Below are 112,065 nucleotides of genomic sequence, written 5' to 3'. Positions count from 1 at the left end.
CGCGGCAAGGAAATAGTGGTGATTGGCGGCGGCAATACCGCCGTCGAAGAGGCGCTGTTCCTGACCAATTTTGCCAGCAAGGTCACGCTGATCCACCGCCGGGACGAGCTGCGCTCGGAGAAAATCCTGCAGGACCGCCTGTTCAAGAACCCCAAGATCGAAACGCTCTGGTTCCACCAGCTCGAAGAGGTTGTCGGAGACGACATGCCCAAGGGCGTCACCGGCGTGAAGGTCAAACACGTCAAAACCGGCGAGATCACCGAGATTCCCTGTGCCGGTGTCTTCGTCGCCATCGGCCACGCTCCCGCCAACGAATTGGTCAAGGACGTGCTGGAAACCCACATGGGCGGCTATGTGGTGACCAAACCGGATTCGACCGAAACCTCGATCCCCGGCGTCTTTGCCGCAGGTGATTTGACCGATCACAAATACCGCCAGGCCGTCACCTCGGCGGGTATGGGCTGTATGGCCGCGCTCGAAGCCGAACGCTGGCTGGCCGAACAGGGCGAGGCCGCAGAACCCGACCCACAGGCCGCCAACGAACCGGCCAGCGCCTGACGCGACCATCCCCGACACGCAAAAAGCCCGACGCTCCAAGCGTCGGGCTATTTTTCAAGGCCGGATCAAGCGCCGAAACCAAAGGTCCGCTCCGAGCCCTTCATGATCGATGCTGCACTATGCAAGAATGTCGTCTCTTCGCCGCACTGCCAAAAACGTGACAAAATCAAAGGCATTTTTGCCAAGGGTTTCTGACACAAGATTTTTCAACGATTTCGGTTACGGTGCCGTGCGTGCCAAAAACCACCGTATTTGGACCGCCCGTTATGACCAAGGGTTTTTGGCACAGACGGCAAGCGGTAATGCGCACAGAGTAAAAACACTTTGCCCGGGCTGACGAAGTGTGGGTGCGTCGTGTTTAATTACGGTTGATCAGGCTGGATAGGGATCTCACCGTTACAGAGGCCGCGCATAAGTTTGCCTGTGCCGCTATCAAAGTGCGTTGGAAACGCATCCCATTTTTCTCGATCGGTCAGCGACCGGTCAACGGCTCCATCACGGAACACTTGCCCCCGGACATACCGCCACTGCTGAGACTTGCAGTTGATCTGCACTACATCCAATCTACGCCATATGGGGCCGTTTGTAGACCCTTCTGGCGCACGCCATGCAACTATAAGTGGGTCACTTGGCATCAAAACCAGGAACTGCATAGCTAGTTGCGGATCGCCAGGCCACGGGCGCCACTCAACAGCCATTGCGTGTTGTGAACTGACAACCAATGCCGTTGCAGTCAAAAGTAGGGGTATCGCCTTCATTGTATGCCGATCATCCTCAACGTTCGTTCCCCCTTACCCATGACCCCCAAGCTGCGCAGGTAAAAAAAGAGCCCACCTTGCCGCGTCTTGCGCACGATGCACCGCTTGGCCTCAAGCTGCTCAAACGTCTTACGGTCGGCGCGCTTGGCGATCTCATGGTCGGCCCAGAGTCCTCGATCTCGGCTATCACATCAGTGCGGAAAATGCCACAACCCGCGCGCTCTATAAGCCAAGCCTCAAAAGCGGGAGGTTCCTCTGCTAGGTCTTCGAGCCCAGCGAAGGTCTCAGGGGCTTCCCGAAAATAACGGTGGAACGGCGTTTAGGAAATCGCGCAGCCGAGCGCCAAGTCCAGCCAGAACTCATTCGATTCTGTCCCAGGCGATAACGACCGCTTTTGGCGGCGAGATTTTGGCATGGGGTATTTGTCCTGTGCGCGCGAGAAGTGCGTCTTAACACGCCAATTTTGGCCCGTCATTCTTGACATGCCAAAATTGGCGTGTTAGCTGTCCATCACTCTTAGTCAGGATAGGACTTTCTCATGCCGAAGACCGCTACACCGAACTTAAAGATAAGGGCTCTATCACATGTCGATCAGTTCGATGATGTTACAGCAGACGACATCGAAGAGGCACGACAGAGCCTCTCGCTCACGCCATCAGAAATGGCGGCGGCCTTGGACTGGTCGGCCCGGAAATATTCTCGGGTACTTGATGCTGCACGCGAGGCGGAAGCGGTCAGTCGCGACTTTGCGCTCGCAGTTCGTGGGCTCGTCGAAGTCTCAGGCGAGCGCTATGGCAAACCGGCAGACGTCGTGGATGACGGCGATTTCCTCGATGGACGGACATTCGTGACCATCTTCAGAGACCTTTGCGACGCCGAGAGTGGATGGAGCGCCGAAGTTGCCCCGCACCTGCTGCGCCTCTTGGTTGAGCGGGCCACTTTGGGAGCTGGTTCGATCTCCTACGGTGAGGCGGCGACTACGCTTGAAGAACGCGGATTGACGCACCGGGTCTGGCCGCGTACCGCCTACGGCCGACCGCTCGGGCTCATCTGCAAGGCACTTCTCGACCTTGGCAAGGAGACCGGCGCTCGCATCCCGCTTATTTCGGTTATTGTAACGAGAGCCGGTGGTGATCCGTCGGAGGGTATCGACGGCTTGTTAAAGGCCTACCTCAAGCTCCACGAGTCAAAGCCGCTACGGAAAGAAAAGATCGCGAGGCTTAGAACAGACCGTGCCGCGATGATTCAAGAACTCCAGAATGAAGCACTGCAGTATCGCCACTGGCCCGGCGTTATTCGGGCTCTCCTGGGCCAGAAGAAATGACAAAACTCAACCGTTTCTGTCACCGGCGATAACGACCGTTTTTGACAGGGAGGTTGTGGCATTGGGTTTTTGTCCAAAGCGGTTGTTTGTGCGTCGCGCAGCTAAGGGCAGCAAAAGAACCCATGCCGACCAGCACTGTATAGCGCTTGAGCGGCTGTTTGGTCCTTCGAGATGGGCGCAAACGTCGCGATTTGGCGAAAGTTGAAAAGTTTGACCTTTGATGGCACCTTCAAAAAGTAACATTCGAGAGCTCTGCCATGACCCATTTGAGATTTAATTCCGTTCGGCGCAAAATTCTTTGCGCCATCCTGTTATTTTCGTCTTCTTGCTTTGTCGCATCCGAACAGGGTCTTGCGCAGCCGATTTCGAACATTGAAGTATCATCGCAAGCGACTGAGCCAGTTTTTGTCGCTACGGTTCCAGTGCGGATACAGATTGCGCGCGCCTATGTGCCGGATGGCGGCCAAGATTCTGCCAGATACCAAAGCGATCTTGCCAGGCTCGGGTTTGAGGTCGGCCAATATATCAGCCTCACCGAGGCGAACCTCGGGCAAGCCTTGCGTGACGAGGACATGTTGGCGGTGCTGCCTGCGAACTTGATTGCCAATCCCGTCGCTGGCTTGATGGAAGGCGGTTACTTTGCATTTCGGCCAACTCCGGACGGGTTCGCGCCGGTCCGTATCACAACCGACGATGGCCGTTCGCTTGAGCCAATTGACCTCGAGCCGCTTGCGTCTGTTCCGCCAGCAGTGATCACGCTCGCGGAACCGGAGACGGCCCTGATCGCAGGGATTGATCTTCCGCGCTCGGGACAGATGGATCTGATGTTGCACAACATGCGCGTGGACACCGGCATTCTGCAGACGCTGCTCGGGCGGTCGGGGCTGTCGCCCGGTCGGGTTCAACTCGCGACTCCCGGTGAGGTCCTCGGGGCGGTGCGGGATGATGGAAAGGGGGTTCTGTTCCTATCGGCCAGCCAGAACGATCAGGAGATCACAGCGCTGCGTGACCTCGACGGCCTGGACATCTGGGTCGTGACCAATTTCGGCCTCGTGCCCGCTTGGCCCGACTCTTTCGGACCTGCTCCGTCTGCCGCGCCCGAAACAGGGGCGGGAGACGTACTCTCAGCTGTGACGGAGGCAGAGATCGAAGCGGAGAGCGCCGCCATTGCGGAGGCGATTGAACCGGGGATTGAATCTGAAAGCCCGCCTGTACCGATTCTGCCCAAAGCGGAAGATCCGTCCTATGCTGTGACCGATGCCGACGCCGTGGTTCTCATTCTACCCGCAACCTTGTTGCCAAAAGATCTCCAACGCATCGTAGGTGTGCCCCGCGCGTTGATACGGGAATTGGATGCCCTTCGGGAACGGCGCTATTATGAACTCTTTGCGCCCGAGTTCAGCGACGACGCCGTTTCCCGCATGGCAGCACTCGTTGGTGTCCGTTCTGTCACGCTACAGCCTGATATTGACTGGCTACAAGTGATTGATGGGGCCATGCCACAGCCTATCATCGACAATCTCGTGCGTCGCCAGCAGGGCCTTGCAATCAGCCCGTCCGACCTTGCCGATCCCGAGCTTGCACCTGTTCTGGAAGACCCGCGCCTTGCGTTCTGGGAGCTTCGGGCAGACGGGCTGGTGCGGATCGTCCATCCAGTTCCTGATCAAATTCCGGATGCAGTCGCACTTTCGGAGCTTCCCGATCATGCCGTCGTCGCGGTGTTGGCGGCAGGAACAGACCTTTCGCAAGTGCCCACCGAACGGATATTCATTGCCGGGGGCGTCCGTCTTTGGGGCGATGGCAACGCAGATGGATTGGGGCAACGCGCGCCGGATGATATAATTCGACGCATGCTTGCCCAAGCAGCGGTGCAGAATATCGGTGCTGGCGAAGCTGTACCGATACGCAGCATTAACTACGTTCATATCGATGTCGTCACTGGGACAGTCGAAGTTCAACCTGGCGGCGGCCGCGAACCGGTAGGCGACCGTGTCCTGCTCTTTCGCGCGGCTCCGTTGCGCGACGCGCGGATGTCCGCGATGCGTGCCTCGCCGGAACTGAAATTCTTCTATCTGGCGTTCGGCAAGGCGATTCCGGTCGATGCCGCGGGGGATGTCCGACAAAGAGCGATGGATGCCCATCGCATAGAGCGTACGCGGATCGTTGCGGAACAAGGCGGAGTCTTGGCACTTCCCGCCAATGAAACGGACCCGACCGCGTTTCTCTATCATTATCAGGATCGTACGCCTGTCTACGTGGGGCGTCTTCCGGATGGCCGTTGGCACTTCGGTGGGCTTCAAAGCGCGATGAGCCCGCAAGAAGCAGGGGGTCGGTTCCAAAGTGTCATTGTAGGCGGATTCGACGCCGCTGAGCAGTTCGAGAACATCGTTGGCTTTGCTGCGACAGAGGACCAACTTGCGGCAGCCTTCCAACGGGACGACGCTGCCTTCCTTGTGACCACGTCAAACCGAGCGACTGATGTCGATCTTTCGCTATCCAAGGTCACGGACCCACTGTTCGATGGGAGCCATATTTTCATTTCCGTATCGCGGGGCGTCCCGGTAGAGATTGCCCCGCTACCGTGAAATCAATCGGGCCATTAGTCTGAACCGATATTGGCGGCGAACGATTGCTGTACGCGACGATCCGGCCAAAACTCATCGTTTCTGTCACCGGCGAAAACGACAGTTTTTGACACAGGCCAAATATCCAAAGCCGACCTTGGCGCACCCGCAGCGAATGTCGGGAAGGTCCCGCACACCGGACATCCGTCACCATGCACGCCCAGCAACGCGGCTTTTCGGCAACAAGCCGCCCGCGCGCCAGAAAAGGGGTTTTCTGCACCTGCGAAACATGTGATGCGTTCAGCGCTGAACATACTTTTGAGTCGCAAGTGATGACCACGCCCCAAACCAAACCCAATCTGCCGGACGAGGACGATCTTTTCCGCCTCTTGCGCCAGCTGGATCGGGCGCCGGAGGCCTCTCAGCGGGCCACCGCCGAAGCGCTGGGGATTTCGCTTGGGAGGCTCAATACGTATTTGCGGACAGCCGCCGAGGCGGGCCTTGTCAATATTTCGGATCGCAAGGGGGCCGACCGGCGCCAGCGTTTCGCCTATGCGCTGACACTGCGCGGAGCGACCGAAAAGACACGGCTTGCTGACCGCTTTCTTGCCCGCAAATTCGCCGAGTATGACGCACTTCACGCCGAACTGACCGGCTCGACCAGTGGCCTCGTCCCCTTGAAGCATAGGACTGAACTCATGCAGAACAATCTTGCCCCCATTCCCGAACTCTACGTGTCATACGAGAGCGCGCAGAAACTGAAGGTCGAAGCAGCCGACCTGACTTCGCACGATTTGACCCCACGCCAGATCTGCGATCTGGAACTGCTGATGAACGGTGGTTTCAACCCGCTCAAGGGCTTTCTGTCGGAAGAAGATTATAATGGCGTTGTCGAAAACATGCGTCTGGCGGATGGCACGCTTTGGCCGATGCCCATCACGCTGGACGTTTCGGAAGGTTTTGCCGAAACCGTCACCGTCGGTCAGGACATCGCCCTGCGCGACCAAGAGGGCGTAATCCTTGCCACCATGACTGTTACGGACAAGTGGGAGCCGAACAAGGCGCGCGAGGCCGAAAAGGTCTTTGGCGCCGATGACGACGCGCACCCTGCCGTGAACTACCTGCACAATCAGGCTGGCAAAATCTATCTTGGCGGTCCCGTGACCGGCATCCAGCAGCCCGTGCACTATGACTTCCGCGGCCGCCGCGACACCCCGAATGAGCTGCGCGCCTATTTCCGCAAACTGGGCTGGCGCAAGGTTGTTGCCTTCCAGACCCGCAACCCGCTGCACCGCGCGCACCAGGAACTGACCTTCCGCGCCGCGAAAGAGGCTCAGGCCAACCTGCTGATCCACCCGGTTGTCGGCATGACCAAGCCAGGCGACGTCGATCACTTTACCCGCGTGCGTTGCTACGAGGCCGTCCTCGACAAATACCCGGCGTCGACAACCACCATGTCGCTGCTCAACCTTGCCATGCGCATGGCCGGCCCGCGCGAAGCGGTCTGGCACGGTCTGATCCGCGCCAACCACGGCTGCACCCACTTCATCGTCGGCCGCGACCACGCCGGCCCCGGCAAGAACTCGGCAGGCGAGGATTTCTACGGCCCTTATGACGCGCAGGATCTGTTCCGCGAGTACCAGTCGGAAATCGGCTGCGAAATGGTGGACTTCAAGCACATGGTCTATGTGCAGGAACGCGCCCAGTACGAGCCCAACGACGAGATCGAAGATCGTGACAATGTCACTATCCTGAACATCTCCGGCACCGAACTGCGTCGCCGTCTGCGCGAAGGTCTGGAAATCCCCGAGTGGTTCTCCTTCCCCGAGGTGGTCAAGGAGCTTCGCCGCACCTCCCCGCCGCGCTCGGACCAGGGCTTCACCGTGTTCTTCACCGGTTTCTCCGGCTCCGGCAAGTCGACCATCGCCAACGCGCTTATGGTCAAGCTGATGGAAATGGGTGGCCGTCCTGTGACGCTGCTGGATGGTGACATCGTTCGCAAGAACCTGTCGTCGGAACTGGGCTTCTCGAAAGAGCACCGCGACCTGAACATCCGCCGCATCGGCTATGTCGCGTCCGAGATCACCAAGAACGGCGGCATCGCCATCTGCGCGCCCATTGCGCCCTATGCAACCACCCGCCGTGCCGTGCGGGAAGACATCGAACAGTTCGGCGCCTTCATCGAAGTGCACGTGGCGACCAGCATCGAAGAGTGCGAGCGCCGCGACCGCAAGGGCCTGTACAAGCTGGCCCGCGAAGGCAAGATCAAGGAATTCACCGGGATCTCTGACCCCTATGACGTTCCTGCCAACCCCGAACTGAGCGTCGAAACCGAAAACGTCGACGTCGACAACTGCGCCCACCAGGTGATCCTGAAGCTGGAAAGCCTAGGGCTGATCGCCGGTCAGTAAAGTGACCCCGACAAACAGACGAAAGGCCGGGCCACAGCGCCCGGCCTTTTTCTTGGCTTGTCATTCGGATTTATCAGGGCAGCCATCTGCGCAAGACGCGGGGCAAGGGCATGACCAGGCGATCCAAGTTCATTCAGTAAACGGCCAGAAACACCCTGCGCCGCATGACGAGCCCCCGCAATACAGGCGCTTTTCGCCGATCTATGCACCGATTGCCTTGGCGGCTTTCATTACCCTCGCCTATGCAGCAATGCTGATCCCGGGCGCGCGCCCGAAGGCCGCGACAGAGTGGCAGTCCCAGAACATACCCTTTTTCGCCGGACGGATCGGCCCCTACAGCCATGCCGCAAAGGGCAATTTTCCAGTCACGACCAAGGTGCTCTGACGGCCTCAGCCGCGCGGGCGCATGCGCATCAGCAGGCCGTCCTTCAGGATAAACTGGTGATACAGCGCTGCCGCAGCATGCAGCCCCACAAGTACCATCGTCAGGTTGATCAGGATTTCGTGCACTTCACCCGCCGCTCTGATCCCAAGACCCCAGGTCGCAATGCCCGACAGCGGAATCAGAAGCAGCAGCGCGTATAGCGCCAAATGGGTATAGCTCGCAGCCTTGTCCATCAACGGATTTGCGCTTTCTACAGGTTCAGGCGCGCCCAGCGCGAACCGGGCAATGACCCGGATCAGTGCCAGCACCAGCACGGCGATGCCAATCGGCGGATGTATGGCAGCGACAAATCCCTCGGGCGTGCCCCCCTCAAGCTTGGTCCGCAACGCCTGCCCCATGCCATCAGAGACGATGAAGTTGAAGGCAAACAGCAGGAAAATACCCCAGTGCAAAACAATCTGGATGCGGGCATATTTCAGTTGGGTGGTCATGGCGATCTCCGACAAACGTTACCCGGACAATATCGGGTTATACGGGTCAACCAAGAGGATCCGTCGCGAAAAGAAACCGGATGCGAAAATTTTGGCCTATTTTCCCTGCTCTGTGAACGGCTGGTCGCAGATTTCCGGCCAGACCCGGCCCTGGGCGCTGCGATTGCGCCCGCTTTCCTTTGCGGCTGCCTTTTGGACTGAGTAGACTCTCGCAGACACTCCAACACAAAGCCGCGCCATGTTCCGAGTATTCCTGTTTCTTTGCATATGCTCTCTGCCGACATTGGGGATGGCCAAGATCACATGCGACACAGGCAAGCAAAAAGTCTGCATCGAGACAGTCAGGACAAAGGGCGGAGTCGATCTTTATGCCATCAACCATTACGAGTTGCTGCCTGTCACGATCACATTGGACTTCACGCTTGAGAACTTGAGGGTTGTCGGAACCCGGGCGAAAAGCTTTGTGCTCAATGGTCAGGGGCGCCAAAAGTTGCTGAAATTGCAGCCCCGACAAAACGGGCGATGGTCATATGACTTTCGGTTCGATTGGAGCCGAGGAGACATCACCGCGCCGGAAGGCACCTCATATAAATACCGTTTGCCATTCAAACCCGGCGCACAATTCCAGGTCACGCAAAGCTGCAACGGACAGGATTCACATAAGGACGCGCAACGGTTTGCCATCGACTTCAAGATGCCAGAGGGCACGCCGGTTCACGCCGCGCGCGCTGGAAAAGTCGTCTCGCTCAAACAGACATCAGACCGGGGTGGACCGTCGGAGGCTTATGGGGAGCACGCCAATTTCATCGTGATACAACACGAAGACCGAACGCTGGGCATCTATTACCACCTTCGCAAAAACGGCGTGGCAGTTGCGCTTGGCGACAGGATCGATGAGGGAGAAATGATTGGATATTCCGGCAATACGGGGCAATCAACGGGTCCACATCTGCATTTTGCAGTGACGAAAGCTACAACCGGGGATCACGAAAAAACACTGCGCTTTTCCTTTGAAACATCGGATGGCCCGGTCACCTGTCCGCGCAAAGGCAGCTATCTCCGTGTGGCGGGTGAGCGCTGAATTTCAGCGCCCACACATCTTTCTGCGTCAGTGCACCGTTACCGGTGCCAAATCGTTCTGCCGCGCAAGGACAAAGGCCATGGCCCGGTCTTTGACAAGCGCCAAACGCTCACCGTCAGAATTGTGAACGGCATAGACTTCATCAAGGCCCGTCATCTGGGCGCGGACATCCTCGGGCAGATCTTCGGTTTTCACGGGGCGTACATAGACGATCCGTCCTTGGTCGAACTGCGACAGGTCATGTTTGGTATACATAGGCTTACCCCTTTCTGATCTGGATCGTCTGCACCACCGTTTCCGGGCGTTGCAGGGTGAGGTCGACATGTAGAAGGCCGTTTTCCATAACAGCTTCCCCCACTTCGACACCGTCGGCCAAGACAAAACTGCGTTGGAATTGGCGTGAGGCGATGCCGCGATGCAAAAAGATGCGTTCTTCGCCTTCGTCGCGCTGCCGACCCCTGATAACCAGTTGCCGGTCTTCCACGGTGATCGACAAATCATTCTCCGCAAAGCCTGCCACGGCCAGCGTGATCCGATAAGAATCGTGCGAGGTCTGCTCAATGTTGAAAGGCGGATAGCCTTCCGAAGATTTCGCCGTGCGTTCCAGCAGGCGTTCCAGTTGCTCAAACCCGAGCATATGGGGATAAGATCCCAAGGTCATTTTGGTCATCGACACGTCCTTTGCACAAGCGACCGTCAATCAAGGCCCCGTTCTGGCAGCCTAGACATTTGGAAATATGGGAAGCCTTTTTGCGTTGCGCAAGGGCTTTGCGGACGCATAAAGAATCGTTATGTTACAAGCCTGTCCTAAATTGCTGGGGTCCTGACATGAACGCGCCCACCGACATCTCGATGAAGACCGACGACGTATTGCGAGTCGAGCTTGAGGTGTTCCGACGTGAGCATCGCGACCTTGACGACTCGATCCGCGCCCTGCAGGCCATCGGCACGGGCGATCAGATTACCTTGCAGCGGCTGAAGAAGAAAAAGCTGCTGCTGAAGGACCGGATCGCTTTGATCGAGGATCGACTGCTGCCCGACATCATCGCCTGAAGCTGACGGCCAACGCGGCAGCAAGTTCGCGGCGCGCGCGATTTCGATCATGCGCCAAGTGACCCTTTGCGCGTCCATGCGGGCAAAGGCGTGGACCTCCTGCGCGCTGTCGTCTTGGGTCAGCGTTTCGGCCAATCCGATAGAGCTCAGTTCAACGAACAGGGCATTCCCCAAACCCATCAAGGCACCATCGGTCGCTTGTCACCCGCGCCCTCCCCTGTATTATCGGCTTTCCCATTCCCGGAGGCGAAAATGGTAGAGATCAAGATCGGCATTATCATGGGCAGTCAGTCGGACTGGCCAACCATGAAAGAGGCCGCCGATGTCCTCGAGGAACTTGGCGTTCCGCACGAGGTCAAGATCGTCTCGGCCCACCGCACCCCGGACCGTCTGTGGGACTACGGCAAGACCGCCGTAGCGCGCGGCTTGCAGGTGATCATTGCGGGCGCTGGCGGCGCCGCGCATCTGCCCGGAATGATGGCGTCGAAAACCCGCGTTCCGGTGATTGGCGTGCCGGTGCAGACCCGCGCGCTGAACGGCGTCGACAGCCTTTATTCCATCCTTCAAATGCCGCGCGGCTTTCCGGTTGCCACCATGGCCATCGGCGCTGCGGGCGCCAAGAACGCGGGGCTTATGGCCGCTGGCATCCTCGCTCTGCATGATCCGGCACTGGCACAGCGGCTTGATCAGTGGCGCGCTGATCTTTCGGCCTCGATCGCGGATGAACCTACCCGCGACTGACCCCTTGCATCCGCGCCCCGATCTGCCAAAGAAACCGCGACACAATCGCAGGAGCCAGCCATGACAACGCCCCTCCCCACCGGCAGCACAATCGGCATTCTCGGCGGAGGCCAGCTTGGCCGCATGCTTTCCGTCGCGGCCAGCAGGCTTGGCTTCAAGACCCATATCTTCGAACCCGGCGTCAACCCGCCTGCCGGTGATGTCGCGCACGCAGTCACCACTGCCGCATACGAAGACGAGGCCGCGCTCAAGGCCTTTGCCAATGCGGTCGATGTCATCACCTATGAATTCGAGAATATCCCGACCTCTGCCCTTGATATTCTTGAAGCACACAAGCCGATCCATCCGAACCGCGAAGCCCTGCGTGTCAGTCAGGACCGCCTGACTGAAAAGACTTTCCTTGCAGGCCTGGGACTTGCCACCGCCCCCTTTGCGGATATCACCGATGCCGCGAGCCTGAGCGCCGCCCTCGAAACCATCGGCACCCCGTCGATCCTGAAGACCCGCCGCTTTGGCTATGACGGCAAGGGACAGGTTCGCATCATGACCCAGGCAGATGCCGATCAAGCGCTGGCAGATATGCAGGGAGCGCCATCCATCCTCGAAGGCTTTGTCGATTTCTCGATCGAAGTTTCGGTCATCGCCGCGCGCGCGTCCGATGGGCAGGTCGCCGCGTTTGACCCCGGTGAGAACGTCCACAAGGACGGTATCCTCAGCACCACAACCGTACCCGCCAACCTGCCCGCCCGCCTGCAGACTGACGCGGTTCTGCTGGCCGGGCGCATCCTGAATGCGCTCGATTACGTCGGTGTCATGGGGGTCGAACTGTTCGTCACCCCGACCCAACTGATCGTAAACGAAATTGCCCCGCGCGTGCACAACTCCGGCCACTGGACACAGAACGGCTGCGCCATCTGCCAGTTCGAACAGCACATTCGCGCGGTCGCGGGCTGGCCTCTGGGCGATGGCAGCCGCCACAGTGACGTGGTGATGGAGAACCTGATCGGCGATGACATGGACCGCGTTCCGGACCTCGCCAAGGATGGCACCTGCGCGCTGCACCTTTACGGCAAGGCAGAAACCAAACCCGGCCGCAAAATGGGCCACGTGAACCGTATCGTCAAAGCCTGATCCAAGGGTGGGGTTTGGGGGCTTGCCCCCAAGGCCTGCGTGGCCTGAACGCATTCAAGGCTGCGCGCCAGCGGCGCCCCTTTGGATCAGGCGATGAAACGCTCGGCCACAGCACCACTTAACCAGGCGATCTGACCACCGGCAAGCGTTGCAACGATCCTCCGCGTCTCGGGGTCCATCACCACCAGATCCGCCCGTTTACCCGGCTCCAAAGTCCCGCGATCTACAAGCCCCAAAAGCCGTGCGGGCCCCGCCGACACAAGCCCCCATGCCGCACCCTCATCCAGCAATCCCAACTCCGCACAACGCCAAGCCGCCCGCGCTGGCGCCGGATAATGATAGTCCGAGGCCAAAGCATCGCAAAGCCCGGCCGCAATCAAGTCCTGCGCCGATACGTTGCCCGCATGGCTCGCCCCGCGCACCACATTGGGCGCCCCCAGAACAATCGGCTCGCTTGCATCGCGCGCCGCTTGTGCGGCCTCGGCCGTTTCCGGGAATTCCGACACGCAGACCCCGCGCGCGCGCCATTCCAAGCGCGCCGCAGCGGTCTGATCATCATGGCTACCCATCAAAACATCCCGCGCCGCCAATCGCGCACACAGCGCATCCATCGCCGCAGGAACCTCGGCCGCGCGGTCATGCAATCCCTGCATCAAACGCAGGTGATCCTCGGGATTGCGTCTGGACTTCAAAGCTTGCCCCGTCAGCCGCGGCGGCCTGCGCCCTTCGGCCAACCGCTTGTGCGGCAGGTGGTCGTTGAAAACCACATAGCCGATCCCGAACCGCTCAATCGCCTCTTCCGCCTGGGCAAAGCTGTCCAGATAATGCGTCTCAAGCCGCAATTGCAGCCTCAGATCAATCGGGACGGTGCCAGAGACCAAAGACGCACTTTCAAAGACCTCTTCGGCAAACTCCGGTCCGCGCATGCCGCCTTCCCATGACCAGAACTGCGCCAATATCGCGGTGGTGATCCCGTTTGCCGCCAGTTCGGCCGCGCAGGCCACCATACCCGCGTCCCTTTCGCGCAAAGCCCCCCGACGCGGCGCCATGTGCCGTTCGAACCCGTCGCCATGCGCGTCCACGATCCCCGGCAGGATATCATACCCCGAAAGGTCCACCTGCCGCGCAACACTGGCATCCGAGACCAGCCCGCCCGAGATGCACAGTTCGCCCTTGTCCCACCCATCCGGCCGCAGCACGCGGGCGCCCGTGAAACAGCATTCAATTGCCATCACACATCCCCAGAAGGCAGGCCAACTCCCGCGCATCGAACAGCCGCGCCCAATCCAGATTCGGATCAAAGTAGCCCTGTTCCAGAAACAGCGCCGTCTGGCCCATGACGGCGGGAGACTGCATGATAAACGTGTGGGTCACCGGTAAAGTGATGTGCCAGTTCATCCCCTTGACCTTGGTGGCCTCAACCGAAACCTTGCCGTCATCCAGCCCCGGGATCATCGCCGAGAACAACGGATTCAGGGACTGCGATCCGGCAATGATCCCCAGCTCGAAATCCACAGGCGGCAACATGCTGGGCAAGTCCTCTGACCCCGTCCCCAATTGCAGACCAGCCGGCCCATTCAGCCATTCAAAGAGTTCCAGCCCACCCAACTCATCGACAAGCTCGCTGCCTTGGTTCGGCGGCGCCAACATGACAACGCGCCCCAAATGCGCTGGACGATGGTCTTTCAACCAGAACCGCAGCAGGATACCGCCCATAGAATGCGTAACGAAATGCACCGTGTCATCGCCGCAACTGGCCACTGCCTTGGGCAAGACTTCGTCGGCCAAGACCTGCACGCGCTTTTCCGTTGATGGGTAATCCGGCACAATCACCCGATATCCCCGGGCCTCGAAAACTGTGGCCATGATGGCAAAGGAATAGGCACTGCGCGCCAGACCGTGCAACATGATCACGCAATCCTCTGCCCGCGCAGGCGCGGCGATTGAGATCATAGCGAGTGAGAGGGCAAGGGCTTTCATAGCGCTGGAATAGCCCGTGCCCCCGCCGTAAGAAAGGCCCAAAAGGAGAGGCCCATGCCAAGCCCACGACTTGCGACCCGCGCCGTGATCCTGCATCAGAACCGCCTTTTGCTGGTCAACGCATGGCCGGCTCCGGACAGCAACCTGTGGTGCGCGCCCGGTGGCGGCGTAGAGCGTGGCGCCAGCCTGCCTGACAACTTGGCGCGCGAAGTCTTCGAGGAAACCGGCTTGCGGATCAAGGTCGGTCTGCCCTGCCTGGTGAACGAATTCCACGACCCCGCGGGCAGCTTTCATCAGGTCGAGGTTTTCTTTCGCGCCACCATCATGTCCGGGGTTCTGTCAGACGATTGGAAAGACCCCGAAGGCATCGTCAACAAGCGACGGTTCTTTTCGTGCCACGAGGCCGAACAACTAAAACTGAAACCCGACAGTCTGCTGCGGATCGCATGGGGGGAAGGCATACATTACGACCCGCTCGAGCCGATCCTGCGGTGATGCCGCCCGAAATGACAGCCCCCTATCGCTTGATCAGCGACACCCCCACGCCACCCAAAACCACCGCAGCCGCGATGACGAAATCGAGGCTCAGCGGTTCACCCAGAATAACCAAGCCCCCCGCCATGGCGATCACCGGGACGGTCAGTTGCGCAACAGCGGCGATTGTTCCCTGCAGGCGTGGCAAAACGCTGTACCACAGGGCATAGCCAAGCCCCGAAGTGACGGATCCGCTGATAACGGCCAACCAGACACCGCCCCATTCAAAACTGGGCGGTTCGACAACTGGCAAGGCGGCCACAAATACAACGGCGATTGGCACTGCAATCACAAAATTCGCGGCGGTCCCGGATAAAGCGTCCGTCGCTTTCCGGCCCGCCAGCGAATAAATGCCCCAACCCACCCCGGCTGCCGCCATAAACCATTCCGCGCCATCTATATCGGTCGCCCCGGATTGAGGCCAAAGAAGCCAGACCAATCCGCCAAAGGCCAGTGCGGCGCCAAAATAACGAAGTAAAGGCGTCTGTTCGCGCGCCAGAAACGCGCCCGCGAACATGGTGATCTGAACCGTGCCAAACAGGATCAGCGCGCCCATTCCCGCGTCCAGCGCCGTATATGCCAGCGAAAATCCAAAGATATATAGCAAAAGACCGATAACGCCGGCCACACGTCCCGCTCCGCTGAACTGCAAATGCCCGCGCAGAACGAAAGTCAATCCGGCCAGGGTCACAGCCCCTGCGGCCAACCGGATCACCCCAAACCACATGGGATCCAGTCCGCCCTCTGCCACGCCAGCCCGGGTCAGAACAGAATTGGCGGCAAAGGCCACCATGGTCAGGGTGGTGAGAAGAAACAGTCGCATGCCAAAGCTTTAGCGCGGCCGTAACCCTGCTGCCAGCGGAACTGCGACTTTGTCACGAAGACGGCAACGGGACGGTGGGCGGGGCGAGGTTCCGCAAGGAACAAGCGCCGCACAGCGGCCTCAGGCCACCATTTTCTCGGCCACCTTCAGATCGACGGACACAAGCTGCGAAACCCCTTGTTCCTGCATCGTCACGCCAAACAACCGGTCCATGCGTGCCATGGTCACCGCGTGGTGCGTGATGCACAGAAAACGGGTGTCGGTGCGGCGGCACATCTCGTCCAGCATGTCGCAGAAACGCGTGACGTTGGCATCGTCCAAAGGCGCGTCAACCTCATCCAGCACACAGATCGGCGCCGGATTCGCAAGGAACACCGCAAAGATCAGCGCCAGCGCGGTCAGGGTCTGCTCTCCGCCCGACAGCAGTGAAAGCGCCGACAGTTTCTTGCCCGGAGGCTGGCACATGATCTCAAGACCCGCGTCCAGCGGATCATCGCTTTCGACCATCACCAGATTGGCCTCACCGCCACCAAACAGATGGGTAAACAGCATCGAAAAGTTGCTGTTCACCTGCTCGAAGGCAGTCAAAAGACGTTCCCGCCCTTCGCGGTTCAGGCTAGCGATGCCGTTTCGCAAGGTTTTGACGGCCTCTTCCAGATCCGCCTTTTCGCGCACCAACTCGTCATGCTCATCCTGCACGTCCTTGGCGTCTTCCTCGGCACGCAGGTTCACCGCACCCAAAGCGTCGCGCTGACGCTTCAGACGCGCCACCTCAGCCTCCAGACGGTCGGCATCCGGCATGTCGTCCGGGTCTGCCGCAAGACTTTCAAGCAATTGCGCGGGCGTCGTCTCCTGATCCTCGGCAATCCGTTCGGCGGCGGTGGCCACCGTTTCGCGGGCAGCTTCGGCACGTGCTTCGGCGGCGGCGCGGCCCTCGCGGGCTTCGCCCGCCAGACGTTCCGCCTCGCGCTCATTGGCGATGGCCTCGCGCAGCGCATGTTCCGCACTCGCAAGTGCATCTGCTGCTTCGGACCGGCGGACTTCGGCGCTGTCGATCTGGTACGACAGTTCCTCGCGCTTGCTTGCCAGTTCGGCGGGCACTTCCGAGGCCTGCGCCAAGTCTTCCTCGGCCTGCACTTTGCGCTCGGCAAGTTCCCCTGCCCGTTTCTCGGCGGTCTCAAGGCGGTGACGCCAGCCGGACAGGTCTTTCGTGACCTGCTGAGACCGTCCCTTGCGGGCCTCACCTTCGCGGCGCAACTCGTCATGAGCCGAGCGACGCGACATCATCGTCATGCGCGCGGCTTCGACCGTCATCTTGACGTCTTCTACCTCAAGGCGCGCGCTCTCAAGATCGTCCAAACCTGCCAAGGCGCGCTCGGCCTCAAGCAGTTGCCCGCGCGCGGCCCCGGCTTCGTCCTCATAGCGCTTCACAGCCATCGAGGCGCTTTCCAGCTTGCCCTCGGCCATGTCGCGGTCCGCCTCGGCGCGGTTGAAAGCGCGGGTGGCTTGGTTCAACTCGTGGTCGGCCTCGCGGCGGGCCTCGCGCGCTGCCTTGTCGGCGCGGGTCAGATCCGCCAGACGTGCGGACAACGCCTCATGCGCAGCGCGGGTTCCGTCAAGCCGCGCCGTCGCTGACGCCATTTCCTGCTTGAGCGCCTCAAGCCGGTTCAACTGCTCAAGCCGCAACGCCGCAGCCGAGGGTTGATCCTCGGCCCATGCACGGAAACCGTCCCAACGCCACAGGTCGCCCTCAAGGCTGACCAGCCGCTGACCCGGTTTCAAATGCGGTTGCAGGCGGTTGCCTTCGTCTGCTGACACAAGACCGATCTGCCCCATCCGGCGATTCAGGACATCCGGCACCGAAACATGCTGGACCAAGGCGGTCACGCCCGGCGGCAGGGGCTGGTTTTCGTCATAGGCGGGCAGCACGGCCCAGCCTGTCGGGCCATCCTCTTCCACTTCGGGCGCACGAAGATCGTCGGCCAGTGCCGCGCCCAAGGCCTTTTCAAAGCCCTGCTCAACCTGCAAGCGGTCAAGAATCTGGCCACCCTCAGCGGTATCGCGATCCAACAATCTCGCCAAAGCCGTGACCTCGGCGCGCAGCGCGTTGGTTTCGCCCTCGGCTTCCGAACGCTCGGCGCGGGCATCTGCCTCACGGGCTTGTGTTTCTGCCCGGGCGGCTTCAGCCTCGGCCAGAACGTTTTCAGCACGCTCCGCCATGGAGTGAGCCTTTGCCTGCCGCTCCCGCGCCTCGTCGGTGGCGGACTTGCTTCCCTGTACCGTCGCCTGCGCTGCCTCAACTGTTTCGCGCGCGCGTGCGGCATCCCCTTCGCTGCGCTCCAGCGTCTTGCGGCAGTCGGACAGATAACGCTGCGCCGATTGGTGGCGGGCGGCGAGACGCGCGACATCTTCGGTCCGCTGGCCCAGATCGGCCTCGCGCTCTTGTAAAACGATACCGGCTTCGCGCGCCGCCTCGGCCGCTTCGGCCAACTTGTCCTCATGGCCTTCTGCGGCTTTGGCCAGTTCGCGCGCTTCCCATTCCAACTGCGCAATCGTCTCGCCCGCGTCGCGGTTCAGCCCGGCCTCGCGCTCCATATCACGGGCAAGCTGTTCGATCCGGTTGGACAGCGTCTTGATCCGCTCTTCGGCCTGCGTTTCCTGATCGGTCAACGTGTCCCGCTGGACGCTCAGACGCTGCAACACCGCTGCGGCAATGGCCTCTTCCTCGCGCAATGGCGGAAGCGCATCTTCGCGGCTTTGACGGACGGCGGCGCCGTCACGGGCCAAAGCCTCAGCCTTGGCGGCCTGCGCCAAGCGTGTGCGCAACAACTCTTCGGCCTTCAGGCGGGCATCGTCCGCCTCGCGCCAACGTCGATACAGCAGCAACCCCTCGGCCTGCCGCAGTTCTTCGCCAATGGCGCGATACCGAGCGGCTTGGCGCGCCTGACGGGCCAGTTGCCCCAATTGGCTTGCCAGCGCCTCGATCACATCATCGACACGTAGCAGATTGCTTTCCGTGCTCTTGAGCTTGAGCTCTGCCTCGTGACGACGCTGATACAGACCACCGATCCCGGCCGCATCCTCAAGCACCTTGCGGCGGTTCTTGGGCTTGGCATTGATCAATTCGGAAATCTGCCCCTGCCGCACCAGCGCAGGCGAATGCGCCCCGGTAGAGGCATCCGCGAAAAGCATCTGAACGTCGCGCGCCCGCGTGTCCTTGGAGTTCACTTTGTAAGCGCTGCCGACATCACGAGTGATCCGGCGGGTAATTTCAAGCTGATCACTGTCGTTAAAGCCGGCGGGCGCCAGACGGTCACTGTTGTCGATGGTCAGGCAAACCTCGGCAAAATTTCGGGCCGGACGAGAGGCCGCACCGGCAAAGATCACGTCCTCCATCCCGCCGCCGCGCATCGCCTTGGCACGGGTTTCGCCCATGACCCAACGCAGGGCTTCCAGCAGGTTGGACTTGCCACAGCCATTTGGCCCGACAACGCCGGTCAGGCCATCCGCAATCAGAAGATCCGTCGGGTCGACGAAGCTTTTAAAGCCGGTAAGTCTGAGTTTGTTAAACCGCAAGAACGCTGCCTCGAATCCGCTATTGAAGGGAAGACTGGCGTTTCACCGGGGGTTCTGTCAACCAAACAAACGCTTCATATGGAGCGCCGGCGGGAGTTCTCCACAAGATATTGAATGAGGACGGCGGATTTCAGTATTTTCCGCACTCCATCGCACCAGCATATACCCCGTCCCGCCCCGAAAGATCGTACAGATCGCAATACAGCATCTTGCGCCGCTTTGGCTTTGCGGGCGCCTTTGCGCCGTTGCAGGACAGGCCGATCAGCATCATGGCCGGGTCGCCTTCGACCCAAGACGCGTGGCAACCGGTTTCGATCTGTGCTGCAATCGCGGCGCGGCGCGCGACGGCCTCGAACCGAGGGATAAATTCAGGCGAGGTTCGCACCGCTTCGACCACGTCTCCGCGACGACGAAGGGTGAACCGCGAACCTTCGTAGTCGACCTGCACCTTGTCGGCGCCGCGAAACCCCGGTCCGGCGGAATCGCAGGCGCAGAGCACAAGGATAAGAGAGAGCAGGAGAAACCGCATGTCTCGATCTTGTGTGCTCATGGTTACCATGAGGTTAATGCGTACCAGAAACGGGCACAGATGGTTTCGACCAGCGCAACCTTTACAGCCGTGATGCCAAAGCGCAAAAGGCCGGGTCGTCCGAACCGGACCTTTTCTTTCACAGTCAGAAACGGGGGTTAAAACCGCACCTCAACCCCGGGCAGCTTCAACGCTTTTATCAGGTCCCGCAATTCCTGCCGGGCCGCGACGTTCGAAATGTTCAACTGTTTGACACCGACATCCTTGAGGTCCAGCAGAGTGAGGCCACGTGGGAACAACTCGCGAAAAATCACGCGCTCGGAAAAGCCCGGCGCGGTGCGAAACCCGATGCGTTTGGACAGGCGCAGCAGGGCCTTTTCCATCTTCATCTTATTGACCATCTGCTGTGCGCCAAGTCGGTTGCGCAGAACAATCCAGTCAATCGGCTGAAGCCCCGCTTGGGCGCGCAGTTGCCGCGCGCTCCAGACCATCTCGGAATAAACCGAGGGACCAAGGATCTTGTCGCCGTCACTGTCGACACGAGCCAGCAGGTCAAAGTCGACAAAGCTGTCGTTGAGCGGCGTGATCAGCGTATCGGCCAGAGAATGCGCAACCTGGCTCAGACGTGTGTGCGAGCCGGGGCAGTCGATCAGGATAAAATCCGACTTCGGCTCCAACTCGGCCACGGCCCGGGACAGGCGGTGATCATAGGCGTTTTCCCCAGGCGCGAGATCGGCTGTATCCACCTCGGGAAGTTCAGTATAATTCGGGCTGGGCAGATCGATGCCGAGCTTGTCCAGATGGGCGCGGCGGTTTTCGATATAGCGGCCCAGGCTGCGCTGGCGCAGGTCCAGATCCAACACGCCGACGCGGTGCCCCATGCGGGCCAAAGCCGTCGCCACATGCATGGATACGGTGGATTTTCCCGCGCCACCCTTTTCGTTCCCGACAGCAATGATATGTGCCACGTTTTGTCCCTTTTTGTCCCCACATATCCACCTGTGGAGGTTGGCTCAAACAGTATCTTGTGTGCGACGTCAAGAAAAGCATGGCGCAAATGCTTTCCAAAACCCGTGTCTCCATCGCCGCACAGCAAAAGGCCCGACGCAACGCGCCGGGCCCTTCGAATTTTCGCAGTGCGCCAGCAGGTTAATGCAGCTTGGCGCCCACTTCTGCGATGGCATCGTCGATCAGCTGGCCTGCGTCTGTCGCAGTCATCTGAGCGGCCACCACGTCTTTGGCCGCGCCAATGGCCACAGTGGCAGCGCGATCGCGCACTTCTTTGACGGCGCGGGTCTGAGCCGAAGCGATCTGCGACTCGGCAGCCAAAAGGCGGCGGCCGATCGAAGCCTCAATGTCGGCCTTGGCCTGTACTGCTGCAATCTCGGCTTCTTCCTTGGCATGCGCGATGATGCGGTCGGCCTGCTCTTGGACTTCGCGCGACTTTCGCTCGTAGCTGGCAAGAAGCGACTGGGCTTCTTCACGCAGAGCGCGGGCTTCGTCCAGCTCGTCGCGGATGTCCTCGGCCCGTTTGTCGAGCAGCTTGCCCAACATTCCGGGAACCTTGAAGTAGAACAGGACCGCAATGAACAGCAGGAAAGCCAGCAGCACGATGAAGTTCGTGTTGCCAAGCGAGAAGAACGGCCCGCTCGCGGCAAATGCCGGGGAAGCGGTCAGGCCAGCGAGGGCGGCGGGAATGATAAGCTTGCGCATTGTCTTACCCCTTAACCCGGCTGGCGACAGCCGATGCGATTGCCTTGGCATCTGCCTTGCCACCAAGTGCGGTAACAATGGCCGCTGCCGTGTCTTTGGCGACCTCTTCAACGGCGTCCACGGCAGATGCGCGGATTTCGTTAATGGCTGCTTCGGACTCGGCTGCCTTGGCAGCAATTTGTTCGTCAGCTTTGGCCAGAGCGGCGTCAAGCTCGGCTTTGATTTCATCCCGCGTCTTCTGCGAGATGGCCTGCGCTTCGGCTTTGGCATCTGCCAGCGCCTTGTCGTAAGCGGCTTCGGCTTCGAGTGCCTTGCGCTTCAGCTCTTCGGCGGCAGCGATGTCATTGGTAATTGTTCCCTGACGTTCCGCCAGAACCGAGGCAATCCTCGGCAGCGCAATGCGAGAAAGAACAAAGAAGATCACCACAAGAGTGATGACCAGCCAGATGACCTGGTTGGGAATCCATTCGCTGCAAAGCTGCGGCATTCCCAAAGCGGAGCCATGGGAGTCCACACAGGCACTGACAGACTGTGCTGCGTGCTCTGCTCCGTGGGTTTCGGTCGCCATGTCGTCCTCCGTCGGAACGTTGTCGTTACATCGGGCGGCCTAGGTTAGCCAAGCCGCCCGCGCGTAAGGATCGGTGTTCCGTGGATTAGACGGCGAACATCAGCAGCAGCGCGACGAGGAAGGCAAAGATGCCCAGCGCTTCCGCGAATGCGATACCGATGAAGAGAGTTGCAGTCTGCGAAGCAGCTGCGGAGGGGTTGCGCAGCGCGCCGGCAAGGAAGTTGCCTGCTACGTTGCCCACACCGATTGCGGCTGCGCCGGAACCGATTGCTGCCAGGCCTGCGCCGATGTGTGCGAGATCGCCTTCCATGTGAATTCTCCTTACGATTGGAAGTTGAGGTAGATGCGGCAGGGTGGGGATCCAGCCCCACCGCTTCCATTAGTGATGCGGGTGAAGCGCGTCCTTGAGATAGACGCAGGTCAGAATTGTGAACACGTAGGCCTGAATGAAGGCCACAAGGATTTCAAGGCCGTACATTGCACTGATGGCGATGATCGACAGAGGCGAGACCAATGCGATCGCAGCAAAGCCCGCGAACACCTTGATCACCGCGTGCCCTGCCATCAGGTTGCCAGCAAGACGAATGGAGTGGCTGACCGGGCGCACGAAGTACGAGATCAGTTCGATGATCGCCAGGATCGGGCGCAGCGCCAGCGGCGCAGAAGACACCCAGAACAGGCCCAGAAACGACGCGCCGTTCTTAACGAAACCAAGGATGGTCACGGTCAGGAACACCGCCAGCGCCAGAACCACGGTCACTGCAAAGTGTGAGGTGGTTGTAAAGGACATGGGGATCAGGCCAAGGAAGTTGGCCACCACGATGAACATGAACAGGGTCATGATGTAGGGGAAATACTTCAACCCCTCCTTGCCACTGACGTCCTCTACCATCTTGTAGACAAAGCCATAGGCCAGCTCTGCAATCGACTGGCTGCGCGTCGGGACAACGGCGCGGCGCGAGGTGCCGACAACCATCAGACCGACGATCACCACGACGGCAAGGAAAAGCCAGAGCGTCACATTGGTGATGGTAAAGGCGCCAACCGGGCCGTCACCGAACAAAGGCTTTACGATGAATTGGTCCATCGGGTGGAAAACAAGGCTGCTGCTTTCAGCTGCGCCATGTGCGGCCTCTGCAACCTGGCCTGTGGCCTCTGCACCATGCGTCTCAGTCGCCATCTTTGTCCCCTTCGCTAGCCCCCGGCGTGCGGGTGGCCCCTTCAACGTCTTTGCCCGTCTGGGCGATCTGCTTTTGCTGGATCTCAGCCGCGCTGCGCATCATGACCTTGATGCCTGCGGCGAGCCCCAGCAATGTGAACAGCACCATGAGGAACGGCATGGTGCCAAACACCACATCAAGCCCGTATCCGATGCCAAAGCCGATCCCGAGACCGGCCACCATTTCCGTCACCATTCGCCAGGCCAGATTGGCCTGAGAGTAGTGCTCTTCCTGATGTGCTTTCGCGCCCGCTTCGGCCCGTTTGACCGCTTCGATCCGGGCTTCCAGCTGCTTCAGCTTATCCTTCGGATCGGGCTCGGCCACGTTAAACACCTCTTTCAGAGAGTTGACTGGTTGCTAAGCCGAGGGGGCGGCTGAGTCAACATGGTGTTAACAGCCATTTCAATACCTTTAATATACTGAAACCATTGATCTTCTTTCCGCCTCTGACATGCACGGTCATTCCGTCGCAGCCGCCCTCGGCGCAGATACCGCCATTTCTCTATATTCAACGATTTGGTTGAGTATTCACGCAGCCTCTCTTGACCCTTGCCGCGCAAGCGTCCTTATGAAGGGTCATGAGCGCCCATCTCGACACCGTCTTTGCCGCCCTCGGCGATGCCACCCGACGCCGCATCCTGACGATGCTGCTTGAGGACGACATGGCCGTGACCGATGTGGCCGAACCATTTGACATCTCGCTGGCCGCAATCTCCAAACACCTGACGATCCTCGCCGGGGCGGGCCTGATAAGTCAGGAAAAACGCGGGCGGGTAAAGTGGTGCAAGCTTGAACCCGACGCCCTGCGGGATGCCTCGGTCTGGATGCAGAGTTTTGGCCAGTTCGAACCGGTCAACCTTGACGCGTTCGAACGGTTCCTGGCGCAGGAATTGCCGGACAATTCAGACACGCCGTAAGAACTGGCTATCAGTCCCGCAAAAGCATGACCAACGCCAGCGCCGTCAGGCCCACACCCGGCAGGACCATAGCTGGCGGCGCTCCTTTGCCCAAGGCGATCTCCCAAAGGATGACCCAGCTTGGCGTCAGATAGGTATAGGCCATTACCTTGGCCGAAGGCAGCCGCAACGTCGCGTAGCGCAAGATCAGAAAGGTCAGGGCAGTGGCGGGCAGCGCCACATACAAAAGCGTCACCCAGACAATGGCTGGCAAACCAGCCCAATCCGTCGTCCAAAGCCCATGGAACGCCCAGACGCCGAGCAACAATGCCCCTGCCGTCAACACGCCCGCGGTAAACCCAAGCGCGGGTTCACCCCGGTTCAATTTGCGCAGCAGCGGGGAGTACAGCGCATGGCCGATACACCCCCAGAAATAGATCGTCTCGCCGCGACCGATCTCAAAGGCGGACAGACTGGTAGTATCGCCATCAAAAATCACCCAAAGCGCACCTGCGGCCCCCACCGCGATGGCCAGCGCCATCCACGGGGTCGTCACTTGCCGCACCACGGTATAGCCAAAGATCGCAGTCAACGCGGGATTGAGGGTGAAGACCGCCGACATGCTGACAGGCGTCGCCGTTTTCAGCCCTTCAAACATGGTGACAAAGTAGATCGCAAAAAGACCGGCAAGCAGCAGATAACGCCATGGCGCGTAAAACACCTGCGGCGTGATCCCCTTGGTCATGCCCGCGATCACCCAAAGCGAGGTCGCGGCAATCGCAAAGCGCACGGCATTCATGACTGCCGGATCAATAAACGGCGCCGCCATACCACCAAGCGAGAACGACCCTGCCACCAACGCCGAAAAAAGGAGCATCGCCAGATGCCCCTTCCCGGCCTGGCTCATCGGGCAGAGCCTTCGCCGGTGTACTCCTTGATATGCGCAAGAAAGGCCTGCACCTTGGCGGTACGGTGCAAGTCAACATGGGTCACCAGCCACAGCGGCGACGACCAGTTTTCTTGCGGGGGCATCACCTGCACCAGATCGGGCAACTGCGCGGCCTCTCGCACACCCAGAAATCCGATCCCCGCCCCGGCAAGAATCGCGCGTTCCATCACTCGGGAATCCGTAGTGCGAAAGACCACGTTTTCGCGTGGGACCGTGTCTCTCAGCCAAAGCAGGAACGGCGCTCGATTGTTCAGATCGTCATGCCCGACAAAGACGTGATCTTTCAGGTCGGCCTCACCGCTTGGCTGACCATGCGCGTCGACATAGGCGCGGCTGGCGTAGAGGGCGATGTCCTGCCTGGCAAAGGATTGAACCACGTTGTCCGGTTCCTCGGGTTGCTTGCCAGCCCGCAAGGCGACATGTGCCTCGCCGTATTCCAGCCGGAACACGCGGTCATCCGTCAGATAGCGCACCGTGACATCAGGATAGGCCTGCCGAAAGGTGGTCAGCGCCCCGACCATCAGCGGCGCAAAGGCGACAAGGGACGTCACCAGAAGTTCGCCCGAGACATCACTGCCCCGACCTTTGATTCGACCTTCAAGCTGGTGAAATTGCTCATCCGTCGTCTGGGCGACGCGCAACAGATCAGTCCCGGCTTCTGTTGCAGTATAGCCACGGGCATGGCGCTGGAACAGCTTCACCCCAAGCCGGGACTCCAAAGCATCAATATGACGAATCACCGTCGCATGATGCATGCCTAACGTGTCCGCGGCGCCACTGACAGTTCCCTGCCGCGCCACGTGATAGGCTGTTCGAACCTCGTCCCAATTTTCCATCTGACATGCCCCGGCCAAAATTCGCACTAACGTGCAATACCGCCATCTGCTGGCCGGAAAGACAAGGCCAGCGTCGCGAAAATGAGGCCCACCTTCGGAGTTTTGCGCAGGCCCAAAACGAAAATGCCGACGACCTTATTCAGATCGCCGGCACAATTGTGCAGAACGGCCACGAATGGCCGGAATGCTATATTTTAAAGGCTTTAACCCCGGTCAGGGATTAGTTCGAACCCGAGGACGAGGACGAATCTGCGTTGGCCAGTGCCGCAACGATTGCAACGCCAGCAATAACGGCCAGAGCTGTGCCAACGCCGCCGGCGGACGAGCTTGCCGCAGCCGTTTCAACCGGCACAAAGGGGTCAGATTCGGTTTCGGCGGTGTCGCCGTACATGCCTGCGAATGCGGTGCTTGCGGACAGAGCGACCGCTGCGGTCGCCAGGATGAATTTGTTCATGGTAAAACTCCGTTTGAGACGATTGGTCGCCAAGTTAGCAACTCCCATAAAAAAACACAAAAGTAAAACCGTGATTTCCATCAGGTGCGGCACAACCGGCAAAATTGTTCTCATCTTGCATCACCTTGCCCTGATAACGCACATTTTAGGCAGTTTCGACCCCAGTTTCACGACCCGCCTCCTGACAACTTGACTCTGGTCGCGCTTCACCGTAACCCCGCCCCAACCTTCCGGGAGTCCTGTGTGCTTCCGGTCCCATGGGTCTTTGCCCGGGATCGCCCTCCGTCAGCGCGTTGCGCCCACGGGGGCGTGTGTGCTTTGTGGAACGCCCGCTTGAATGCGCTGTGTTGCACAAGACCCATGGGGTTTGAGATGCAGGCCGCGCGCCCTTAATTAAAGGCGCAACAGGATCAGAAAAAGGAGGGGTTCCCCTCATGTTTGAAAATCTCTCTGAACGCCTTGGCGGTGTCTTTGACCGCCTGACAAAGCAAGGCGCGCTTTCTGCCGAAGACGTGAAAACCGCCCTGCGCGAAGTTCGCGTGGCGCTTTTGGAAGCAGACGTTTCCCTGCCCGTTGCGCGTGATTTCGTTAAAGCTGTCGAGAAAAAGGCCACGGGGCAAGCGGTGACCAAGTCCGTCACGCCCGGCCAACAGGTCGTCAAGATTGTCCATGACGAACTGATCGGGGTACTGGCTGGCGAGGGCGACCCCGGTACGCTGAAAATTGACACTCCGCCCGCGCCGATCCTGATGGTCGGTCTACAGGGCGGCGGTAAGACAACCACCACGGCCAAGCTGGCCAAGCGCCTGAAAGAGCGGGACGGCAAAAAAGTCTTGATGGCCTCGCTCGACGTCAACCGCCCGGCGGCCATGGAACAGCTTGAGATCCTCGGCAAGCAGATCGGCGTTGACACTCTGCCCATTGTCAAGGGCGAAGATCCCGTCGCGATCGCCAAGCGGGCCAAGACACAGGCGGCCCTTGGCGGCTATGATGTCTACATGCTCGATACCGCTGGCCGTTTGTCCATCGACGAAGAGCTGATGGCCCAGGTCGAAGCCGTCCGCGATGTCGCCAACCCACGCGAAACCCTGCTGGTGGTCGACGGCCTGACTGGTCAGGACGCGGTGCACACTGCGGAAAACTTTGACGAGCGTATCGGCATCTCTGGCGTGGTCCTGACCCGGATGGACGGCGACGGACGCGGCGGCGCGGCCCTGTCCATGCGTGCCGTGACCGGCAAGCCGATTAAGTTCGTCGGCCTTGGCGAAAAGATGGACGCGCTCGAAACCTTTGAGCCCGAGCGTATCGCCGGCCGCATCCTTGGGATGGGCGACATCGTTTCGCTGGTCGAAAAGGCCCAGCAGACGCTTGAGGCCGAACAGGCCGAGCGCATGATGCGCCGTTTCTCCAAGGGTCAGTTCAACATGAACGACCTCAAGATGCAGCTTGAACAGATGATCAAGATGGGCGGCATGGAGGGCATGATGCAGATGATGCCCGGCATGGGCAAAATGGCCAAACAGGTTGGCGACGCTGGCCTTGATGACAAGGTGCTGAAACAGCAGATTGCCTTGATCCAGTCGATGACCAAGAAAGAGCGCGCCAATCCGCAGCTCCTTCAGGCCAGCCGCAAGAAGCGCATCGCAGCAGGTGCCGGAATGGATGTGGCAGACCTGAACAAACTTCTGAAAATGCAGCGCCAGATGTCCGACATGATGAAGAAGATGGGCAAGATGGGCAAAGGCGGCATGCTGAAACAGGCCATGAAAGGCATGTTCGGCAAAGGCGGCATGCCTGCGGACATGGCCGGCATGGACCCCTCGCAGATGGACCCCAAGGCGCTGGAAGCGGCGGCCAAGCAGCTGGGCATGGGCGGCAAGATCCCCGGCCTTGGCGGCGGCGCTGCCCTGCCACCTGGCCTGTCCGGTTTCGGGAAGAAAAAGTAACGCCTGATGCCCGCGCCGATCCTCGAAACCTCGCGCCTGACGCTGCGCCCCCATGTCCTGAGTGACATTGACCCGTTCTGGGAGTTCTTCCAGAGCGACCGGGCGACATATGTCGGCGCGCCCAAGACCCGCACACATATGTGGTACGGGCTGGCGTCCGAGGTCGGCAGCTGGGACATGATGGGCCATGGCGGCTGGGGCGTGGACCTCAAGGACGGCACTTTTGTCGGGCAGGTCGCGATCACGCAGCCCCCGCATTTCCCCGAGCGTGAGATCGGCTGGACCTTCTTTGCGGGCGCCGAAGGCAAAGGCTATGCAGCTGAGGCCGCCTCGGCTGCGCTGACCTGGGCTTGGGATCAGGGTTTTGACACACTGGTGTCGTACATCCACCCGGGCAAAGCGCGCTCGATCGCGCTGGCAAAGCGACTTGGCGGCCAACACGACGCACAGGCCGACCTGCCCACTGGAGAGACATCGGCTGAAACGCTGGTGTTCCGCCACAGCCCCGACGCCGACGGCAGCCCGGAGGCTTACGCATGAGCCTCGTACAAGCGCCTCGTCTGGAAACCGAACGGTTGATCCTGCGCGGTCCCGAAAAACGTGACGCTGAACCGGTCATGGCCTTTCTTCTGGATCAGGCCCGTGCTGCCGGGTTCGGCGCATCGCCCAATCGCGGCGAAGCCTGGCGCTGGTTCTGCCTGAACGTCGGGCATTGGCACTGGCACGGCTACGGCTATTTCACCATCGAAGACAAAACCACAGGCCAAGCAGCTGGAATCAGCGGCATCTGGAACCCCGAAAGCTGGCCCGAGCCGGAACTCGGCTGGGTGGTTTTTGATGGCTTCGAGGGCAAAGGCGTGGCCTTTGAGGCGGCGCAACGCGCCCGCCGCTATGCCTACGAAGACCTCGGCTTCACAACGCTGACTTCGAACATTGTTCCTTCGAACGAGCGGTCCAAAGCCTTGGCCGCCCGCCTTGGTGCCCGCTACGAGCGCACCTATTTCAACGAAAACATGGGTGAGGATGAGCTTTGGCGCCATCCCGGGCCGGAGGCGCTGGCATGAGCACCTCAATCCCCGTGATCGAAACCGATCGTCTGACCCTGCGTGCGCCCGTGCTTGGCGACTACGACGCCCTGTGCGCCTATTACCAGGACCCGCGCAGCGCCTTTAACGGTGGTCCCAAGACCTCAGTCGAGGTCGGCCAAACCTTGATGGGTTTTGTGGGTCAATGGCACTTGCGCGGCTATGGGCTGTGGTTCATCACCCCGAAAGACGACGACCAATTCATCGGCTTCGCTGGCATCTTCCATCCGATGGACTGGCCCGAACCTGAATTGGGCTATGGCATAGCGGCCCCGTTCGAGGGGCAGGGTCTTGCCTTTGAAGCCGCCAAAGCGGCCCGTAGCGCCGCCGCCGAACACTTTGGTCTGACCCGACTGATCAGCACGATCGCGCCGGACAATTCCCGGTCGCAGACCTTGGCCCAAAGGCTTGGCGCCCATTATGAAGCCGATATGGAACTGCGCGGCACCGTTGCGCAGGCCTGGCGCCATCCAGAGGTGGCGGCATGATCCAAGCGCCCTGCGAACAGCATCGCCCCGGCCCCGGCGCACGTACCGCCGCGCGGCTTTGTGGCAAGGTTCCGGTCATCGACACCCGCCGCCTGCAATTGCGCGGGCCGCGGATCTATGACTTCAAGACCTTTGCCAAGATCTATGAGTCCGATCGCTCGATCCTGATGGGCGGCCCCTTTACCCGTGAAGAGGCTTGGCAGGAATTTACCAATTACACCTCGCTTTGGCTGCTGCATGGCCACGGGCTCTGGACCATCGACGCGCTGACCACGCCTTCTGCGGGATTTGTGCTACTGGGCTATGAATGGGACGATCCCGAGGCCGAACTGGGCATCTTCCTTTCCGAAGAGGTCGAGGGGCAGGGCTATGCACAAGAGGCACTTGAGGCCGCCCGAAATCATGCCTTTGAGGCGCTCAAATGGGACAGCGTCGTGTCGTATGTCGCGCCCGACAATGAGCGCTGCATTCGCCTGATGGAACGTGTTGGCGCGCGCCGTGACACCGTTGCCGAAGCCTTGGTTGATGGCGATATGCTTGTCTATCGCCATCATTCGGGGGGCGCGGCATGACAGATACAGTGATCCGCATCCCTTCGTTGCAGACCGAGCGGTTGATCCTGCGGGCGCCCGCGCCGCGCGACTATGACGCCTTTTGTGCCTTTCGCCGCAGCCCGCGCAGCGCCGGGATCGGAGGTCCGTTTCCGCAGGACGGCGCCTTTACCGGGTTTGCCGCTTTGATTGGGCACTGGCACCTGCGCGGCTTTGGCCGTTGGATTGTCGCGGGTCGCGACAATGATGAACCGTTGGGCATTGTTGGCCCCTTCTTTCCTGATGACTGGCCCGAGCCCGAAATCGCATGGTCTCTGTTCGACGGCGCCGAAGGGCGCGGCATCGCGCAAGAAGCCGCCATTGCTGCCCGCGCCTTTGCTTACAAGGTTCTGGGTTGGACAACCGCCATGAGTGCAATCATGGCTGGCAACCAACGCTCGGTCGCTTTGGCGAAACGTCTCGGCTGCACTCCGGACGGCAGCTTTGAGCACCCCGCTTTTGGAACGCTGGAAATCTGGCGCCATCCCTTTGTGCAGGAGGCCGTGTAATGGGCCATCGTGACATTCCCGTCCTTGAAACCAAACGCCTTGTCCTGCGCAGCCCCAAGCCCGAGGATTATTCGGCCTTCAAGGCCACCTTCGCCAGCTATCGCTCGCGCTTTATGGGTGGGCCGCTGAACGCCTATGAAACATGGATGCTTTATGCCTCGGAAATCGGGCATTGGGAAATTCGCGGCTACGGCATGTGGATGGTCCACGACAAGCAGACCGAGGAAACCGTCGGCATGGCTGGCGGCTGGTTCCCCGCGATGTGGCCCGAGCGCGAGATTGCTTGGATCATCTGGCCCGACAAGGCTGGCAAGGGCTATGCGCTTGAATCCACCGACCGTGTGCGGCGCTATTTCTACCATGAACTCGGCTGGGAAACGGCGGTCAGCTATATTGACCCCAAGAACCTCGATTCCATCCGGTTGGCCGAGCGTCTGGGCTGCATGAAAGACCCCGAGGCGAAGACCGTCGATGGCAATGACGCCGTCTATCGTCATCCCACCCTTGCCCAACTGCAAAGCCAGCTTGGCCACGGGATCGACATGGAAATCGCCCACTACCAAGATCCGCTCTTCAAACCGAAAGGCTTTGCAATTGACTGATACTGCCGTCACCCGCGCAGCAGAGCTGCTGAAAGAGCATCGCGAAAGCATCGACCGGCTGGACGCGATCCTTGTCTTCACGCTGGCCGAAAGATTCGCACATACTCAGGCCGTTGGCGTCCTCAAGGCGCAGCACGACCTTCCCCCATCCGACCCCGCGCGCGAAGAAAAGCAGATCGCGCGGCTCCAGGATTTGGCACTTCAGGCTGATCTCGACCCGGAATTCGCCAAGAAATTCCTGAACTTCATCATTCAGGAAGTCATCCATCACCACGAACAATACCAATCCTGACGGACCAGTCCGTCACCACGCCATTCAAAGGAGAAACACAATGGCTATTAAAATCCGTCTCGCCCGTGGCGGCTCCAAAAAGCGCCCCTTCTATCGCATCGTTGCGGCTGACAGCCGTATGCCGCGCGATGGCCGCTTCATCGAAAAGCTGGGCACCTACAACCCGCTGCTGCCGAAAGACAGCGAAGAGCGCGTCAACATGGACGTTGAGCGCATCCAGTACTGGCTGGGTCAGGGCGCGCAGACCACCGACCGCGTGGCCCGCTTCCTCGAAGCCGCTGGCGTGACCGCCAAGACCGAGCGCAACAACCCCAAGAAAGGCGCACCGGGCAAGAAAGCTCAGGACCGCGCTGAAGAAAAAGCCGCCAAAGCTGCTGCTGCCGCAGAAGCTCCGGCTGAAGAAGAGGCATCGGCAGAATAATTCTGTCCGATCAGCCCACCCCGGCGGACAGCCCACCTGTCCGCCGGGGGTTCTGACCCTTATCGCTGATGTTTCGATTGATCCGCTTTTTCGTGCTGTTGATGGTCGCCTTTGTGGCGGGCGTTTTCTTTGAACGAAATGCAGCTTCGGAACGCTGCGTCAGTGCAGGCGCCAAATGGCTGCGCACCGGGGTCTGTTCCGTCACGGGGGATGCACATGAGTGATCTTGTCTGCGTTGGTGCCATTTCAGGCGCTTTTGGAGTTCACGGCGAAGTTCGCCTGAAAAGCTTTACCGCTGACCCTTTGGCGATTGCCGATTATACGCCTCTGACGCTCGAGGACGGTAGCGGCAGTTTTGACATACAAATCACGCGCGAAACCAAGAACGGTTTCGTCGCTCGAATGACCGGTGTCGGCACGAAGGAAGAGGCCGACGCCCTGCGTGGCACCCGACTGTTTGCTCCGCGCGACCGCCTTCCGCAATTGCCGGATGATGAATATTACTATGCCGATCTGATTGGCCTGTCCGTGTTTGACGCGGGCGGCGCACCTTTGGGCGAGGTCAAGTCGGTCCAGAACCACGGCGCGGCCGACCTCTTGGAACTGATCGTTCCCGGTCAAAGCAAGACCGTGCTGCTGCCCTTTACCCAAGCGGTTGTGCCAACGGTCGATCTGGCCTCGGGGCGGATCGTAGCGGATCCGCCGGAAGGCCTGTTCGACTAGGTTTCTGCCAGCATCGCGCAGAGCATCTCGAACATGATACTCACGCCCAGAAAGGCCGTCCCGCCCGAGGCATCGAACGGCGGCGAAACCTCGACCATGTCCGCGCCGACAATGTTCATGCCCGTCAATTCGCGGCAGACCTGGATCGCCTGAAAACTGTTTGGGCCGCCCACCTCAGGTGTGCCGGTGCCGGGGGCAAATGTCGGGTCGACAAAGTCGATATCGTAACTGACATAGGTCGGGGCTGTGCCGACGATTTCACGCGCCTCGGCCATGACATCGGGAATGCCGCGATCGAAGAACTCTTCGATGGTGACGATCCGGATACCCACTTGCTTTGCAAAATCACGATCCTCGGCGTCATACATGCTGCCGCGAATGCCAATCTGGATGACGCGCTTGGGGTCAAGCAACCCTTCTTCCACGGCCCGCCGAAAGGGCGTGCCATGAGTGTACATGGTGCCACCAAAATACGAATCGAACAGGTCCGTGTGGCTGTCGAAGTGGATCATCCCCAGCGGATGTTCCTTGCCCAAGGCGCGCAGGATCGGAAGCGAAGTCAAGTGATCCCCGCCTGCCGTCAGCGGCCGGATGTTGGCTTTGACCAGATCGTCGTAAAAACTGGTAATACGCTCCATCGAGTCGAGAATGTCCGCAGGGTTGGGGCCAACATCCCCCAGATCGGCGCAATTGGCGGTCTCGAACGGGCGCATCCCCGTCACCGCGTGTTGCGCCCGGATCATCGTCGAGGCATCCCGCAACTGGCGTGGCGCATGGCGCGGCCCCGGACGGTTGGTGGTACCGCTGTCCCATGGCACGCCGACCACTCCAATTTGAACATCCGAATGGCGCGGATGATCGACCGGGACGTAAGGCAGGCGCATAAAGGTCGGGATCCCGGCAAAACGGGGCAGATCAAACCCCGAAACCGGATGGAAAAAAGGATCAGAGGGCATTTCGTTTTCCTTCCTGCAACAGGCTGGGGCACCGCCCCTTTTTTGATGTACTTTTAGCGCGCCGCTATCAGGCGCGCATGGCGGGTCACCGGACCGTCGCCTTGGGCCTTGATCCGGGCGATGGCGGCGTTCAACGGCTCGTAAGCTACGGCCATGTGGAAGGCATTGGCATGCAACAGGGTTTCGCTGTCCGAAACCCATGCCACATGGCCTTTCCAGAACATCAGATCACCGCGCTTGGGGGGCGTTCCGGAGGTCAGCGTTTCACCAAGAGCAGCCTCTTGCTGATCGCTGTCCCCAGGGCACGGGATGTCGCAAGCCCGGCAGGAAATCTGAACAAGACCAGAGCAGTCTATCCCCCGCGCATGATTGCCCGCCCAGACATAGGGCGTTCCCAAAAAACGCTCGGCCACGGCAACCGGGTCAGTTTCCGGGGCTGCTTCGGGGCGCAGGTGCACCTTGGGAACAAAACGCCGCCCGGTTGGCATGGCGATCTCGGCCCATTTGGGATCGCTGTCATCGGTGACGTGCAACCCGGAATTCAAGGACAAAGGAATATGCTCGCCCGAGGTCTTTAAGGTCGGTTTATCAAGCGCCTGCGTAAGCCGCGCTTTGACCCGATGCGTAATCTCGCCGGGAAGGTCGAAAAGACCGTTCGCATCGACGTAACCGACATAGCCATCATGGCCCGCATAGCCAAACGCGAACCCGGGGCCGGCTTCCAGAACATGAAAAATGTCGCCAAACAGCAGGGTCCGGTCAATGGCGCCGCCGGGCGCGTTCCAGATAGGTAGTTCCGACCATCCGACGCTTTGCGGGGTGCTTTCAACAAAGCTTTGCGCCTCGACTTGCCCTTTCAAAGACACATGGGCCACGCGCCCGTTATCGCGCAAAAGGCGGCGGTCCATCACAAGCCCAGCGCTTTTGGCAGCGCGCCAAGGATGGCCCGAGCGCTTTGACCGAACCCGCCCTTGCTGCGGCCCGGCGCGGCGGTTGGCTGCCACGAATAGATGTCAAAATGGGCGTATGCGGACGCGCCCTGCGTGAACCGGCGCAGGAACAGCGCCGCCGTGATGGCACCCGCAAAGCCGCCTTTGGGGGCGTTGTCCAGATCAGCGATGCCGGGTTCGATCAGCGCCTCATAGGGGTCGTGGAAGGGCAAGCGCCAAACCGGGTCCGCCATGCGCGGGGCGGCTTCAGTCAAAGCGTCGGCGAAGCTTTCGCTATCGGTGAAAAAGGGCGCGAGGTCCGGGCCAACGGCGACGCGGGCAGCGCCGGTCAGGGTGGCAAGCGACAGCATCAGGTCAGGCGTTTCTTCGGCTCCAAAGGCCAGCGCATCGGCCAAAACCAACCGCCCCTCGGCGTCCGTGTTATTGATCTCGACCGTCAAGCCATTGCGGGCGGTCAGGATATCCTGCGGGCGAAAGCTGTTGCCAGACACCGAATTTTCGACCGCCGGAATCAGGACGCGAAGCTGCACCGGCAGACCCAGCGACATGATCATATGAGCAAGTCCGAGCGTATTGGCCGCACCGCCCATATCCTTTTTCATCAACCCCATGGAGGCGCCGGGCTTGAGGTTCAGCCCGCCTGTATCAAAACAAACACCCTTGCCAACAAGCGTCAGCTTTGGTCCGCTCTGCCCCCAGCGCATGTCAATCAGTCGGGGTGCTTGCTCGGCGGCACGGCCGACCGCGTGAATCATCGGAAAATTCGCATCCAGCAGCGCATCGCCCAGCGTCACCTCGATCTTGGCGTCAAATCTGCCTGCAAGATCGCGTGCCGCTTGCTCAAGCGCCTCTGGCCCCATGTCAGAGGCTGGCGTGTTCACCAGATCGCGAGTCAGCGCCTCGGCTTCGGCCAGTGCCTCGATCCGGGCAGCATCAATGCCCTCCGGCGCAACCAGGGCCGCGCAGTTCGGCGCGTTGTCCCGGTAGCGGGAAAATCCATAACCTGCCAAAAGCCAACCCAAGGATTCGGTTTCAAGTCGATCATCGGGCAAGGCGTTGGCCAAACGGTATGCTCCGGGCGCCAACGCGGTGGCGGCGGCGGCCAATACGAACCGCTGGCGCGCGCGCTGCGCCGGGGTTCCGTATCCCGCAAGCGCGGCCATCGGAGCCCCGTCTGGTCCCGGAAGCAAAAGCGTCGCACCAATTGCAGCCTGAAAACCGCTTGCCTCAACCCAGTGCCGCGTTGTCGGATCTTGCTTGGCAAGCCAGCCCGCAAGGGCGTCAGGCTCAAGCACATAAAGCGGCAAAACGGCGGCGTCGGCAGATGCGAAAGTCAGCGGCATTGGTCATCCCTACAGCATTTGCAAGCAAGCCTATCCTGACCGCGCGCAACTGCAAGGGCTCAGACCGAAAACTCCTGCAAATCCCAAAGCATGGCAAGTGACCCTTCGCCCATGCGGGCAAGGCGGGCAACCGTGGCAGCCTCGGCCACGCCATCGCCGAATTCAATGCAGATCATCACATCGCGCGCCACCTTTGACAGGCTTTGTAGCCCGATCTGGTCGGCAATGGCGCCCAGCGCCCGCAAACCCTTGTGCAAATCTTCCCTTGGGCCACGAATGGATTGCTCCTGCACCTGACACAGCCTTTGCGCCAGCTCTTCCATTGCCCGACAAACGACATCTTCGGCTGCATGCAACCCAAGATCATTGCGCAGCGTTTCGATTTGCCCATGCTCCACGCGCGGATGTTCCGCCGGTGCTAGATAAGTTATATCCTTCACATCTCACCCCATATGGTTTTGCCCCCACGGCTTGATGCAAAATGCGCTTAGGACCTTCCCAAATCGTTATCCGCCAAAGCTCTTTTCCCTCGAATTCGGTTTGAATTCCGCGTATTTATCGCCGAGTTCCGCGAGAAACACTTGGAGAACGTCGATGCACCCTGTTCGCCCGCTGCCCGGATACCTGGTTCAACGTTACCACGGCTGGAAGGCCACGGCCTATGCCGAGAACCGTGCGTGGTATCGCCGTTTGGCAGACGAAGGCCAGCGGCCGAGGGCCATGGTCATTTCGTGCTGCGATTCGCGGGTGCACGTGACCTCGATCTTTGGCGCTGATCAGGGTGAGTTCTTTATTCATCGCAACATTGCCAATCTGGTGCCGCCTTATGAACCGGACGGCAATCAGCACGGCACAAGTGCTGCGGTAGAGTTTGCGGTCACGTCCCTGAAAGTGGCACATGTGATCGTTCTTGGGCATTCTCTGTGCGGCGGCGTTCAGGGCTGTCTCGATATGTGCGAAGGACGTGCGCCGGATCTCGAAGAGAGCACGTCTTTTGTCGGGCGCTGGATGGATATTCTGCGTCCCGGCTATGAACGCATCAAGGACACGCCGCCGGAAACTGCGGCTCGGGAATTGGAAAAGGAATCGGTCAGGGTTTCGATCCAGAACCTGATGACTTTTCCCTTTGTCGCTGCGGCGGTGGAGTCTGGTGAACTGACCTTGCACGGGCTTTGGACAGACATCGGCGAAGGCGGGCTGGAATTTCTTGAGCCCAACTCCGGATCATTTCAGCCGGTCTGAGAGATCAGTGCAGCTCGCCCGTATGTCCATCTACTGATGCACGCACGGCAGGCCGACCGATCCGCGCGGACAATTCGCGCAGCGGGATTCCCAAGCTGCTTCCGGTGCAAAGGCCATTCCCAGCTTCATCGAGAATCACCAGATGCCCTTCGCGAAAGGCAAGACCATAACCCTTGGTCGACAGTTGTGTTGCAAGATCCTGCCAACTCGGAGCTGTTTCAAGGATCGGCCCAAGAAATCCGCGCAAAAGGAAAAGGGTCTCACAGTCCCGAGGCTCAGGAAGACCGCTTTGAGACCGTGCGTTTGCCCAGTTCGCCTTGTCTTCGGATTGATGGCGCATAGCTCAGCTCCTTGTCTGTGCTGAAAAAAGCATCTCAGGAGAAAACGGCATAAATGCGGCCAAAACCTTTGGATTGCGTCTGCTGCGGCAACAATTCCTTTATGAGTTTGAACCAAACCGCCGGACCGGCGCCGCCGATTCCCACCTCATGCCGCGTTCTTCGGCCTATACAGCTTTGGCGGAAAGCGAATTTTGCCCACGCCGAGAAATGCCAATCAGGCAAGGTTTCGCAATGTGCCGGGCTTACCGGCGTGGACAATTCGACATGGCGCGGCGTCACAAGAGAGACTGAGAGAGAGCGTGAGCACGCCGCGCCAGAGAGAGAGCTCAGGTCAGGATGATATTCCGACACCACAGGAAGCGCCGAATGATTCGACCCGAAAGCGTGATCTTGGGTCGGGGCCGACGCGCGCATTGCGCAGTTTCCAGCGCCGCAACTGCCACAATCCTGCGTCCACGCGCTATATCAGCCAGATCAATCTGCATTGGACAGTCTCCTGTGTTTTGGAACCGCCGTTCTGGCTATTGGTCCGGCTTCTGCCGCCTGATGAAACCAGTATACCAAGGTGCACCGCATGACTTCCAGCCTTGAGTTGGATAGATTCCGAAACAGGAGAGGTGGGGTTTTCTACGCTTAGGAATAGCGCCTTAACGAAACAGAAAGGACGGCGCCGTTTCCGACACCGCCCAAATGTTCTTCGACATGGATTTCAGGCCTTTCAGCCCTTCTTCAACGCCCGTTGACCCAGCACTTCGGCGATCTGGACAGCGTTCAGGGCAGCGCCTTTACGCAAGTTGTCCGAGACGCACCAAAAGTTCAGGCCGTTGTCGATCGTGGCATCCTGCCGGATGCGGCTGATGAAGGTCGCGAAGTCACCGACGCACTCTTTGGGCGTGACATAGCCACCGTTTTCGCGCTTATCGATCACCATGATGCCCGGTGCTTCGCGCAGGATGTCGCGCGCCTCGTCCTCGTCCAGGAAATCCTCGGTCTCGATATTGATCGCTTCAGCATGGCCCACAAAGACCGGAACCCGCACGCAGGTGGCCGTGACCTTGATCGAAGGATCAATGATCTTCTTGGTCTCGGCGACCATCTTCCACTCTTCTTTCGTGGAGCCATCTTCCATGAACACGTCGATGTGCGGAATCACGTTGAACGCAATCTCTTTGGTAAATTTCGACGGCGGCACATCCTTGGTGGGGTTATAGACTGCCTTGGTCTGTTCCCACAGCTCGTCCATGCCCTCTTTGCCCGCGCCAGACACGGACTGGTAGGTCGAGACGACGACGCGCTTGATCTTTGCACGGTCATGCAGCGGCTTGAGCGCGACAACCATCTGCGCGGTCGAGCAGTTGGGGTTCGCGATGATGTTTTTCTTGGTGTAGCCCATGACCGCATCGGCATTCACTTCGGGAACGATCAGCGGCACATCGGGATCGTAACGATAAAGCGATGAATTATCGATCACCACACAGCCCTGCGACGCGGCCTTGGGTGCATATTCCTTGGTCGCTTCGGAGCCGACGGCAAACAGGGCGATATCCCAGCCGGTGAAATCGAATGTGGCCAGATCCTTGGTCTTAAGTGTCTTGTCGCCAAAGCTTACTTCAGTTCCGATGGATTTCCGCGATGCCAGCGCGGCAAGTTCATCCACAGGAAACTCGCGCTCGGCGAGGATGTTCAGCATTTCGCGGCCCACGTTGCCCGTGGCGCCTACGACGACGACCCTATAGCCCATTTGGCCCTCCATTAGGTTCTTGTCAGTGCACAGGCGTTGGTGCCCATGCGACTGGCGCGCTGCATACAGGGTTGTCGCAGCAGGTGAAAGAGTGTGTTTTAACGGCCGAGCCCCTGCAATTGTTCCATTTCCCGTAAATCCGCGGACGTTGGAAATTGAAGGCAAGGCAGAACAGACTACAAAAAGATGCAAAATCGGGCTTTTCCGGTGGAAATCCGCTCGAATTTGCAAGTGCAGAAATTCTACTCTTGCTTCATATTTGGGCGTTCCCCTAGATAGGGGTGGAACGATGCGGGCTCCCGTAATACGGGAGCTCAACGCATGTCGGCCTTTGGGCCGATTAACGATAATAAAATGTGGTCAGGCGCCTTCAGAATTGCCGCCACAGGGGACAATCGCGCGTATGTTTTACGAACTTGTCACGGCTCTGTCTCGACAACAGAAACAGGTTGTATTCAGTTTGATCGACGCGGTGATCATTCCCATCGCATTTTTCCTCGCCATATCTCTCGAAGCCTCGGTCCGTGCAGACTGGCCAACCTTCAATGCACAGGTTCCCTTGGTGGCAGGCCTTGTCGTTGCCGGGACGGCGATTTCTTGGTGGCTGGGTCTGCCGAGGATCAAACTGGCTGCCTATGAAACCCGCGGCATCATTCGCACTGGTGCTTTTGCAGGCATGCTTGGCGTGACCGGCATCGCGATGAACGCGACAATGGGATCAAGCCTGCCGGTTGGGGTTTTCTTGATCTTTTCGCTCGTGCTGCTTGTCTTGGCCGTCACATGGCGGATGGCTCTGCTTCAGGTGACCATCGACATTTACCGCCACGGCAAGACCCGCATGCGGGTTCTGATCTATGGCGCAGGACAAACCGGCCAGCAGCTGGTTGCCGCGCTTCGTCAGGACAATGCCATTCAGGCCGTTGCCTTTGTGGACGATAACCCCACGCTGCAAAGCTCGACAATCTCAGGTCTGCGGGTGTTCGCCCCGGCCCGGATCAAGGAACTGATCGTCGAAAAAGGCATCGACCGGGTTGTTCTGGCAATGCCGTCCATGCGCCCGCCGCAGCTGGCACGCATTGCGCATCGCGTGCGGACCATCGGGTGCGAAGTGCATGCCCTGCCCTCATTTGCCGAACTGATCGGCAAGGGCGATCTGGAAAACCGTGCAACCCCGGTGTCGCTGGATGACCTGCTGGGCCGCAACCGTCTTGAAAACGAACTTCCGGGTGTGAGCCATGCCTATACCGGGCGGCGCATTCTGGTTTCGGGCGCGGGTGGGTCGATCGGCTCGGAACTTTGTCGTCAGCTGATAGCTTGCAAACCCGAATGTATCGTACTGGTCGAACACTCTGAACTGGCTCTCTACAATATCGACAAGGAACTGCGCGATCTGAGCACCGGATTTCACATCGTTCCGATCCTTGGCTCGGTTCTGAACGAAAACCTGATGCGTGATGTTCTGGTCGAGCACCGCATTGACGTCGTCCTGCATGCCGCCGCCTACAAGCACCTTCCATTGGTCGAATGTAACCCGATTGCCGGGCTCAAGAACAACGTGTTGGGCACCAAGGTACTGGCCGATGCGGCGCGCGATACAGGGGTCGAACGCTTTATCCTTGTGTCGTCGGACAAAGCCGTGCGTCCGACCAATGTCATGGGCGCTTCAAAGCGTCTCGCCGAACTTCTGGTGCAGGATCTTGCGACGCGCAGTTCCGGAACCCGCTTTTCGATGGTGCGGTTTGGCAACGTGCTTGGGTCCAGCGGCTCGGTCATTCCGCTGTTCGAAGAACAGATTGCCCGTGGTGGTCCCGTGACCCTGACGCATGGCTCAGTCACCCGCTATTTCATGACCATTTCCGAAGCCGCCCGCCTTGTGCTTTTGGCAGGCTCCTTTGCCCGGGGTGGCGATGTCTTTGTGCTGGATATGGGCGACCCGGTTCCGATCAAGAAACTGGCGCGCCAGATGATCGAAGGCGCGGGCTACACCGTCAAGGACAAGGAAAACCAGAACGGTGATATCGAGATCAAGATCACCGGCCTGCGTCCCGGCGAAAAGCTGCACGAAGAACTTCTGATTTCTCCCGACATGTTGACTACACCGCACGCCAAAATCTTGCGCGCACAGGAAGGGTATCTGTCGGAATTCGAGATCGCCACCGCGCTGAAGGACCTGCGCCAAGCGGTGGAGACGCGCGATGAGGGGGCCGCACGGGCCGTCATTTCGCGCTGGGTCGAGCAGGCCGAAATGGCCGAGGCCGCTCAAAGCACCTGAGCGGCCCCTGTTCCCGATTCAGCGACCGGGAATATCATCCCGCGCAGGTGCCGGATCCCAATTGGCGATTATCTCGTCCGCCTCTTCGGCAGTTTCGACAAAGCGGAACAGATCCAGATCCTCTGCGCTGATTGTTCCGGCATCCGACAGGGTATCCCAGTTGATGATCCCCTCCCAGAATTTGCGGCCGAACAGCAGGAAGGGAACGCGCTTCATGCGTCCGGTCTGGATCAGTGTCAGCGCCTCGAACATTTCATCCAACGTGCCAAAGCCGCCCGGAAAGACACAGATCGCCCGCGCCCTCATCAGGAAATGCATCTTGCGGATCGCGAAGTAGTGAAAGTTGAAGGACAGGTCCGGCGTCACATAGGGGTTCGGGGCCTGTTCATGCGGCAGCACGATGTTCAATCCGATGGACACCCCGCCTTCTTCCTCGGCGCCGCGGTTGCCCGCCTCCATGACGCCGGGGCCGCCGCCGGTGCAGATCACGAATTCCCGGTTGCCCGTGGCCATTGATTTACGCGTCATCAGGCGGGCAAAACTGCGGGCCTCGTCATAGAAATGTGACAGTTCGGCCAGCGTCTTGGTGCGCGCCTTGTCCTTGTTGGCAGGCGACGGGATGCGCGCGCCGCCAAACAAAACGATGGTCGAGTCGATCTCGTGCTTGTCGAGCAGCATATCAAACTTCAGCAACTCCAGTTGCAGCCGCACCGGGCGCAACTCATCCCGGCACATGAAATCTTCGTCTGCAAAGGCCAGCCGATAGCTGGGGGACTGCGTCTGGGGTGTGATAGGTACATGTTCAGCGGTGTCGCGATCCAGATGGGCATCGCGGAACGGGCTGCGGCGATCTTCGGTCATCATTCGGCGTCCTTGTTACTCTTTCCTCACGACTATAGCCTTGCCAGGCAAAGCGCCAGTGAGGGCAGAATGAACTGGAAACCGGAAATCGAAGCCGCCGCCGCGCGGATCAAAGGCCACGTGGTCAAAACCCCTGTGATGCAAACGGACGCCCTGTGGGAACGCCCCATCGAGTTGAAGCTGGAGCAGCTACAGCACACCGGCAGTTTCAAGGCGCGCGGCGCTTTCAACACCTTGACCGCGCTTGAGGTGCCAGATGGCGGTATCGTTGCGGCTTCGGGTGGCAATCACGGGGCGGCCGTGGCTTTTGCCGCGCACCGTCTGGGGCATCGGGCGCGCATCTTCGTTCCGGAAATCGCCGGGCCGTCGAAGATTGCAATGATCGAACGTACCGGCGCTGACCTGACGGTCGTGCCCGGCGAATACGCCGACGCGCTGGATCTGGCCAAGCGTTACGAAGAGGAACAAGGCGCGATGCAGGTCCATGCCTATGACGCACCGCATACTGTCGCCGGTCAGGGCACGCTGCTCCGAGAGTGGGAGGCACAGGGGCTGGAGGCCGACACAGTCCTGATCGCTGTGGGCGGCGGCGGCCTGATCGCCGGAGCGATGGCTTGGGCGCAAGGGGCACGCAAGATCGTCGCCGTCGAACCGATGAGTTGCAATGCCCTTGCCAAGGCGCTGGACCAAGGTGCACCCGTCGATGTGCCAGTGTCAGGCGTCGCTGCCAACGCCTTGGGCGCGCGCCGGATCGGGTCGATCTGCTTTGATCTGGCCAAGGCACAGGGTATTGAGGTCGCACTGGTCCCGGACGGGGCAATACTCGAGGCGCAAAAGGCTCTGTGGCAAAGCCATAGATTGTTGGTGGAACCGGCGGGCGCTTGTGCCTTGGCCGCTGTACAATGGGGCGCCTATGTTCCCGAGCCGGGCGAACGCGTAGCGGTATTGCTCTGCGGTGGCAATATCGCCCCCGATCCTTTGGCATAGGTCGCGTTCCTCTGCGCACCTTGCAGCCAAGACCAGCAGTCGTCAAACACCGACCGCTGTGATGGTTCGAACAAACAGCGCAATACGAAACGCCATGGATCTATCGTCGTCATACCTTTTGTCCCCCGACAGCTTGATAAGGCTCTTTGGCCCGATACCGATGCGCGACCAGACCTAGCGGCTTTGTGTTGCGGTTGCATGACAAGGGCAGGCTGTTTCAAGGGGCGAACCGGTCGTTATCCAACCTGTCGCCCGCAGCTCCAGACGCCGCGCAGAACCGGCGTCTGATCCAGCGTTGCAATGCGCAGCAGATCGCCGCGCTGCCCAACACCCAACTCGCCGCGATCGACTAGGCCTGCTGCCCTTGCGGGGGCTGCGGCCACGGTGCGGATCGCGCGCGGTATATCCTGCCAAAGCGCCCCCAACCGGAACGCCGCCGACATTAAAGCCGATGGCACATAGTCAGAGGAAACAATGTCGAGCAGTCCAAGTTCAGCCAGCTCCAGAGCCGAGACATTGCCAGAGTGCGACCCGCCCCGGATGATATTGGGTGCCCCCATCATAATGGCGATGCCCCGGTCGCGGCAGGCCTTTGCAGCCTCGACCGTCGTTGGGAATTCGGCAAAGCCCACGCCATTGCCCTTGGACTGCTCCACCTGCGCCGCTGTTGTGTCATCGTGACTGGCGAGCACCGCGCCAAGGCGCTTTGCCTCGGTCACAGCGCCGGCTTCGTGCCGATCGCCAAAAGTCACGCGCAAACCCTTCAGATGCGCCACATGTTCGTCGAATTCCGCATCCGTCATGTTGCGTTTTTTGGACACGTAAGTCTTGAGCTTGGCCAGATCACGAAACTGCCGTTGTCCGGGAGTGTGATCCATCAGGCTGACAATGCCGACGCGGTCTTCGGCGGTGAATTCAGCCAATTCCTCCAGCAGAGTTTCCGAGCAGATCTCGGCCCGCAAATGCAGGAAATGACTGATCCGGAGTGCATCCGCGTCTCGCAGCGAGAGCAGCTCGCTCGCCAGTGAACGCGCGTATTGGTCGGAGCGACCTTTGCCGCTGTGGATCGACCCCACCCGCATGGCGTCAAAGACCGTGGTGATCCCGGTCGAAGCCAGCTCTCCATCATGCGCAAGGATGGCGGCGAGGTGCGGCCAGGTCACCTCGGGACGCGGCTCGATATGGCGCTCAAGGTTGTCGGTGTGCAGCTCGACCAGTCCGGGCGTGACGAAATCACCTTGGCAATCGATGGCGCCAAACGGCACCTTGTCACCTTCGCGCACCTCGATGATCATACCGTCCGAGATGGTTATCGCTCCGGTCAGAACCTGATCGGGCAAGACAAGCCGGGCATTGGCAAGGCAGATGTTTGCGCCCCCGCTGGTGTCTTGTGCAGGTGCCAGATCACTTGGGTCGATCAAAGAGTTCATGTCACAAAATTCCCGATAATCAGTCGTGTGCGCGCAGGCAAACATGGGGGCAAAGAATCATCCGCACCGCCCCACCGTTTCCGACTGAAGCAATGCCAGCGCGCGGGCGACGGCTTCCTCCAAAGCAGCGTTGTTGGGCAGATCAATCGCAGGTACGCCGTCAGGCAGGGCGATGCTTGCACGGGCAAGGCGGCGTTGGATTTCGGCCCTGTCTTCGCGGCCCCGCAAAGCCAAGCGTTTGGCCAGAACCTCCGGGCGAGCGGTGATGTTCAAAACCGTCAACGCCGGAAAGACGGCTTGCGCGTCCTTCAAGATCCCGCGCGACAGATTGGCCATATGTGTTTCGCCCTGCCGAACCGACTCAAGAACCTTTGCCGGAATGCCGTACAGCAGGCCATGCGCGCCCCAGTGCAGGCAAAAGGCCCCCGCGACCTGCATGGCCTCGAAACGCTTTGCGTCCACGGTGTCGTGCGGTTCGCAGCCAATATCGGGCGTCCGCGTGACAACCCGTCGGACAAGGCGGATATGCGGCGCCGCAGCGGCGATGCCGGCCATCACACTGTCCTTGCCCACGCCCGACGGGCCGACAACGGCGATCAGGCGCCCGCTCATGCGGCGCGCTCTGGGGTAAAGCGGGTCACGTCGATCTCCCGGTCACATACACGGGCCCGCGCGGCCTCGTCGTGGAAGATCCCGACAATCGCAGCGCCGCGCGCCTTGGCGTCTTCGATCAACCCCAACACCACCTCGCGGTTGGCGGCATCAAGGCTGGCCGTGGGTTCATCCAGCAGCAGCACCGGATAGGCATGGGCAAAACCGCGCGCGATGTTGACACGCTGCTGTTCGCCTCCGGAAAAGGTTGTTGGCGACAGTTCCCAAAGGGTCTGCGGGATGTTCAACCGCCGCAAAAACTCTGCCGCGCGCGCGCGCGCCTGATCCGCAGGCACACCAACGGCGCGCAGGGGTTCGGCCACCACGTCCAGCGTGGGTACGCGCGGCACCACCCGAAGAAACTGGCTGACATAGCCCAGCGTTTCGCGTCGCAGCTTGAGGATCTCGCGAGGGGCGGCTTGCGCCACGTCCACGCCCGCCACCCGCACAGCGCCGGTCTCGGCAAGGTAGTTACCGTACAAAATACGCATCAGCGTGGACTTGCCCGCGCCCGAGGCCCCGACCAAGGCCACGCATTCGCCACGTGCGACCTTCAGGTTTGCGCCCTCCATCACGCGGATCACCGCGCCGCCCTGATTGTGCAGGGTGAATGTCTTTAAAACGTCCGAAATTTCGATCATGGTCCTCTTGGGCTCCAAATATCCCGGGTCACACCTGCAATACGCTTGAGACCAGCAACTGAGTGTAGCCATGCTGTGGATCGTCAAGCACCTGATCTGTCAGACCGGATTCCACCACATGGCCCGATTTCATCACCATTAGGCGGTCTGCCAACAGGCGCACCACTGCCAGATCATGGGTGACGATGATGGCCGACAGGCCCATGTCGCGCACCAGACCGCGCAACAGGTCCAGCAGCCGCGCCTGCACGCTGACGTCCAGCCCGCCGGTGGGTTCATCCATGAAGACCAGCCGCGGCCCTGTCACCAGATTGCGCGCGATTTGCAGGCGTTGCAGCATGCCCCCCGAAAAGGTGGTTGGACGGTCGTCAATGCGGCCTGTGTCGATTTCGACACGCTCCAGCCAATCGGCAGCCTTGCCGCGAATGTCGCCGTAGTGGCGCGCGCCGACTGCCATCAGCCGCTCGCCGATATTGCCGCCAGCACTGACCCCCATGCGCAGCCCGTCGCGGGCGTGCTGGTGGACAAAGGCCCAATCGGTGCGGCTCAACATCCGGCGTTCCGGCTCGGACATGGTGACCGTGTCGCGCGGCCCATCGCTGCGGGTGTCGAAGATCACCTGACCTGCATCGGGCGCCAGATGCCCAGCCATGCAGTTCAGCAGCGTGGACTTGCCCGAGCCGCTTTCACCCACGATGCCCATGACTTCACCGGGGAACAGGTCAAACGAAACCTCGGCGCACCCGATATGACTTCCATAGCGCATGCCCAGCTGGCGAACCGACAGAAGGGGCGACAGATTTTCGCTCATGCGGCATCCTTTCCGCGATGGCCTGCGGCTTGCCGCGCCTCGCAATGGTCCGTGTCGGAACAGACGAACATCCGCCCGCCCTGATCGTCGATGATGACTTCGTCAAGATAGCTGTTCTCGGCGGCGCAAAGCCCACAGGGATGTGGCGCCTTGGAGGGGTCAAAGGGGTGGTCTTCAAAATCAAGGCTGACCACCTGACTGTAGGGCGGCACGGCATAGATGCGCTGTTCACGCCCTGCGCCGAACAGCTGGATCGCCGGGCAATCGGACAGTTTCGGGTTGTCGAATTTCGGGATCGGCGACGGGTCCATGACATAGCGCCCCTCGACCCTCACAGGATAGGCATAGGCGGTGGCGATGTGGCCGTGGCGGCTGATGTCCTCGTAAAGCTTCACATGCATCAAGCCGTATTCTTCGAGGCTGTGCATCTTGCGCGTCTCGGTTTCGCGCGGCTCTAGAAAACGCAGAGGTTCCGGGATCGGCACCTGATAGACAAGGATCTGACCTTCACTAAGCGCCTCTTCGGGGATGCGGTGGCGGGTCTGTATAACTGTCGCCTCAACTGTGCGAGTTGTGGTTTCCACCCCGGCAGTCCGCTCAAAGAAGCTTCGGATCGACACCGCGTTGGTGGTGTCATCGGCGCCTTGGTCGATCACCTTGAACCGATCCTCGGCGGTCATCACGGCAGCAGAGACCTGCACGCCGCCCGTCCCCCAACCATAAGGCATCGGCATTTCGCGGCTGGCGAAAGGCACCTGATAACCCGGAATTGCAAGTCCCTTGAGGATGGCGCGGCGGATCATCCGCTTGGTCTGTTCGTCCAGATAGGCGAAGTTATACGCTTGATCGGTCATTCCGCCGCCTCTTGTGCCTGAACGCCCCCGGTCTCGCGGCGCAGTTTGCGCACCAATTCCAGTTCGGACTGGAAATCGACGTAGTGGGGCAACTTGATGTGTTCGAGAAAGCCCGTCGCCTGGATGTTGTCGGCGTGGTACAGCACGAATTCAGCGTCTTGCGCCGGGGCGCCGACGTAATCTTCGCCCAATTCTTCCCAGCGCATGGCGCGATCGACCAATGCCATGGAAATCGCCTTGCGTTCGGTCTGGCCAAAGACAAGTCCGTAGCCTCGGGTGAATTGCGGAGGCTCTGTCTTGGAGCCTTTGAACTGGTTGACCGTTTCGCATTCGGTCAGGGTGATCTCGCCGATCTCGATCGCAAAACCAAGTTCGGGGATCTCCATTTCCACCGGCACTGAGCCGATGCGCAATTCCCCGACAAAAGCGTGGTTGCGGGCATAGCCGCGCTGGGTGGAGTAGGCCATCGACAGGGTAAAGCCTTCGTCGGCGCGGGCCAGCGCCTGAAGGCGCAGCGCGCGATCCGCGGGCAGTTCAAGCGGTTCGCGAGTCAGATCGGGCGGGGGCGTGTCATCGGCGCGCGCCTCTTCGATCAGCCCCTCGCGGTTCAGAAAATCCGTCACATGCGGAACCGGGGCGGCGGTTGTCTCGCGCTCTGGCGCGCATGGCGCCTCGCCCTCGGCGGCGAGTTTGAAGTCCAGCAGGCGGTGCGTGTAATCAAAGGTCGGCCCCAGAACCTGCCCACCGGGCAAATCCTTGAAGGTCGCGGAAATACGTCGGTCGCAGGCCATCGCAGACGTATCCACCGGCTCAGAACCGCCAAAGCGGGGCAGGGTCGTGCGATAGGCGCGGATCAGAAAGATGGCTTCGATCAGATCACCGCGCGCCTGCTTGATCGCCAATGCCGCCAAATCCGGATCATAAAGTGAGCCCTCGGCCATCACCCGGTTGACCGCCAGCGCCATCTGTTCGCGGATTTGCGAAATGCTGAGTTCTGGAACCTTGGGATCGCCCCGGCGTTCCTCGGCCAGCCAGGCATGGGCGTTGTTGATCGCGGCCTCGCCGCCTTTGACTGCCACATACATTCAGGAACCCTCCGAAGGGCTGACCTTGGTCGAACGTGGCAAGGCGGCCACCTGGCTGCCACTGGTCAGGATGAAGTCCAACCCGAGGGGAAACAGCCGGCGGTTAACCACGAAGGCGCGCGTTTCAGGCAGGGACAGGGCGGCGCGATCCTTAATGCCGGGTCCGCGCAGGGTGGCGCCTTTGGCTTCTAGTCGGGGCAGTTCAACGATCAGCGTGGCCGAGCGGTCAGGGTACTCCGATGTGCCCACCGGGTAGGCGGACAAAGGGGCCAGCGCCGTCCATGTTCCAAGGGCAAAGGCGCAATGCGAAGGCCCGGTCAACGGCGCCCCGGTGTGAAACGCGATCCAATTGCGGACCTCGGGGCAATCGGCCTGTCCCGCCAGATAGATCGGCGTATCGGGATCACATAGCGTCAGCACAACCGCACCCGCAGCCGGCGACAGGGGAGTGGGTGGCATGGCGCCGTGCAATTCGGCGATAAAGCCGGGCTGAGCCATGGCGGTCATCACACCGCGAAAGGCCTTGGCCGATTGCAGGGCCGGGTCCGCAAACCCGCCATCCAAAGCGGTCATCTGCATCAGCCTTCCCCCCGGACCATGGTGAAAAATTCCACTTTCGTTGCAGCGGCCTTGCGGGCGCGGACCGCCTTGGCATCGGCCATCTCCGCGGCAAGCGGATCAAGAACGGCGTTGCGCACTGTCCCGGCGGCTGTTGTCTGCATCAGCGCGTCGACAAGCGCCGAGGCTTCGGCGTCATCTTTGCGGCGGCCCTGCACATAGGCATGCCCAACCTCGCCGCTGCCCAACCGAAGGGCGCAGCGGGTCACGGTCATCTCCCCCAGATTGAAAGGCGTCCCGGTTCCGCCCGCGCGGCCCCGCACCATGACGCTGCCCACCTCGGGTCGGCGCAACCAGTCAAAGACAGGGCGCGCGCAGGCCGCATCCAACAGGGCGGACACGCGCCCATCGGGTGCCTTGGCCATCAGGCTCATCCAGTGTTGACGGGCGCTTGACCCGAGGTCTTCCGTTTGCATCTCGACAAATCCGCGATGATCTATACAACTATACACATCATACAGCTCAGGCGGGTTTTCTGCCACAAAGGATTTGTGAAATTTGCGTAACACTGGCACCGCGCTCTGGCTTTCCATCGCCTCTGACCTGCGCGACGATCTTTCCGAGGGGCGCTATGGTCCGGGCGACAAACTGCCAACCGAGGCGCAACTGGCCGAGCGGTTTGGCGTCAATCGCCACACGATCCGCCACGCGCTCTCTGCGCTGGTCGAGGACGGACTGGTGCGCACGCGGCGCGGAGCGGGTGTCTTTGTCACCGCCCGCCCGACCGAATACCCCATTGGCAAACGCGTCCGCTTTACCGAGAACCTGCTGAAGGCCGGGCGCATGCCTGCCAAACGCACCCTCTCGCTGGAAATTCGCCTTGCAACAGACGGTGAGGCCCGCGCCCTCGGCATTGCCCTCGGCGATCCGGTGCTGGCCTATCACGGATTGTCGCTGGCCGACGGCCAACCTGTGGCGCTGGCCGAAAGTGTATTCCCGCTGGAAAGGCTTTCCGGGTTGGAACACGCCTTGCGAGAGGCAGACAGCGTAACCCTGGCCTTGAAAAAAATCGGGGTGGCCGATTACACCCGTGCCTCCACCCGCGTGACTGCGGTTTTGGCCAATGCCACCCAAGCGCTGCACCTGCACCTGCGCGAAGGGGACCCGCTGCTTCGCACCACCAGCGTAAATGTCGATCAAGACCACCTGCCGGTGGAATACGGCCGGACATGGTTTGCTGGTGATCGGGTGACGCTGACTTTGGAAGCCTGACGCGTTTCAGAGGCAGCTTCAGCCGCCGTATTTTTCCAGAAACGCCACCGCGCTCAAGGTGCGGAAATCCAACAGCGCGCCGCGCAGGCTGGCGTGGTCCCAATCCCACCACGCCAAAGCCATCAGCCGTTCGGCCACCGTTGGCGGCTGGCGGTCGCGCAGCTTACGCGCAGGGATGCCCGCAACGATGGTGTAGGGCCGGACATCCTTTGTGACCACCGCGCCCGAAGCGACAACGGCCCCATGGCCCAGCCTCACTTCGGGTTTGATCATCGCGCCGTTGCCGATCCATGTATCGTGCCCGATGTAAGCGCGCCGTGACTTGCGATGCTCGAAAAAGACCTCGTCCGCCTCGGCGTCATCCCAGTAATCGTTGGAACGATACAGGAAATGGTGGCAGGCGGCGGTGTGCAACGGATGGTCGGTCGCCCCGATCCGGCTGAACGCCGCAATATTCGCGAATTTGCCGACACTCGCATTGGCGATATCGGCATTGCGATCGCAATAGGAATAATCGCCGATCTCGCTGTGCGCCAAACGGCTGCCGCGCCCAACTTCGTTGTAACGGCCAAAGGTGCAGTTGGTGATCTGACATCCCTCGTGGATCACCGGTGCCTCGGCGCTCAGACGAGGCATCAGTGTACCTGAACCCGGCCAATCAAGCGGGCGCGCAGCCAACCCGAGACCCAATCCATGATCATCACCATGACAATCACCAGCGAGATGTAATAGGCGACCTCTTCCCAATCTTTCTGAGTCTGCATCGCCTGCGTCAACAGCAGGCCAATCCCGCCGCCAGTAATCGCACCGATGATCGTGGCGCTACGGGTGTTGGATTCGAGGAAGTAAAGCACCTGTGCCAGAAGCACCGGGACAATCTGCGGAATCACCCCAAAGCGATAACGTTGCAGAGGTTTGGCTCCGGTCGAGCTGATCCCCTCGATCTGCCGCTGATCGACGTTTTCCAGCGCCTCGGAGAAGGTTTTGCCAAAAGTGCCGGTGTCTGTCACCAAGATCGCCAAGGCCCCGGTCAACGGGCCCGGACCAAAGGCGCGGGCCAGAACGACGGTCCAGATCAGCGCATCCACACCGCGCACAAAGTCAAACAGGCGTCGCATGGCCAAGCGCAGGGCACCAAACGGGGCAAAGCGTTTTGCCGCCATAAAGGCCAGCGGCAGCGCGACCATGGCCGCGCCAAATGTGCCAAGGAAGGCCATCAGGATCGTCTCGCCAATGGCCCAGGCAACATCGCCATGCCGCCACATCGGATTGCTCCAGAAATCGGCCCATGCACCGGGAATATTGCCACGCTTCGGGTCAATCTGTGCACCAAACAAAATGTCCAACGGGCCGTGACCATAATAGGGGCTGTCAAAAGTGTACCAGAACAGCTCCCAGCCACCGAAATAGCGGAAGGCCTCAGTTTTGGAGCGGGTGACGGTGACGCGTGCCTGATCGGTGGTGATGGCGACGCGGTTCCGACTGGCATTGATCCACGCGGGCGTAGTTTCGCCAAGGTTGGTCACCACACGCCCCCCAATGAACTGCGCTTCTATGGTGCCATAGCCGGGCACATCAAATTCGCTGCGATTTTCCGGTAGAAGGCGCAGGATCTGGCCTCCGCCCAAATCGACCACGACGATCTTATCGCCGCTGACCCAATCGGGGCGCGTGCCTTGGGGATAGGTTCCCTTTCGCTCCCCCTCGACCGCATAGGCGATATCGCCGGATCGGTGATCGCGCGTCACATGCACCTTGTAGGACCATGTGTCAGAGGCCAGCGTGACCGCGTTTTCCCATTTCGCGCGCTGCGCGAGGCCGGGAATGTCGAAGGCAAAGAAGATGTACCCAAGATAAAGGCAGATCAGCGCCGGGATGGAATAGGCGATCATCTGTTTGCGGCGGATAAGGGCCTCGGCCCCGGTTTTCGCCATGTCGAGCGTTGCGGTTGTCATACGCGCTCTCCTTCGGTCAGGCGGTTGCGGAAACGACTGGAGAGTTGGTCGAAGAAGATGATCGAGCCAAAGAGAAGAACAAAGATCGCCGCGGCCTCATCGAACCGGCCCGGCCCCCATGCCATGGCATTTCGCAGCTCGTACCCAAGTCCGCCAGCCCCGACAAAACCAAGGATCGCTGAGGCGCGAATATTGATCTCGAACCGCAGCAGCGCATAGCTGAGGAAATTCGGCGCGACCTGCGGCAAGACCCCCAACCACATCCGCTGGGTCCAGTTAGCGCCCGCCGAGGCCAACCCTTCGACCGGCTTCAGATCGGCGTTCTCGGCAACCTCCGAGAACATCTTGCCCAAGGCGCCAGCAGTGTGGATCGTGATCGCGATCATTGCGGGCACCGGCCCGCCCCCCAGAACAAAGATCAGCATCAGCGCGATGACGATCTCAGGGACGGCGCGCATCACGTCCATCTTACGGCGAAACAACGGGATCATGCGCGGCCAACGCGCCAATCCGCGGGTCGAGAGCAGGGAAAGCACAAGGCCGAACCCGGCCCCGATCAGCGTTGAGACCGCCGCGATGTTGAGCGTCTCGACCAGTGCGGGAAAGTATTTCACGATCAGTGCAGGCAGATCGGCGCGCTTTTCCCAGGCTTCGGACAGCACATCGGATGGGTAGTCGCCGATATTGTGCAAGCCTTCCCAGAAGCCGCCAGCATTGCGCGCGTCCGCCACGTTGAAGCCCGAGACCATGAGCAAAACAAAGATCAGCAAAGTCAGTCCACCATAAAGGCGACGGCGCTGAACCTGCGCAATGTAGGCGCTTTGGATGCTCTGTACCGAAGAGCTGGCGCCGTCGGATTGGAATGCCGCGTCTGTCATGGGCCCCCCGAGGGTAAAGGAATACCGGCGACCCAAAAGCCGCCGGTCAGATTGCGCAGACCCGATCAGCCGCCGATCTTGGCTTTGCGCGCTTCGATCACCGAGGTGTAGGTGTCATGCGTCACAGGCTGGAACCCCAGCGTTTCGCCAGCGGCCACGCCATAGGCGCAGTCCTTGTCGTTCTCGTATAGCCTGTCGACCAGCGCGGTCATCTTGGCCTTTACATCGTCTGGCAGCGATTTGCGCAGCACGACGGGGCCTTCCGGGATCACTTTGGATTTCCAGATCTGGACCAGCTCGTTCATGTCAACAAGTCCGGCATCCACGGCCTTGCGCAGTGCACCCGAGTTGTAGCCGTCTTCCCAGTTGCCCTGTGCGTCAGCCCATGTCACGCCGCCGTTGATGTCGCCATTATAGACTGCAACGATGGTTTGCTCGTGACCGCCGGTGAATTTGACCTCGCCAAAATAATCACCCGAATCCATCGTTGCGCCGGTTTCGGCGGGGATTTCGATGGAGGGGATCAGGTAACCAGAGGTCGAATTCGGGTCACCAAAGCCAAAGGTCTTGCCCTTCAGGTCTTCCAGCGAGGTGATGCCGCTGTCCTTTCGGGCGAAACCGATCGAATGGTAGCCGATGGAGCCATCAAGGTTCTGCTTGACCAATACGGGCTCGACGGCTTCGGGGTCTTGCAGGTAGGTGGCCGCATAAGACGACGCGCCCAGCCATGCCATATCAAGCGTACCGCCCAGCAAGCCCTGAATAACGCCGTTATAATCGGCGGGGGCAAACAGTTTGACCTCAACGCCCAGTTCCTCTGCGGCATAGTTCTGCAGGCAGGCATAGCTGTTCATCCGGTCCTGAGCGTTTTCGCCGCCCAGAATGCCGATGCGAAATTCGCTGATGGCGTGGCTGTCAGCAAAGGCCGCAGTGGTCAGTGCCGTTGTGGCTGCAAGGGCAAGTGCAAGGGTTTTCATGTGTCTCTCCATGATGGGTTTGCCCAAGTGGATTGGGCGATTGCTGGCTCAGGCGGACACCAGAATGGGCTTGGTCCTGTCCAGGGTTTCGATCTCGGTCGAGGTTGCCGCCTCGGAAAAATCCGCGCCCGCGCCATAGATGTCGCGCGCGACGCCGGTGGTCAGTTGTTCGGGGGTGCCGTCAAAAACGATGCGGCCGTCCCGCATCCCGATCACCCGGTCGCAATAGCGCCGCGCGGTATCCAGCGTGTGAAGGTTGGCGATGACCATGCGGCCGTCTTCTTCGTTGATGCGGCGCAGCGCCTGCATCACGATTTGCGCATTCATCGGGTCAAGGCTGGCAATCGGTTCATCCGCCAGAATGATCTGTGGGTCCTGCATCAGGGCACGGGCAATCGCCACACGCTGCTGCTGCCCGCCGGAAAGCGCCTCGGCGCGTTTCGGGGCCTGTTCGGCGATGCCAAGACGGTCCAGAATCTCGATCGCCTTGTGAATGTCGTCCTGCGGGTAAAGGTTGAACATCGTCGCGAGCGTGGACCGGCGGTTCAGCGTGCCGTGCAACACGTTTGAAACCACGTCCATTCGGGGAACAAGATTGAACTGCTGAAAGATCATCGCGCACTGCGATTGCCATTTGCGCCGCGCCGAGCCGGTCAAACCGCTGATCTCGGCGCCTTTGAACAGGATCTGCCCCTCGCTCGCATCGGCCAATCGGTTCATCATGCGCAGCAGGGTCGATTTTCCGGCACCGGAACGGCCAATGATACCGATCATCGCCGGTCGCGTTACGCTGAAACTGGCAGCATCCACCGCTGCCTTGTCGCCAAAGCGCTTGGTCAGTCTTTTGACCTCGAGCATCTGTATCCCCCTGTGACTTGGGGGCGTCTTAAGGATGGGAAGCGTCGTTTTCTTGAAGCTTTTGATTCAGTTCCATGTCGGACTACTGAAAGAAATGTAACGCCTTGCGATGGCACAAGCCGACAACGCTTGGTGGCGGACCCGGCGCAACAAGGATTGACTTATTTCAACGCGGCGCTCCGCAGTCAGCGGCCGATTGCCAAATCACCCGATCAGGTCTGCGAATTCAACCGCCAGCCGATGCTTCAGGATCTTGCCGGTCGCAGCCGCAGGCAGGCTGTCCACGATATGAATCTGCGAGGGGCGTTTGTAGCCAGCCAGACGATCGGCCACAAAGGCGCGCAGCTCCTCGGGCGTGACAGGCGCGCGCGTCTGAACAAAGGCAAGCACTTCTTCGTCGCCCATGACAACACGCCCGATCACCGCCGATTGCACCACGGCCGGATGATCATTCAGGGCGGCCTCGACCTCGGGCGGGTAGACGTTGAACCCGCCTCGGATGATCAGTTCCTTTGCACGGCCAACGATGGTCAGCCGACCCTGAGCATCGATCTGCCCCAGATCGCCGGTGCGCAAAAAGCCATCCTCCGTCATCACGGCGCGCGTCGCCTCGGGGTTGCGGAAATAGCCTTTCATCACGTGGGGCCCTTTGGTCAGCACTTCACCAACCGTGCTGTCCTCGCCGATCGCCAGATCAAGCCGCACTTCAACTCCGGGAAGCGGCGGGCCAACGCTGATATCGGGATCGCCAATGGCGTTACGGGTGCCGCAAACCCCGGCCGTGCTTTCCGTCATCCCATAGCCATTTTGCAGCGGCAGACTATAAAAGGCTTCGGCCTTTCGCTTCCAACTTGGGTCGAGCGGCGCAGCTCCGGACGAGACATAGCGCAGGCTGCCTGAATTCAGCGCGGTCAGACCCTGGTCGGCGGCATAGGCCATCAGCAGCGCGTGCATCTGCGGCACCGCAGGCAGCACTGTCACACCCGAGCGCAGCGCGTGATACAGATCTGCCGGAGCAAAGCGTTTCGTCAGCTGCACGGTGCAGCCCGCCCAGGCCGATGCCATGAGCATCGAGGCCACGCCAAAGACATGCGTCAGAGGCAGGGCACCATAGACCCGGTCCGCGTGGGTCAGATTGCGTAGCCCGACCGAGGCCTCGGCGGCGAAGATCAGGTTGCCATGGGTCAGCATCACGCCCTTGGGGTCGCCCGTTGTGCCGGTGGTATACAGCAGAACGGCAACATCTGGTTCGCCGGTTTCCGGGTCGTTGATCCCGGTTGTCCGCAAGTGCAGCGCGCCAAAATCCGTGGCCAATGGCTCTGCGCCCTGATCCCCAGCATGTTGCGCCGCTTCATCCGAAACGCCCGAGGAAAAAAGTATCACGCCGGGGCGCGCATGATCGGCGATGCGGGTCAGTTCCGCCGCGCTCATACGGGCATTGACCGGAACCGCCCAAGCGCCGATGCGGCTTGCGGCCATCATCAGCACCGGCACGGCAAGACAGTTTTCCGCAATGATCATCACGCGGTCACCCGCGCCGATTCCCTGCGCGCTGAGCATGTCCACCGCTTTGGATATCAGCACATCATACTCGGCCCATGTGACCTCGCGACTATCGACATCGATCAGTGCCAGCGCCTGGGGGCGGGACTTTGCCTGATACAAAACCATGTCGTGAATGTGGGTAAAGGCGGTCATTGTTGGAATGTCCTTAACTGGGCCGCAGACGGGCGAGAGCGATCAACGCCTCAGCCTCGAGCTGTGCCACGATATCCTTGAAGGGCGCGACGCGGTCAGTCAGCCCCAGCGATTGACCCGCCGACAGCATCCCATGCGACGTGTCGCCGGTTTCATAGGCCTTGCGTCCGATGGCACCGGCCACATGCGGCATCAGCTCTTCGATCCCGATCTGAGGGTTGTCGGCCTCCAGCCGCGCCACGGTCTGCGTGGTCTCATTCTTCAACGTCCGGATGGTGTTTCGGACGCTGCTCATGGTCAGGGCGGTATCCAGTTCACTGGCTGCGGTCAGCGCTTGTTGATAACCGCCATGCGCTTGCAATTCCTGCGCCACCAAAAAGCGCGTTCCGATGACAACGCCTACTGCGCCAGCGGCCAGCGCCGCAACGATCTGGCTGCCCGCGCCGATGCCACCGCCAATGAGGAAAGGAATGGTCAGGCGGCGTTCGGCCAAAGCCAAGTTCACCATGCTGCCGATCAGATCCATGCCCGGATGACCGCCACATTCCGCCCCGACGACCGAGACCATATCGACGCCGACACTCTGTGCCTTGACCGCATATCGGACCGAAGGCACCTTGTGCAGCACCGTCACGCCCGCATCCTTGAGCAAGGGCAAGTAGGGCTCTGGATTGCGCCCTGAGGTTTCAACAACCGTGATGCCTTCGTCGATGATCAGCCGGAACACATCCGCCGTCTTTTCACCGGGTACCAGTTTCGGCAACATCGAAACGTTCACGCCGAAGGCCCGACTCTCGGCCATATCGCGCGTCCGGCGGATCTCTGCGCGCAGATCGTCCGGATCGGGAAAGCTGGCGGCTGTCAGAAAGGGCAGTACACCCGCGCGCGCAGCGGCAGAGACATACTGCGCTTCGGCCAACCATTGCAGCCCCCCTGCGACAATGGGCAGACGCAAACCATAGGCCCGCGTCAGAGCTGTATTCAAAGCGGGATCGGCGGGGCTCATGACGTCCTCAGTTTGGTGAAATCGGGACGGCGCTTGTTCAGAAACGCGTTGATCCCCTCTTCAGCTTCGGGCGCGATGACAGCCTCGGCCATGGCGTTGCGTTCATGATCGAGCTGGGTGGTGAAACCCGCATCCTGCGCGCTGGCGATCAAAGCCTTGATCCGGCCCTGCGCCTGCATTGGCCCCTTGGCGATGCGATCGGCCAGTGTCATGGCGGTCGCGCGGACGTCTGAAGGTTCCGCGATTGCATTGATCCCGCCCAGTTCGGCCAGCCGTTCGGCAGAAACAGTTTCACCCAGCAGCAACATTTGCGAGACCAAAGCCCGGGGTACCAGCGATGACAGGCTGGCGCTCAACCCTCCGTCGGGCACAAGGCCTGCCTTGACATAGGCCGCCGTAAAGCCCGCCCCCCGGGCCGCAACGATGAAATCACAGGCAAAAGCGATTGAGGCCCCGGCCCCGGCTGCGCCACCTTCCACTGCGGCGATCACGGGCTTGGGGCAGGATTTGATGCCCCGGATCAGGTCATGCAGCGCCTCGATACGCGCGATCCTTTGATCCTGAGGTAAATCGCGGCGCGTCGCCAAAACGTTGAGATCACCGCCCGAACAAAAGAACCCGTCGCCCCATAACGTAACCGAGGTGATGCGCGGCTGCTCGGCAAGGCGCAGCGCGTCGCCCAGCGCCTCGTAATACTCATCAGACAGGGCATTGCGGCGGGCGTTATTGGCGTTCACGACCACCAGCCGGTCGCCCAGATCCTCGACATGCGCAAGGGTCATGCGTCGCCCCCTTTGGGCATCTGGACCTTTTTGAACACTCCGGTGGCACTGGCAATCAAGCGACCGTCTTCGTCCACCAATTCGGAGACGAGAAACAGCAAGGAGCGCCCGCCGCCCGTGACCCGGCCCGTGGCTGTCACGCGTTTGCCAGCATAGGCCGGGGCCAGAAACTGCGTCGCCATCGAGATCGTCAGAAAAGGTGTGCGCCCTGTTGCATCCGCCGTCAGGCTCGACGTCGCACCCATCGCGTTGTCCAGCAGGGTGGCCGCGATCCCACCATGCAGAACGTCATGCCGGTTCACATGCGCGCCGGTCACGTCCAGAATGCAGCGCGCGCCGCCGTCTTCGTGACCGATTTCCAGAACATACCCCAGCGTGCACTGTGTGCCGGTTTCATCGCGGATGGTTTCGATCATGCCGCCGCCAGCCGGATAAAGCGTTCCAGATGGTAATCGCTGTCGCCAAAGCGGTGGTCGATCATGGTCAGCCGTTTGGCCAGATGGCCCAGCTCGTATTCCTGGGTCATGCCAATCCCGCCGTGCATCTGGATCGCTTCCTCGACCACCAGTCGCCCGACCCGCCCGATCAGGTTCTTGGCGGCGCTGACGTGTACTTCGCGGGTGGCCCGGTCGGCCTCGAGGTGACCACACAGGTTGATGACCGCGCTGCGCGCCTGCTCGATCTCGATCAGCACATCCGCCATGCGGTGCTGCAGAGCCTGAAACTTGCCGATGGGCTGGCCGAACTGTTTGCGTTGGCGCAGATAGTCCACGGTCAGGGTCTTGATCGCTTCCATCAGCCCAAGCGCTTCGGCGCAGATCGCGGCGGTTGCGCGGGCGTTGGCCTGTTCCAGCGCCGCAAATGCGCCACCTTCGCCGCCGATCAGGGCGCTTTCCGGAACCTCAAGGTCCAGCGCGATTTCAGCAGCGCGACCGCCGCCGTTCAGCGCATAGTCGCGCATCTGCACCGCGTCCGCCGGGATAAGGAACAGGGATATCCCGTCCTCATCCGCCGCTTCACCCGAGATGCGCGCCGAAACCACAAGGTTCGAGGCCGCGCCAGCGTGATGCACCACGGCCTTATGGCCGTTAATGCGATAACCGCTGGCAGTCTGTTCGGCGCGGGTTTCCAAATGGCTCAGATCATAGCGGCTGGTGGGCTCGGCATGGGCAAGGCTCAGGATGGCGCCGCCGATGATCGCCTCGATCTGTGCCGCATCCTGCGCCAGACCGCCTGCCAGAACCGCGCTTTCCAACACCGGTTCGAACACACCCGCGCGCCCCAGTTCCTCGAACACCACCATGATGTCAAAGCCCGCACCACCAAAGCCGCCCTGCTCTTCGGTGAACATTGCGCCCTGAATCCCCATTTCGGTCAGGCCCTGCCACAGCGTTTCGGAATGACCCGTTTCACTGTCGGTGGCCTTGGCCAGCAGGTCGGGCGTGACAGTGTCACGCAGGAACCGGCGCAACCCGTCCTGCAACATCTGGCGTTCTTCGGTTAGCTGAAAGTTCATGTCACAGCTCCAGAATGGTTTTGGAAATGATCTGGCGCTGCACTTCGTTCGAGCCGCCGTAGATCGAGAGTTTCCGATTGTTGAAATAGGCCTGAGTGGCTGGCATCGCGTATTCCGGCCCGACGGGTTCCACGTTGGAGCCTTCGTCGAGCGCCTCGGACACGAAGGGCGCTGCATAGGGGCCCACCGCCTGCCGCGTCAGAGCGTTGATCTGTTGCCGGATGACTGTGCCCTTGACCTTGAGCATCGAGCTTTCCGCCCCCGGCGCCTGCCCCGCAGCGGCGGCTGCGATGGTGCGCAGGTTGGTCGTGGCCATGGCCATCAAGTCGATCTCCACCTGAGCGATCTTGGCTGCAAAAAGCGCGTTCCGTGTCAGCGGCGCACCGCCCGACATCTCGGCCTCAGCGATGCGTTTCAGCGCGGCCAGTCCCGCGCGGGCAAAGCCGACGCCCGCGATATTCGTGCGCTCATGCGTCAGCAGGTACTTGGCATAGGTCCAGCCTTTGTTTTCCTCGCCCACAAGGTTTTCAACTGGAACGCGGACGTCCGTGAACCAAACCTCGTTCACCTCGGGTTCACCGTCGATCAACACGATGGGCCGGACTTCGATCCCCGGCGTGTTCATATCGATCAGCAGAAACGAAATCCCCTGCTGCGGCTTGCCCTCTTTCGAGGTCCGCACAAGGCAGAAGATCATGTTCGCGTGCTGGCCCAGCGTGGTCCAGGTCTTCTGGCCGTTGACCACATAGTGATCGCCGTCCCGCACCGCCGAGGTCTGGACCGAGGCCAGATCCGACCCTGCGCCCGGTTCGGAATAGCCCTGACACCACCAGTCGTCACCGTTCAGAATGCGTGGCAGGTAATGGGCCTTTTGCGCATCATTGCCAAAGGCCATCAGCACCGGCCCCAGCATGTTCAGGCCAAAGGGCACGATGCGCGGGGCATGGGCGGCAGTGGTTTCCTCTTCGAAGATGTGGCGCTGAACGGCGTCCCAGCCGGTGCCGCCCTGTTCCTTGGGCCAGTTCACCCCCAGCCAGCCGCGTTTGTTCAGAATGGCGTGCCATTCCTCGAAATCAGCCTTGGTCAGACGCTTGCCGCCTGCGACTTTGGCGGACAGGCGCGCAGGCAGGTTTTCATCCAGAAAAGCCCGGACGTCATCGCGAAAGGCCTTTTGATCGTCGGTGTAATTCAGGTCCATCTTGTCAGCCTCCAAAAATCTCGAACAGGCCTGCGGCGCCCTGACCGCCGCCCACGCACATGGTCACAACGCCTAGGCGCGCGCCACGACGACGCCCCTCGAGCAGCAGATGCCCCGTCATTCGTGCGCCCGTCATGCCAAAAGGATGGCCAATCGAAATCGAGCCGCCATTCACGTTCAGTTTCGCGTCGTCGATTCCCAGCCGGTCACGGCAGTAGATCACCTGCGAGGCAAAAGCCTCGTTCAACTCCCACAGGTCGATGTCGTCCACGCTTAGCCCGTGCCGTTCAAGCAGGCGCGGGATCGCAAAGACCGGACCGATGCCCATCTCATCCGGTTCACAGCCAGCGACGGCAAAGCCAAGGTAGCGACCCAAGGGCGCCAATCCGGCACGGGCCGCCTCGGCTTCGTCCATCATGACAAGGGCAGCCGCCCCGTCGGACAATTGCGAGGCGTTGCCAGCGGTGACGAATTTGCCCTCACCCATTACAGGTGACAGCCCCGACAACCCGTCCAGCGTGGTTGAGGGCCGGTTGCATTCATCGGCGGCGATGGTCGTCTGTTGATGCGTCACCTCGCCGGTGGCCTTGTCCTTGACGGCCATGGTCACCTCGATCGGCACGATTTCATCGGCGAACAGGCCCGCCTGCTGGGCGGCTGCGGTGCGTTGCTGCGATTGCAGGGCCAAAGCGTCCTGCGCGTCCCGACTGACACCATAGCGGGCTGCCACGGTATCGGCGGTGTCGATCATCGTCATGTAAAGTTCGGGTTTGTGGGCTTCGATCCACGGCTCGCGCGAATGTCGCGGCGTTGGCTGATTCATCGAGATGCTTTCCACCCCGCCGACCAGAACCGCGCGCGCGGCTTCGCCTGCGATCATCTGCCCGCCCATGGCAATGGCCTGAAGCCCCGAGGCGCAGAACCGGTTGACCGTGGTCCCGGCGACGCTGACTGGCAGGCCAGCCCGCACCACCGCCTGACGGCCAAGATTGCCGCCGGTGACATGCTCGGGATAGCCGGTGCCCCAGACCGAGTCTTCCAGCAAAGCAGGGTCGATCCCCGCCCGATCAACGGCATGGCGCGCAACATGGCCGGCCATGGTCACACCGTGGGTCATGTTCAAGGCGCCGCGCCCGGCTTTTCCGATGGCGGTACGCGCCGTGGATACGATGACAGCCTTGGTCATTTGCTGGCCTCCTTATTCAGATCGGCAAAGTTGCGGCCGCTGGCCACCAGTTCGGCGATCAACGGTGCAGGTTGCCAGAAATAGGGATCGCTTTTCGCCCATGTCTGGATATCATCCAGCAAGGCAGGCAGGCCCTGCGTATCAGCCCAATGCATCGGGCCGCCGCGCCAGCGCGGAAAACCGTAGCCGTAAAGCAGCGTGACATCCACGTCCAAGGGGCGACGCGCGATACCAGTCCCCACAACCTTGGCAGCCTCATTGACCATGGCCGCCATGTACCGGCGCTGGATTTCCTCGTCGGTAAAGGCGCGCGGTGTGATCCCGGCCGTAGTGCGCGCCTTGTCGATCAAGGCCTCGACCTCGGGGTCGGGAGCGCCCGTGCGGCTGCCTTCTGGATAGACGTAGTAGCCACGCCCGGTTTTTTGGCCCAGCCGACCAAGATGATACAGTTCGTCCGCCCAAACCGGCACCACATCGCGCGGATCGCGGCTGGCGGCCTTGCGCTGGCGCGTCATGAAACCGATATCCAGCCCCGCCAGATCAGACATTTCAAAGGGCCCCATCGGGAGACCAAAGGCCTTGATCGCCGCATCGATCTGATAGGGCGACGCGCCCTCATAGATCATCCGGTCGGCAGCGCCCCGGTAGGTCGCCAGAATGCGGTTGCCGATAAAGCCATCACAGACCCCGGCGCGCACAGCGACCTTGCCCAGCCGCTTGGCCAATGCAAAGGCCGTGGCGGTGACATCCGGCGCGGTCTGATCCGCGACGACCACCTCGAGCAGCTTCATCACATGCCCAGGGCTGAAGAAATGCAGCCCGATGACATCGCCGGGACGGGACGTCGCCTTGGCGATCTCGTTGACATCAAGGTACGAGGTGTTGGTCGCCAGAATGGCCCCCGGTTTCATCACTGCATCAAGCTGGGCAAAGACCTGTTTTTTGACATCCATATCTTCGAACACGGCTTCGATCGCCAAATCGGCAACTGAGAGCGCACCATAGTCCGTAGCGGTCTGAAGCGCATCCGACAGGATCGCGTCACTTTGGTCCTGAGACAGCTTGCCCCGTTTGACGGCGGCAGACAAATTGCCTGCAATGGTCGCCCGCGCCTTGTCAGCGGCTGCCTCGTCACGTTCGATCAGTGTCACCAGCAGTCCCCGCAAAAGGCACGCTGTGGCAATGCCCGCGCCCATTGTGCCGCCACCGATCACACCCACCCGTGCCAGATCGCGCGGCTTGATGCCGTCGATTTCGGGCAGTTTCGACACTTTGCGGTCGTTGAAAAAGGCGTGGATCAAGCCCGCACGTTGCGGCGTTTCCATCAGGCTCATGAACAGGCGGCGCTCTTCTGTTACGCCCTCGTCCAGATCCATGCGGGTGGCGGTCTCGATGGCATCGATCGCCACCAAGGGGGCAACTTCGCCGCGCGCCTTCTTGGCCCAAAGCGCCCGGGCTGCATCGAAAGCAGCGGCGTTGTAGTTGGGCCTAGGCAATTCACCAACGCGGCGCACTCCGGCGCCTTGCGCCAACAACTCGCGCGCATAAGCCAGACCGGCGCTGAGTGCATCGCCGGTTGCCAAACGGTCCACCAGCCCGATTTGCAGCGCCTGCTTTGCGGTGACCGAGCCGCCCGCAGGCATCATGTCAAGCGCCGGGCCAACGCCCGTCAGGCGCGGCATGCGCTGCGAGCCTCCTGCGCCGGGGATCAGGCCCAGCTTGACCTCTGGAAAACCCAGCGAGGCGCCTTCGATCGCCAGCCGGTAATGTGCGCCCAGCGCCACTTCGCAGCCACCACCCAGAGCCGGACCATGGATGGCCGCGACGACGGGTTTCGGAGCGCGTTCGATATGGGTGCAGACGTCCGGCAGGAACGGCTCGACCGGAGGCTTGCCGAACTCGGAGATATCCGCGCCGCCAATGAACAGCCGCCCTTCGCCGACGATCAAGGCGATTTCGGCGCTGTCATCCTCAGAAAACCGATCAATCGCGTCCCAAAGGCCCTGCCGCACGGCCAGTCCCAAGGCGTTGACCGGCGGGTTGGCAACCGTGATCACCGCCACGTTGTCGTCGATGTCATAGCGCACTTGTTCGCTCATCTGCTGCTCCTGTTTGCTGGGTGTCTGGCCCGTCTTGAAAAAGTGGTTTGCATCTGGCCCTACCCTCGCATGGTGATGGCGCCGGGCTGGCCCATGATCCGCTCAAGTTCGCAGACCGCGGCGTTCAGCTTGGGTCCGACTTCGGTGCGCATCCGCTCCATTGTCAGATCTTCGGGCATCGCGCCGCAGGTAAAGACGACAGGTTCCGCCAGGTCGCGGGCGAGAAAGGGTTTCGACACTGCATGGATGTTGGCGGTGAAATATTGGCCCGGATCGGTGATCGAAAAGCCCTGCGCGATCAATTGGCCATAGGCGTCACGCCGGGCCTCGGCTGCGCGCTCGGGCGTCAGGCCGCGGTCGCCATCGGCAGCGGCGACGGTGGTTTCAAACAGATCGTCAGACATGGCCGCCAAAAGTGTGTGCCCGGATGAGGTGCCATTCAGTGGCAACCGATGCCCAACCTCAAGCCAAAGGGACGAGACATTGCGCGGGCGCCAAGTCTTCACGATCAGCAGTTTGGCGGTGTCGCGCACCAAAAGCAAAGACAGTGTTCCGGTTTCATCGGCCAGTTGCTGCATGATCGGGGCGCTGAGATCGACAAAGGAAATCGACGCCTGCGCGACATTGCCCAAGGCCAGCAGGGCGGGTCCGGGGCGATACCGGTCATGGCGCCGCGCATGGGTCAGATAACCCAGCGATTGCAACGTGAAGGTCAGCCTTGACACGGTGCTTTTCGGAATGGCGGTGCGCTCGGAAATCTCGGCATTGCCCAGGCCGTCGTCCGAGGCACGAAAGGCGCGCAGCACCGACAGTCCGCGCGCAAGCGTGGTGGAATAGCGGCGGTCTGTCTGGTCAGGGGTCATGGGCTGTGTCATGGTGATCGGCTCTTACATCGAATTCGGGATCAACAGGGACAGGATCGGGAACCCCATGATGATGGCCAGCACGACCACGTCCACCGCCAAAAAGCGCACGATCCCGGAAAAGATTCGGTCAATCGGGACTTCTTTGCCCACGACAGACCCGATGACAAAGACGTTCAGCCCCACCGGCGGGGTGATCAGGCCAATCTCAAGCAGTTTGATCACGACCACGCCGAACCAGATCAGGTTCAGCCCATAGCCTTCGACGAGCGGCACCAACAGCGGCAGGGTCAGCACCATGATCCCGATCGGATCGAGGAACATGCCAAGCAAAAGGTAGATCGCGGCAATCGCCAGCATCAGGACAATGACCGACAGGTTCGCATCCTGCACCCAACCCACGATATCGCCCGCCACGCCCGTCAGCGCGATGAAGGCGACAAATATTTTCGCCCCTGCCGCGATGATAAAGATCGAGGTGGTCTGGATCACGGTTTCGCGCAGCGCGTCGATCACCTCGGCGATGGTCAGCTTGCGCTGCATGAAGCCAATGACCAGCGTGACGGAGACCGAGATCGCTGCAGCTTCGGTCGCTGTGAAGATGCCGCCATAGATGCCGCCGACGATGATCACGAACAGCAGAACGGCGGGCCATGCATCACGCGCCGCGTTCAGGCGGTCGTGGCCGGTGATCGTGCCGGTATAGGCCGGGGCGGCGGCAGGGTCGCGCCGCACCCAGATCCAGATCACCAGCAAGAAACCCAGCAGGGACAAAATCCCCGGAAGAACCCCAGCAAGGAAAAGCGCAGAAATCGAGGTTTCAGTGAAGATTCCGTAGATGATGAAAAGAACTGAGGGCGGGATCAGGCTGCCCAGTGTCCCACCTGCGGCGACGGATGCCGTGGCAAGGCGTTTGTCATACCCCATGCGCAGCATCTCGGGCGAACAGATGCGGCCCATGGTCGAGGCGCAGGCGATGGACGATCCGGTGATCGCCGAAAAGCCGCCGCAGCCCACGACGCTGGCCATGGCCACGCCGCCCGGCACCCGTGCCAGCCAGACGCGGGCAGCGTGATAGATTCGGGTCGTGATCTCGGCCTTGTAGGCGATATGCCCAAGCGCCACGAACAGCGGGATCATCGACAGGTCATAGCTGTGGATCAGATCGAAACTGTTTGAGAACACCATGGATGAGGTCGGGCGGATCGCGCGCTCTGGCATGAAGGTGCCAGTTCGAAATGCGAAGATCGCAAAGGTTCCCAACGTCGCCACGCCTGCAAGGGCAAAGGCGATGGGCACCCGCAGGCCCAGCAGGACGATGAGGCTCGCAAAGGCCACAAGGCCAACGGTAGTGCCATCCATCAGGCGGCCTCCTCATGCGGGTCGGTGTTCAGGCGGCCTCCGGCGCGAAGAACGCGAATGTCCTGAACCACCATGATCAGGAGGCGCAGCCAGCAAAAGCTGACGCCGACCAGAAAGATCACCCGGCCCGGCCATTTTGGCAGGTGCAACTGCCCGAAAAAGAACGACCCCGCCTCGAATGTATGGATCGCCTCGCGCCAACCCGCCCAGATCAGGGGCGCCAGCGCCAGAAGTCCAAAGATCGAACCGAACACGATCAGCCCGTCCGCCACCCGTCCCGGCAGGCGGTTTGACACGAACTCAACCGCGATATGGGCCCGTCCGGCCGTGGTGGCAGCAAGTGGCAGGATCACGGCGGCGACCATCAGCTCGGCCACCATCACAGTGGTATCCGGCACGCCCGAATTGAACAGGGCGCGCAGCAGGACGGTCAGCGTGATCAGCAGGCCAAGGCCGAGAACCGAAATCACGGACAGGTCGACGAGCAGTCGCTCGATACGGCTAAGCATGGGAACCCCCTAGATGGTGCTATGAGGTGGCCAGCCCAGAGCGCGTCCGAGCCAGCCATTTCAGGATCAGCGGGTCCAGGGATAACCCTTGGTGTCACGCTCTTGCTCGTATTGCGCAAGCAGGCCCTGATATTCGTCTAGCAGCGCTTGGCCATCCAGACCGACGCCATTGGCACGTTCGATCCATGCGCCAACGTATTTCGCGCCGCCGTCGACCAGCTTCGCCCGATCTTCAGCGGGCAGTTCGATCACCTCGACGCCCGCGTCCTTCATGGTTTGGATCGCTTTATCGTTGTCGGCCGTGATCAGGCGGCCCAGCTCATCGGGCAGGCCCGCGCCTGCGGTCATAAGCGCCTCTTGTGAGGCAGCATCCAGACCGTCGAACGCATCCTTGTTCATGAAAATGCCAAGCGCGCCCACCTGGCCCCAGTTCAACAGGGTATAGCTGTCGATTACTTCGAATTGCTTCAGTGCGGCGGTGGCGTAGGAATACCCCTGCGAGCAATCCAGCAACCCGCTGTCCAACCCCTGATAGGCGTCATAAACCGACATCGGCACCATGTTCGCGCCCAAGTCTTTGAAGGTTTCACCGTAGGCGCCGACACCGCGTACCTTGAGCCCCTTGATATCCTCGACCGAGCGGATCGCAGTGCCTTTGCAGCCGATGTGGACTGCCGAGGTCGTGAAGGTGCCGATGTAGACAAGGTTCATGTCCGCAAGGTTCTGCTGGATCGCTGCGTTGCTGCGCATCAGCGCATCGGTCGCCTTCATGCCAACCCATGCATCGTCGTTTTTCAGCGGCAGATCGGCGATACCGTAGGCAACCATCTCCTGCGGGAAATAGACAGCGATGATCGTGCCCAGATCGGCCACGCCGTCGGCGATCCCGCTAAGCGCAGCACCGGCCTTGAACAGCGCGCCACCCCACTGAATGTCCAGCGACAGCTTGCCGTCCGTCAGTTTGGACGCCTCATCGGCGAACCAGTTCATCGAAGCTGCGCGCGCGCCGCGGTTCGGGCCCGCCTCGCCCAAAAACAACGATTGCGCCGAGGCCGCGCTGGCCCCGAACATCATGGCGCCAACAAGCGCACCTTTCAGAAATTTCGTCATGGTCTCTCCTCCCAATTCTACTATGCAGAATAGTATTCCACTTATTGAGCCTGACTCGGCCAGTGTTTGCAACCCCCCATTCTGTGACGATGCATGACACTTATGATTTCAAAGAAAAGACAGGAGGCGCAGCGGCCGCCATCCGACCCAATTACGTCCAATAAGGTTGCGTTTTTTACGGCTGGACATACACTCGGCCGCATGTCGAATGACCGCCGCAAATCTTTAGCCGAACCATCAAACCGCCCTCAACTCGACGAGAACAGCGAGAGCGGCGCCACTGGTCGTGAGGCCATCAACGTCCCGAAATCGGTGGCCGGGTCAGGCGCATTGGATCGGTTGGTCGATACCGCCCGCGGCTATGCCCACCAAGCCACGTCCGAGAACACCAACAAAGCCTATACAAAGGACTGGAAGCACTTCTCGAGCTGGTGCCGCAAGCGTGGTGCGAACGCCCTGCCTCCAAGTCCGGAGCTGATTGGATTGTATATTGCCGACTGCGCCGCACCGGACGACACGGCCGCTGCCCTGTCGGTTTCAACCATTGAACGACGTCTTTCCGGCCTTGCCTGGCAATATCAGCAGCGCGGCTTTGTGCTTGATCGCAAAGACCGCCATATCGCAACGGTTCTTGCAGGCATCCGGCGCAAACACGCCCGGCCCCCGATGCAAAAAGCAGCCATCCTGGGAGAGGATATCCTCAAAATGGTCGCAACGCTGTCCTATGGCCTTCGCGATTTACGGGACCGCGCCATTCTGCTGGTCGGCTATGCAGGCGGCTTGCGGCGCTCCGAGATTGTCAGCCTCGACGTCGCGCGTGACGACACCCCGGACGGCGGTGGCTGGATCGAGATCATGGATCAAGGCGCCGTTCTGACGCTGAACGCCAAGACCGGGTGGCGCGAGGTCGAAATTGGCCGCGGATCGAGCGCTCAAACCTGTCCGATACATGCGCTCGAAGAATGGATGAGCTATGCCAAAATAGACTTTGGCCCGGTGTTTCAGCGAGTCACCCGGGATGATCGCAAGGCAACTGGTGCCCGGCTTTCCGACAAACATGTTGCCCGTTTGATCAAGCGCACCGTGCTGGACGCGGGCATTCGCAGCGATCTGCCCGAGGCGGAACGACTGGCGCTGTTTTCCGGCCATTCCCTGCGGGCTGGTCTCGCCTCCAGCGCCGAAGTCGACGAGCGCCACGTCCAGAAGCACCTTGGCCACGCTTCGGCCGAGATGACACGCCGCTACCAACGTCGCCGCGACAGGTTCCGCGTCAACCTGACCAAAGCCGCCGGGCTTTAAGCGCCCGCGCAACAAAAACCCCGCCAGCGTTTCCGCATGGCGGGGTTTGTTTTTCAGATCAGCGCCTGTCAGCCAATGATCGCGTTCATCGTGGCGCTGGGGCGCATCACGGCTGCGGTCTTGGCCGCGTCGCCGTGGTAGTAACCGCCCAGATCAACCGCTTTGCCCTGACCTGCGGCCAGTTCCCCGACAATCGCCGCTTCGCCTTCGGCCAAACCCTTGGCGATGGGGGCGAAATGTGCCGCCAGATCAGCGTCGTCCGACTGCGCGGCCAAGGCTTCGGCCCAGTAGCGGGCGAACCAGTAATGGCTGTCGCGGTTGTCCGGCTCACCCACCTTGCGTGAGGGCGAGTGGTTGTGATCCAGAATGCCTTGCGTCGCGGCATCCACCGCCTTGCCCAGAACCCGAGCCTTTTCGTTGCCCTTGGCATCGGCCAGGAACTGAAGGCTTTCACCCAGCGCGCAGAACTCGCCAAGGCTGTCCCAACGCAGGTGGTTTTCTTCCATCAACTGCTGAACGTGCTTGGGGGCCGAACCGCCCGCGCCGGTTTCGAACAAGCCGCCACCATTCATAAGTTTGACGATCGACAGCATCTTGGCCGAGGTCGCCAGTTCGAGGATCGGGAACAGGTCGGTCAGGTAGTCGCGCAGCACGTTGCCGGTAATCGCGATAGACGTCTTGCCCTGGCGGATCGTTTCAAACGAGGCACGCGTCGCTTCGCGCGGCGCCATGATCTGGAACTTGTCCGAAACACCTTTGGCCTCCAAGATCGGCTTGACGTATTTGATCAGCTCGGCGTCATGGGCGCGGTTTTCGTCCAGCCAGAAGATCGCTTCGCAGCCTTCGGCCTTTTGACGGTCAATCGCCAGCTGCACCCAGTCTTCGATTGGGGCCTTGCGGGCCGAGGCCGAGCGCCAGATGTCACCTGCTTCGACGTCATGCGCATGCAGCACGGTGCCATCGTCGAGGATCATCTTGACGGTGCCATTTGCCGGGATTTCGAAGGTGGTCGGGTGCGAGCCGTACTCCTCCGCCTTTTGCGCCATCAGGCCGACGTTCTGCACGGTGCCAGCGGTCGCCGGGTCCAGTTTGCCCGTCTCTTTGAAGTACTTGATCGTCTCGTCATAAACCGGCGCATAGGAATTGTCAGGGATCACGCAGTTGGTGTCCGCCTCTTTCCCATCCGGGCCCCAGCCCTTGCCACCAGCGCGGATCAGCGCAGGCATCGAGGCGTCGATGATCACATCTGACGGCACGTGAAGGTTGGTGATGCCCTTGTCCGAGTTCACCATATACATCGGCGGACGTTCGACCATGACCTTTTCGATCTCTGCCTTGATCTCGGCATTGCCGTCCACGCGGGCCAGCAGATCGCCAAGGCCCGAATTCGGGTTCACGCCCAGCGCATCCAGCTGATCGCCGTATTTTTCAAAGACCGGAGCAAGGAAAGCCTTGACCGCATGACCAAAGATGATCGGGTCGCTGACCTTCATCATCGTTGCCTTCATGTGCAGCGAAAACAGCGTGCCTTCGGCTTTGGTCTTGGCAATCTCATCGGCAAGGAAGGCATCCAGCGCACGAGCAGACATGAAGGTCGCGTCAACCACGGTGCCCGCGGGATAGGTGATGCCCTCTTTCAGAACGGTTTCGCCGTCTGCAGTTTCCAGCACGATCTTGGCGGTGGCTTCCTTGGCCAGTGTCGCGCTCTTCTCGTTCGAGAAGAAATCGCCGCCGTCCATCGCGGCAACGCGGGTCTTGCTGTCTGCGGTCCACTCGCCCATGCGATGCGGGTTGTTCTGGGCATAGGCCTTGACGGCCTTGGCCGCACGGCGGTCGCTGTTGCCTTCACGCAGAACTGGGTTCACGGCCGACCCCTTGATCCCGTCATACTTGGCGCGCACGGCTTTTTCTTCGTCAGTCGCGGGCTCTTCGGGGTAGTCGGGCAGCGCATAGCCTTGGCTCTGAAGCTCTTTGACAGCCGCCACAAGCTGCGGCACCGAAGCCGAGATATTCGGCAGCTTGATCACGTTGGCTTCGGGTTGTTTGACCAGTTGGCCCAGCTCGGCCAGATCGTCCGACTGGCGCTGCGCTTCGGTCAGAAATTCGGGAAAGGTGGCAAGGATGCGGCCTGCAAGACTGATGTCCTTGGTGCCGACGCTGACGCCTGCAGCGCTGGCGAAGGACTGAATGATCGGCAGGAAGGAGGCCGAGGCCAGCTCCGGCGCTTCGTCGACTTTGGTATAGATAATATCGGGGGTTTTCTGATCAGACATCTGTTCCAATCCTTTCATAAGCTACGCCTGCCATAGTCCAACGCGAGGCCCATTTCCAGCATTGGCTTGGCCTGCACGCTGCGCATATCGTCGCGCTTGTATGCAATGGGATACCGAAAATCCAGCCCTGTTGTGACGCGCCAATGCGCTCAGGGGTGTGACAGCTTGCCCTGCGCCATGGCGAGACGGGCAAAAGCCCAGGCCGCCGCGGCATGTGTGGTCGCAAATTCTCCGGACCAAAGCATCTGGTCCAGCGCCTCGGGGCTGTGCAGCTCTTCGCGCATCTCTTCGTGATCTTGCCCGTCTGGATCCTGCACCTTGCGGCAGCCGGTCGCGACGAAATAGCTGCCGCGACAGCCCAGTTGATTGCCATTGTCCACATATTCGCCCAGCGACAACCAGTGGCGCGCTTCATAGCCGGTTTCTTCCAACATCTCGCGCGCAGCTCCCTGCTGCGGGGTTTCATGGTCCTCGACGAAGCCGCCCGGAAAGTTCAGGCAAACGCGTCCGGGGCCGTGTTTGTATTGCCGAGTCGTCAGTATTCGCCCGTCGTCCAGAACCGGAACCACGATGGCAAAGGGGCGCAGGTGGATCTGATAGAAATCTTCGATCTCGCGTCCGTCCGGCAAGGCAATCCGCTGCTTGGAGACACTCAGATAGGGCGGCGCTTCAAAGACTGTCGTCCGGTCAAGAACTTTCCAGTGATCCATTGCACACCCTCTCGGCCTGGCTCACGGCTTCCAAAGCAGGGTCTGATTGCCGCCCAGTTTGGAAAAAGACAACGGGCGGCGATCGCGCGCCAATTGCTCAGCCCTGGAGTCGCTGCGCAGTACCAGATAAGGCTCGAGCCAAGCCAACTGGTAATCCTCCAGCGTGGCGGTGCCATCAAAAAAGCTTTGAACCTGGCCCGTGATGGCTTCGGTCTTGGCGCCGCTTTCCAGATCGGACAGGGCAAAACCTGCCGCTCGGTCCAGCGCCCTGCCGCATTGATCCATCAAGGACACGCCCTGCCGTTCAAGGATCAAGACCGCCGTGACCAAGGGGGCCAATGCGTGCAATTGGTAATGCAGCGCGTATTTTCCGCGAGTCATTTCCTGCGGCAGGCTACCGTCGTCGTTGGCAGAACACAGCACATAGGCCGTCGACCACGTCGCCCAACTGCGCATCACGACATCGCCGGTCAGCGCCGAGGTGGCCGCTGCCGCCAGCCCCGCCCAGGCGCGCAAATTGCCCGAAGCCGCACCTGATGGCGCCTCTTCCCAAAACAGGGTCTGCTCGGTCATGCGGCGGGTCAACCAACCGCGGATTTCATCCAAAGCGGCGTAATCGGTGGTATGTGGCAAGGCCTTGCCTGCGATGATCCCAAACGCGGCCAGACGGGCAGCGATGGTCAGGCGCGTGGTCTCCGAGCCTTGATCCGAAAGCGCATCGGCCCGCGCCCATTCAGCCATCTGGCCAATCAGGCAATTGGCGTCGCTTCGGCGCTGGTTACCAGGCTTTTCCAGCATCGCGCCCAACGCGCTGGACAGATCGCGGATGAAATCATCAAGCGGCTTGAGCGCGGCTTCGGCTTCGGCCTCGGTCTCTTCGTTCAGAGTGGCGCGAGCCTCGCCGCTGCCTTTGTAGCGGCTTTCGAACGACAGGCTCAGCACTGGCTCGGGCGCGGGGGCACAGGAACCACCATCCTGCGCCAGCCCCATTTGGGCGGCGACAGCAAGGCCAGCAGTCAAAATCGGCAATCTGGAGGACATGTTATCCCTAAGGGTCAACGGTGGCACTTAGCAGCTGCGCCAGTTCAGCGGCGCGTGGGTTGCTGGCGGCCTCGGCACGGCGCAACCAGTCAAGCGCCGCCTCTGCATCGCGCGGCACCCCAAGGCCGAAACCAAGCGCAAAGCCCAGTTCGACCATAGCTTCATCTTGACCACCCTCAGCCGCCAATTGCAACCAATGGGCAACCTGAGCCAGATCCGCGCTGTCCAATGCCTTTCCCCTAAGCAGCATGGCATATTCGAAACGCGCCTCTGCATCGCCCGCCTCAGCGGCCCAACGGAAAACCTCTTCCATGTCGCGGGCTGCGGTGACCGCCTGCTTGATGGCCTTGTGCGCGGTGCGATAACTGCGCAGAACCGGGATCAAATCCGTTCCTTTGGCACTGTCCAGCATCGCCAACAGCTGTTCGGACGCGATCTTGGGATCGAACGAGGGCAGATCGGGGTTGGCCGTCAACTGATAAAGGCGCAGATCACCAGCCGGATCGCCTTCGTTACGTGCGCGGTCGACAATTTCGGCGGCGCTGGGCGTTGCGCCCTTGTCAAAGAAATCCACCTGCTCATTCGACAGACGCAGCTTGGACAACAAATGCCCACCTTCGAAATGCAGGATCACCCGGCGCCAGTGGTAGGTCATTTTCGGGTCAAAGCGCAGTGCATAGGCATCGCTGAGTTCGTCGGCATCCTTGTTGCCGCAATTCATCAATGACACGGCCCGGTCGATGTAATCATCCACCTTGTCTTCGGGAAGAAAGGGGATCGCAAACATCAGCGCAAGGAAATCGCCCCGGTCCTCAATCACGTCGCGGAATTCTTCATAGACCCGCGCCGCGCTGACCATATACTCCTCCGGACTCGTTCTTTCGGCCATTAGCCGGGATTTAAGCCGGATCGACGCGCCCTCGCCCCGAATGCCTGCCATGGTCAAAAGATGCAGGATTTCCTTGGCGATCTCGGGATCGCGCGCTGCATCCTCCATCAGGGCAACCGACAGATCCAGCGCGCTGGTCACACCGTTGTTCAGGTAAACCCGGCGGAAAAACTCGATCGCCAGATCCCATTCGGCGGGCGATTGAGCAAGATCAAGCTCCATCCGGCCAAAGGCTTCGAGCGATTTGTCCGAGCGGCTGATCCTCTCACTCCAGATGCGCAGAGCCTTTTCAGAGGTCAACGGATTGGATTGCAGCTGTTGGCCCAGTTCAGCCCGCGCCTGCGTTCCGCCCTGAAGGGCATGGGTTTGGATGCGTGCCAGACGCTCGGGCGACCGGAAGGGGCTCAGCGTCAGGGCATCGCCCGCGCTGACGTCGACCGGTGCATCACCCGTGGCTAGATAGTTCGACGCCCAGAGGCTGGCCTCGTGCAGACGTGGAGCGTCGTTGACCTGACATCGGTACAGGGTTTCGAGCTTTTTCATCGACGAAGCCATGCCATAACGCGACACGGTTTCCAGCAGCAGGTTCTCGGCCCGGTTCAATTGCACCGGATCATCGCGGTAGCGGATCAGCATTTCCGCCAGCATCTGCATGCCATGCTCGTCGCCGCGGCGCACGGCCTCTTCCAACAGATCCAGCGCCTCGGGCTCAGCCTTCCATCGGCCAATACGTTCGATTAGTTCCCTGGCAAGGTCGGTAAAGACAAACCCCGGCGCTTCGGGCATCAGCGCCAGTTCGCGCAGGTATTGCAGACGCAGGCTGTCTTGGTTCACCACAAGGCCGTTAACCTTCAGGCCCAGTTCAAGATAGGGGATCAGGCTGCGCTGCACGCGCCTGCGATCCTGATCATGGTTGAAGCCAAGGATCTTTTCGAGATCTTCTGCCGAGATCATGCCGCTGGCCAATAGCTGGCTGGTCTGCCGCGCATCCGGCGCCACGCCCAGATCGCGGGCGCGCTCAAGATAGTGGCGCATTTCTTCGATGTCCTTGCGCGCGCCATCGGCGTTCAGATGGTATTCAACCACGCGCCAGGCGGCCTCCGCCCCGCCCATGTCGGCGGCGAACCGGCGCCATGCCTGGGCAATGTCCGGGTTAGCGACCACCAGATCGCCTTTGAGATATTCCTGCGCGATCCGCTCGGCGCGTTGGCACACGCCCGGGGTCAGCTCGCCCAGCATGCCGCCAAAGGCCATGGTGATCGTCAGATCAAGCGGAGCATCCCAGCCTTCCAGCAACTCCCCGCGCAGCTGCATCCGGGCGATCTGGGTCAGCGCGCGGGCGTTTCCGCCAAAGGCCGCTTCGCGCACCATTTCCTGTGCAAAGCCCAGATCCACCGGGACGCCTACGCCGTCCTCGTAATACCGTGCCAGCGTCAGCCGCTGGTTATTGGTCATCTCGGCGGTGCGGGCCCGCAACTGCGGGATCAAATTCCGCGCTCTGAGCGCATCCATGCGGCGTGCCCGCAGATGCAAGGTGATACGGTCAAAGCCTTCCTCGACGCCAGCATAGTCAGGGTCCAGCCGCGCCTGCCACGAGATCAGTGCATCGATAAAATCAAACCAGCGGTCGGCATCTTCGCGTTGAAGGCGGCGGATATCGCGTTCGATAAAGTCCAGACGCAAGGCGTCGGTCAGTTCCAGATCACCTGTACCCTGTTCGGTGGTGATATCACCTGTGCCGACGTCCGGCGCATTGCACAGATCACGTGGCGCGATATTCGGCGGCAGAAACTCGATGGGCAAGGGATCTGCAGCAGCGATCAGCGGCAGGCTCAGGGCGGCGAGTGCAGCAAAGACAAAACGGCGCATCAATTCACCTCGGCTTTACGGCAGGCAAACAGACGCGGGGCCGATCCCAGGGCGGCGTCCAGCGTGATCTCGACATTATAAGCGCCCTCTGGCCATAGCCCGGACATGGGCATGTAGAAGCGCCCGGTCAAAAGCTGGTCGACCTGCCGATAGATCGTGCGCGTCCGGCGCAGCCCGTTGGCATCCATGAAACTGAACTTGGCGCTGTTTGCCTGCGCCCCGTCGGTGTCGAGCAGCAGCGTATGCGGACGCGCCTGATCCAGCGTGGAAATCTCGGCGCGCAGAACATTTGCCTTTGTGTCGAAATCCATTGGCAGGGCAATGGCGCATTCAGGTCCGGCTGCGGCGATCAATTCGCGCATGGGCTGATCGCCATGGGCGGCAAGCTGGGTCCAGATAGGATGTTCCCAGACCAGATAGGCAGGGCGCTTGTCACGAAAACTCGCGGATGTCAGATACGATGAGATGGCGGCAAAGGCGCCGCCACCGTAAACGCTGTATTGCGCCACCCTCAGACCTGTCAGTTCCTGCAATTGCGCTGCAAAACCGGTCACGGGTTCGCCCGTCAATTCCGTGCCAACGAGAGCGATCTGAGCACCCGCCTCGGCACCGTCGAACAGCAATCCCGGCGCCTTGCCCAATGCCATCACGATCGTCGATGTCTCGGGGTACGGCAGGGGAGATTGGCAGTGCTCTTGCAGATCAAACCGCATCGCCGAGGGCAACTTGATCTTCGGCCCGGCCGAAGTTTGAAACTGGTCTTTGGGCAATGCGACAAACCCCGGGGTCGCCTCAATTTCGGCGGCAACGCTTCGGGCCAGCGCACGCGCACCATGGGCAGTCAGGCGCGGATCGGTGCCGAAGAATGCAGGCGCCACCTTCGATGCGGCGGCCAGTGCGGCGCGGGCATCCACGGCACGAACCCCGGCTCCCTCAAGCTGGTCGAGACTTTCGCCATAGACGGTTGCGGCCACATCCTGATCATAGCCCAGATACCCGGCCATACGCGGCAACTGCCACGGCTGGCCCAGTGCCTTGGTTGGTATTGGCAGGTAGATCAGCGTCGTACCTTGCGACGCCAGTGCTTGTGAGAATTCCTTCAGCGCCGAGACATTTCCATCTGTCAGGCCATGCGCCATCATCAGATCGGGGTCGATGCGATAGAACATGCCGCCCTCGCCCTCGACACTGGGCAAGGCGTCCGAGGTATCGAGCCCCGTACAGCCAAAGCCCGAGGATTGCGCCCCTGCCGGCGCGCCAAAGGCAAGGCAAAGGCACACGGATGCGACCAGCGCCGCGGCCCTGCTCTTGCCTGTGTTTGTCCTTGTGCCTGCCATAGGTCAGCCCCCGCTACCCTGCCACTCGCTTTGAACCGCTACCCGTCTGCGGCGTATTTCCTGTCCATCATCGCTATCAGGTTCTCGGCCGTGGTCATGACCCCCAGATGAGTCGATTTGCGCGCCCGGTCCAGTAGATTTCGTGCCTCTTGCCGTTCGGGAAGGCTCAGCTCGACCCGTTCGAGGATCGCTATGGCCATCCGTAGCTCGACCTTGCCGTCAGCGTTTTCCTGTCCCTGCGCGAGGATCTTGTCGCGGGTGCTGTCGCTCAGCGCGCCGAACAGCTTGTCCTTGCCGTTGAATTCCACCACCGCGTCCAACGCGAGCGTGTTTCCCGCCCAAGCGTGGGGGTAGAGCACCTGAATGTACTTGCGAATGCGTTCGCGCGGTTCGGTCTTGGGGTCAAGGCGCTTCATCGCATCGACCATATCCGGCAAGGTCCAGACCCGTCCCGCCCCAACCGCCACGGCACTGTAGTAGGCCAGATCCGAGGCACGCTCTTCTGCCATGCCCTGCGCAATCAGACGGCGCACGAAAATCTGCGCGGCAAGGCCATCACCGTAGTCAGCCAGGCGGCGCAGATTGTCGTCGGACACGTCCTGCTTGGCGTGCATCTGCTGGCGCGCCTTGATCAAATCGCTTGGCAATCCGCGCATGCTGTGGCGGCCGGGCGTGACCGTGACACTGATCTGCCGCGTCTCAAGTTCGTCGGAAAACGGCAAGGGGATGGTTTGCGCCTGCCCGACCGAGGCCAATAGACCCGCTACCAACAAGATCGTCCGAAACATCATTTCCGCCCCCATTCACTGCAATCCGGGGCCGCCAGCGACGACGGCGACACGGTCTCGGAGGCGGTCATCAACATCGGCACCTTGCCTGAAAGGTCCTTTACGATAGCCTGGTTCTGCAAGGTGATGTCGCCGTCGATGAGGCGCGGAAACTGATTGGAGAAATCATTGCCTGCCAGAAGCAGCTTGGCCCCCGTCGCGGTGGACAAACCGGCATCATTGCCGCGCAGGATATTGCCGGTGACAAAGGTCACGGCCTCTTGCGGCTGAGCGGACACCCAGATGCCTGCGCTGCGGCTGCCGCTGATGGTATTGGCGTGGATGGTCGTGTCATCGCTTGCGCGAATGTCGATGCCCTTTTGACGGCTGTTCAGAATGACGTTGTGTCGGACCACGCCGCAGCGTGTGCGGGACAGCTTGATCGCGCCACCGCTGCGCCGCCAGATGATATTGCCGCTGACCTCGACGCGATTGCTTTGACCCTGCACCAGAATGCCCGAGCGATCGCCCTCAAGCAGTACGTTGCCTTTGACCACCGCGTCGTCAGACCCGGCAAGCACGCGTACCGCATTGGTTGGACCATCGCCAAAGAACAGATTGCCCTGCACCTGCGCCTTGGTGGCCGTCGACAACAGCAATGCGTTGTTGCGCATGTTGTAAAAACGGTTGCCGACCAGCACGCTGCCGTCGCTTCCGGTGATCGACACCGTGACGAGGTTTTCGAAATGGCTGTCCATGATGCGCGTCGCGCCTGTGGGCGGCATCAGAGGATGTGCAATCACCGACAGACCGGAAAATTTGGGCGTATTGCCAAACCCAAGGCCGTCAAAGGTCGCACCCTGCACAAAGGCAGACCCGCCACCGGCGACCGTGACAAAGGGAACAAAGTCCTTGCTGCTGGCATTAGCTCCACCGGTCGCGGCGATATGAGACCGGTCAATCTCGACCCTGCCAAAGCTGATGACAAAGGCGCCGTCCGTTCGGCTTAGTTGCAGCCGATCGTGCGGGCCGAGGCGCAGTATGGTGTCTTCCCACAAGATGACCGGAACGCGCAGGATGTCCTGACCCGGGCGCATATCCGATTGCAGGCCCAGATCGCGCAGGCTTTGCCGGATCAAATCCAGCGTCACTTCGCCGGATCGAAATGTCAGCGCGTCGGTTTGGCCTTCGGGATGGGCCAGCAAGACGTCAAGATTGTCCTGACCGCCGTGCACCTGCGTCAGCAACGCCAATGCGGTACGAAAGGTTTCGACATTGGCTATGGCTGCGGCGATCGGGCGAGGCGTGATGACAGGCGCAACATTTGCTGCCTGACTGCCGGGCAGTGGAAGCTCATCCGTCAGACCGCTCAGCCCTGTCCGCACAAGCAATTGTGCCAAGGGCAGTCCGCGCGCTGCAGCATCAAAATTCAACAGTTTTGAGAGTTCGGTCAACCGGTCGTTCAATTGGATCAAAGCAAGGTCGGGCGCGGCCCGCACGGGGCCGGGCACCAGCAAGCTGGCGCAGAATACAAAGGCGGCGAGGAACGCCGCAATCAGTTTCTGCGCCGCGCCGCTAACCATTGCTTGCCATCGGCATGGGCATGGGCATCGCGCCTACATCCAGTTTTTCAAGCGTCACGAACAAAAGCTCGGCCTTGTCGTCGCCGCTGTTAACGATCCGCACCTGGCCGTTCTCATCGGCATAAATGCGGCCGCCTTCGGTGGTCGTTTTGCTCCAACCCGGCCCCGAGGCATGCACGGTGCCCTGCACCACGATGACCTGCCGATTGCGCGGACCGCGATCCATGATGACCGTGCGGCCAACTTCGATCTCGGCGGTACCAAGCTGGAATTTGTCGGATTCCACCAGCTTTGCCAGTTCTCTCTGCTTTTCGAACGGAACCATGGCGGGCGTCGCCTCGGCATGGACCTCGGTCTCGGTGCGGCGGCTGGCCTTCAACTGTTCGACCACCTTCTTGACGTTTTGGGTTTCGTCCATCCGGGCGACCAAAAGCGCATCAGGGGTGTCGATCACGATAATATCGGTCAGTCCTACGATGCTGACCAAGCGGCTGTCAGCGCGCACCATGGTGTTCATCGCGTCCAGCGCGATCACGTCGCCCTGCAAAACGTTGCCGTTACTGTCCTGCGGCGAGATATTATACATCGCCAGCCAGCTTCCAACATCGTCCCACGACACGTCCAGCGGCGCCAGTGCGATGCGGTCGGTCTTTTCGAACACGACGCCTTCGGTCGGCTCCGACGCCGCCTCTGCGAAATCGGCCTCGTTCAGATACAGCGCTTCGGGCGTGTCCGAGCCGAACTCCACCGAATCCGCGACATAGGCTGCCGTTCTGGGGTCGAACTTGGCGTATTCCGAAATGATCGTCTTGGCCGAGAACATCGACAGGCCAGAGGCCCAGTAAGCCGATTTGCTGTCGATCAGCGCCTGAGCTTCGGCCTCTGGCGGCTTTTCGACAAAACCGCCGACGCGGCGAATGGTGCTGAAGCCTTCCATCGGGCCAGCATCGGTGATGTAGCCAAAGCCGGTTTCCGCATAGCGCGGCGGGATGCCGAATGTGATGATGTGGCCGGCCTGCGCCGCGGGAATGCAGGCTTCGATGGTTTCGGTCAGCGGGCCTTCGATGATGTGATCGGCAGGTACGACAACAAAGATCGCATTCGGATCCTTGCGGGAAATGGCATGGGCGGCGGCCAGAACGGCCGGGCCGGTGTTGCGACCCATCGGCTCGCAGATGATCTGTGCGCCGGACTGGATTTCGCGCAGCTGTTTGACCACAGTGCCGCGATGTGTGACGCCTGTCACAATGACCGGATCCTGATAGACCGCCCCGCGATGCCGCTGCACGGCCACCTGGAAAAAGGTCATCGAGTCAGGACCGCTGATCTTTTGGAACTGCTTGGGGCTTTGGGTCCGTGACAGGGGCCACAGACGGGTGCCTTTGCCGCCGCAGATGATCAATGGGTAGATCGTGGTCATGGCAGATGCCTCTCGTTTCAATCTCAAAGCCCGAACAGGCTTTTCGACAACCGCAGTTTTGCGGATTTGCCGATATCCTCCGTTGTTAGAACACCTTCTTCTGTCACGAGATCGACTGGCACGAAGAGATCGCCGCGCATGCTTGCCGCGGTGGTCGCTTCGCTTGGGGCGACGCGGACAGGGATACTGCGCCCGTCGTTCAGATCCATGTGAACCATGTCTCCGTTCATCGCCCTGTTAAGCCCTTCTATGCTCATCAGAGTCTGTGCTCTGACTTCAGAACTATTAACGAAAATTGTCAGAATTAAGTCTGTTTGAAGAACAGTTGCGCCTTCTGAAATTCCTTGCGGAACAACAGCTTGGCAATCACATGGCATCTTGAAGTTCAACACGTCGCCAGTATTGGCGTTAATAGAATAAAGCACCTCTCCTTTTGCCGCTGTTGGATTGAGATACGAGATCTGTCCGGCAGCAGTGGCGCGCATCATCTGACCGGCGCGCTCGACGAAAATCGGGTGCATTTCGTAGGCTGTGGTATAGCGCTTGAACAACACGAAGGCTGCCAACACGATCAACAGCCCTGACATCGCCGCCACTGCGATCGAACGAATACGATCCTTGATGGATTGCGCGCCGGCCTCGCCCTTGGGCTTTTTCGGTTCGATCGGGCCGGTGTAGCTGACCATGCCGTCGATGGTGACGAAATCCCCCGCGATAAAGCTGTTCAGGATATAGCGCAGCTGAGGCAGATGATCGCCCGTCGGGTCGGTAAACTGGAAGACCGTCGTGCCATCGTCGGCTTCGCTCAGAACTGTCACCTGCGGGTGCAGGGTCACCGAAAAATTCTCAAAGGTGAAATGCAGGATCGCGATATGCCTGGAGCCGACGCCAAGCGGCCCGCCCTCGTCTGCCTCGGCGTGGATCTGCATCAGCGAAACACTGTCGCCGGTGTAGCGCTGGCCCTGAACCGTCAGAGCAAAGGGCAGCTTCAACAGCGGGTGTTCATCGTCATAACCAAAGTCGAGTGGCAGCTTTTTCCGCTCGGACGTGGTGACGGGTTCCTCGGCCTGGGCCGTGCCGCCGCTGACCGCGCCGATGTCATACAGCACGCTCACGCTGGGCTGAACGAAGGCCTGCGGAATACTGAGGTCAGCACCACCAACCGGTTCTCCGATCATTTCAGGGTCGGTGTTCGGGTCGGGTCTGAAGATGTCATTTGCCATCGTATTACCTCGTCATGCCTATTCGACCGTATTCAGAAACATGATGGCTACGGTGAGCCATGACAGGGCCAGCGCATGATGGGCAAAGGATTCCCATGCCTTCACACGATCAAACAGCGACAAAGCGGTGCCCGCACCGCCGCTGCCCTGTCGGGTCCATTTCTGTTTGTCGAGGCGGAAAAGTACAAAAGTCTTGATGATCGCGCCCGCAATCTGGCCGAAGTACAAGATCGGCGGATGCGTGATAGGGAACCACTGCCCGTTGAACAGCGCGATGATGATGCAGAACATGTAGCGGGTCACCATAACCCAGGCGATATACAGCGGGATCACCGTCGGAGTGATCGTGATCGCCGCCACAAGAACCGAGATCGGCCCGACAAGCGTGGTCCACATGGACACCCGCTGATCAAGGATCGACCACCATGTGAAAAAGCCAATCTTGCGCGGGCTTTCCCGAAGGGCGCGGCCGTTGGTGCGCATCATGTTGCCAAACCAACGCACCATAAGCGTCTTGGCACTGTCATAGAATGTATCGCGCGGCTGGCCTTCGGCGGATTGCGACTGGACGTCGGGCATATAGGCCATCTGATAGCCATTGCGAAGCAGCCAATACCACGTCGATTTGTCGTCACCCGTCAGAAAGTTCACGCGGCCAAGGCGCCAGTGGTCGAGATAGTCAAATCCGACGCCTTTGATGAAGCCGGGATTGGTCGCCAGCGACGCGCGGAAAACCGACATGCGGCCGGTCAGCGTCAGAACCCGGTTGCCCAACCCCATCGAGCACATCATCACCTGACGCTGATTGAAACGCAGGGTGAACCAGTCCTTGAACAGGTTCTGCTTGTCGATGATCGCCGCTTCGTCGGTGGTCAGCGCGCCCATGCGCGGATCCGAGAAAAACGGCGCGGCCTGTGCCCAGATATCGCGCGGCACGACCGTGTCCCCGTCGACAAAGACCATGATGTCGTCTTTGGTCGGGGCTTTGTCAGCCAGAATGCGCAGTGCCTTTTCCATGGCGTCGCGCTTGCCGCTGGATTTGATGCGGTCGATGATCAATTCGACATTGCTCATGTCGAATTTCGAGCTTTCGTACAGCTGACGGATCAACCGCACGTCTTTGCCATCCACGGCTGAGACAACAATCGTCGCACCGTCGCGGGCCTTCGCGGCTGCCTCGAACAGACGACGGTAGACCATGATGGTGACATCATTATCCACCATGTAGGTGGTGACCATGAAGTAGCAGTGCGATTTGACCTTGCTTGCCCAGAAGCGCCGATTGTGGCGGCGCTTCCAGACCGGATAGGCGATCCGGCGGAAATAGATGGCCCGCGAAAAGTTGGTCAACGCCCAGCTGTACCGCCAGATGCCCAAAAAGCCGACAATGAACACCGCGTTGGACGCGTTGTGCAATTCCCCCAGGAATCCCTGGGGGACCACGGACACCAAAAGATAGATGACCGAGTAATAGGCGAGATGGGTGAGGACCAATTTCGCGGACATCGGCTTACCAGCAGATGCCTTCGTATTTGTCATCCGTGACCATGTCGCGATGCAGGCGGGTCAGGTCGACCACGGTGCGCGTCTTGGCCGCGGCCTTCAGCTTGTCCACGGTTTCGTTGTAGTAGTTGCCCACCAGAACCGCGCCACTGTCATTGATCAGCTTGTCGAGATCGCCGACAAGACGGCCTTGAAGGTTTGGCACGCTTTCGTTGCCGCGCCCGGCGCCGGGGGTGCCGCTGTCATAGGCCTCTTTGACGAAGGGATCGTAGATATCCACCTCGATACCCTTGCCGATCAGACGCGCGGCCAAGGACACAAGCGGGCTTTCCCGAAGGTCATCGGTCCCGGGTTTAAAGCTGATCCCGACAAATCCGACGCGCTTGGCGCCGCTTTTCTCGACCATTTTTTCGGCCTTGGCGATCTGCGCCTCGTTCGCCTCAAGAACCGCGTTCAGCAGATGCGAGGGCGTGTCGTTCTGGGCTGCCAGGTGACGCAGCGCGCGCACATCCTTTGGCAGGCACGATCCGCCAAAGGCAAAGCCGGGGCGCATGAAATAGGGCGACATGGCGGCCTTTTTATCGGAGCACAGGATCTCCATCACAGTCTGACCGTCGATGCCGCAGGACTTGGCGATATTGCCGATCTCGTTGGCAAAGGTCACTTTGACCGCACGCCAGGTATTCGAGGTGTATTTCACCATCTCGGCGGTGCGGATATCGACCTTGTTCACCGGACAAGGCATGTCCTTGTTCAACTCGGCCAAAATCTCGCCGGTCTTGACGTCCATAAAGCCAAAAACCACCAGTCCGGGGTCATAGCTGTCGGCAATCGCCGTGCTTTCGCGCAGGAACTCAGGGTAGTAGCCGACGCCGAAATCCTTGCCCGCCACTTTGCCCGAGGTCTGTTCCAGAACCGGGATGCAGGAGGTTTCGGTGCTGCCCGGCACGATGGTCGAGCGGATGACAACCGAGTGGTAGGCGTCCTTGTCTGCCAGCGCCTTGCCGATGGTTTCGCAAACGCTGGTCACATAGGACAGGCCAACCGAGCCATCCGGCGCAGAAGGTGTGCCGACACAGACGAACGACAGGTCCGTTTCGTGGATTGCCTTGGCGAAATCAATGGTTGCGCGCAGTTTGCCACTGGCCACCATTTCCCGGACGAGATCATCGATCCCTTCCTCGACGATGGGGGACATTCCTGCGTTGATTGCGTCGATTTTGCCCTGGTCGACATCGACCGCGATTACGTCATGACCGTCCTGCGCAAGACACGCAGCCGATACAACACCGACGTAACCAATGCCGAAGACACTGATCCTTGCCATTTTTTCTGCCTCATAAAGTTAACACTGTCTAACGCAGTGCTTTTTTATTGTGGCCAGTATGCGGCTCTTCTTGAATCCAGCAAGAACGGCGGAAATTTGCCGTTAACTTTTTTGGGATTGTGCCCAACTTGTTACAGTTTTCCACAGATTCCCCAACGTCAGGCACGCACCCATCCGCCCGACAGCGCAACAAAATTTCTCTTTTTCGCCAAAATCTTAGAAAACAGGCCACCTTATGCGCCGATCATTCGTGCTTCGGGAAAGCCACGCCAATTGCACCAAATTTCTTAGAACACTATAGTTTCTGATCAGGATATAGGCGGATTCATGCAAGGTAACGAGCTATGCGAATGGCAAGGCAAACTGTGCTATTTCTCTCCTTGTTTCTGGCGGGTTGTCTTGAGGTGATCCCCGGCCTGAACCGCCAATCAGACGACCTTTTTACACCCGTCCGCGGCTATGAACGTCTGTTCAGCCCGGCGCCGCATAACTTCCGCTACGCCCTTGCCCAAGCCGGCGCGCCGGTCCGCAGCGGCGATCGCTCGGAACGGTTTGAATTGCGCACCGGCGATTGCGGCGGCAGCGATTGCGGCAATCCGCGTTACCGCGCCGAGATCCGCATGACCGACGACAGCAGCCTCGCCAAGGTCGGGGAGGATACGTGGTATGGCTGGAGCTTTTACAACTCCAGCATACCAGGTTTCGCCCGCGACGACTCGCTTCGGCTGGTCTTTGGGCAATGGACCATGGGCGGCGACGCCAATCCCGTGATCCGGCTGATCCAGCTTGGCAAAGATGAAGGCAACTGGACCACCTGCCGCCCCGCCATATGCGCCGGACCTGAACGCGCGCAGGGCGACGTGGTCATTCAGCTTGAGGATATGCGCCGCACCTTTGATTGGGGTGAAGGTGAAAACGACGGCTATGTTTGCCGGTTGTTCGACATGGCAGAGAACAGACGGCGCTGGGTCGATCTGGTGATGCAGACGAATTTTTCGAACCAGCCAGACGGGTATTTGCGCGTCTGGGTGAACGGAGAACTCAAGTGCGACTACAAGGGCCCCATCGTCTCACCCAAGAGCCTGCTTGAGGGCACCCAGCCCGGCCATCGGCGCGGCGTCTTTTCCAGCTATACCACCCGCTGGAACGACGCGCATGGGGCAAGGCCCAAGCCGACTTTGGTCGTCTACTACGATGAATTCCGCGTTGGGAAATCGCGCGAGGATGTGGACACCCGCTGGCGCGAAGCGGCGGGCGCACCCGCCGTAGACTAGCGCCGCCTCAGAGGGCGAGCGTGACCGAGGTGCCGTCAGGATAGCTGACCACCAGTGCGCTGTTGTCACAATAAAAATCGGCCTTGCCAGCAAAGCGCCCGTCTTTGGGAATAATCTTCATCACGGCGTCTTCGGCCATGGTGATGACGGAATGGCTTGTTTTCGCGATCTTGTGGATCTCGGTTCTCATAGGGGCAGCTCCTGGTTCGGGGCGATCAGATGGATGTTATGGGTCAAACCTTAACCCGGTCTAAAAAGGCAGCTGTGCAGATCAGCTGCCGTCAAAAACCCTTGCCAGAACCACGCGGTCCAAAGTTGCAAGTGCGATCATAGCAAGAAGAAACACCATCGTTTCACTCCGTTTCTTTTTGCCCCCGTTCCCGAGTTCGAGCAATATCATTCAAGGCGGAAAAGTGGCAGAAAAAGCGAATTGAGGCGCAAATTTGGCATTTTTCGGACTTTTCTGTTGCGCACATCGGGACAGCGGTAAGGTCCCGAGAAAACTGTTTCCCCATGCAAGCCAGAGCTTGGTTAATCGACCCCGAATCATGGTTAAAACGTGGCGACGCCAAAACGCAATAAGGGGCGCATCATGCGCCCCTTACATACCTGACAAGATGGCCTGGATCAGTTGAACATCGTGTTCGGCAGGATCAACGAGATTTGAGGGAAGGCGATCAGTATGGCCAGCGTCACAACCATGGCCCCCCAGAACGGCAGCACTCCGCGAAAGATCTGGCCCAGTGGCACCTTGGGGGCCACGGATTTCACGATAAAGACGTTGATCCCCACCGGCGGCGATATCAGCCCCATCTCAAGTGTCAAAACCACCAGCACGCCAAACCAGATCGGATCGATCCCCAGATCCATAATGACCGGGAAAAAGATCGGCAGGGTCAACACCAGCATGGCGAACCCTTCCAGAAAGCAACCCAGTACAAGGTAAACAAAAAGGATCACCACCAGTGTTCCGATCACTCCGGCATCCAGCGCAGCCAACCCTTCGCCCACCAGCGTCGGGATATGGGACAGGGCAAGGAAAGGGTTGATCATATGCGCCGCGATGAGGATCAGCATGACCGTCGCCGTGGTCACGATGCTGTCACGCGCCGCGTTCCAAAAGGCTCGCAGATCCAAAGAGCGCGTCACCAAGCCATAAAGGATCACCAGCCCGGCCCCGACCCCAGCGGCTTCGACCGGGGAAAACAGCCCGCCGTAGATGCCGCCAATGGTCAAAAGGATCACGGTCAGGATCGGCAAGGCGCCCACCATCGCCCGCCGCTTTTCGGCAAAACTGGTTGCCGGGCCAGCGGGGCCAAACTCGGGCTTGATCCAGCAGAGAAAGGTGATGGTTGCGATAAAAGCGCTCAGCAGCAAAAGGCCCGGCAGGACACCGGCAAGGAACAGACGTCCAATGCTCTGCTCGGTCAGAATGGCGTAAATCACAAAACCGGTCGACGGCGGGATCAGAATGCCCAGCGTGCCACCGGCAGCCACCACCCCAGTCGACAGGCGCGGGTCATATTTATAGCGGTCCATCTCGCCCAGGGACACCTTACCCATGGTCAAAGCCGAGGCGACCGAGGAGCCAGACAGCGCCGCAAAGCCGCCGCAGCCAATCACCGTGGCACTGGCCAGCCCGCCACGGATATGCCCGATCACCGCATAGGCCGCGTCGTAAAGCTGGCGGCTCATCCCGGTGTGGGTGGCGACATTGCCCATCAGAATGAACAACGGCACGATCACCAGTTCCGAGCTGGACGCCAAGGTGAAGCTTTCAGAAGCCAGCAAGCCCATCGCCGCATTCCAGCCATTCAGGCTCCAGATGCCAATAAAGCCAACAAGGAACATGGCGAAGGCCACGGGAATACGCAGGATCAACAGGATCAGAAGAACCGCGATCCCAACACCGCCGATGGCACCTGCGGTCATTGTTTTGACTCCAATTCGTGGCGGACGTCGCGGCCCGAGAGCGTAAGCTCGATTGCCCGCAGCAGCATTCCGAAGGCGGTGATCAGCGACAGTACGCACAATCCCCACTGAAACCATGCCTTTGGCAGGCGCAAAAGATTTGTCGAAAGATTAAGCATCTGGCTCAGCTTGGCGCTGTCGAAAACCGCCCATGCGACAAAAACAAAGATCACGGTCCCCAGCAGCGCCGAGAGGATGTCGATGGCGCGGTTCATGACGCGCGGATAACGTCGCTCAAGTAGGTCAACGGCGATATGTCCGCCTTGCCGATCACACAGCGCCATACCGCCAAAGACCAGAATGACCATGGTCATCATGATCAAGTCCTGAGAGCCGAACATCGGATGGCCAAAGGCGCGCCCGATCACGTCGATCAGGATCACGACCACTTCGACGATCAGGCCAAGCGTGCCGAAAAAAGCGGACAGGCCAATCAGCCTGTCCGCCACATTGCGCATTGTGTGCAGCACTTATTCGCCCCGCATCGCAGCCAAAGCTGCCTCGCCGCCGACCTCGGCGACATAGCCGTTGACGACATCCGCCACAGCCGTCTCAAAACCGGCGATTTCGTCGGCGCTGAGGTCGATCACTGTGTTGTCGCCAGCGACTCGTGCCGCCTCAATCGCCGCATCGGCGGTGGCATTCCATGCCATTTCTGCCGATTTCGACAGTTCCATACCCGACACACCGTCGATGGCAGACTTCATTTCATCCGACATGCTATCGTACTTCGTGCCGGTCATCACCGTGTAAAACACCAACCGGCCAAGGTTCGCGCCAAGGCTGTAGCTGTTGGCCACTTCGTCCAATTTAAAGTCCGAAAGGGTGGAAGCGCCGGTAATCACCCCGTCGATCAGGCCCGTCTGAAGTGCGTTGTAGACTTGGTTGATCGGCATCTGGACAGGGGTGGCCCCCATCGCTTCGGCCACCTGCGCGGCGGTCGAGCCTGCGACACGGATCTTCAGACCCGCCAGATCTTCGGGCTTGCGAATATCATGATCCTTCATGATGAAGATATTCGGCTCAGAGGTCCACAGCGCAATCGGCTTAGTGCCGGGGAATTCGCCCTTGATCTCATCGAAGGCCTCCCACAGCGCCTCATAACCCGGCTTGTCCAGCGGGATGGCATTGGGCAGTTCCGCGATCATCGTCTTGCCGAATTGCGACGAAGTATAGCCCGGCAGGCCCCAGCCCAGATCTGCTACGCCCTGCACAACGCGCACATATTGTTCGACCGGACCAGCGCCCAGTTCGCCGCCATGATAGCCGCGGACGGTCAGTTCGCCCCCAGTGGCGGCAGACAGGTCGGCATTCATCTTCTCGATAACGCTGGCGTTGATGGTGTGGAAAGGCGGCGTGAAGTTGGCGAACTTCAGCTCTTCGGCGATTGCAGGCGCAGCAAGCACGGTCGTGGCTGCCAGCGCGGCGGCAAAGCGCTTTACAGGGGTAAAGTGAAACATGGTTGTCCTCCCAGACTGATCGGGGGGACTTTGTTCGCCCCCCATTCTGAAGCGATCTTATGTCGGACGCTTGGTTCGTCCAATAGAAATGCCAGCGCGGGTATTGGTTTTTGCTAATCCCCCGCGCTGGCACAGCGACTTAGCTGCCCTTGCTGCGCCAGCTGTCAGCGTAGTTTTCACGCGCTTCGGCGGCATAAGGAGTTGGCGACACACGCACGCGGATCTCGGTTTGCTGGTGCTTTTCGGTGCTGGTCTTCTGGGTGTCGTCCGGCTCGCCCCATTTCATGGTCAGAACGTCACCGACCTGAACATCATTGCTGACGACCCCAAGGCTGAGCACGCAGCGTTCGTTCCAGCTATAGCCGTTGAACATGCTCATGCCGACCATCTTGTCGCCCTGCATGACCATATCCGCCGAAGACGAGGCATAGTTCGGCTGCGGGAAGTCGATCCACTTGTAAGGCGTGCCCTGCTCAAAGGCGCTGCCGATGACTTTCAGCACGTCTTCGCGGTTCCACTCAAAGGTCACCTTCTTGCGCTTGGCGCCCTCTTCCTTGATCTTCTGCAAGGCCGCCTTGCCGACGAAATCGTCTTTCTTCCAGCCGATGTAGAAATCATAACCCAGCTCGAACGGGTTGACGTAGTAGTCTTCGATGTTTTCGCTGACAAAGCTGCCGCCGATCGCGCCAGCAGCTTCGTACTGCTCATCGCTCAGCCACTGGCGGTAGTCTGCCAGCATGCCGTCACCGGTATAAATGCCCGGCAGCGGGCTGGGGATCCAGCCGGATTCCAGCGTGTTCGTCGAATAGGCACGGCTGCCGCATTGGACCAGATTGACCCCGGCATCCTTGGCCGCCTGCATGATGGTCGAGTGGATATAGTCTTTGTCCTTGTACGGCCCCCAGACCTCAAGCCCCGGTGCGCCGGACATGCCGTGGCGCAGCGCCTGTACCTTTTTCGAGCCGATGTTGATCCAGTCGACGTGAAAGAACTTGATATCCGGAACCGGCCCGCCGTTCATCTTTTCAAAGATCGCCGGGGCGTCGGGGCCCTGGATCTGGAACCGGTAATGTTCACGCAGCACGCGCTCGCCCTCGGGGCGTGACGGCGACCGCGGATCGTGGCGAATGCGTACATTCCACTTACCCCAAGACGCGCAGAACAGCAGCCAGTTCGAGGTCGGCGCGCGGCCCACGAGGATGTACTTGTCCTCGCGCTCGCGGAAAATGATGTGGTCGCCAATCACGTGACCGTTCGGCGTGACGGGCACATAATGCTTGGCGCGGTTCAGGTCGAAATTCGAGAACGAGTTGATACCGTGATAGGCAAGGAACTCGGTCGCCTGCGGGCCTTCGACGATCAGCTCGTCCATGTGGTGCGACTGGTCGAACAACACGGCGCCGTTGCGCCACGCCGCCTGCTCATCCCGCCAGTTGGTGAATTCCGGCGTCACGACGGGATAAACATACATCCCGATCTTGCTGTTGCGGAGCATCGGCACCGCGCCACCAGCGGCGGCAATTTTCTCATCAAGGTTCATCGCTAGTCCTCCCATGCGAATCTCAAGCTGCATACATTTAGAGCGACAAATGCGGTTTGCTCAAGAAAATTTCACGAAAATGCATACATTTTAGCTGGCAATCAGGGAGAGCCCCGGAAAGTTGCCACCCTCGGGGCCACGCAGATGCTCCAGATTGCGGCGGGCTTCGCGGGCGTGTTCGCGCATCAAGGCCTCGGCCCGGGCGCCCTGGCGGGCAATGATCGCCTCGACAATGGCATGGTGTTGCTGCTGCGCATAAAACAGCCTGCGCGCATAGCCGGGCATGTCTTCGAGAGTTGGTAAGAAAGCGGTGGGCGCAGCGAAGGGCAGCTTGACGACGCGCTCGGTCTCTCGCTGGATCAAGGCCGACCCCGACAGCCGTGTAATCCATTGGTGGAAGACACTGTTCAGACGAGAATATTCATCTAAATCAACAACATCATGTGCAGACGCAAAGCAGCCATCCAGTTGTGCAAGAAGGTCTGTTCCCGCTTCAATATCGGCCTCGGACAGGCCGCGCTCAGCCGCATAACGTGCAGCGGTGCCTTCAATCACCCCGCGCAATTCGATGGCGTCGACCACATCGGCATAGGTGAACAAACGCACCACGAAACCGGCGTTGCGCCGACGTTCCAACAACCCTTCTTCGGCCAGCCGTGCAAGTGCGTCGCGGACAGGCGTGCGCGAGACGTCCAGCTCTTCGGCAAGGGCAACCTCGGTCAGCCGCTCCCCTCCCGGAATTTCCCCGGACAGAACGCGGCGGCGCACCTCCTCCATAACGCGCGACGTGTGCGAGCCTTCCTTGTGATCATCCATGCAAGTCACCTTTGCGCCCTTAATGTATACATTCTAGACGCTCCAGCAGAGGGTGCAACCGCGCTGTGAGCAATTTCGGAAGCCATTCAGCGGGACGCTGCAAACATCGCGATAGACACCCGGGCCACCATGCCAGGCCCATGTACGCAAGGCTCGACTGCCCTCTCATCGAGGCGCTGGAAACACCTCTCCATCCATCAGTTTTCGAGCTGTGCGCAGCACTTCTGCGCGCACGACCTCATGCTCTTCGACATGGCCAACAACGGTCATCTCGCCGGTTGGATGCTCAATCGACATAGGCTTTACCGCCCCCTCTGGCACAATCGCGAGATCGTGCCCCACGGCCACCGGCGTCAGGCAAGCCGTTGCCACGCTGACCGCCCCAAGCACACCAATGGCCTTGTGACACCGATGCGGGATAAAGGTTCGTGTGCTTATCGCACCGCCATTCCGCGCGGCACTGATCAGGGTCATCTTTGGCACGCTCTCTTGAGACACATCGCCAAGGTTCATCAAAGGGCCGCAGGCCAGTCGGATCGATTCGAGCCGCATCCGCAATTCGGCGTTGTCTTCCAAGACACCCGGCGCCTCATCCCCTGTCAGCCCAAAATCGGCGGCGCGCATGATCACGCAGGGCATCCCATTGTCGATCAACGTCACTTCGACCCCCTCGACCACGTCCCGCACTGACCCGCTCGGGAACAAGGCGCCACAGCTCGACCCGGCGGTATCACGAAAGGCGATCGGGATCGGCGCCGCGCCGCCGGGTACCCCGTCGATCCGCGCGTCGCCGGAATAAATCACCTGTCCGCCCGGCGTCTGAACTCGCGCCTCGGCGACCTGTCCGGTGTTCTCCATATAAATCGTGACAACCGTTTCCTTGGCTTGCGCCGGGACCAATCCGCGTTCAATCGCGAAGGGGCCGATACCAGCCAGAATATTCCCGCAGTTCTGGCCATCGCTTACAATGGCCTGATCCACAAAGACCTGAAGGAAAAGGTAATCCACATCGATCCCGGCGCGCTGCGATGGCCGCACTACGGCAACCTTCGAGGTCAGAGGGTCTGCGCCACCCATCCCGTCAATCTGGCGCGGATCGGGCGATCCCATGATCCCCAGCAACACGGCATCCCTGGCCGCCGTATCGGTCGGCAGATCGGAGGCAAGGAAATATCCCCCCTTTGACGTGCCTCCGCGCATCCACATGCAACGCAGGCCGCCCATCACAAAGCGACCTGCGTCTGCTTTGGCGTACGGGCTCCCGACAGCTTTCGCATATTGCGTTCACACATAGCGTAGCCCTTTTTCCTTCAGCCTCGGGCGCATGTCATAGATGTCCAACCCCAGCTCACCGGCGGCCAATCGCTGCCGCTTGACCTCTTCCGCATCCAGCCGGACCTGCGCCCTATCCATCACTTCTTTGGCGCGCCCAAGCGGCACAACGCAGACGCCATCGTCATCCGCCACGATCACGTCGCCGGGCATCACATGAGCACCTGCACAAACAATTGGCACATTGACCGAGCCGAGCGTTTCCTTGACGGTCCCCTGCGCCGAAACAGCCGTCGACCAGACATGAAAGCCCATCGCCCGCAGATCGCGCGTGTCCCGCACACCCGCATCAATGACCAGTGCACGGCACCCCCGAGCCATGGCCGAGGTGGCCAGCAGTTCGCCGAAATAGCCCATGTCGCAGGGTGCGGTAGGGGCGAGCACCATGATGTCCCCCTCACGCAACTGCTCGATCGCCACGTGGATCATCCAGTTGTCACCCGGCGCGGCGCTGATCGTCACTGCTGACCCGGCAATTGCCTTATCCTGCTGGATTGGCCGCATCCTGGATGACATCAGTCCAGAGCGCCCCTGCGCCTCATGCACCGTTGCAACGCCTGCGGCGCCGAGCCGGGAAACCAGCTCGGCATCAGCCCGCTCAATGTTTTGCACAACAACCGCCATGGCACCTCTTCCCGTCTTCATCTTGTTCCAAATACCCCCTGCTCACCCTTTGACAGGCGGCGTACCGTGCGTGTGGAAAGTCTCGATTGTTTTCAGACCCCAGGCCTGGCCCTTTTTGCGGTCCGCTTCCGTCCAGACAACGGGCTCCCAATCCGGGGCCAGCATCAGCCGCGCGCCGGCGTTCGCCAATTCGATCCGGTTGCCTGCGGGTTCCCACGCGTACAGAAAGAACGACCCCTGAATGGCGTGCTTGTGTGGGCCGGTTTCGATATGAACGCCGTTTTCCAGATAGATATCAGCCGCGCGCAGGATGTCCTCGCGCTGGTCGGTGGCATAGGTCACGTGATGCAAGCGCTTTTGGCCGCCGCCACGCTCTTCCGAGCAAACCAGATCGTAGGTCTTGTTGTTGCAGGTGAACCAGCAGCCACCCATTCGCCCGTTATCGAGCTGGATATACTCTGTGACGCGATGGCCCAGACAGGTATCCACAAAGCGTTTGAATTCACTCACGTCCTCGCCCAGCAGATTGACATGGTCGATCCGGCGCGGGCTGATCCCCTGGGCGTGAAAGCGGCTGGACAGGTTTTTCAGCGCCGAGGCATCGTCTGGCGGGGCCTGATATTTCACCGTTTCCCAATAGAGCTCAAAAACATGGCCGAAGGGGTCTTCGAACCGAAAGGACGGCCCGTGGCCCATGTCACCGTCAGTCCAGCCCAGCACCTTATACTCGGAGGCCTCGATCGCCGCGACACGGCGTTTCAGCGCCTCGGGCGAGGTGCAGCGATAAGAAACGTGGCCCACCCCCGTGGTGTCATGCGCCGTCAGTTTCAACGAGTGGAATTCGTAGTCATCCCAGGCCCGCAGATAGGCGCTGTTGCCCTCGCGCCCAGAGAGTTTCAGCCCGAAAACCCGCGTAAAGAAATCTAGGCTCTCGTCAAACTTGTCGGTGTAAACCTCGACATGGGCCAGGTGCGCAACGTCGAAATTCGGATTGGTTGGGGTATTCATGGCGCTCTCTCCTCAAAGCTCGTCGACAGTGCGCGGGAAGATGCTTTGAAAGCCCTCCGCGTATTTGCAATCGCGCCCGCCGGACATGCCGCCGGAATTGCGCTTGAAGTGGTTGGCGCGCTGCTGGGCGACGCGGGTGTAATAGTCCCACAGGTGGACCTGCCCGTTCATGCATTCCATTGCGGCGCGCTTCTTGTCCCACACCTCAGTGATGTCGAGGAAGGTATCTGGTTTCCAGCCCATCTGCTCGGTCTGGTGCGGCTCGAACAGGTACAACTGCGGGGCGCCAAGCACCCTTTCACCGGGGTTGTGGCCCCAGGCCTGCGCGATCATCCGCGCCTCAAGCGCCACCTGCGTCATGTACATGTGATCGGTGTTGTAGGGGTCGTACTGACTGTGGCTCATCATCCAGGTGGGCTGCACCTTGCGGATCAGATCGACGAGTTTGTATTTGTCTTCACGCTCCAAATGCAGCGGGTAATCCCCCAGATCAAAGCATTCGAGATGGTGGGCGCCCAACACATCAGCGGCAGCCTCGGCTTCGCCCCGACGGATCGCCTTGACCTCGTCCAACGACTTGCCCTCTTTCCAGAGCCGCGCGCTTTCGCCCCTTTCGCCAAAGGACAGGCAGGCAATGGTGACCTCATAGCCAAGCTGCCCATGCAGGGCGATGGCCCCGCCGCAGCGCCACACGAAATCCGCCGCATGGGCTGAAATGACAAGGGCTGTTTTCTTGTCGCTCACGGTATCCTCCCCTTTGTTTTGGCTTGCAGGATGTTGCCAATGTCCGCGGAATGCCATTTCATTTGCGGGCTATTCATATTGAAATTTGCTATAGAGGGCCAAAGATGCAGGCCGATCACCTGAACCTGCGCCACCTGCGCGCCTTCACTGCCGTGTGCCAGAACGGGAGCGTCACGGCGGCTTCGGACGTGGTTCACCTGTCGCAGCCGGCGATTACGCAGGCCGTTGCCGGGCTGGAGGTCAGCTTTGGCGTTGCGCTTTTTACCCGGTCGCACCGCGGCATGTTTCCGACCAAGGCAGGCGACGTGCTGCAATCACGCTGCGAACGGGCGCTGGGGCTGCTGCATGATGCAACCACCTCGCGCCGCAAAGGTGCCCAAGCCCATGCCTATGCCGATTCGCTGACCAGCACGCAGCTTAGGGCGCTGATCGGAGTGGCCTCGCATGGCAACTATTCCGTCGCGGCGCGAGCGCTTGGGGTGTCCCAGCCTTCGCTGCACCGCGCGGCACGTGAATTGGAAGCGCTGGCCGGGCAGGCTTTGTTCCTGAAATCGCCCAGCGGAATCACGCTGAGCCCAAGCGCCACAGCCCTTGTGCGCGCCGCGCGCCTCGCCTTTGCCGAATTGCGGCAGGCCGGGGATGAGATCACGGCGCTGGAAGGCGCAGGCATCGGCGAGTTGCGCCTTGGCAGCCTGCCGTTGTCACGCGGCACGCTGCTGCCTCTCGCGCTGAACCGCCTGACCGAACTGCATCCCGGCGCCCAGATTACCGTCAACGACAGCCCTTACTCCGAGATGCTGCACGCGCTGCGCAATGGCGAAATTGACCTGATGCTGGGGGCTTTGCGCGATCCGCCCCCCGCACCAGATGTCACACAAGAGCCTGTCTTTACGGACAAACTGGGGATCTATTGCCGGCCCGACCATGCCTTGGCGGGGCATGTGCCGGATCGCGCCACGCTGGCCCGCTTTCCATGGGTCGTTGCCCGCAAAGGCACCCCGACGCGCGATCACTTTGACCGGTATTTCAAGGGTACAGGCACCGGCCCGATCATCGAGGCCAATGCCATGGTGCTGGTGCGCGGCCTGCTGGTTGGGAGCGACAAGCTGGCGATGATTTCGAACACGCAGGCCGCCGATGATCTGGCATCTGGGGCGCTGGTCCGCCTGCCTGTCGATCCCGGAGATGCGCCCCGCCCGATCGGTCTGACCACACGCAGCGATTGGCAACCGACCCCGTTGCAAAGGACGTTTCGTGAGGTGTTGATAAAGGTGGCTCAAAGCCGGACGCTCTGAATCTCCTTGCACTCTGAAAGCAAGCCGCCTATATCGCCTTCAACAGCGAGGCGCTGGGGTCCAAACCCGCCGCCCACCGGAGACGCATCAACGGGCCGCTGGCCCGTTTTTTTGTTTCTGGCGCATGACAGAAATCCAGTGCCCGAAAGGCATGCCCGAATGAGTGACCTGATCGCAAAGACCGCCATCGACAAGCGCCTGTCCGAGATCCTGACCCCGGTGATCGAGGATATGGGGTTTGAACTGGTGCGCATCCGTCTGATGGGTGGCAACACGCCAACCCTTCAAATCATGGCCGAACGCCCCGAAGGCGGCATCGAAGTCGATGAATGCGCGCAAATCAGCACCGCCGTCAGCGCGACGCTGGATGTCGAGGACCCGATCACCGACGCCTATAACCTTGAGGTGTCCAGCCCCGGGATCGACCGCCCTTTGACCCGCCTCAAGGACTTTGAGACCTTCGAGGGATATGAAGCCAAACTCGAGACCGCCGATTTGATCGATGGGCGCAAGCGCTTTCGTGGTATTCTGGCAGGCGTCGAAGATGGCGAGGTCCTGATCAACCTCGACGAGGGCACTGTTGGCCTGAAATTCGACTGGCTGGCCGAAGCCAAGCTGGTCATGACAGATGAGTTGATCAAGGAAATGCTGCGCGCTCGCAAGGCCGCATCCGTAGACGAAACCAAGTTCGATGAGATCGAGGCCGAAGGGCCCGAGGAGGAGTAAGACAGATGGCAATCACCTCTGCCAACCAGCTTGAGCTTTTGCAGACCGCCGAGGCCGTAGCGCGCGAAAAGATGATCGACCCTGGTCTGGTCGTCGAAGCGATGGAAGAATCGCTCGCCCGTGCGGCCAAGTCCCGCTACGGCGCCGAAATGGACATCCGCGTCCACATCGACCGCCGCACCGGCAAGGCGACCTTCACCCGCGTCCGCACCGTGGTCGAAGAAGAAGAGCTGGAGAACTACCAGGCCGAGTTCACTGTCGAGCAAGCCAAGCAGTATATGGCTGATCCCAAGATCGGTGACACTTTTGTCGAGGAAGTTCCTCCTGTGGAACTGGGTCGCATCGCCGCGCAATCGGCCAAGCAGGTCATCCTGCAAAAGGTCCGCGAAGCCGAGCGTGACCGCCAGTACGAAGAATTCAAAGACCGCGCAGGCACCATCATCAACGGTGTCGTCAAGCGTGAAGAATACGGCAACGTCATTGTCGACGTGGGCCGCGGCGAAGGCATTCTGCGCCGCAACGAAAAGATCGGCCGCGAAAGCTATCGCCCCGGCGACCGCATCCGCTGCTACATCAAGGATGTACGCCGCGAGACCCGTGGCCCGCAGATCTTCCTGTCGCGCACCGATCCGCAGTTCATGGCCGAACTGTTCAAGATGGAAGTGCCGGAAATCTATGACGGCATCATCGAGATCAAGGCCGTGGCCCGTGACCCCGGTTCGCGCGCCAAGATCGGCGTTATCTCATATGACGGCGGCATCGACCCGGTCGGCGCCTGCGTTGGTATGCGTGGCAGCCGTGTTCAGGCCGTTGTGAACGAGCTTCAGGGCGAAAAGATCGACATCATCCCGTGGAACGAGGACATGCCGACCTTCCTGGTGAACGCGCTTCAGCCTGCCGAAGTATCCAAGGTGGTTCTGGACGAGGACGCCGAGCGCATCGAGGTTGTGGTTCCCGACGAACAACTGTCGCTGGCAATTGGTCGCCGCGGTCAGAACGTTCGTCTGGCCTCTCAGTTGACCGGTCTCGATATCGACATCATGACCGAGGAAGAAGAGTCCAAGCGTCGTCAGGCCGAGTTCGAAGTGCGGACGAAACTGTTCATGGACACACTCGATCTGGACGAATTCTTTGCCCAGTTGCTGGTCTCGGAAGGCTTTACCAACCTCGAAGAGGTCGCCTATGTCGAGATTGACGAACTGCTGGTCATTGACGGCGTCGACGAAGACACCGCGAACGAGTTGCAGACCCGCGCCCGTGAGAACCTCGAAGAGCAGGCCCGCAAAGCTTTGGAATCCGCCCGCGAGCTGGGCGCCGAGGACAGCCTGATCAACTTCGAAGGCCTGACGCCTCAGATGTGCGAAGCACTGGCAAAAGATGGCGTGAAGACGCTGGAAGACTTTGCCACCTGCGCCGACTGGGAACTTGCCGGCGGCTGGACCTCGGTTGACGGTCAGCGCGTCAAGGACGACGGCCTGCTGGAACCCTATGACGTGAGCCTTGAGGATGCGCAGACCATGGTCATGACCGCGCGCGTCCTGCTGGGCTGGGTCGACCCGACCGAGCTTGAAACCGAGGAAGAGCCGGAAGACGGCGAAACCGAAGAGAGCGAGGCATAAGCGCGAAATGAGCCGCGGTGGTCACGCAAAATCCCGTGAGGACGGGCCGGAACGCAAATGCATCGCCACCGGCGAAGCACAGCCGAAAACCGGCCTGATCCGCTTTGTTGTTGGCCCCGAGGGTCAGGTCGTGCCTGATCTCACTGGAAAACTGCCCGGACGTGGCATATATGTAGCAGCCCAGAAGGAGGCCTTGGAAAAGGCCTCCAAGAAGGGATTGTTTTCCCGCGCCGCAAAGCAACCGGTCACTGTGCCAGAAGATCTGGTGAATGTGGTCGAGCAGATGCTGTCGCGGCGCGTGGTTGACCTCATAAGCTTGGCGCGCAAGTCAGGCGATGCGGTCGCAGGGTATGAAAAGGTGAAGGACTGGCTGTCCAAAGAGGTGGCCCGTGTCCTGATCCAAGCCGAAGACGGCTCGAGCCGAGGTAAGTCGAAACTGAGCACGCCTTATGGCGGCACTTATATCGGCTGGCTGACGGCGGATGAACTGGGAATGGCCTTCGGGCGACAATCTGTGATACATGCAGCGCTTGGCGCTGGCGGTCTGGCGCCGCGTGTTGTAGAGGAAGCCCAAAGATTGAAGGGTGTACGTGTCGGAACGTCTGACACGGATCGCGCTGGCAGGGGCCAGCGGAAAGGATAAAGAAGCTTCATGAGCGATAACGACGGTAAGAAAACATTGGGTTTGCGCGGAGGCGCCCGCTCGGGCAACGTGAAGCAAAGCTTCAGCCATGGGCGGACCAAGAACGTCGTGGTGGAAACCAAGCGTAAGCGAGTCGTTGTGCCCAAACCGGGTGCTGGCGGCGCGGCTGGCGCAACTGGCGGTTCGGTCGGTGGCTCTGGGACAAAACGCCCTGCAGGCATCTCCGACGCGGAAATGGAACGTCGCCTGAAGGCGCTTCAGGCCGCAAAACTCCGCGAAGTATCTGAAAAAGCCGAGCGTGAGGCCGCCGAAAAGGCCCGCGCCGAAGAGCGCGACCGCATGCGCGCCGAGAAAGAACAAAAAGAGCGCGAACAGCGCGAGGCGGAAGAACGCGCCAAGGCCAAGGCCGAAGAGGAAGAGCGCAAGGCTCGCAAGGCCGCCGATGCCGCCAAGGCCGCAGCCGCTGCACCCGCGCCCTCTCCGGACGAGCCGCAGCGCGCAAGAACCGCTCCCAAGGAAAAAGAGGCACCTCGCCGTCCCGCAGCCCCCGAGCGCGAAGATCGCAATCGCGGCAAGGCCCGGGATGATGGTGGTCGCCGTTCCGGCAAGCTGACGCTGAACCAAGCCCTTGGCGGCGAAGGTGGTCGTCAGAAATCCATGGCCGCAATGAAGCGCAAGCAAGAGCGTGCGCGTCAAAAAGCTATGGGCGGCGCACAGGCGCGCGAAAAGGTTGTGCGCGACGTGCAACTGCCCGAGGCGATCACGGTGGCCGAGCTTGCCAACCGTATGGCTGAACGCGTTGCCGATGTGGTCAAATCGCTGATGAACAGTGGCATCATGGCCACTCAGAACCAGTCGATTGATGCGGATACCGCTGAACTCATCATCGAAGAGTTTGGTCACAAAGTTACGCGTGTGTCGGACGCTGACGTCGAAGACGTCATCAAAGAGATCGAGGACAACCCCGAAGACCTGAAGCCGCGCCCCCCGGTCATCACGATCATGGGCCACGTGGACCACGGCAAAACCTCGCTTCTGGACGCGATTCGCGATGCCAAGGTGACAGCCGGCGAAGCCGGCGGGATCACCCAGCATATCGGCGCCTATCAGGTGACGACCGACAGCGGCACTGTGCTTTCGTTCCTCGACACGCCCGGCCACGCCGCCTTTACCTCCATGCGTTCGCGCGGGGCTCAGGTGACGGACATCGTTGTTCTGGTTGTCGCTGCGGACGACGCGGTGATGCCGCAGACCGTCGAAGCCATCAACCACGCCAAAGCGGCTAAGGTCCCGATGATCGTTGCGATCAACAAAATCGACAAACCCTCGGCCAACCCGACCAAAGTGCGCACCGACCTGCTGCAACACGAAGTCGTCGTGGAACAAATGTCCGGTGACGTGCAGGACGTCGAAGTCTCTGCCGTGACAGGTCAGGGTCTGGATGAACTGCTTGAGGCCATCGCGCTTCAGGCGGAAATTCTGGAACTGAAAGCGAACCCTGATCGTGCCGCCCAAGGCGCTGTGATCGAGGCCCAGCTGGACGTTGGCCGCGGCCCGGTCGCGACGGTTCTGATCCAGAATGGTACGCTGCACCAGGGCGATATCTTTGTGGTCGGTGAGCAGTACGGCAAGGTCCGTGCGTTGATCAACGACAAGGGCGAGCGCGTGCAGGAAGCTGGTCCTTCGGTTCCGGTCGAGGTGCTTGGTCTGAACGGCACACCCGAAGCGGGTGACGTGCTGAACGTGACCGAAACCGAAGCGCAGGCCCGCGAAATCGCCGAATATCGTGCGAACGTGGCCAAGGAAAAGCGCGCCGCCGCTGGCGCCGCGACGACCCTTGAGCAACTGATGCAGAAGGCCAAGGAAGACGAAAACGTTTCCGAACTGCCGATACTGGTCAAAGCTGACGTGCAAGGTTCCGCCGAAGCGATCGTTCAGGCGATGGAAAAGATCGGCAACGACGAAGTCCGCGTGCGCGTTTTGCACTCGGGCGTGGGCGCCATCACCGAAACCGACATCGGCCTGGCCGAAGCGTCGGGGGCACCGGTGTTTGGCTTCAACGTCCGCGCCAACGCCTCGGCCCGGAACACTGCCAACCAGAAAGGTGTCGAGATCCGCTATTACAGTGTGATCTACGACCTCGTGGACGATGTGAAAGCAGCGGCCTCGGGCCTGCTGTCCGCCGAAATCCGCGAAAACTTCATCGGATATGCGAATATCAAAGAAGTCTTCAAGGTAACCGGCGTCGGCAAGGTTGCTGGCTGTCTGGTGACCGAAGGTATCGCTCGCCGTTCCGCAGGCGTCCGCCTTCTGCGCGACAACGTGGTGATCCACGAAGGCACGCTGAAAACGCTCAAGCGCTTCAAGGATGAAGTTGCCGAAGTCCAGTCCGGACAGGAATGCGGCATGGCCTTCGAGAACTACGACGATATCCGCCCCGGCGATGTCATCGAGATCTTCGAGCGCGAGGAAATTGAACGTTCGCTGGACTGATCCCAGTCCCGATATCAACAGAAAAGGCGCCCCGAGAGGCGCCTTTTTTGTATTCGCTCAGGCCTTGATAAGCTGGGTGACGTGTCACCCGAACTTGCCTTAAGCGGCTTTGGAAACCGGTAAGCCGGTAAAGATACGGTCGCCGACGCGAACGGTGATACGACCGTCTGGAAGTGTCTGTTCCAGAAGGCCCTGCACGGAAACGCAGCTTCCCAAAATTACAGTGCGCAACATGCCATGAACTCCCCAATGTCAATGACAGCTCAAAAGGTAGGCCGGATTAGTTAATTAATCCAGAAAAAGCAGTTAAAAAACTGTCACAATTGTTCGATTATTTGGCGGAAATATTATGCACTTGCGCATTTGGATAACAATATTACCCATGTGAGCGTTAACTACGATTCAACCTAGAGCCAGTCGCGGAGAATCGGAATTAGCGGGATGTCTGCTGGCGGCATCGGGTAGTCCCGAAGCTTGGTGGGTGCGACCCACTTCAGCGTCTGCCCTTCGATGGACTGCGGAATGCCTTGCCACTTGCGACAGGCAAATAGCGGCATCAGCAAATGGAAGTCGTCATAGCTGTGCGAGGCAAAGGTCAGGGGCGCAAGGCAGCTGGCCCAGGTATCGATACCCAGCTCTTCCTGAAGTTCGCGGATCAGCGCAACTTCCGGGGTTTCGCCGGGCTCGACCTTTCCCCCAGGAAACTCCCAAAGTCCGGCCATGGACTTGCCCTCGGGGCGCTGCGCCAAGAGGACCCGGCCATCGGGATCAATCAAGGCAACCGCGGAAACGAGAACAGTTTTCATGAAGTGGTCTTTCCAGATGGACGGTCGCAAGGCGGGGACAGTCCCGCACCCGCCGTAGAATTCAGGCTCAAGAAATCAGGAGCGGTAGTCCGCGTTGATCGTGATGTACCCGTGGGTCAGATCGCAGGTCCAGACGGTGGCTGTGCCCGCGCCGAGGCCGATGTCGACGTTAATCTCAATCTCGGGCTGCTTCATTTTGGCGGCGCCGTCCTCTTCCAGGTAGGTTTCGGCAACCCACCCCTTTTCTGCCACGAGGATATCGCCAAATCTGATCGACAGAGCATCGCGATCCGCCGCCGCACCGGACTTGCCCACGGCCATAACGATGCGGCCCCAGTTCGGATCCTCGCCCGCGATCGCCGTCTTGACCAAAGGCGAATTGGCGATCGCCAGAGCATGGGTGCGGGCATCCGCGTGAGAGGCAGCGCCAGTGACGTTGACCGTGACAAACTTGGTCGCGCCTTCGCCGTCCCGGACCACCTGATGCGCGAGGTTGCGCATGACCTCATGAAGCGCGGCCTCAAATGCGGGTTCATCCGTGACATCGACCTCCGAGGTGCCAGTGGCCCCCATCAGCAAGGTGTCCGAGGTCGAAGTATCGCTATCAACGGTGATGCAGTTGAAAGTCTGGTCGTTGAGACGGCTCAGCATCGCCTGCAAATCGGCGCGACCAATCCGGGCGTCAGTGAAGATATAGACCAACATGGTGGCCATATCCGGCGCGATCATTCCCGATCCCTTCGCGATCCCCGCAATGTGGACGCGTTGGCCATCGATATCGACCGTCACCGTGGCTCCCTTTGGGAAAGTGTCGGTGGTCATGATCGCCTGGGCGGCGGACTCGATGCCGTTTTCATCAAGGCTGTCTTGCAGGACGCCAAGCTTGGCGATGATCCGGTCATGCGGCAGGCGTTCGCCGATCACACCGGTTGAGCTGGTGAATATGCGATTGGCGGGCAAGCCAGTGAGCTCCGCCGCCGCGTCGCAGATCGCCTTGACCGACCCATCACCGGCACGGCCCGTGAAGGCATTGGAATTGCCTGAATTCACAATGATTGCGGCGCCCGCGTCGCTGTCCTCACCAATCTTTGCCTGACAGTCCAAGACATTGGACGATCGTGTGGCCGAGCGGGTAAAGACCCCCGCAACGACGCTGCCCGGATCGAGCAGCGCCAACATGACATCCTTGCGCCCCTGATAGCGGACGCCCGCCTCGGTCGCGGCAAAGCGCACACCTTTGATGACGGGCAGCGCAGGGAAGTGTTCCGGGGCGAGGGGTGAGACGGGCGCAGGTTTAGCCAATTAGTCCTCCAGCAGGTCGGTGTTGGTCAGAATTGACGGATCGAATTCCGACTTATCCTTCTTGGTGACATTCGCATCTGCAACCAGACTGTCAATATAGCCCGAGACGGCCTCTTGCTGAAGCGTGCCGACGATCTGTTCGCGAACGGCGTCGAGTTCGGGCGCTTCTTTGGCGCGGGAATCGTTCAGTTTGATGACGTGCCAGCCGAATTGCGTCTGAACCGGACCGGTCACATCGCCGGGCGACAGGCTTTCGACGGCCTTCTGGAAGGGCTCGACCATCATGCCGGCACTGAACCAGCCCAGCTCGCCACCATTGGGTCCAGAAGGGCCAGTCGATTTTTGCTTGGCGGTTTCTGCGAAATCCGCACCTCCCTTGACCTCGGCCAAAATCGCGGCGGCCTCTTCTTCGATTTCCACAAGAATGTGGGAGGCGTTGTATTCCTGCCCCTTCTCACCGTTGACGTATTGGCTTTCATAAGCCGCCTTGATCGCATCCTCGGTCACGGCCTGTTTGGCGACGACAGTGATTGCTTCGGCCGCCATGAGCGAGCGACGCTCGTTGTCCATCGCAAGACGGACACGGCGGGTTTCCTTGGCCAAATCGTCTTGTGCCATGGCTTCTTGCTGAACCAGTTGGTCAAGAATACCGTCCCAAAGTACGTCGGCAGGCAGTTGCTGGTATTGCTCGGGAAGCCCCGAACGCACCAGGATCATGTGACCCAGCGTGATTTCGGTGTTACCGACAGTGGCGACCACGGTATCGGCCGAGACATCCTCGGCCTGAGCGGGCAGCGCCGCCATGATTGCAAAGGCAGCGGCGCTCAGTTTCATGAGGGTTTTCGACATCGGTATTGACCTTCTAGACATGGCCGCGACACTGGCGGCGTTGACACTCTCCGGCCCGCCCCTTACATGCGCAAAAGGCTCTGCGTGGCCGGTCGTTCCCCTGTTTCATATGGGCTGTGTGCGAGGCGAGCAAGCAGATGCCGCACACGAAGATGGGAACAGGTACGACAGGCATGCTGGGAAAAATCGCGCGTAAGGTGTTTGGCACCCCGAATGATCGCAAGGTCAAGGCTACCCGCCCTCTGGTCGAGAAGGTCAATGCGCTGGAGCCTGAGTTCGAAAAACTCGACGACGCAGGCCTGATCGCCAAGACCGAAGAATTCAAAAAACGCGTTGCCGAGGGCGAAAGCCTCGATGCAATTTTGCCCGAAGCCTTTGCCAACTGCCGCGAGGCTGCCAAGCGCGCCTTGGGCCTGCGCGCCTTTGATACGCAGTTGATGGGCGGCATTTTTCTGCATCAGGGCAATATCTCGGAAATGAAAACCGGTGAAGGCAAGACGCTGGTCGCGACCTTCCCCGCCTACCTGAACGCCTTGACCGGACGCGGTGTGCATATCGTCACGGTGAACGACTATCTGGCCAAGCGCGACGCCGAGTGGATGAGCAAGGTCTACAGCGCCCTTGGCATGACGACCGGCGTGGTCTACCCGCGCCAGCCTGACGATGAGAAGAAAGCTGCTTACGCCAGCGACATCACCTACGCGACAAACAACGAGCTGGGTTTTGACTATCTGCGCGACAACATGAAGTCTGACCTCAGCCAGATTTACCAGAAAGATCACTATTACGCCGTCGTCGACGAGGTTGATTCGATCCTGATCGACGAAGCCCGGACGCCTCTGATCATCTCTGGCCCGTCCGATGATCGGTCCGAACTTTACGTCGGGATCGACAAACTCATCCCCGAGCTGACCGAAGAACATTTTACCATCGACGAAAAAACCCGGAACGTCACCTTTACCGACGAAGGAAACGAGTTCCTCGAAGATAATCTGCACGCGCGCGGATTGTTGCCCGAGGGGCAGACGCTGTACGATCCGGAAAGCACCACAATCGTGCACCACGTCAACCAGGGCCTGCGCGCGCACAAGCTGTTTACGCGGGACAAGGACTATATCGTTCGCGATGGCGAAGTTGTCCTGATCGACGAATTTACCGGCCGCATGATGGCCGGGCGCCGCCTGTCCGAAGGTCTGCACCAAGCCATCGAGGCGAAAGAAGGTTGCGAGATCCAGCCCGAGAACGTCACGTTGGCCAGTGTGACGTTTCAGAACTACTTCCGCCTTTATGACAAACTGGGCGGCATGACCGGCACCGCCGTAACCGAGGCCGAGGAATTCATGGAAATCTACGGTCTCGGCGTGGTCGAAGTTCCGACCAACCGTCCGATTGCGCGGATTGACGACGATGACGCAGTTTACCGCACTGCACGCGAAAAATACGAGGCGATCGTCAAACAGATCGGCGAATCGCATGCCAAGGGCCAGCCTGTGCTGGTTGGCACCACGTCGATCGAAAAGTCCGAAATGCTGAGCCAGATGCTGACGGCGGCAGGCCATAAACACAACGTTCTGAACGCCCGCCAGCACGAACAAGAAGCGCAGATTGTCGCCGACGCAGGTAAGCTGGGCGCAGTGACCATCGCCACCAACATGGCGGGCCGCGGCACCGACATCAAACTTGGCGGCAACGTCGACTTCAAGATCATGGAGGCCATCGCTGCCGATCCCGAGGGTGATCCCGAGGCGATCCGTCAGCGGATCGAAGCGGAACACACCGCCGACGAACAGGCGGTCAAGGACGCAGGCGGGCTTTATGTTCTGGCCACCGAACGCCACGAAAGCCGGCGGATCGACAACCAGCTGCGCGGCCGCTCGGGCCGTCAGGGTGACCCGGGCCGCTCGTCCTTTTATCTGTCGCTTGAAGATGACCTGATGCGCATCTTCGGCTCGGAGCGTCTGGAAAAAGTGCTGTCCACGCTTGGCATGAAAGAGGGCGAGGCGATCGTGCACCCTTGGGTGAACAAGTCGCTGGAGCGCGCGCAGGCCAAGGTCGAAGGCCGCAACTTTGACATCCGTAAGCAATTGCTCAAGTTCGACGATGTGATGAACGACCAGCGCAAGGTGATCTTCAGCCAGCGCCGCGAGATCATGGAAGCAAAAGACCTGTCCGAGATCGTGCAGGACATGCGTCACGAAGTCATCGACGATTTGGTCGATACCTATGCCCCGCCCAAGGCCTATGCCGATCAGTGGGACGTTCAGGGCCTTTACGCGGCCTGTATCGAAAAGCTGGGCATTGACGTACCCGTTATGGCTTGGGCCGAAGAGGACGGTGTCGATCAGGAGGTTTTGCGCGAACGTCTTGAGGAAACATCAGACAAGCTGATGGCCGAAAAGGCCGAGGCCTTTGGCCCCAACACCATGCGCCAGATCGAAAAGCAGGTTCTGCTGCAGACCATCGACGGCAAATGGCGTGAACACCTTTTGACGCTGGAGCATCTGCGCTCGGTCGTGGGCTTTCGTGGCTATGCGCAGCGCGATCCGCTGAACGAGTACAAGACCGAAGCCTTCCAGCTGTTCGAAGGCCTTTTGGAAAGCCTGCGCGAACAGGTCACCACGCAGCTGTCGCAAGTTCGACCGATGACCGAAGAAGAGCAGCGCATAATGATGCAACAGATGGCGCAGCAGCAATCGCTCGCGCAGCAAGCCGCTCAGGATGCGCAGGCCAAGCACGAACCCGTGCTGCCCACCGCCGAGGATTCGACGGAACTGACGCCGCTGGTTGAGGGTTTTGATGAAGAAAACCCCGAGACTTGGGGCAACCCGGGCCGCAACGATCTTTGTCCTTGCGGGTCAGGCAACAAGTTCAAGCATTGCCACGGTCGCCTGTCCTAAGACCCTACTTTGAAGAAGACGGTCAAGTTTGCCCCAAGGTCTTTATTTTGGGGCGCCGAAAGGCGCCCCTACTTCATTTGGTATCCGGCGTTTAGGAAATTTTTTTCATTTCCAAGCCATTTCGGGCCGCCTACGCTGGCTGGCCTCCAGTCCGCCGCGCCACCTGAGGGACATCATGGCACCGCAGGGTGGCACTCTTGCGATGATATTTGTCGACCTCGACCACACCACCCGTGCCGTTACGCTGGTCTCCTCGCATGCACGGGCTCGAGCGCCTTCAAAAAAGGCTCCGAAGGCATCCGCACACTGCCAAACGACGCATCCCATTCAGCATATCACCGATTACCTTTTGTCATCCTCGCTGAATGGTCACGAGGACTATGTCGGAGCCTCGAATGTGACCTGGCCAATTCGGAGGACTGAAGCCAGTCAAGCGATCTCCGAAACGAACCTTTCCCCACAAAGGGCTTATTTTGTTGAAAAACTCGCCCTTGATCGAAGGGCTCTCGGCTGATTCAATTCCCGCAATCGGTGGGAGGATCGGCGATGATGGGACCGCGGCAGGAGGCGCAACCGGCGCTGTTTTATGAGTTCTCGCTTGAGGATCATGTGCCCCAGAGCCACCTCCTGCGGTCGATTGAGCGGTTCGTGGATCTGTCCGGTATCCGCAGCTACCTCGCCGATTTCTACAGTCACACGGGGCGGCCGTCCGTTGATCCCGAACTCCTCATCCGGATGCTGCTGGTGGGCTATTGCTTCGGCATCCGGTCCGAGCGTCGGCTCTGCGAGGAGGTGCATCTGAACCTGGCGTACCGGTGGTTCTGCCGCCTCGATTTGAGCGATCGCGTCCCGGACCATTCAACTTTCTCGAAGAACCGCCCTTTCGTGACCTTGCTACGCAAGGCACTGTCGGGTGACACATGGCCGTTTCCGGGACAGCGAACTGCTCCGCCACCTGTTCGAGACGAGCGTCGCGCGGTGCATCGAAGAGGGCTTGGTCAGCGGGCAGCGCATGGCCATCGACGCCAGCCTGATCGAGGCCGATGCCAACAAACAAAACTCGACGCCGAAGGAAGAATGGGATCCGGCGCAGGTCGATCCCGCCGACGCACCGCGGGCTGTTCGCGAGTATCTCGAGACGCTGGACGAGGCCGCGTTTGGTGCGGCGAGCGAGGTTCAGCCCAAGTTCACCTCGCATTCCGGCCCGGCCAGTCAGTGGACTGCGGCCCGCAAGGGACCGGTATTCTTCAGCTATTCCGACAATTACCTGATCGACACGGACCATGGCGTGATCGTGGATGTTGAAGCGACACGGTCGATCCGGCAGGCCGAGGTTGGTTCGACCAAGACCATGCTGGAGCGCGTGAAGACCAAGTTTGACCTCCACCCGAGCGGCTCATCGCCCCCTCTCGTGACATTGCTTCGCAATGCACTGCCGGGCAGTGGATACCGCCTATGGCACTGCGCCAATGCTGGGCTGGCTGGTCGATCAGAAGATCGCGCCCCACATCCCGGTCTTGGACAAGTCTGGGCGCAGCGACGGGACCTGGACCCGCGCCGACTTCGAATGGGATGCGGAGAACGACCAGTACATCTGCCCCGAGGGGCAAGAACTGAAGCAATTCCGTCGGAACTATTCGGACCCGAACCGCGGCCCGAGCGGCAAAGGCACAGCCCGGTATCGCGCGCTGAAAGAGGTCTGTCAGGCATGCCCATCAAAAGCGAAGTGCTGCCCGAACGCGGATGCCCGCAAGATCACCCGTGAGGAACATGAGGACGCCCGGCAGGTCGCCCGGGACATCCACTGCCCGGCAGTGCATGTTTACATGCACGAGGGGGGCCAAAACCGAGCAATACGTCATCTCGATGAAGCTGCGGAAGAAGGTCGAGATGCTCTTCGCCCATCTCAAGCGGATCCTCGGCCTGGGCCGGCTCCGATTACGCGGACCATGCGGTGCAAACGACGAATTTCTCCTCGCTGCCACCGCCCAGAATCTCCGGAAACTGGCCAAGCTCCTTCCCGCACCGCAGCAAACGCGCAGCGCCCGACAGGAAAGGCACGCGCGCCACGTTCAGCTGTTGATATTCCGCGCCCGCGAACGGGTGTTTTTCCACGGAACCGGCCTATTTTGTTGAAAAACTCGCCCTTGATCGAAGGGGCGTCGGCTGATTCAATTCCTGCGTTGGATGGGAGGATCGGCG

At 60.3% G+C, this 112,065-nt stretch carries 109 protein-coding genes and 1 pseudogene (1 of these 110 only partly in view); 37 read left to right on the top strand and 73 right to left on the bottom strand.

The features are described 5' to 3' along the window. The 5 genes from trxB to ACOYQJ_RS15695 form a co-directional block, all read left to right on the top strand. Positions 1-558, top strand: partial view of a thioredoxin-disulfide reductase gene (gene trxB / locus ACOYQJ_RS15715; RefSeq protein WP_422906989.1) — the 3' portion only. Its footprint begins 432 nt before the window's first position; the window shows 558 of its 990 coding nt (coding positions 433-990); its start codon lies beyond the left edge, outside the window; it ends in the stop codon at positions 556-558. A gap of 1,296 nt (positions 559-1,854) precedes the next feature. Continuing rightward, positions 1,855-2,640 carry a hypothetical protein gene (locus tag ACOYQJ_RS15710; protein WP_422906988.1) on the top strand — a complete coding sequence of 262 codons (786 nt, stop codon included), beginning with the start codon at positions 1,855-1,857 and terminating at the stop codon, positions 2,638-2,640. 815 nt (positions 2,641-3,455) lie between these two features. Next, positions 3,456-5,225 carry a hypothetical protein gene (locus ACOYQJ_RS15705; protein WP_422906987.1) on the top strand — a complete coding sequence of 590 codons (1,770 nt, stop codon included), beginning with the start codon at positions 3,456-3,458 and terminating at the stop codon, positions 5,223-5,225. Positions 5,226-5,536: 311 nt separating this feature from the next. Beyond that, positions 5,537-7,615, top strand: coding sequence for a bifunctional sulfate adenylyltransferase/adenylylsulfate kinase (locus ACOYQJ_RS15700; RefSeq protein ID WP_422906986.1), 2,079 nt, complete (start codon positions 5,537-5,539; stop codon positions 7,613-7,615). A gap of 217 nt (positions 7,616-7,832) precedes the next feature. Continuing rightward, positions 7,833-8,000 carry a hypothetical protein gene (locus tag ACOYQJ_RS15695; RefSeq protein WP_422906985.1) on the top strand — a complete coding sequence of 56 codons (168 nt, stop codon included), beginning with the start codon at positions 7,833-7,835 and terminating at the stop codon, positions 7,998-8,000. A gap of 5 nt (positions 8,001-8,005) precedes the next feature. Here the strand turns inward: ACOYQJ_RS15695 and ACOYQJ_RS15690 are convergent, their stop codons facing one another. Then, positions 8,006-8,491: a cytochrome b gene (locus tag ACOYQJ_RS15690; protein WP_422906984.1), complete on the bottom strand. Its 486-nt coding sequence runs from the start codon at positions 8,489-8,491 to the stop codon at positions 8,006-8,008. A gap of 289 nt (positions 8,492-8,780) precedes the next feature. Between ACOYQJ_RS15690 and ACOYQJ_RS15685 the strand changes: the two genes are divergently transcribed. Continuing rightward, positions 8,781-9,572 (top strand): M23 family metallopeptidase, encoded by a 792-nt coding sequence (locus ACOYQJ_RS15685; protein ID WP_422906983.1) that lies wholly within the window; start codon positions 8,781-8,783, stop codon positions 9,570-9,572. Positions 9,573-9,599: 27 nt separating this feature from the next. Here ACOYQJ_RS15685 and ACOYQJ_RS15680 read toward each other — a convergent pair whose 3' ends face one another. Both ACOYQJ_RS15680 and ACOYQJ_RS15675 read right to left on the bottom strand, forming a co-directional pair. Next, on the bottom strand, positions 9,600-9,827 hold the full coding sequence (locus ACOYQJ_RS15680) for a DUF1150 family protein (RefSeq protein WP_422906982.1): 228 nt from the start codon (positions 9,825-9,827) through the stop codon (positions 9,600-9,602). Positions 9,828-9,831: 4 nt separating this feature from the next. Then, positions 9,832-10,242: an Hsp20 family protein gene (locus ACOYQJ_RS15675; RefSeq protein ID WP_422906981.1), complete on the bottom strand. Its 411-nt coding sequence runs from the start codon at positions 10,240-10,242 to the stop codon at positions 9,832-9,834. Positions 10,243-10,400: 158 nt separating this feature from the next. On the opposite strand from ACOYQJ_RS15675, the gene ACOYQJ_RS15670 reads away from it, so the two are divergent. The 3 genes from ACOYQJ_RS15670 to ACOYQJ_RS15660 all read left to right on the top strand — a co-directional run bounded on the left by ACOYQJ_RS15670 (position 10,401) and on the right by ACOYQJ_RS15660 (position 12,497). Then, the gene (locus tag ACOYQJ_RS15670) at positions 10,401-10,625 is read left to right on the top strand and encodes a YdcH family protein (RefSeq protein WP_422906980.1); all 225 of its coding nucleotides are present in this window, start codon (positions 10,401-10,403) and stop codon (positions 10,623-10,625) included. A 252-nt stretch (positions 10,626-10,877) separates the two neighbouring features. Further along, positions 10,878-11,366: a 5-(carboxyamino)imidazole ribonucleotide mutase gene (purE, locus tag ACOYQJ_RS15665; RefSeq protein ID WP_422906979.1), complete on the top strand. Its 489-nt coding sequence runs from the start codon at positions 10,878-10,880 to the stop codon at positions 11,364-11,366. A gap of 60 nt (positions 11,367-11,426) precedes the next feature. Next, positions 11,427-12,497: a 5-(carboxyamino)imidazole ribonucleotide synthase gene (locus ACOYQJ_RS15660; protein WP_422906978.1), complete on the top strand. Its 1,071-nt coding sequence runs from the start codon at positions 11,427-11,429 to the stop codon at positions 12,495-12,497. Between the two features lie 86 nt (positions 12,498-12,583). Here the strand turns inward: ACOYQJ_RS15660 and ACOYQJ_RS15655 are convergent, their stop codons facing one another. Further along, positions 12,584-13,729 (bottom strand): alpha-D-ribose 1-methylphosphonate 5-triphosphate diphosphatase, encoded by a 1,146-nt coding sequence (locus ACOYQJ_RS15655; RefSeq protein ID WP_422906977.1) that lies wholly within the window; start codon positions 13,727-13,729, stop codon positions 12,584-12,586. Next, a complete protein-coding gene (locus tag ACOYQJ_RS15650) occupies positions 13,719-14,477 on the bottom strand; it encodes an esterase/lipase family protein (RefSeq protein ID WP_422906976.1) in 759 nt (252 codons plus the stop codon). The genes ACOYQJ_RS15655 and ACOYQJ_RS15650 overlap by 11 nt, the downstream gene beginning before the upstream one ends. A gap of 54 nt (positions 14,478-14,531) precedes the next feature. Here ACOYQJ_RS15650 and ACOYQJ_RS15645 point away from each other — a divergent pair, with 54 nt between their 5' ends. Beyond that, positions 14,532-14,972, top strand: coding sequence for an NUDIX domain-containing protein (locus ACOYQJ_RS15645; protein ID WP_422906975.1), 441 nt, complete (start codon positions 14,532-14,534; stop codon positions 14,970-14,972). A 22-nt stretch (positions 14,973-14,994) separates the two neighbouring features. Here the strand turns inward: ACOYQJ_RS15645 and ACOYQJ_RS15640 are convergent, their stop codons facing one another. The 9 genes from ACOYQJ_RS15640 to ACOYQJ_RS15600 all read right to left on the bottom strand — a co-directional run bounded on the left by ACOYQJ_RS15640 (position 14,995) and on the right by ACOYQJ_RS15600 (position 23,764). Beyond that, entirely contained in the window at positions 14,995-15,834 is an 840-nt protein-coding gene (locus tag ACOYQJ_RS15640) for a DMT family transporter (RefSeq protein ID WP_422906974.1), read from the bottom strand. Between the two features lie 120 nt (positions 15,835-15,954). After that, positions 15,955-19,410, bottom strand: coding sequence for a chromosome segregation protein SMC (gene smc / locus ACOYQJ_RS15635; RefSeq protein WP_422906973.1), 3,456 nt, complete (start codon positions 19,408-19,410; stop codon positions 15,955-15,957). A 130-nt stretch (positions 19,411-19,540) separates the two neighbouring features. Next, positions 19,541-19,939 carry a hypothetical protein gene (locus tag ACOYQJ_RS15630; protein ID WP_422906972.1) on the bottom strand — a complete coding sequence of 133 codons (399 nt, stop codon included), beginning with the start codon at positions 19,937-19,939 and terminating at the stop codon, positions 19,541-19,543. A 158-nt stretch (positions 19,940-20,097) separates the two neighbouring features. Then, positions 20,098-20,907 carry a division plane positioning ATPase MipZ gene (locus tag ACOYQJ_RS15625; RefSeq protein ID WP_422906971.1) on the bottom strand — a complete coding sequence of 270 codons (810 nt, stop codon included), beginning with the start codon at positions 20,905-20,907 and terminating at the stop codon, positions 20,098-20,100. Between the two features lie 181 nt (positions 20,908-21,088). Continuing rightward, positions 21,089-21,652, bottom strand: a complete 564-nt coding sequence (locus tag ACOYQJ_RS15620) for a F0F1 ATP synthase subunit B (protein WP_422906970.1) — start codon at positions 21,650-21,652, stop codon at positions 21,089-21,091. A 4-nt stretch (positions 21,653-21,656) separates the two neighbouring features. After that, complete coding sequence (locus ACOYQJ_RS15615) at positions 21,657-22,220, bottom strand: F0F1 ATP synthase subunit B' (protein ID WP_422906969.1); 564 nt, start codon at positions 22,218-22,220, stop codon at positions 21,657-21,659. A gap of 85 nt (positions 22,221-22,305) precedes the next feature. Further along, a complete protein-coding gene (locus ACOYQJ_RS15610; RefSeq protein WP_011048925.1) occupies positions 22,306-22,530 on the bottom strand; it encodes a F0F1 ATP synthase subunit C in 225 nt (74 codons plus the stop codon). A 69-nt stretch (positions 22,531-22,599) separates the two neighbouring features. Continuing rightward, positions 22,600-23,400 carry a F0F1 ATP synthase subunit A gene (locus ACOYQJ_RS15605; protein ID WP_422906968.1) on the bottom strand — a complete coding sequence of 267 codons (801 nt, stop codon included), beginning with the start codon at positions 23,398-23,400 and terminating at the stop codon, positions 22,600-22,602. Further along, positions 23,390-23,764, bottom strand: a complete 375-nt coding sequence (locus tag ACOYQJ_RS15600) for an AtpZ/AtpI family protein (RefSeq protein WP_422906967.1) — start codon at positions 23,762-23,764, stop codon at positions 23,390-23,392. Before ACOYQJ_RS15600 ends, ACOYQJ_RS15605 begins: the two co-directional genes overlap by 11 nt. A 254-nt stretch (positions 23,765-24,018) precedes the next feature. Between ACOYQJ_RS15600 and ACOYQJ_RS15595 the strand changes: the two genes are divergently transcribed. Next, on the top strand, positions 24,019-24,357 hold the full coding sequence (locus ACOYQJ_RS15595; RefSeq protein ID WP_422906966.1) for an ArsR/SmtB family transcription factor: 339 nt from the start codon (positions 24,019-24,021) through the stop codon (positions 24,355-24,357). 10 nt (positions 24,358-24,367) lie between these two features. Here the strand turns inward: ACOYQJ_RS15595 and ACOYQJ_RS15590 are convergent, their stop codons facing one another. The 3 genes from ACOYQJ_RS15590 to ACOYQJ_RS15580 form a co-directional block, all read right to left on the bottom strand. After that, the gene (locus ACOYQJ_RS15590; protein ID WP_422906965.1) at positions 24,368-25,243 is read right to left on the bottom strand and encodes a DMT family transporter; all 876 of its coding nucleotides are present in this window, start codon (positions 25,241-25,243) and stop codon (positions 24,368-24,370) included. After that, positions 25,240-26,121 carry a LysR family transcriptional regulator gene (locus ACOYQJ_RS15585; protein WP_422906964.1) on the bottom strand — a complete coding sequence of 294 codons (882 nt, stop codon included), beginning with the start codon at positions 26,119-26,121 and terminating at the stop codon, positions 25,240-25,242. Before ACOYQJ_RS15585 ends, ACOYQJ_RS15590 begins: the two co-directional genes overlap by 4 nt. 220 nt (positions 26,122-26,341) lie before the next feature. Further along, positions 26,342-26,575, bottom strand: coding sequence for a ferrochelatase (locus tag ACOYQJ_RS15580; protein WP_422906963.1), 234 nt, complete (start codon positions 26,573-26,575; stop codon positions 26,342-26,344). Positions 26,576-27,009: 434 nt separating this feature from the next. Here ACOYQJ_RS15580 and ffh point away from each other — a divergent pair, with 434 nt between their 5' ends. The 11 genes from ffh (at position 27,010) to rimM (ending at position 33,231) form a co-directional block, all read left to right on the top strand. Beyond that, positions 27,010-28,521: a signal recognition particle protein gene (gene ffh, locus ACOYQJ_RS15575; RefSeq protein ID WP_422906962.1), complete on the top strand. Its 1,512-nt coding sequence runs from the start codon at positions 27,010-27,012 to the stop codon at positions 28,519-28,521. Between the two features lie 6 nt (positions 28,522-28,527). Then, positions 28,528-29,061: a GNAT family N-acetyltransferase gene (locus ACOYQJ_RS15570; RefSeq protein WP_422906961.1), complete on the top strand. Its 534-nt coding sequence runs from the start codon at positions 28,528-28,530 to the stop codon at positions 29,059-29,061. Continuing rightward, on the top strand, positions 29,058-29,585 hold the full coding sequence (locus ACOYQJ_RS15565) for a GNAT family N-acetyltransferase (protein ID WP_422906960.1): 528 nt from the start codon (positions 29,058-29,060) through the stop codon (positions 29,583-29,585). The genes ACOYQJ_RS15570 and ACOYQJ_RS15565 overlap by 4 nt, the downstream gene beginning before the upstream one ends. Further along, positions 29,582-30,094, top strand: coding sequence for a GNAT family N-acetyltransferase (locus tag ACOYQJ_RS15560; RefSeq protein WP_422906959.1), 513 nt, complete (start codon positions 29,582-29,584; stop codon positions 30,092-30,094). Before ACOYQJ_RS15565 ends, ACOYQJ_RS15560 begins: the two co-directional genes overlap by 4 nt. After that, positions 30,091-30,666 carry a GNAT family N-acetyltransferase gene (locus tag ACOYQJ_RS15555; protein ID WP_422906958.1) on the top strand — a complete coding sequence of 192 codons (576 nt, stop codon included), beginning with the start codon at positions 30,091-30,093 and terminating at the stop codon, positions 30,664-30,666. The genes ACOYQJ_RS15560 and ACOYQJ_RS15555 overlap by 4 nt, the downstream gene beginning before the upstream one ends. Beyond that, complete coding sequence (locus ACOYQJ_RS15550; protein WP_422906957.1) at positions 30,663-31,193, top strand: GNAT family N-acetyltransferase; 531 nt, start codon at positions 30,663-30,665, stop codon at positions 31,191-31,193. The genes ACOYQJ_RS15555 and ACOYQJ_RS15550 overlap by 4 nt, the downstream gene beginning before the upstream one ends. Then, complete coding sequence (locus tag ACOYQJ_RS15545; RefSeq protein WP_422906956.1) at positions 31,193-31,795, top strand: GNAT family N-acetyltransferase; 603 nt, start codon at positions 31,193-31,195, stop codon at positions 31,793-31,795. Before ACOYQJ_RS15550 ends, ACOYQJ_RS15545 begins: the two co-directional genes overlap by 1 nt. Beyond that, positions 31,788-32,087 (top strand): chorismate mutase, encoded by a 300-nt coding sequence (locus tag ACOYQJ_RS15540; RefSeq protein WP_422906955.1) that lies wholly within the window; start codon positions 31,788-31,790, stop codon positions 32,085-32,087. Before ACOYQJ_RS15545 ends, ACOYQJ_RS15540 begins: the two co-directional genes overlap by 8 nt. Before the next feature lie 40 nt (positions 32,088-32,127). Beyond that, entirely contained in the window at positions 32,128-32,508 is a 381-nt protein-coding gene (rpsP, locus tag ACOYQJ_RS15535; RefSeq protein WP_422906954.1) for a 30S ribosomal protein S16, read from the top strand. Positions 32,509-32,576: 68 nt separating this feature from the next. Next, the gene (locus ACOYQJ_RS15530; RefSeq protein ID WP_422906953.1) at positions 32,577-32,732 is read left to right on the top strand and encodes a hypothetical protein; all 156 of its coding nucleotides are present in this window, start codon (positions 32,577-32,579) and stop codon (positions 32,730-32,732) included. Beyond that, complete coding sequence (gene rimM, locus ACOYQJ_RS15525) at positions 32,725-33,231, top strand: ribosome maturation factor RimM (protein WP_422906952.1); 507 nt, start codon at positions 32,725-32,727, stop codon at positions 33,229-33,231. Before ACOYQJ_RS15530 ends, rimM begins: the two co-directional genes overlap by 8 nt. Here the strand turns inward: rimM and speB are convergent. The 4 genes from speB to ACOYQJ_RS15505 are packed head-to-tail and all read right to left on the bottom strand — an operon-like array spanning position 33,228 to position 36,920. Next, positions 33,228-34,187, bottom strand: coding sequence for an agmatinase (gene speB, locus ACOYQJ_RS15520; protein WP_422906951.1), 960 nt, complete (start codon positions 34,185-34,187; stop codon positions 33,228-33,230). The two genes, rimM and speB, sit on opposite strands and share 4 nt — an antisense overlap. Positions 34,188-34,240: 53 nt before the next feature. Next, positions 34,241-35,095 carry a C40 family peptidase gene (locus tag ACOYQJ_RS15515; RefSeq protein ID WP_422906950.1) on the bottom strand — a complete coding sequence of 285 codons (855 nt, stop codon included), beginning with the start codon at positions 35,093-35,095 and terminating at the stop codon, positions 34,241-34,243. Beyond that, a complete protein-coding gene (locus ACOYQJ_RS15510) occupies positions 35,095-36,480 on the bottom strand; it encodes a leucyl aminopeptidase family protein (RefSeq protein WP_422906949.1) in 1,386 nt (461 codons plus the stop codon). Before ACOYQJ_RS15510 ends, ACOYQJ_RS15515 begins: the two co-directional genes overlap by 1 nt. Positions 36,481-36,539: 59 nt before the next feature. After that, positions 36,540-36,920 (bottom strand): hypothetical protein, encoded by a 381-nt coding sequence (locus tag ACOYQJ_RS15505; protein WP_422906948.1) that lies wholly within the window; start codon positions 36,918-36,920, stop codon positions 36,540-36,542. Between the two features lie 154 nt (positions 36,921-37,074). Between ACOYQJ_RS15505 and ACOYQJ_RS15500 the strand changes: the two genes are divergently transcribed. Continuing rightward, positions 37,075-37,722 (top strand): carbonic anhydrase, encoded by a 648-nt coding sequence (locus ACOYQJ_RS15500; RefSeq protein ID WP_422906947.1) that lies wholly within the window; start codon positions 37,075-37,077, stop codon positions 37,720-37,722. Between the two features lie 4 nt (positions 37,723-37,726). Here the strand turns inward: ACOYQJ_RS15500 and ACOYQJ_RS15495 are convergent, their stop codons facing one another. Next, positions 37,727-38,062 carry a hypothetical protein gene (locus ACOYQJ_RS15495; protein ID WP_422906946.1) on the bottom strand — a complete coding sequence of 112 codons (336 nt, stop codon included), beginning with the start codon at positions 38,060-38,062 and terminating at the stop codon, positions 37,727-37,729. Between the two features lie 719 nt (positions 38,063-38,781). Next, the gene (locus tag ACOYQJ_RS15490) at positions 38,782-39,804 is read right to left on the bottom strand and encodes an aspartate-semialdehyde dehydrogenase (RefSeq protein WP_422906945.1); all 1,023 of its coding nucleotides are present in this window, start codon (positions 39,802-39,804) and stop codon (positions 38,782-38,784) included. 403 nt (positions 39,805-40,207) lie between these two features. On the opposite strand from ACOYQJ_RS15490, the gene ACOYQJ_RS15485 reads away from it, so the two are divergent. Beyond that, the gene (locus tag ACOYQJ_RS15485) at positions 40,208-42,076 is read left to right on the top strand and encodes a polysaccharide biosynthesis protein (RefSeq protein ID WP_422906944.1); all 1,869 of its coding nucleotides are present in this window, start codon (positions 40,208-40,210) and stop codon (positions 42,074-42,076) included. An 18-nt stretch (positions 42,077-42,094) separates the two neighbouring features. Here the strand turns inward: ACOYQJ_RS15485 and ACOYQJ_RS15480 are convergent, their stop codons facing one another. After that, the gene (locus tag ACOYQJ_RS15480; RefSeq protein WP_422906943.1) at positions 42,095-42,937 is read right to left on the bottom strand and encodes an LOG family protein; all 843 of its coding nucleotides are present in this window, start codon (positions 42,935-42,937) and stop codon (positions 42,095-42,097) included. A 69-nt stretch (positions 42,938-43,006) separates the two neighbouring features. On the opposite strand from ACOYQJ_RS15480, the gene ACOYQJ_RS15475 reads away from it, so the two are divergent. Beyond that, a complete protein-coding gene (locus ACOYQJ_RS15475; RefSeq protein WP_422906942.1) occupies positions 43,007-43,924 on the top strand; it encodes a threonine/serine dehydratase in 918 nt (305 codons plus the stop codon). Between the two features lie 236 nt (positions 43,925-44,160). Here ACOYQJ_RS15475 and ACOYQJ_RS15470 read toward each other — a convergent pair whose 3' ends face one another. The 8 genes from ACOYQJ_RS15470 to phnG are packed head-to-tail and all read right to left on the bottom strand — an operon-like array spanning position 44,161 to position 50,379. Beyond that, on the bottom strand, positions 44,161-45,354 hold the full coding sequence (locus ACOYQJ_RS15470) for an alpha-D-ribose 1-methylphosphonate 5-triphosphate diphosphatase (RefSeq protein ID WP_422906941.1): 1,194 nt from the start codon (positions 45,352-45,354) through the stop codon (positions 44,161-44,163). A 57-nt stretch (positions 45,355-45,411) separates the two neighbouring features. Next, positions 45,412-45,966 (bottom strand): phosphonate metabolism protein/1,5-bisphosphokinase (PRPP-forming) PhnN, encoded by a 555-nt coding sequence (phnN, locus tag ACOYQJ_RS15465; RefSeq protein WP_422906940.1) that lies wholly within the window; start codon positions 45,964-45,966, stop codon positions 45,412-45,414. Next, positions 45,963-46,646 (bottom strand): phosphonate C-P lyase system protein PhnL, encoded by a 684-nt coding sequence (gene phnL, locus ACOYQJ_RS15460; protein WP_422906939.1) that lies wholly within the window; start codon positions 46,644-46,646, stop codon positions 45,963-45,965. Before phnL ends, phnN begins: the two co-directional genes overlap by 4 nt. A 28-nt stretch (positions 46,647-46,674) precedes the next feature. Next, positions 46,675-47,445: a phosphonate C-P lyase system protein PhnK gene (phnK, locus tag ACOYQJ_RS15455; RefSeq protein ID WP_422907045.1), complete on the bottom strand. Its 771-nt coding sequence runs from the start codon at positions 47,443-47,445 to the stop codon at positions 46,675-46,677. Positions 47,446-47,453: 8 nt separating this feature from the next. After that, positions 47,454-48,311: an alpha-D-ribose 1-methylphosphonate 5-phosphate C-P-lyase PhnJ gene (locus tag ACOYQJ_RS15450; protein ID WP_422906938.1), complete on the bottom strand. Its 858-nt coding sequence runs from the start codon at positions 48,309-48,311 to the stop codon at positions 47,454-47,456. Then, positions 48,308-49,396, bottom strand: a complete 1,089-nt coding sequence (locus tag ACOYQJ_RS15445; RefSeq protein WP_422906937.1) for a carbon-phosphorus lyase complex subunit — start codon at positions 49,394-49,396, stop codon at positions 48,308-48,310. The genes ACOYQJ_RS15450 and ACOYQJ_RS15445 overlap by 4 nt, the downstream gene beginning before the upstream one ends. Beyond that, a complete protein-coding gene (phnH, locus tag ACOYQJ_RS15440; protein ID WP_422906936.1) occupies positions 49,397-49,975 on the bottom strand; it encodes a phosphonate C-P lyase system protein PhnH in 579 nt (192 codons plus the stop codon). Then, positions 49,975-50,379, bottom strand: coding sequence for a phosphonate C-P lyase system protein PhnG (gene phnG, locus ACOYQJ_RS15435; protein WP_422906935.1), 405 nt, complete (start codon positions 50,377-50,379; stop codon positions 49,975-49,977). Before phnG ends, phnH begins: the two co-directional genes overlap by 1 nt. Positions 50,380-50,512: 133 nt before the next feature. Here phnG and phnF point away from each other — a divergent pair, with 133 nt between their 5' ends. Further along, the gene (gene phnF, locus ACOYQJ_RS15430; RefSeq protein WP_422906934.1) at positions 50,513-51,226 is read left to right on the top strand and encodes a phosphonate metabolism transcriptional regulator PhnF; all 714 of its coding nucleotides are present in this window, start codon (positions 50,513-50,515) and stop codon (positions 51,224-51,226) included. A gap of 18 nt (positions 51,227-51,244) precedes the next feature. Here phnF and ACOYQJ_RS15425 read toward each other — a convergent pair whose 3' ends face one another. The 17 genes from ACOYQJ_RS15425 to ACOYQJ_RS15345 all read right to left on the bottom strand — a co-directional run bounded on the left by ACOYQJ_RS15425 (position 51,245) and on the right by ACOYQJ_RS15345 (position 69,223). After that, entirely contained in the window at positions 51,245-51,862 is a 618-nt protein-coding gene (locus tag ACOYQJ_RS15425; protein ID WP_422906933.1) for an LbetaH domain-containing protein, read from the bottom strand. Further along, positions 51,862-53,181, bottom strand: a complete 1,320-nt coding sequence (phnE, locus tag ACOYQJ_RS15420; RefSeq protein WP_422906932.1) for a phosphonate ABC transporter, permease protein PhnE — start codon at positions 53,179-53,181, stop codon at positions 51,862-51,864. Before phnE (ACOYQJ_RS15420) ends, ACOYQJ_RS15425 begins: the two co-directional genes overlap by 1 nt. Beyond that, on the bottom strand, positions 53,178-54,059 hold the full coding sequence (gene phnE, locus ACOYQJ_RS15415) for a phosphonate ABC transporter, permease protein PhnE (protein WP_422906931.1): 882 nt from the start codon (positions 54,057-54,059) through the stop codon (positions 53,178-53,180). The genes phnE (ACOYQJ_RS15420) and phnE (ACOYQJ_RS15415) overlap by 4 nt, the downstream gene beginning before the upstream one ends. Before the next feature lie 65 nt (positions 54,060-54,124). Continuing rightward, complete coding sequence (gene phnD, locus ACOYQJ_RS15410) at positions 54,125-55,036, bottom strand: phosphonate ABC transporter substrate-binding protein (RefSeq protein ID WP_422906930.1); 912 nt, start codon at positions 55,034-55,036, stop codon at positions 54,125-54,127. 48 nt (positions 55,037-55,084) lie between these two features. Next, positions 55,085-55,894 (bottom strand): phosphonate ABC transporter ATP-binding protein, encoded by an 810-nt coding sequence (phnC, locus tag ACOYQJ_RS15405; RefSeq protein WP_422906929.1) that lies wholly within the window; start codon positions 55,892-55,894, stop codon positions 55,085-55,087. Between the two features lie 204 nt (positions 55,895-56,098). After that, positions 56,099-57,592, bottom strand: coding sequence for a class I adenylate-forming enzyme family protein (locus tag ACOYQJ_RS15400; RefSeq protein WP_422906928.1), 1,494 nt, complete (start codon positions 57,590-57,592; stop codon positions 56,099-56,101). Positions 57,593-57,605: 13 nt separating this feature from the next. Next, positions 57,606-58,598 carry an NAD(P)H-dependent flavin oxidoreductase gene (locus ACOYQJ_RS15395; protein WP_422906927.1) on the bottom strand — a complete coding sequence of 331 codons (993 nt, stop codon included), beginning with the start codon at positions 58,596-58,598 and terminating at the stop codon, positions 57,606-57,608. Continuing rightward, the gene (locus ACOYQJ_RS15390) at positions 58,595-59,380 is read right to left on the bottom strand and encodes an oxepin-CoA hydrolase, alternative type (RefSeq protein ID WP_422906926.1); all 786 of its coding nucleotides are present in this window, start codon (positions 59,378-59,380) and stop codon (positions 58,595-58,597) included. The genes ACOYQJ_RS15395 and ACOYQJ_RS15390 overlap by 4 nt, the downstream gene beginning before the upstream one ends. Then, positions 59,377-59,796, bottom strand: a complete 420-nt coding sequence (locus ACOYQJ_RS15385) for a PaaI family thioesterase (protein WP_422906925.1) — start codon at positions 59,794-59,796, stop codon at positions 59,377-59,379. The genes ACOYQJ_RS15390 and ACOYQJ_RS15385 overlap by 4 nt, the downstream gene beginning before the upstream one ends. Continuing rightward, a complete protein-coding gene (locus ACOYQJ_RS15380; RefSeq protein ID WP_422906924.1) occupies positions 59,793-60,896 on the bottom strand; it encodes an acyl-CoA dehydrogenase family protein in 1,104 nt (367 codons plus the stop codon). The genes ACOYQJ_RS15385 and ACOYQJ_RS15380 overlap by 4 nt, the downstream gene beginning before the upstream one ends. A 1-nt stretch (position 60,897) precedes the next feature. Continuing rightward, positions 60,898-62,094: an acyl-CoA dehydrogenase family protein gene (locus ACOYQJ_RS15375; RefSeq protein ID WP_422906923.1), complete on the bottom strand. Its 1,197-nt coding sequence runs from the start codon at positions 62,092-62,094 to the stop codon at positions 60,898-60,900. A gap of 4 nt (positions 62,095-62,098) precedes the next feature. Then, complete coding sequence (locus ACOYQJ_RS15370) at positions 62,099-63,280, bottom strand: acetyl-CoA C-acyltransferase (RefSeq protein WP_422906922.1); 1,182 nt, start codon at positions 63,278-63,280, stop codon at positions 62,099-62,101. Further along, complete coding sequence (locus ACOYQJ_RS15365) at positions 63,277-65,379, bottom strand: 3-hydroxyacyl-CoA dehydrogenase NAD-binding domain-containing protein (protein WP_422906921.1); 2,103 nt, start codon at positions 65,377-65,379, stop codon at positions 63,277-63,279. The genes ACOYQJ_RS15370 and ACOYQJ_RS15365 overlap by 4 nt, the downstream gene beginning before the upstream one ends. Before the next feature lie 59 nt (positions 65,380-65,438). Further along, positions 65,439-66,254, bottom strand: a complete 816-nt coding sequence (locus ACOYQJ_RS15360) for an IclR family transcriptional regulator (RefSeq protein ID WP_422906920.1) — start codon at positions 66,252-66,254, stop codon at positions 65,439-65,441. A 12-nt stretch (positions 66,255-66,266) separates the two neighbouring features. Beyond that, complete coding sequence (locus ACOYQJ_RS15355) at positions 66,267-67,604, bottom strand: TRAP transporter large permease (protein ID WP_422906919.1); 1,338 nt, start codon at positions 67,602-67,604, stop codon at positions 66,267-66,269. Further along, positions 67,604-68,113: a TRAP transporter small permease gene (locus ACOYQJ_RS15350; RefSeq protein WP_422906918.1), complete on the bottom strand. Its 510-nt coding sequence runs from the start codon at positions 68,111-68,113 to the stop codon at positions 67,604-67,606. The genes ACOYQJ_RS15355 and ACOYQJ_RS15350 overlap by 1 nt, the downstream gene beginning before the upstream one ends. A gap of 66 nt (positions 68,114-68,179) precedes the next feature. Then, positions 68,180-69,223: a C4-dicarboxylate TRAP transporter substrate-binding protein gene (locus ACOYQJ_RS15345; RefSeq protein ID WP_422906917.1), complete on the bottom strand. Its 1,044-nt coding sequence runs from the start codon at positions 69,221-69,223 to the stop codon at positions 68,180-68,182. Between the two features lie 201 nt (positions 69,224-69,424). On the opposite strand from ACOYQJ_RS15345, the gene ACOYQJ_RS15340 reads away from it, so the two are divergent. Then, positions 69,425-70,522: a tyrosine-type recombinase/integrase gene (locus tag ACOYQJ_RS15340; RefSeq protein ID WP_422906916.1), complete on the top strand. Its 1,098-nt coding sequence runs from the start codon at positions 69,425-69,427 to the stop codon at positions 70,520-70,522. 68 nt (positions 70,523-70,590) lie between these two features. Here the strand turns inward: ACOYQJ_RS15340 and ACOYQJ_RS15335 are convergent, their stop codons facing one another. From ACOYQJ_RS15335 to ACOYQJ_RS15285, 11 genes are all read right to left on the bottom strand, one after another. Then, a complete protein-coding gene (locus tag ACOYQJ_RS15335; RefSeq protein ID WP_422906915.1) occupies positions 70,591-72,795 on the bottom strand; it encodes an NADP-dependent isocitrate dehydrogenase in 2,205 nt (734 codons plus the stop codon). Positions 72,796-72,944: 149 nt separating this feature from the next. Further along, positions 72,945-73,505: an NUDIX hydrolase gene (locus ACOYQJ_RS15330; protein ID WP_422906914.1), complete on the bottom strand. Its 561-nt coding sequence runs from the start codon at positions 73,503-73,505 to the stop codon at positions 72,945-72,947. Positions 73,506-73,526: 21 nt separating this feature from the next. Next, positions 73,527-74,546, bottom strand: coding sequence for an alginate lyase family protein (locus ACOYQJ_RS15325; protein WP_422906913.1), 1,020 nt, complete (start codon positions 74,544-74,546; stop codon positions 73,527-73,529). Positions 74,547-74,553: 7 nt separating this feature from the next. After that, positions 74,554-77,304 (bottom strand): tetratricopeptide repeat protein, encoded by a 2,751-nt coding sequence (locus ACOYQJ_RS15320; RefSeq protein WP_422906912.1) that lies wholly within the window; start codon positions 77,302-77,304, stop codon positions 74,554-74,556. Then, positions 77,304-78,641: an alginate O-acetyltransferase AlgX-related protein gene (locus ACOYQJ_RS15315; RefSeq protein WP_422906911.1), complete on the bottom strand. Its 1,338-nt coding sequence runs from the start codon at positions 78,639-78,641 to the stop codon at positions 77,304-77,306. Before ACOYQJ_RS15315 ends, ACOYQJ_RS15320 begins: the two co-directional genes overlap by 1 nt. A gap of 38 nt (positions 78,642-78,679) precedes the next feature. Then, positions 78,680-79,432, bottom strand: coding sequence for a hypothetical protein (locus ACOYQJ_RS15310; protein WP_422906910.1), 753 nt, complete (start codon positions 79,430-79,432; stop codon positions 78,680-78,682). Beyond that, positions 79,429-80,991 (bottom strand): right-handed parallel beta-helix repeat-containing protein, encoded by a 1,563-nt coding sequence (locus tag ACOYQJ_RS15305; RefSeq protein WP_422906909.1) that lies wholly within the window; start codon positions 80,989-80,991, stop codon positions 79,429-79,431. The genes ACOYQJ_RS15310 and ACOYQJ_RS15305 overlap by 4 nt, the downstream gene beginning before the upstream one ends. After that, entirely contained in the window at positions 80,984-82,411 is a 1,428-nt protein-coding gene (locus tag ACOYQJ_RS15300) for a mannose-1-phosphate guanylyltransferase (protein WP_422906908.1), read from the bottom strand. Before ACOYQJ_RS15300 ends, ACOYQJ_RS15305 begins: the two co-directional genes overlap by 8 nt. 23 nt (positions 82,412-82,434) lie before the next feature. Then, on the bottom strand, positions 82,435-83,634 hold the full coding sequence (locus tag ACOYQJ_RS15295) for a hypothetical protein (RefSeq protein WP_422906907.1): 1,200 nt from the start codon (positions 83,632-83,634) through the stop codon (positions 82,435-82,437). Between the two features lie 18 nt (positions 83,635-83,652). Further along, the gene (locus tag ACOYQJ_RS15290; RefSeq protein WP_422906906.1) at positions 83,653-85,140 is read right to left on the bottom strand and encodes a glycosyltransferase; all 1,488 of its coding nucleotides are present in this window, start codon (positions 85,138-85,140) and stop codon (positions 83,653-83,655) included. Between the two features lie 4 nt (positions 85,141-85,144). Next, a complete protein-coding gene (locus ACOYQJ_RS15285; protein ID WP_422906905.1) occupies positions 85,145-86,464 on the bottom strand; it encodes a nucleotide sugar dehydrogenase in 1,320 nt (439 codons plus the stop codon). A gap of 350 nt (positions 86,465-86,814) precedes the next feature. Between ACOYQJ_RS15285 and ACOYQJ_RS15280 the strand changes: the two genes are divergently transcribed. Then, positions 86,815-87,738 (top strand): heparin lyase I family protein, encoded by a 924-nt coding sequence (locus ACOYQJ_RS15280; RefSeq protein WP_422906904.1) that lies wholly within the window; start codon positions 86,815-86,817, stop codon positions 87,736-87,738. A 7-nt stretch (positions 87,739-87,745) separates the two neighbouring features. Here ACOYQJ_RS15280 and ACOYQJ_RS15275 read toward each other — a convergent pair whose 3' ends face one another. From ACOYQJ_RS15275 to ACOYQJ_RS15230, 10 genes are all read right to left on the bottom strand, one after another. Next, positions 87,746-87,928, bottom strand: a complete 183-nt coding sequence (locus tag ACOYQJ_RS15275) for a hypothetical protein (RefSeq protein WP_422906903.1) — start codon at positions 87,926-87,928, stop codon at positions 87,746-87,748. Between the two features lie 437 nt (positions 87,929-88,365). Next, positions 88,366-89,670 carry a TRAP transporter large permease gene (locus ACOYQJ_RS15270; protein ID WP_422906902.1) on the bottom strand — a complete coding sequence of 435 codons (1,305 nt, stop codon included), beginning with the start codon at positions 89,668-89,670 and terminating at the stop codon, positions 88,366-88,368. Next, the gene (locus ACOYQJ_RS15265; protein ID WP_422906901.1) at positions 89,667-90,179 is read right to left on the bottom strand and encodes a TRAP transporter small permease; all 513 of its coding nucleotides are present in this window, start codon (positions 90,177-90,179) and stop codon (positions 89,667-89,669) included. Before ACOYQJ_RS15265 ends, ACOYQJ_RS15270 begins: the two co-directional genes overlap by 4 nt. Then, positions 90,180-91,169 (bottom strand): TRAP transporter substrate-binding protein, encoded by a 990-nt coding sequence (locus ACOYQJ_RS15260; RefSeq protein WP_422906900.1) that lies wholly within the window; start codon positions 91,167-91,169, stop codon positions 90,180-90,182. It abuts the gene before it with no gap. Positions 91,170-91,308: 139 nt separating this feature from the next. Then, a complete protein-coding gene (ligM, locus tag ACOYQJ_RS15255; protein ID WP_422906899.1) occupies positions 91,309-92,709 on the bottom strand; it encodes a vanillate/3-O-methylgallate O-demethylase in 1,401 nt (466 codons plus the stop codon). A gap of 90 nt (positions 92,710-92,799) precedes the next feature. Then, positions 92,800-93,525 carry a GntR family transcriptional regulator gene (locus tag ACOYQJ_RS15250; protein ID WP_422906898.1) on the bottom strand — a complete coding sequence of 242 codons (726 nt, stop codon included), beginning with the start codon at positions 93,523-93,525 and terminating at the stop codon, positions 92,800-92,802. A gap of 165 nt (positions 93,526-93,690) precedes the next feature. Then, the gene (locus ACOYQJ_RS15245; RefSeq protein WP_422906897.1) at positions 93,691-94,749 is read right to left on the bottom strand and encodes a 4-oxalomesaconate tautomerase; all 1,059 of its coding nucleotides are present in this window, start codon (positions 94,747-94,749) and stop codon (positions 93,691-93,693) included. A gap of 60 nt (positions 94,750-94,809) precedes the next feature. After that, complete coding sequence (locus ACOYQJ_RS15240; RefSeq protein ID WP_422906896.1) at positions 94,810-95,502, bottom strand: 4-carboxy-4-hydroxy-2-oxoadipate aldolase/oxaloacetate decarboxylase; 693 nt, start codon at positions 95,500-95,502, stop codon at positions 94,810-94,812. A 21-nt stretch (positions 95,503-95,523) separates the two neighbouring features. After that, positions 95,524-96,489, bottom strand: a complete 966-nt coding sequence (locus ACOYQJ_RS15235) for a VOC family protein (protein WP_422906895.1) — start codon at positions 96,487-96,489, stop codon at positions 95,524-95,526. A gap of 12 nt (positions 96,490-96,501) precedes the next feature. Beyond that, positions 96,502-97,233 carry a PIG-L deacetylase family protein gene (locus tag ACOYQJ_RS15230; protein WP_422906894.1) on the bottom strand — a complete coding sequence of 244 codons (732 nt, stop codon included), beginning with the start codon at positions 97,231-97,233 and terminating at the stop codon, positions 96,502-96,504. A 104-nt stretch (positions 97,234-97,337) separates the two neighbouring features. Between ACOYQJ_RS15230 and ACOYQJ_RS15225 the strand changes: the two genes are divergently transcribed. The 5 genes from ACOYQJ_RS15225 to infB all read left to right on the top strand — a co-directional run bounded on the left by ACOYQJ_RS15225 (position 97,338) and on the right by infB (position 104,009). After that, positions 97,338-98,528, top strand: a complete 1,191-nt coding sequence (locus tag ACOYQJ_RS15225; RefSeq protein ID WP_422906893.1) for a LysR family transcriptional regulator — start codon at positions 97,338-97,340, stop codon at positions 98,526-98,528. 159 nt (positions 98,529-98,687) lie between these two features. After that, complete coding sequence (gene rimP, locus ACOYQJ_RS15220) at positions 98,688-99,254, top strand: ribosome maturation factor RimP (protein WP_422906892.1); 567 nt, start codon at positions 98,688-98,690, stop codon at positions 99,252-99,254. 5 nt (positions 99,255-99,259) lie between these two features. Continuing rightward, the gene (gene nusA, locus ACOYQJ_RS15215) at positions 99,260-100,873 is read left to right on the top strand and encodes a transcription termination factor NusA (protein ID WP_422906891.1); all 1,614 of its coding nucleotides are present in this window, start codon (positions 99,260-99,262) and stop codon (positions 100,871-100,873) included. A gap of 7 nt (positions 100,874-100,880) precedes the next feature. Then, positions 100,881-101,516 carry an RNA-binding protein gene (locus ACOYQJ_RS15210; protein ID WP_422906890.1) on the top strand — a complete coding sequence of 212 codons (636 nt, stop codon included), beginning with the start codon at positions 100,881-100,883 and terminating at the stop codon, positions 101,514-101,516. Between the two features lie 9 nt (positions 101,517-101,525). After that, a complete protein-coding gene (infB, locus tag ACOYQJ_RS15205) occupies positions 101,526-104,009 on the top strand; it encodes a translation initiation factor IF-2 (protein ID WP_422906889.1) in 2,484 nt (827 codons plus the stop codon). Between the two features lie 407 nt (positions 104,010-104,416). On the opposite strand, the gene mutT is transcribed toward infB, so the two are convergent. The 3 genes from mutT to ACOYQJ_RS15190 form a co-directional block, all read right to left on the bottom strand. Then, positions 104,417-104,815, bottom strand: coding sequence for an 8-oxo-dGTP diphosphatase MutT (mutT, locus tag ACOYQJ_RS15200; protein WP_422906888.1), 399 nt, complete (start codon positions 104,813-104,815; stop codon positions 104,417-104,419). A 75-nt stretch (positions 104,816-104,890) separates the two neighbouring features. Beyond that, positions 104,891-106,117 carry a bifunctional glutamate N-acetyltransferase/amino-acid acetyltransferase ArgJ gene (gene argJ, locus ACOYQJ_RS15195; protein WP_422906887.1) on the bottom strand — a complete coding sequence of 409 codons (1,227 nt, stop codon included), beginning with the start codon at positions 106,115-106,117 and terminating at the stop codon, positions 104,891-104,893. Next, on the bottom strand, positions 106,118-106,966 hold the full coding sequence (locus ACOYQJ_RS15190; protein ID WP_422906886.1) for a peptidylprolyl isomerase: 849 nt from the start codon (positions 106,964-106,966) through the stop codon (positions 106,118-106,120). Between the two features lie 173 nt (positions 106,967-107,139). On the opposite strand from ACOYQJ_RS15190, the gene secA reads away from it, so the two are divergent. The 4 genes and pseudogenes from secA (at position 107,140) to ACOYQJ_RS15170 (ending at position 111,999) form a co-directional block, all read left to right on the top strand. After that, positions 107,140-109,863: a preprotein translocase subunit SecA gene (secA, locus tag ACOYQJ_RS15185; RefSeq protein ID WP_422906885.1), complete on the top strand. Its 2,724-nt coding sequence runs from the start codon at positions 107,140-107,142 to the stop codon at positions 109,861-109,863. A gap of 546 nt (positions 109,864-110,409) precedes the next feature. Continuing rightward, positions 110,410-110,730, top strand: a pseudogene (locus ACOYQJ_RS15180) (transposase); the annotation flags it as partial. Positions 110,731-110,776: 46 nt separating this feature from the next. Continuing rightward, positions 110,777-111,628: a hypothetical protein gene (locus tag ACOYQJ_RS15175; protein ID WP_422907047.1), complete on the top strand. Its 852-nt coding sequence runs from the start codon at positions 110,777-110,779 to the stop codon at positions 111,626-111,628. Beyond that, positions 111,607-111,999, top strand: a complete 393-nt coding sequence (locus tag ACOYQJ_RS15170) for a transposase (protein ID WP_422906884.1) — start codon at positions 111,607-111,609, stop codon at positions 111,997-111,999. Before ACOYQJ_RS15175 ends, ACOYQJ_RS15170 begins: the two co-directional genes overlap by 22 nt. Positions 112,000-112,065: the final 66 nt, after the last annotated feature.

The sequence above is a fragment of the Pacificoceanicola algae genome, assembly GCF_049341065.1.
Lineage (GTDB): Bacteria > Pseudomonadota > Alphaproteobacteria > Rhodobacterales > Rhodobacteraceae > Pacificoceanicola.
The sequence above is the reverse complement of the archived record's forward strand: the minus strand, read 5'-3'. Positions and strand labels throughout refer to the sequence as shown.

What these genes read in the sequence shown, in the direction of transcription:
- ACOYQJ_RS15710 (WP_422906988.1), top strand. Translation starts at nt 1,855, where the DNA reads ATGCCGAAGACCGCTACACCGAACTTAAAGATAAGGGCTCTATCACAT.
- ACOYQJ_RS15705 (WP_422906987.1), top strand. Translation starts at nt 3,456, where the DNA reads ATGGATCTGATGTTGCACAACATGCGCGTGGACACCGGCATTCTGCAG.
- ACOYQJ_RS15700 (WP_422906986.1), top strand. Translation starts at nt 5,537, where the DNA reads ATGACCACGCCCCAAACCAAACCCAATCTGCCGGACGAGGACGATCTT.
- ACOYQJ_RS15690 (WP_422906984.1), bottom strand. Translation starts at nt 8,491, where the DNA reads ATGACCACCCAACTGAAATATGCCCGCATCCAGATTGTTTTGCACTGG.
- ACOYQJ_RS15685 (WP_422906983.1), top strand. Translation starts at nt 8,781, where the DNA reads ATGGCCAAGATCACATGCGACACAGGCAAGCAAAAAGTCTGCATCGAG.
- ACOYQJ_RS15680 (WP_422906982.1), bottom strand. Translation starts at nt 9,827, where the DNA reads ATGTATACCAAACATGACCTGTCGCAGTTCGACCAAGGACGGATCGTC.
- ACOYQJ_RS15675 (WP_422906981.1), bottom strand. Translation starts at nt 10,242, where the DNA reads ATGACCAAAATGACCTTGGGATCTTATCCCCATATGCTCGGGTTTGAG.
- ACOYQJ_RS15670 (WP_422906980.1), top strand. Translation starts at nt 10,401, where the DNA reads ATGAACGCGCCCACCGACATCTCGATGAAGACCGACGACGTATTGCGA.
- purE (WP_422906979.1), top strand. Translation starts at nt 10,878, where the DNA reads ATGGTAGAGATCAAGATCGGCATTATCATGGGCAGTCAGTCGGACTGG.
- ACOYQJ_RS15660 (WP_422906978.1), top strand. Translation starts at nt 11,427, where the DNA reads ATGACAACGCCCCTCCCCACCGGCAGCACAATCGGCATTCTCGGCGGA.
- ACOYQJ_RS15655 (WP_422906977.1), bottom strand. Translation starts at nt 13,729, where the DNA reads ATGGCAATTGAATGCTGTTTCACGGGCGCCCGCGTGCTGCGGCCGGAT.
- ACOYQJ_RS15650 (WP_422906976.1), bottom strand. Translation starts at nt 14,477, where the DNA reads ATGAAAGCCCTTGCCCTCTCACTCGCTATGATCTCAATCGCCGCGCCT.
- ACOYQJ_RS15645 (WP_422906975.1), top strand. Translation starts at nt 14,532, where the DNA reads ATGCCAAGCCCACGACTTGCGACCCGCGCCGTGATCCTGCATCAGAAC.
- ACOYQJ_RS15640 (WP_422906974.1), bottom strand. Translation starts at nt 15,834, where the DNA reads ATGCGACTGTTTCTTCTCACCACCCTGACCATGGTGGCCTTTGCCGCC.
- ACOYQJ_RS15630 (WP_422906972.1), bottom strand. Translation starts at nt 19,939, where the DNA reads ATGCGGTTTCTCCTGCTCTCTCTTATCCTTGTGCTCTGCGCCTGCGAT.
- ACOYQJ_RS15620 (WP_422906970.1), bottom strand. Translation starts at nt 21,652, where the DNA reads ATGCGCAAGCTTATCATTCCCGCCGCCCTCGCTGGCCTGACCGCTTCC.
- ACOYQJ_RS15615 (WP_422906969.1), bottom strand. Translation starts at nt 22,220, where the DNA reads ATGGCGACCGAAACCCACGGAGCAGAGCACGCAGCACAGTCTGTCAGT.
- ACOYQJ_RS15610 (WP_011048925.1), bottom strand. Translation starts at nt 22,530, where the DNA reads ATGGAAGGCGATCTCGCACACATCGGCGCAGGCCTGGCAGCAATCGGT.
- ACOYQJ_RS15605 (WP_422906968.1), bottom strand. Translation starts at nt 23,400, where the DNA reads ATGGCGACTGAGACGCATGGTGCAGAGGCCACAGGCCAGGTTGCAGAG.
- ACOYQJ_RS15595 (WP_422906966.1), top strand. Translation starts at nt 24,019, where the DNA reads ATGAGCGCCCATCTCGACACCGTCTTTGCCGCCCTCGGCGATGCCACC.
- ACOYQJ_RS15590 (WP_422906965.1), bottom strand. Translation starts at nt 25,243, where the DNA reads ATGAGCCAGGCCGGGAAGGGGCATCTGGCGATGCTCCTTTTTTCGGCG.
- ACOYQJ_RS15585 (WP_422906964.1), bottom strand. Translation starts at nt 26,121, where the DNA reads ATGGAAAATTGGGACGAGGTTCGAACAGCCTATCACGTGGCGCGGCAG.
- ACOYQJ_RS15580 (WP_422906963.1), bottom strand. Translation starts at nt 26,575, where the DNA reads ATGAACAAATTCATCCTGGCGACCGCAGCGGTCGCTCTGTCCGCAAGC.
- ffh (WP_422906962.1), top strand. Translation starts at nt 27,010, where the DNA reads ATGTTTGAAAATCTCTCTGAACGCCTTGGCGGTGTCTTTGACCGCCTG.
- ACOYQJ_RS15570 (WP_422906961.1), top strand. Translation starts at nt 28,528, where the DNA reads ATGCCCGCGCCGATCCTCGAAACCTCGCGCCTGACGCTGCGCCCCCAT.
- ACOYQJ_RS15565 (WP_422906960.1), top strand. Translation starts at nt 29,058, where the DNA reads ATGAGCCTCGTACAAGCGCCTCGTCTGGAAACCGAACGGTTGATCCTG.
- ACOYQJ_RS15560 (WP_422906959.1), top strand. Translation starts at nt 29,582, where the DNA reads ATGAGCACCTCAATCCCCGTGATCGAAACCGATCGTCTGACCCTGCGT.
- ACOYQJ_RS15555 (WP_422906958.1), top strand. Translation starts at nt 30,091, where the DNA reads ATGATCCAAGCGCCCTGCGAACAGCATCGCCCCGGCCCCGGCGCACGT.
- ACOYQJ_RS15550 (WP_422906957.1), top strand. Translation starts at nt 30,663, where the DNA reads ATGACAGATACAGTGATCCGCATCCCTTCGTTGCAGACCGAGCGGTTG.
- ACOYQJ_RS15545 (WP_422906956.1), top strand. Translation starts at nt 31,193, where the DNA reads ATGGGCCATCGTGACATTCCCGTCCTTGAAACCAAACGCCTTGTCCTG.
- rpsP (WP_422906954.1), top strand. Translation starts at nt 32,128, where the DNA reads ATGGCTATTAAAATCCGTCTCGCCCGTGGCGGCTCCAAAAAGCGCCCC.
- ACOYQJ_RS15530 (WP_422906953.1), top strand. Translation starts at nt 32,577, where the DNA reads ATGTTTCGATTGATCCGCTTTTTCGTGCTGTTGATGGTCGCCTTTGTG.
- rimM (WP_422906952.1), top strand. Translation starts at nt 32,725, where the DNA reads ATGAGTGATCTTGTCTGCGTTGGTGCCATTTCAGGCGCTTTTGGAGTT.
- speB (WP_422906951.1), bottom strand. Translation starts at nt 34,187, where the DNA reads ATGCCCTCTGATCCTTTTTTCCATCCGGTTTCGGGGTTTGATCTGCCC.
- ACOYQJ_RS15515 (WP_422906950.1), bottom strand. Translation starts at nt 35,095, where the DNA reads ATGGACCGCCGCCTTTTGCGCGATAACGGGCGCGTGGCCCATGTGTCT.
- ACOYQJ_RS15510 (WP_422906949.1), bottom strand. Translation starts at nt 36,480, where the DNA reads ATGCCGCTGACTTTCGCATCTGCCGACGCCGCCGTTTTGCCGCTTTAT.
- ACOYQJ_RS15500 (WP_422906947.1), top strand. Translation starts at nt 37,075, where the DNA reads ATGCACCCTGTTCGCCCGCTGCCCGGATACCTGGTTCAACGTTACCAC.
- ACOYQJ_RS15495 (WP_422906946.1), bottom strand. Translation starts at nt 38,062, where the DNA reads ATGCGCCATCAATCCGAAGACAAGGCGAACTGGGCAAACGCACGGTCT.
- ACOYQJ_RS15490 (WP_422906945.1), bottom strand. Translation starts at nt 39,804, where the DNA reads ATGGGCTATAGGGTCGTCGTCGTAGGCGCCACGGGCAACGTGGGCCGC.
- ACOYQJ_RS15485 (WP_422906944.1), top strand. Translation starts at nt 40,208, where the DNA reads ATGTTTTACGAACTTGTCACGGCTCTGTCTCGACAACAGAAACAGGTT.
- ACOYQJ_RS15480 (WP_422906943.1), bottom strand. Translation starts at nt 42,937, where the DNA reads ATGACCGAAGATCGCCGCAGCCCGTTCCGCGATGCCCATCTGGATCGC.
- ACOYQJ_RS15475 (WP_422906942.1), top strand. Translation starts at nt 43,007, where the DNA reads ATGAACTGGAAACCGGAAATCGAAGCCGCCGCCGCGCGGATCAAAGGC.
- ACOYQJ_RS15470 (WP_422906941.1), bottom strand. Translation starts at nt 45,354, where the DNA reads ATGAACTCTTTGATCGACCCAAGTGATCTGGCACCTGCACAAGACACC.
- phnN (WP_422906940.1), bottom strand. Translation starts at nt 45,966, where the DNA reads ATGAGCGGGCGCCTGATCGCCGTTGTCGGCCCGTCGGGCGTGGGCAAG.
- phnL (WP_422906939.1), bottom strand. Translation starts at nt 46,646, where the DNA reads ATGATCGAAATTTCGGACGTTTTAAAGACATTCACCCTGCACAATCAG.
- ACOYQJ_RS15450 (WP_422906938.1), bottom strand. Translation starts at nt 48,311, where the DNA reads ATGACCGATCAAGCGTATAACTTCGCCTATCTGGACGAACAGACCAAG.
- ACOYQJ_RS15445 (WP_422906937.1), bottom strand. Translation starts at nt 49,396, where the DNA reads ATGTATGTGGCAGTCAAAGGCGGCGAGGCCGCGATCAACAACGCCCAT.
- phnH (WP_422906936.1), bottom strand. Translation starts at nt 49,975, where the DNA reads ATGCAGATGACCGCTTTGGATGGCGGGTTTGCGGACCCGGCCCTGCAA.
- phnG (WP_422906935.1), bottom strand. Translation starts at nt 50,379, where the DNA reads ATGGCCAAGGCACCCGATGGGCGCGTGTCCGCCCTGTTGGATGCGGCC.
- ACOYQJ_RS15425 (WP_422906933.1), bottom strand. Translation starts at nt 51,862, where the DNA reads ATGCCTCGTCTGAGCGCCGAGGCACCGGTGATCCACGAGGGATGTCAG.
- phnE (WP_422906932.1), bottom strand. Translation starts at nt 53,181, where the DNA reads ATGACAACCGCAACGCTCGACATGGCGAAAACCGGGGCCGAGGCCCTT.
- phnE (WP_422906931.1), bottom strand. Translation starts at nt 54,059, where the DNA reads ATGACAGACGCGGCATTCCAATCCGACGGCGCCAGCTCTTCGGTACAG.
- phnD (WP_422906930.1), bottom strand. Translation starts at nt 55,036, where the DNA reads ATGAAAACCCTTGCACTTGCCCTTGCAGCCACAACGGCACTGACCACT.
- phnC (WP_422906929.1), bottom strand. Translation starts at nt 55,894, where the DNA reads ATGCTCGAGGTCAAAAGACTGACCAAGCGCTTTGGCGACAAGGCAGCG.
- ACOYQJ_RS15400 (WP_422906928.1), bottom strand. Translation starts at nt 57,592, where the DNA reads ATGACCGCCTTTACCCACATTCACGACATGGTTTTGTATCAGGCAAAG.
- ACOYQJ_RS15395 (WP_422906927.1), bottom strand. Translation starts at nt 58,598, where the DNA reads ATGAGCCCCGCCGATCCCGCTTTGAATACAGCTCTGACGCGGGCCTAT.
- ACOYQJ_RS15390 (WP_422906926.1), bottom strand. Translation starts at nt 59,380, where the DNA reads ATGACCCTTGCGCATGTCGAGGATCTGGGCGACCGGCTGGTGGTCGTG.
- ACOYQJ_RS15385 (WP_422906925.1), bottom strand. Translation starts at nt 59,796, where the DNA reads ATGATCGAAACCATCCGCGATGAAACCGGCACACAGTGCACGCTGGGG.
- ACOYQJ_RS15380 (WP_422906924.1), bottom strand. Translation starts at nt 60,896, where the DNA reads ATGAACTTTCAGCTAACCGAAGAACGCCAGATGTTGCAGGACGGGTTG.
- ACOYQJ_RS15375 (WP_422906923.1), bottom strand. Translation starts at nt 62,094, where the DNA reads ATGGACCTGAATTACACCGACGATCAAAAGGCCTTTCGCGATGACGTC.
- ACOYQJ_RS15370 (WP_422906922.1), bottom strand. Translation starts at nt 63,280, where the DNA reads ATGACCAAGGCTGTCATCGTATCCACGGCGCGTACCGCCATCGGAAAA.
- ACOYQJ_RS15365 (WP_422906921.1), bottom strand. Translation starts at nt 65,379, where the DNA reads ATGAGCGAACAAGTGCGCTATGACATCGACGACAACGTGGCGGTGATC.
- ACOYQJ_RS15360 (WP_422906920.1), bottom strand. Translation starts at nt 66,254, where the DNA reads ATGACACAGCCCATGACCCCTGACCAGACAGACCGCCGCTATTCCACC.
- ACOYQJ_RS15355 (WP_422906919.1), bottom strand. Translation starts at nt 67,604, where the DNA reads ATGGATGGCACTACCGTTGGCCTTGTGGCCTTTGCGAGCCTCATCGTC.
- ACOYQJ_RS15350 (WP_422906918.1), bottom strand. Translation starts at nt 68,113, where the DNA reads ATGCTTAGCCGTATCGAGCGACTGCTCGTCGACCTGTCCGTGATTTCG.
- ACOYQJ_RS15345 (WP_422906917.1), bottom strand. Translation starts at nt 69,223, where the DNA reads ATGACGAAATTTCTGAAAGGTGCGCTTGTTGGCGCCATGATGTTCGGG.
- ACOYQJ_RS15340 (WP_422906916.1), top strand. Translation starts at nt 69,425, where the DNA reads ATGTCGAATGACCGCCGCAAATCTTTAGCCGAACCATCAAACCGCCCT.
- ACOYQJ_RS15335 (WP_422906915.1), bottom strand. Translation starts at nt 72,795, where the DNA reads ATGTCTGATCAGAAAACCCCCGATATTATCTATACCAAAGTCGACGAA.
- ACOYQJ_RS15330 (WP_422906914.1), bottom strand. Translation starts at nt 73,505, where the DNA reads ATGGATCACTGGAAAGTTCTTGACCGGACGACAGTCTTTGAAGCGCCG.
- ACOYQJ_RS15325 (WP_422906913.1), bottom strand. Translation starts at nt 74,546, where the DNA reads ATGTCCTCCAGATTGCCGATTTTGACTGCTGGCCTTGCTGTCGCCGCC.
- ACOYQJ_RS15320 (WP_422906912.1), bottom strand. Translation starts at nt 77,304, where the DNA reads ATGCGCCGTTTTGTCTTTGCTGCACTCGCCGCCCTGAGCCTGCCGCTG.
- ACOYQJ_RS15315 (WP_422906911.1), bottom strand. Translation starts at nt 78,641, where the DNA reads ATGGCAGGCACAAGGACAAACACAGGCAAGAGCAGGGCCGCGGCGCTG.
- ACOYQJ_RS15310 (WP_422906910.1), bottom strand. Translation starts at nt 79,432, where the DNA reads ATGATGTTTCGGACGATCTTGTTGGTAGCGGGTCTATTGGCCTCGGTC.
- ACOYQJ_RS15305 (WP_422906909.1), bottom strand. Translation starts at nt 80,991, where the DNA reads ATGGTTAGCGGCGCGGCGCAGAAACTGATTGCGGCGTTCCTCGCCGCC.
- ACOYQJ_RS15300 (WP_422906908.1), bottom strand. Translation starts at nt 82,411, where the DNA reads ATGACCACGATCTACCCATTGATCATCTGCGGCGGCAAAGGCACCCGT.
- ACOYQJ_RS15295 (WP_422906907.1), bottom strand. Translation starts at nt 83,634, where the DNA reads ATGGCAAATGACATCTTCAGACCCGACCCGAACACCGACCCTGAAATG.
- ACOYQJ_RS15290 (WP_422906906.1), bottom strand. Translation starts at nt 85,140, where the DNA reads ATGTCCGCGAAATTGGTCCTCACCCATCTCGCCTATTACTCGGTCATC.
- ACOYQJ_RS15285 (WP_422906905.1), bottom strand. Translation starts at nt 86,464, where the DNA reads ATGGCAAGGATCAGTGTCTTCGGCATTGGTTACGTCGGTGTTGTATCG.
- ACOYQJ_RS15280 (WP_422906904.1), top strand. Translation starts at nt 86,815, where the DNA reads ATGGCAAGGCAAACTGTGCTATTTCTCTCCTTGTTTCTGGCGGGTTGT.
- ACOYQJ_RS15275 (WP_422906903.1), bottom strand. Translation starts at nt 87,928, where the DNA reads ATGAGAACCGAGATCCACAAGATCGCGAAAACAAGCCATTCCGTCATC.
- ACOYQJ_RS15270 (WP_422906902.1), bottom strand. Translation starts at nt 89,670, where the DNA reads ATGACCGCAGGTGCCATCGGCGGTGTTGGGATCGCGGTTCTTCTGATC.
- ACOYQJ_RS15260 (WP_422906900.1), bottom strand. Translation starts at nt 91,169, where the DNA reads ATGTTTCACTTTACCCCTGTAAAGCGCTTTGCCGCCGCGCTGGCAGCC.
- ligM (WP_422906899.1), bottom strand. Translation starts at nt 92,709, where the DNA reads ATGAACCTTGATGAGAAAATTGCCGCCGCTGGTGGCGCGGTGCCGATG.
- ACOYQJ_RS15250 (WP_422906898.1), bottom strand. Translation starts at nt 93,525, where the DNA reads ATGGATGATCACAAGGAAGGCTCGCACACGTCGCGCGTTATGGAGGAG.
- ACOYQJ_RS15245 (WP_422906897.1), bottom strand. Translation starts at nt 94,749, where the DNA reads ATGGGCGGCCTGCGTTGCATGTGGATGCGCGGAGGCACGTCAAAGGGG.
- ACOYQJ_RS15240 (WP_422906896.1), bottom strand. Translation starts at nt 95,502, where the DNA reads ATGAAGACGGGAAGAGGTGCCATGGCGGTTGTTGTGCAAAACATTGAG.
- ACOYQJ_RS15235 (WP_422906895.1), bottom strand. Translation starts at nt 96,489, where the DNA reads ATGAATACCCCAACCAATCCGAATTTCGACGTTGCGCACCTGGCCCAT.
- ACOYQJ_RS15225 (WP_422906893.1), top strand. Translation starts at nt 97,338, where the DNA reads ATGCAGGCCGATCACCTGAACCTGCGCCACCTGCGCGCCTTCACTGCC.
- rimP (WP_422906892.1), top strand. Translation starts at nt 98,688, where the DNA reads ATGAGTGACCTGATCGCAAAGACCGCCATCGACAAGCGCCTGTCCGAG.
- nusA (WP_422906891.1), top strand. Translation starts at nt 99,260, where the DNA reads ATGGCAATCACCTCTGCCAACCAGCTTGAGCTTTTGCAGACCGCCGAG.
- ACOYQJ_RS15210 (WP_422906890.1), top strand. Translation starts at nt 100,881, where the DNA reads ATGAGCCGCGGTGGTCACGCAAAATCCCGTGAGGACGGGCCGGAACGC.
- infB (WP_422906889.1), top strand. Translation starts at nt 101,526, where the DNA reads ATGAGCGATAACGACGGTAAGAAAACATTGGGTTTGCGCGGAGGCGCC.
- mutT (WP_422906888.1), bottom strand. Translation starts at nt 104,815, where the DNA reads ATGAAAACTGTTCTCGTTTCCGCGGTTGCCTTGATTGATCCCGATGGC.
- ACOYQJ_RS15190 (WP_422906886.1), bottom strand. Translation starts at nt 106,966, where the DNA reads ATGTCGAAAACCCTCATGAAACTGAGCGCCGCTGCCTTTGCAATCATG.
- secA (WP_422906885.1), top strand. Translation starts at nt 107,140, where the DNA reads ATGCTGGGAAAAATCGCGCGTAAGGTGTTTGGCACCCCGAATGATCGC.
- ACOYQJ_RS15170 (WP_422906884.1), top strand. Translation starts at nt 111,607, where the DNA reads ATGCCCGCAAGATCACCCGTGAGGAACATGAGGACGCCCGGCAGGTCG.